The following is a 115,343-nucleotide window of genomic DNA, read 5'->3' on the forward strand; positions in this document are numbered from 1 at the left end:
CCATAGGCGGCAATCAGCACCGCGAAGACAATCCCCAGCTTGACCAGCAGCCACAGCCAGCTGCGCTTACGACGAGGCTTACCACCTTTGCCTTTGCCTTTTCTCGGCACCGGTTTCTCATCCTCATAATCATCGTCATCATACTCGTCGTCGTAGTCCTCTTCCCGGACCCGGCGACGGGTGACTTTCTGTTTTGTCGGACGTGAGGGTCTTCCCTTACGTCCGATAGGCTCGCGGTCATCTCCCGCCATGCTTTTTCTCCGCAACGTTCAGGCGCAAAGGCCTGATTCTCAATACTTCCCCTGTTCAGAGGAAGAAGAAATCTCTCAAATTAACGTCCTGGCTGCTTACCCTCGGGACGACAACCTGCTGGCGGGCAGAACGCGCCGCCCACCTTTCAAAGGGTTGGTTTGCTTCGTTTCACATGATACTAACAATAAAAATTCACCATAAAATCATTGTGTTAAACGCATCACTGGCAGAATGAGTCAGAACATAGCACGTAATGTTCAGGGCATACAGGATAGCACTAAAATGCGACATTCTTAACCAGCATTTTACCTCGTGCTCACGTAACAAGATGGGAAAGAGTATGTTTTTTAATAACATAAAAAATGACGCTCGCCCTGACGCCAAATGCGGCGGCATCATCTGCCGCAGAAAATATATTTTCCGGCCGCCAATGTTTATTATTGAAAGAAGTAAAGGGGATTAATCGAGTTTCTGCCAATAAAAATGAGAGCCTGTTAACATTTATGCAGAATCATATTTTATGATGACACCAGGGAAATATTTGTTAAACTAGCGGCCAGTGATTCATTATTTTGATTACTCTACTATGCGCATTCCGCTTATATTTCCGCTTTGCGTGGTGGCCGTGCTCTCTGGCTGCCAACAGAAACCCGCCTCAACGCTCAGTCCGGCCATCAGTAGCCAGGCGCAGCTCGAGCAGCTCTCGTCCGTGGCGGCAGGAACGCGCTATCTCAAGAATAAATGTAATCGTAGCGATCTGCCCGCCGATGAAGCTATTTATCGCGCGGTGGTGAATGTCGGCAAAGCGCGCGGCTGGGGAAATATTGACCCGGCAACGTTAAGCCAAAATAGCGACCGGCTTTACCAACAGCTTTTACAGGACAGCACCCCGGAAGCCGCGCAGTGCAGTCAATTTAATCGCCAGCTTGCTCCCTTTATTGCCAGCCTGCGCGGCGACTAAGCAAAATATCTTCAACGCGCATTTTATTGCGCGTGCCCCTTATTCGCCTTTCGGCTCCTCGTCAATTTTCCCGCCGGGCCAGTCCTCCAGCGCCGCGAGGGTAAAGGTCGTGCCGTTGAAGCTAAAGATCGTCACATCCTGCTGGATCTGCTCCACCACCAGATTGGGCAGCGGGGAGTCGCCCTCCGTCCACGCTTTGCCATTTAACACAATGCTGCGCTTTTCCGCTAACGAGGCGTAGACATGCGCGCTATAGCGCAGAGGCGGCAGCGTATCGCTGTCCACCACCGGCGCGGCGGGCGCACTGGGTTTTGTCGCCGGCGGCGGCGTCTTTGGTGCGGCCTCTCCGGCAGCGGTTAACGGCAGAAGCGCCGCATGCGCCACCGGCAAGGGCAGCGTTTGCGGCGGTGCCGGATGACGCCACTGCTCACCGCCAAACCAGCCGAGCGCGAATAATAATCCGGCGTACAGCGGGATAATCCAGCCTGGGATCTGCACCATCCGGCCGAGGATCACCGGCGCGTCCGCCTGCGCGGAAGGCGGCTGATGCGCCACCAGCGGGGGGATCCCTCTTTCACTGTCATCACGAACAATCACCACGATCTCCTGTTCCCTCACGATAACGAGAAGGCGCCCTTACGGGCGCCCCAAACGGCTGACAAAGCGCAATCTTCAGGGATTGCCCTGCGGCGCTGCGCTTGCGCGGGCCTACAGCTAACTGCATAACGGTTTGATATTGCAGTCCTTCACAGGCCGGGTAAGGCGAAAGCCGCCACCCGGCAGAAAGGCGGCACAATATCAAACCAGGTTTGTCATCAGCCAGAGGCGCCCTTACGGGCGCCCCACGTCACGTTATTTACTGCTCACCGGCAGGCCGGCGCCCTGCGATTCGCCCTGCGGCAATTCGAGAACGGCAACCGACCAGGCCGGCAGCGTGACCGAGCCGTCAGCGGCAATCTGCACGCCGCTGGCCAGCGAACGGTCGCCCGCCGCCTGCTGGATGGCGCTCAGCTGGAGCGATGCGCCGGCGAAATCCTGCAGCGTCCGGCTTTCCGGAGCGGCGTTAATCGCCACCACGATGCCGTCGACGCGGCTGTCCAGACTGGCGCCAGCCTGCATCCCGTCATCGATGGTCATCACCAGCAGACCGGTCTGCTGATCGGCGCCGGTATTGCGGAAGTCCACACGCTGCATCACCGTCGCGCCGTCGCCGAGGGTAAACAGCGGAGATGACTTACGCAGCGCGGTCAGCTCCTGATAAAACGCGGTCATCTGCTTGAGCTCGGCTTCACCCGGGGTGGCCACCCAGTCCTTCACGCGGGCGATGATGTCATAGTTGCTGCCATCATCGCTGCTGCGCGGCATACCGACGTTGTAGTTGTTGTCCTGCAGGGAGTAATCCACGCGGTTAAACCAGTCGCCGGAATCATACGAGTCGCGGGTAAAGGATTTGGAGCGCAGCAGCTCCGAACCCTGCTGGTCAAAGGCGATCCCCTGGCCGAGCATGACCGTGGCCAGCGACACCGCCTGCATCCGGACGCGGGTGTCGAGATCCGCCTCCTGAGCGGCTTTGTAGCTGATCATGTCCCACAGCGTCTGGTTGTCGTGTTTTGACACATAGTTCACGACTTCCGTCGGATCAGCCGCGTAGCCGCCAGGCGCGCCGTTATAATCAATCTCGCTGCCTCTCTTCACCGCGCCGTCTTTGTCGATCAGCACGAAGTCCGCAAGGTTACCGGCCATGCCGAGACGGGTCAGATCGGCGAGGTGGCGCGCCTGATCGTCGGTCAGGGTGGTCAGCTCATTCGGCAGAACGCCGGCCCCGCTGCCCACGCCCTGGTTCTGGCGCAATGCATCGCCGGAGTCGAACGGCCCGCCGCCGCGCACGGCGTCGCGCAGACGATCGGAGAAGGTGCCGATCCCGGTGCCTTTGAGATTGATTTGCGAGGCAATTTCAAAGCGATCGCTCTGGTTGGAATCCCAGCCTTCGCCAAAGAAGTAGATATCCGGGTTCAGCGCTTTAATGCGCTCCCAGGCCGAGAGGATCTGCGCTTTCGGGTGGTAGCCCATCAGGTCGAAGCGGAAGCCATCGATCTTATAATCGGTGGTCCATACCGCCAGTGAATCGGCGATAAGCTTGGCGAACATCCGGTGCTCTGGCGCCGAGTCGGAGCAACAGGTGGCCGATTCCACGCTGCCGGTGGTTTCGTTCAGACGCTGATAGTACCAGGGGACGATCTTATCCAATACCGAGGTGCGGTCGGTCGGACCGGCGGCGTTGGTGTGGTTGTACACCACGTCCATAATGACGTTCATTCCCAGATCCTGCTTGATCGCCTGAATCATGGTGCGGAACTCTTTAATGCGCGCCGTGCCTTCCGGGTCGGTGGCGTAGGATCCTTCCGGTACTGTGTAGTGGAACGGATCGTAGCCCCAGTTATAGGAATCGGTCTGCGCCACCAGCGTATTCAACGCCTGCACCTGCGGGTTATCCTTACTGTCGTTCTGCTTCAGCTGAGTCAGCACCTCTTCAACCGTCGAACCGCTGTCGCAATAGCCCGCGAACTCGCTGCTCTTCACCGCGCTGTTGACCTCGCACAGGCGACTGAACGGCTGCTGAATATCGGCGACTTTGTCGCTGAACTCATTGACCGTCGCCAGATCGAAGACCGGCAGCAGCTCAATATGGGTCACGCCCGAGGCCGACAGCTGCTTCAGATGCTGAACCATATTGCTCTCCTGGGCGGTGAGCGCCAGATACTTACCGCGCAGCTCCGCAGGAACGGTTTGATCCCAGGCGGAGAGATCGCGAATATGCGATTCGTGGATCGTCATCTTCGCCAGGTCAGCTTTGGTTTTCTGCGCGTGCGGCATCGTCAGCCCGTCCCAGCCTTCCGGCTTCAGCGCGCTGTCGTTCAGATCGACCACCTGGCTGTACTCCGAGTTGGTCGACAAACTGTGGGCGTAGGGATCGGTCACTTCGTACTGCTCGACTTTGCGCGACTGCGGGTGGTAGACCGTCATCGCGTAGCGGTAGAACGCGCCCTTCAGGTCGCTCCCTCCCTGCCAGGACCAGGCGCCGGAGGCGCTGTCGCGAGTCATCGGGTGGCTGGCAACCACTTTCTTGTCCGCACTGTAGAGCACCAGCTCGACCTGCTGCGCCGTGGGCGCCCAGACGCGGAAGGTCACGCCGCTATCGGTTAGCTGGGCGCCATAGCTCAGCGCCTCGGCGGCGGCGGCATAGGTATCATCCAGCACGCCGGCGGTCTGCACCTGGGTGGCGGAGCTCAGTATCCCGTCGCTTTCGGCGGATATCGCCACCGTCTCGCCCTGCAGCAATTCCTCGACGTTGACGTCATCCGGCAGCTTAAAGGCAGGATAGCTGGCGAGATGCGGGAAGCGCATGCTCACCTGCTGGCTGACGGTGGTCGGGGTCAGCTTGACATACTTATCGGTAAATTCGCCGTTACTGTCGGCGGCCACCTTACTGCTGTGGCTGTAATAGAGACGCACAATGGGTTTATTTTCCCCGCCCGGCCACAGCAGAGTGGTCTTATCGACCCAGTGCGCATCGGCCAGCGCCACGCCAAAGGCGGCGCGGAAGGCGTCGGCGCGGGAGTCATAGACCGCGCTGTTGCCGGCGATGACCGATACCGTCCGATCGGTGAAATCACTGAAAGAGACGCGCAGGTCGCTGTCGATAAGCTTATTGGTGCCATCGCGGACGATCACGTTGATACACCCGCTCTCTTTAGTCAGCGGGATCACCCAGTAAGGGCCATATTTGTCGCTGCCGGTCGGCGTGGTGCTGACATCATTCCAGTCCGCCACCGGCGCGCTCAGCGCATCACAGGTTTCGTTATTCCACAGATAGAGGTTTTTGCTGGCATAGTCGGCCGGCGCGCTGCTGGTGATGCCGGCGATATCGACGAGGTGAATGACAGCCTGGTTGGCAGAGGCCTGTACCGCTTCGCCAGGGACGGCAACGTCCGGTAAACGGACGACGACATCCTGCGGGTCGGGCGTGCCAGGATTACCGGGTTCGCCAGGTGAGCCAGAGGAAGAGGAGGAAGAGCTGTTATCACAGCCACTCAATAATACTAACGATCCAAGAAATAGGGCATGACAGGTATATCTGAGCATTCGATAGTCCCTAATATGCTTATTAAATTATAAAAGGTAAGAAAGGATGAATATCTTTACAGCGCGCTAATTAGATATTTTTGCTTTCTCAGGCGCAATCATCCCCCACAAATGAGAGGGGGGCGTAGAAAGCCGGGGGAGTAAATGAATAAAGGGAATGACGACCGCAAACCGCAAACTGATTATGATTCGCCACGCTTATCGCCACTCTCCGGCAATAATTCATTCAAAAGCCAATAATCACCTACCTGTTTCGGTAGGGTATTACGCCAGCGTGCAGAAAAATAAATTAGCAAAGGGATTAAAATGCCAGTTTCTGTGATGGGGTTAACAAATACAAATAAAGGGATAATTAAATTATTACCCCAAATTGTGACGCTCATCATATTAATAACCGCCATTCCGCAGCTGGCGAAATTAACCTGGCGAGTGGTATTCCCTGTCAGTTCTGAGGATATTTCCGCCCTGCCGTTAACCGCGCCTCCGGCAGCGGAACCGGAATTAAAAAACGTGCGGCCCGCGTTTACCCTGTTTGGCCTGGCGACGAAAAATCCCCCCGCGCCAGCGGAGGCCACCAGCCTCGATCAGGTGCCGGTTTCCAGCCTGAAGCTACGCCTGGCCGGGCTGCTCGCCAGCAGCAACCCGGCGCGTTCCATTGCGATTATTGAAAAAGGAAATCAGCAGGTTAGCCTTAGCGTCGGCGATTCCACCCCGGGATACGATGCACAGATCGCTGCCATCCTGCCAGACCGGATCATCGTCAACTATCAGGGGCGCCAGGAGGCCATTTTATTATTTAACGATACCCGCGCGTCGTCGTCATCGCCCGCCGCCGCGCCCCGTCCGCCCCTTATGAAGCGACTCCGTGAGCAGCCGCAAAATATCCTCACTTATTTAACGATTTCGCCGGTACTCAGCGGCGACAAACTGCAGGGCTACCGACTTAACCCTGGCAAAGACGCCTCGCTGTTTCGCCAGGCCGGCCTGCAGGCAAATGATTTGGCGATCGCCTTAAATGGCATCGATTTACGCGATCAGGAACAAGCGCAACAGGCGCTGCAGAATCTGGCCGATATGACCGAAATAACGCTAACCGTTGAGCGGGAAGGCCAACGACACGATATTGCTTTCTCCCTGGGGGATGAATAATTGCCAACCATGAAACGCCTGCGAAAAATGCTTCCTGCGCTGCTGATATTAACCCCGCTGCTATTTTCTCCGGCCGCCGCGGAGGAATTTTCCGCCAGTTTTAAAGGCACCGATATCCAGGAATTTATCAATACCGTCAGCAAAAACCTGAATAAAACGGTGATTATCGATCCCAGCGTACGCGGCACTATCACCGTGCGCAGTTACGATATGCTCAATGAAGAGCAATATTATCAATTCTTCCTCAGCGTGCTGGATGTATATGGCTTCGCCGTGATTAATATGAATAACGGCGTGCTGAAGGTGGTCCGCGCCAAAGATGCCAAGACCTCGGCCGTTCCGGTCGCCAGCGAGGCCGCGCCGGGCGAAGGCGATGAGGTCGTCACCCGGGTGGTGCCCCTGACCAACGTCGCCGCTCGCGATCTCGCGCCGCTGCTCCGCCAGCTGAACGATAACGCTGGCGCCGGCAGCGTGGTCCATTATGAACCTTCCAACGTCCTGCTGATGACCGGCCGCGCGGCGGTGATCAAACGCCTGCTGACCATTGTCGAACGCGTCGACAACGCCGGGGATCGCAGCGTGGTGACCGTGCCTCTCTCCTGGGCCTCCGCCGCGGAGGTGGTCAAACTGGTTACCGAACTCAACAAAGACACCAGCAAGTCGGCGCTGCCGGGATCGATGGTGGCGAACGTGGTGGCCGATGAGCGCACCAACTCGGTGCTGGTGAGCGGCGAGCCAAACTCGCGCCAGCGCATTATCGCCATGATCAAACAGCTCGACCGCCAGCAGGCGGTGCAGGGCAACACCAAAGTGATCTACCTGAAGTACGCCAAAGCCGCCGATCTGGTGGAGGTCCTGACCGGGATCAGCAGCTCGCTGCAGAACGATAAGCAAAGCGCCAAGCCGGTGGCCGCGATCGATAAAAATATTATTATCAAAGCCCACGGCCAGACCAACGCCCTGATCGTCACCGCGGCGCCGGACGTGATGAACGATCTGGAGCGGGTGATCGCCCAGCTGGATATCCGCCGCCCGCAGGTGCTGGTGGAGGCGATTATCGCCGAAGTGCAGGATGCCGACGGACTCAACCTCGGTATCCAGTGGGCCAATAAAAACGCCGGCATGACCCAGTTTACCAACAGCGGATTGCCGATCTCCACCGCGATCGCCGGCGCCAACCAGTACAACAAAGACGGCACCATCAGCAGCTCGCTGGCCAGCGCCCTCGGCTCGTTTAACGGTATCGCCGCCGGCTTCTACCAGGGGAACTGGGCGATGCTGCTCACCGCCCTCTCCAGCAGTACCAAGAACGATATTCTGGCCACCCCCAGCATCGTCACCCTCGACAATATGCAAGCCACCTTCAACGTCGGCCAGGAAGTCCCGGTGTTAACCGGCTCGCAAACCACCTCCGGCGACAACATCTTCAATACCGTCGAGCGCAAAACCGTGGGCATTAAGCTGAAGGTGAAACCGCAGATTAACGAAGGCGATGCCGTGCTGCTGGAGATTGAGCAGGAAGTATCGAGCGTCGCCGATTCGGCCTCCAGCACCAGCAGCGATCTCGGGGCGACCTTTAATACCCGGACGGTGAATAACGCCGTGCTGGTGGGCAGCGGCGAAACGGTGGTGGTTGGCGGGCTGCTGGATAAAAGCGTCACCGATAGCGCCGACAAAGTGCCGCTGCTCGGCGACATCCCGGTGATCGGCGCGCTGTTCCGCTCCGACAGCAAGAAAGTGTCGAAACGCAACCTGATGCTGTTTATCCGCCCGACCATTATTCGCGACCGCGATGAGTACCGCCGGGCCTCCTCCGGCCAGTACACCGCCTTCAACGATGCGCAAACCAAACAGCGGGGCAAAGAGAGCAGCGAAGCATCGCTCAGCAACGATCTGCTGCACATCTATCCGCAGCAGGAGACCCAGGCCTTCCGCCAGGTTAGCGCCGCCATTGACGCCTTTAACCTCGGAGGCCGCCCATGACGCCAGCCGCCGAACGCCGTCCGCTGTTGCCCTTCGCGTGGGCCCGCGCGCACCATCTGGTGCTGCTCAGCGACGGCGAACGCTGCGAAGCGCTGTGCCGCGCTGATACCGCCGCCCGGGCGCTGCTGGAAGCGCGCCGCCTGGCGGACGGACCGATGAGCGTCAGCCGTCTGGCGCCGGAAGCGTTCGAGAAAGTGCTGGTGCTCAGCTATCAGCGCGACTCGGCGGAAGCGCACCGGATGATGGCCGACATCGGCAATGAGCTTGACCTCTATACCCTCGCCGAAGAGCTGCCGGATACCGACGATCTGCTCGACAGCGAAGACGATGCGCCGATTATCCGTCTGATCAACGCCATGCTCACCGAGGCCATCAAAGAGAAAGCCTCCGATATCCATATCGAAACCTATGAGCGCCATTTGCAAATTCGCTTTCGCGTCGACGGCGTGCTGCGGGAAATTCTGCGCCCGCAGCGGCGGCTGGCCGCGCTGCTCATTTCGCGCATCAAGGTGATGGCGAGCCTGGACATTGCCGAAAAACGGGTGCCCCAGGATGGCCGCATGGCGCTGCGTATCGGCGGGCGGGCGATAGACGTGCGCGTCTCCACCCTGCCCTCCAGCCACGGCGAACGCGTGGTGCTGCGCCTGCTGGACAAAAACAGCGTCAACCTGGATCTGCAGACGCTGGGCATGCCCCCCGCCCTGCTTGACCAGGTCGACGCGCTGATCGCCCGGCCACACGGCATCATTCTGGTCACCGGGCCGACCGGATCCGGGAAAAGCACAACGCTCTACGCCGCCCTCAGCCGCCTCGACGCCCGGGAGCGCAACATCATGACCATTGAAGATCCGGTGGAGTATGAGCTGGAAGGTATCGGCCAGACCCAGGTCAACGCCAAAGTCGAGATGACCTTCGCCCGCGGCCTGCGCGCCATACTGCGCCAGGATCCGGACGTGGTGCTGGTGGGCGAAATCCGCGATGGCGAAACCGCCCAGATCGCCGTCCAGGCCTCGCTGACCGGCCACCTGGTGCTGTCGACGCTGCACACTAACAGCGCGCTGGGGGCCGTTTCCCGCCTGCAGGATATGGGGGTGGAGCCCTTTTTACTCTCCACTTCGCTGCTGGCGGTGATGTCGCAGCGGCTGGTGCGTCGGCTGTGCCCGCACTGTCGTCAGCCCTGGCAGGCGGATGCTGACGCCGCCCGGCAGATGGCGGTCCCGGCCGGTACGCCGTTGTGGCAGCCAAAAGGCTGCGCCCGGTGTAATTTCACCGGCTATCGCGGACGCACCGGCATTCACGAGCTGCTGCTCATTGACGACCGCGTCCGCGCCGCCATCCACCGCGGCGAAAATGAGATCACCCTGATCCAGCAGCTGGGGCCAGCCTGGCAGACCCTGCGCCATGCCGGGCGCGATAAAGCGCTGGCGGGGATCACCAGCTGGGAGGAGGTGATGCGGGTCACCGAACAGCAAACGGCGGACAGCGTCTGAGATGGCCCTCTTTCGCTATCAGGCGCTGGACGCGCAGGGCAAAACCCGCCGCGGCGTTCAACAAGCCGACTCCGCCCGCCACGCCCGCCAGCTGCTGCGGGACAAGGGCTGGCTGGCGCTGGAAGTGGCCGCCGCCGACCCGGCGAGCCGGCTGTGGCGCGGCGGGCTGATCGCCCGGCGCACCAGCGCCGGTGATTTAGCCCTGCTCACTCGCCAGCTGGCCACCCTGGTCGCCGCCGGCATTCCGCTGGAAAAAGCGCTCGATGCCGTCGCCCAGCAGTGCGAAAAGGCGTCGCTGAGAACGTTAATGGCCGGGGTGCGCAGCAAAGTGCTTGAAGGCCATTCGCTGGCGGAGGCGATGCGCGCCTATCCCGCCTGCTTCGATGGCCTGTTCTGCGCCATGGTGGCGGCCGGCGAAACCTCCGGCCATCTCGACGGCGTGCTGAACCGGCTGGCGGACTATACCGAGCAGCGCCAGCAGCTTCGCGCCCGCCTGCTACAGGCGATGATCTACCCCATCGTGCTGACGCTGGTCGCCATCAGCGTGATCGCCATTCTGCTCTCCACCGTGGTGCCGAAAGTCGTCGAGCAGTTTGTCCATCTAAAACAGGCCCTGCCCTTCTCTACCCGGCTGCTGATGAGCCTGAGCGACATTGTGCGCAGCGCGGGCCCCTGGCTGGTGCTGCTGTCATTCCTGGCGCTGCTGGGGCTGCGCTATCTGCTGCGCCAGCCCGCCCGGCGGCTCGCCTGGGACCGGGCGCTGCTGCGTCTGCCGGTCATCGGCCGCGTGACGCGCAGCGTCAACAGCGCGCGCTACGCCCGCACCTTAAGCATTCTCAACGCCAGCGCGGTGCCGCTGCTGCTGTCGATGCGCATCAGCGCCGGCGTCCTCAGCAATGCCTGGGCGCGCAGCCAGCTGGAGACCGCCAGCGAATCGGTGCGCGAGGGCGTCAGCCTGCATCGCGCGCTGGAGGCGACAGCGCTGTTTCCGCCGATGATGCGCTACATGATCGCCAGCGGCGAGCAAAGCGGTGAGCTGACCGCCATGCTGGAGCGCGCGGCGGAGAACCAGGACCGGGAGCTGAGCGCGCAGATCCAGATGTCCCTCAGCCTGTTTGAACCCCTGCTGGTGGTCACCATGGCCGGCATGGTGCTGTTTATCGTGCTGGCCATCCTGCAGCCGATCCTGCAACTGAATACCCTTATGAGTATGTGACTGTATTAATGGAGAAAACTATGCAACGGCAACGCGGCTTCACGTTACTGGAAATTATGGTGGTGATCGTCATTCTCGGCATCCTCGCCAGCCTGGTGGTACCTAACCTGATGGGCAACAAGGAGAAAGCGGACCGCCAGAAGGTGGTCAGCGATCTGGTGGCGCTCGAGGGGGCGCTGGACATGTATAAGCTGGACAACAGCCGCTACCCGAATACCGAACAGGGACTGCAGGCGCTGGTAACCGCCCCGGCCGCCGAGCCGCATGCCCGCAACTACCCGGAAGGGGGCTATATCCGCCGCCTGCCGCAGGACCCGTGGGGAAATGAGTATCAGCTGTTAAGCCCCGGTCAGCATGGCGCCATCGACGTCTTCAGCGTCGGCCCGGACGGGATGCCCGACACCAATGACGACATCGGCAACTGGACCCTCGGGAAGAAATAGTGTCTCAGCGCGGTTTCACCCTCCTGGAAATGATGCTGGTCCTGCTGCTGATCGGCATCAGCGCCAGCATGGTGCTGCTGGCGTTTCCCTCCGCCCGCACCCAGGAGGCCACGCAGATCCTGGCGCGCTTTCAGGCACAGCTGGACTTTGTCCGCGAGCGCGGGCAGCAAACCGGCCAGCTCTTCGGGATCGTCATCCACCCTGACCGCTGGCAGTTTATGCGTTTGCAGCCTGCAGACGAAGGCGCCCCGGCGGCGGCTGACGACCGCTGGGGCAACGCGCAGTGGCTGCCGCTGCAGGCCGGGCGCGCCACCACGGCGGAAACCCTCCCGCAGGCCAGGCTGACGCTGCGCTTTCCCGACGGCCAGGCGTGGACGCCAGGCGAGCAGCCCGACGTGATCATCTTCCCCGGCGGCGAAGTCACGCCGTTTCAGCTGCGGATTGACGCCGCGACGGGCATCAACATCGACGCCCAGGGCGACAGTCAGCAGCTGGCGGCGCGGGAGCAGCCATGAAACGCGAGAGCGGAATGACGCTTATCGAAGTGATGGTCGCGCTGGTGATTTTCGCCCTCGCCGGCCTGGCGGTGATGCAGTCCACCCTGCAGCAGACGCGCCAGCTTGGGCGTATGGAAGAGAAAATCCTCGCCAGCTGGCTGGCGGATAATCAGCTGGTGCAGCTGCGGCTGGAGAAACGCTGGCCCGCCCTCAGCTGGTCCGAAACCACCGTGGAGGCCGCCGGGACGCGCTGGTTCGTCCGCTGGCAGGGGGTGGAAACCGCGCTGCCGCAGCTGCGGGCGCTGGACGTGGAGGTCCGGCGGCAAAAAAGCGATCCCGCACCGCTGGCGACGCTTCGCACCTGGGTGACGTCGCCATGATAACGAAAATGCGCGGTTTCACCCTGATTGAAACGCTGCTGGCGCTGGCTATCCTCGCCGTCCTCAGCGCCGCCGCCGTGATGGTGCTGCAGAACGTCATCCGCGCCGATGGCCTGACCCGCGAGAAGAGCCAGCAGATCGCCGCCCTCCAGCGCGCCTTTCGCCAGATCGCCGATGATGTCACGCACATCATTCCCCGTCGCGCCAGAAACAGCGACACGCTTTTCTTCGCCGGACGTTTCCAGTTGCAGAGCGACGACTGGGGGCTGGCCTTCAGCCGCAGCGGCTGGCCGAATCCGCTGGGGATCCTCCCGCGCTCGGAGATCCAGAACGTCAGCTACCGCCTGCGCCAGCAGCAGCTTGAACGACTCAGCTTCGATCAGCAGGATCCGCTGACCGGCAGCCAGCCGACGGTCCGGGTGCTGCTGCGCGAGGTGACGGCGTTTCGCCTGCGGTTTTATGCCGACGGGCGCTGGCAGGAGACCTGGGACCGCTCGCAGTCGCTGCCGCAGGGGCTGGAGATCACCCTGACGCTGGCGAACAGCGGGGAGATAACCCGCCTGTTTTTACTCACCCCGGGAGGCGGCCAGTGAAAAATCGGCAACGCGGCGTCGCGCTCCTGATGGTGCTGTTCATCCTCGCCCTGATGATGATCCTCGCCAGCGCCATGACCGAACGCACCTCGGTCATGTATCAACACACCGCCGTGACCCTCGATAATCTGCAGGCCAGATGGTACGCCCTGGCGGCGGAAAACATGGCCGCCGCGCTACTGCAACGCGACGCGCTGGACTCGCCCAGTCAAACAAACCTGGCGCAAACCTGGGCGCAGGAGGGACGCCGCTTTACCCTCGACGATGGCGAAATCCTCGCCACGATCCGCGACGGGCACGCCTGCTTTAATCTCAATGCCATCAACCATCGCGCGGATGAGACCAGCGGCGGTACGCCCTACCCGACCGACGTCTTCGCCCGGCTGCTGGCGCTGCTCGGCGAGTCGCCGCTGCGCGCCAGCCAGATCGCCGCCGCCCTCGGCGACTGGACGGACAGCGACGGCCAGCCGCGGCTGAACGGCGCGGAAGACGAGGTCTATATGGCGCAAACCCCGGGCTATCTCGCCGCCAACCAGCCGATGCAGGATGTCAGCGAGCTGCGCCTGCTGGCCGGAATGGACGCCGCGCTCTATCAGCGCCTGCTCCCCTTCGTCTGCGTCCAGCCGAATGACGCGCTGCAGGTCAATGTCAACACCCTGCGCCCCTCCCAGGCCGCCCTGCTGGCGGCCCTCTTTCCCGGCGATCTGACGCTGCAGGAGGCGCAACAGCTGCTGCACAACCGCCCGCGAACCGGGTGGAGCAGCGTCGCCGCCTTTCTCGCGCAGCCGACGCTGCAGAAAACCGATACCACGCTCGCCCGTCCCTGGCTGACGGTGCACAGCACACGCTTTATCGCCGCCTTCACCGTGGTGACCGGCAACCTTCGCTTTCAGCTGCACAGCGTCCTGCAACAGGAGGGGCGCGCCTTTACCGTCGTCCAGCGGCGATACGGACTTTCTATGGTGGTTGATGAATAAGTTTAACGCTTCCCCCCAGGCCATGCTGATCGTGCGCTTCGCCCCCGGGCAGGCGCCGCTGCACTGGCAACTCTTCGCCCCCGGCGAGCCGCACCACGAAGCCAGCGGCCGGTGGCCGGCTGACGACGCCAGCCCTTTCCCGACACTGGCGGCGCATTACCCGGCCTGGGTGCTGATCCCGGCCAGCGACTGCGCGTTTCACACCCTCACCCTGCCGGCGGGCCTGCGTAAACCGCCGCTGCAGGTGGCCCCCTTCCTGCTGGAAGAGCAGCTGGCCGACGAGGTGGAAGCCACCCATTTTGCCCTGCTCCACCGCCAGCAGGCCCAGTGCGAGATCGTCGCCGTGCAGCGGCAAAAAATGCGCGACTGGCTGGCGCGCTGCGAGTCGCTCTCGCTACGGCCCCTGGCGTTGACGCCCGATGTGCTGGCCCTGCCCTGGCAACCGCCGGCGTGGAGCGCGGTGCAGGCGGACGACCAGTGGCTGATCCGCCACCAGCCATGGGCCGGCATGGCGGCGGAACCCCCCTGGCTGGCGGAGCTGCTGCAGGGCGAGGCGGAAGAGCACGTCATCGACAGCTATTCGCCGCCGCCCGCGGCGCCGGGAGAGTGGCGCGCGCAGCCTGCGCAGACGCTGCTCTCCCTTGCCGCAAGTCATCCGGCGGCGCAGAAGCTCAGTCTGCTGCAGGGGGAGTTCGCCGTCCGCCGTCGGCGGCCTGATCAGACGAGCTGGCGTCCGGCGCGGTATGCCGCGCTGGCCCTGGCGCTGCTGCTGGCGGTTAACAGCGTGCTGGATCATCGCGATCTGGCGCGTCAGGCCGAGGCCGCCCGGCAGGCCAGCCGGGCCTACTATCATCGCTGGTTTCCAACGGAGAAAAAGGTGATTAACCCGCGACTGCAGATGCAGCAGCATCTGCAAACCCTTGCCCGTCAGGCGCAGCATGCCCCCCTCGTCGACCGCCTCAGCGCGTTGCAAAACATCATCAGCGAAACGCCGGGGATCCGCCTGCGGGCGCTGAGCTGGGATGCCGCAGGCAACCGTCTGCAGCTGGATATCGCCGCGGCCTCTTCCCGGGCGCTGGAGCAGTTTACCCAGCGAGCGCAGCCGCGGTTTCGCGTCCGGCCAGGCGACATGACCACCAGGCCGGATGGCATTGAGGGACAGCTGACGCTGGAGGAAAACGATGGCTAATCTGCTCATCTGGTGGCGGCAGCGCACGCTGTCCGAGCAGCGCCTGCTGCTCGGCCTGGCGGGATTGCTGACAGCCTGCGCCCTCTGGTACGGGCTGTGGCAGCCCTGGCGGGCCCGCGAGGCGCAGTGGCGGCAAACCCTGGTGAAAGAGCAGGCCAGCCTGCGCTGGATGACGCAGCAGGATCCGCGCCTGCAGCAGCTCAGCCAGCAGCCCGCGCCGGCGGCAAAAGAGGCGCTCACCGCGCTGGTGATGCGCGAGGCGGCGAGCCACGGGCTGGAAGTCGTTCGTCTGCAGCCGCAGGGGAAACGTCTGCAGGTCACCCTTCAGCCCTGCGCCTTCCAGGCGCTAATGGACTGGCTGGACGCCCCGGCGATGCGCGGCGTCAACGCGGTCTCGCTGTCCGTAACCGGGCAGCCGTCGCGGCCGGGCTGGGTCACAGTCAACCATCTGCTGCTGGAGCGCGACGATGAAAGCTAACGGGCTCGCAGGTGGGCTACTGCTGGCGCTCTATCTGCTGTGGTTGACCGCCACCGCCCCGGCGCGTCTGTTAGTCCCGATGCTGCCGCCCGAGGTACAGGTGGCCAACCTTAGCGGCAGCATCTGGCGCGGCGCGGCGCAGTCGGTCTCCTGGCGCGGCGTGCGGCTTGAGCGGCTGACGTGGTCGCTCACCCTGGCTGGCTGGCAGATCGCGCTCAGCGATCCCCGCGGCGTGGAGGGTCAGGCCCGGCTGTGGGGCATCCGCGATCTGCGTCTGCAGGAGGGGCGGCTCACCGCCCCCGCCAGCCTGCTTGGACGCTGGCTAACGCCGACTATGCCCGTCAGCGCCGAGGGAGAGGTCACTTTCAGCCTGGCCGAAGCGCACTTCAGCGAGGGGCGCTGCCGGCAAATCACCGCCGGACGCGCGCAGTGGCGTCAGGCCCGGCTGCACTCTCCGGTCGGTAGCCTGGAGCTGGCCCAGGTCAGTGGCGCCTTAAGCTGTACGGTGAACGGCGCCGTGGCGCTGGCCATCCGCCAGGATTCTCATCAGTTGAGCCTCAGCGGCCAGGGAACCCTGTCGCCCGATGGCCGCTATCTGTTTCGCGGTACGCTACAGCCCCGTCAGGGGATGCCGCCCCTGCTGGCGCTGCTGGTCGCCCGCCCGATGGCGAAAAACGCCCCGGGCCCGACGCCGTGGCAGCTGCAGGGAAAATGGTGATTAAAGGAGCAAAAATGACGACATTAGCCGCATTATCGCTGCATTTTCCCCTTGTCTGGTATGGTTTCCTGCTGCTGTTCGGCCTGGCGCTGGGCAGCTTTTACAACGTGGTGATCTACCGTCTGCCGCGCATGCTGACCCAAACCGCGGACGACGAGCCGATAACCCTCAGCACGCCGGGCTCATCCTGCCCGCAGTGTCGCCAGCCGATAGCCTGGCGGGACAATATCCCGCTGCTCAGCTTCCTCTGGCTAGGCCGTCGCGCCCGCTGCTGTCAGGCGCGCATCTCGTGGAGCTATCCGCTGACCGAGCTGGCCACCGGCCTGCTGTTTATCCTCGCCGGGGCGCTGCTCGCGCCGGGCCTGGCGCTGGCGGGCGGCCTGGTGCTGCTCTCCTTCCTGCTGATACTGGCGCGGATTGACGCCCTGACCCAGCTGCTGCCCGATCGCCTGACCCTGCCCCTGCTGTGGGCCGGACTGCTGTTTAATCTTAACGAGGTGTACATTGCACTGCCGGACGCGGTCGCCGGGGCGATGGCCGGTTATCTGGCGCTGTGGTCGGTCTACTGGCTGTTCCGCCTGCTGACCGGCAAAGAGGCCCTGGGCTATGGCGATTTTAAGCTGCTGGCGGCGCTGGGCGCCTGGTGCGGCTGGCAGGCTCTGCCGCAGGTGCTGTTGCTCGCCTCGGCCAGCGGGCTGGCGTGGACCCTGCTGCAACGCCTGTGGACCCGGCAGTCGCTGCAGCAGCCGCTGGCCTTCGGCCCCTGGCTGGCGCTGGCGGGAGGGGGCGTTTTTCTCTGGCAGCAGATGGTCTAGCGTGAGTGGTTCGCCTGGCCGGGCAGAATGCCGCCCGGCGCCTGGGGCTACGAATATTTTTTGCTGCGCCGGGTCGGGGCGGCGTTGGCCGGATCGTCCGGCCAGACGTGTTTCGGATAACGTCCCTTCATCTCTTTTTGCACCTCGCGGTAGCTTCCCTGCCAGAAGGCGCTGAGATCGCGAGTGATCTGCAGCGGACGCTGGGCGGGCGACAGCAGCTCCAGCACCAGCGGCACCCGCCCCTCGGCGATAACCGGCGTCGTGGCCTCGCCGAACATCTCCTGCATACGCACCGCCAGCGCCGGCGGGTTCTCCGCATGGTATCGGATCGCCAGACGGCTGCCGGTCGGCACGGTATAGTGCGTCGGCAGCTCGCGATCCAGCTTCTGGCGCAGCGGCCACGGCAGCCAGTCCTGTAGCGCCTGACGCAGATCCAACGCCTTCAGCGCCCGCAGCGAGTGAACGCCGTTCATCTGCGGCAGCAGCCATGCCTCCAGCGAGGCCAGTAGCGAAGCGTCATCCACCGCGGGCCATGCCTCTTCCGGCAGCCACTGCGCCGCACACTGCAGCCGCAGTCGCAGCTGCTCGGCCTCTGGCGTCCAGTTGAGCACCGCAAGGCCTTTCTCACGAATACCGTTGAGCATCGCCTGATGCAGCTCCGCCTCAGATGGCTTCGCCAGCGGCTGGGTCTTGATCACCAATTGGCCCGTCACGGTCCGCCGCCAGGCTTTCAGCGTCCCCTGCGCTTCATCCCACTCCACCGTGTCGGAACGCTGCGCCAGCTCGGGACGGGCGGCGATCAGCTCGCCGATATCCACCGGCAGAGCCAGCAGCATGCGGGCATCCGGCGAGGTGCTGCCCTGCAGCAGCAGCGGAGCGATCAGCCACTCATGGCGGCCCAGCGCGTCGTCGGCGTCAAGCATCGCGCCCATGCCGTTCGCCAGCTGATAGCGCCCCTCCTGACCGCGGCGACGGGCGATGCGGTCGGCGAAGGCCGACGCCAGTAGCGCGGCCATTCGTCCGGCGTCGGGCTGTCCGCTGCGGCAGGCCAGACGCTTCATCAGCTGCTGCGCCCGCTGCTGCCAGTTGGCCTGCTGACGGGAAAAGACGGCGGCCAAATCCACCAGCCCGCCGCGCGGCGGCTCCTCGAGGATCGCCGCCAGCCTGGCCGCCGTCGCCACCTCGTCATCGGTCTGGGCAGCGGCCAGCATCGCCGCCAGCCGGGGCTCGTTGCCGAGGGTCGCCATTTTGCGGCCAAACGCCGACAGCCGCTCGCCGTCCAGCGCCGAGAGCGCCTCCAGCAGGCGGCGCGCGGCGGCCAGGTTCACCGCCGGCGGCCGATCCAGCCAGGCCAGCGCGGCCGGATCGTGGCACCCCCACTGCAGCAGCTCCAGCAACAGCGCCGACAGATCGCTGTGCAGGATCTCTGGTTCGCTCTGCGCCGCCGCTCGTTCGGCCTGTTCTTTGCCAAGCAAATGCAGGCAGATCCCCGGGGAGAGACGACCGGCGCGTCCGGCGCGCTGCGTCATCGATGCCTGGCTGATGCGCTGCGTCACCAGCCGGGTCAGGCCGGTGCGCGGGTCAAAGCGGGCAACCCGCTCCTGGGCGCTGTCGACCACCAGGCGGATGCCCTCGATGGTCAAACTGGTCTCGGCAATGTTGGTGGCCAGCACCACTTTGCGCTTCCCGGCCGGCGCCGGGAGGATCGCTTTGCGCTGCTCGCTCAGGGGCAGCGCGCCATACAGCGGACAGAGGATGACATCCTCCGCCACGCGCTCCGTCAGCTGGTCGAGAACGCGCTGGATCTCGCCGACGCCGGGCAGAAACAGCAGCATCGACCCCTGTTCATGCCGCAGGAGCTCCGCCGCCGCTACCGCCACCGCCTCATCAAAACGCTGGTGCGCGGAGAGCGGGCTGAAGCGACGCTCCACCGGATAAGCGCGCCCCTCCGAGACCACCACCGGCGCCTCCGGCAGCAGACGCTGCAGGCGCTCGTTATCGAGGGTCGCCGACATAATCAGCAGTTTGAGATCGTCACGTAACCCCTGCTGGACATCAAGCAGCAGGGCCAGCGCCAGATCCGCCTGCAGGCTGCGCTCGTGAAACTCATCGAGGATCACCAGCCCCACGCCCGTCAGCTCGGGATCGCGCTGGATCATGCGCGTCAGGATCCCCTCCGTGACCACCTCCAGGCGGGTCTGCGGTCCGACGCAGGTTTCGGCGCGCATGCGGTAACCCACGGTCTCCCCCGGCTTTTCGCCGAGCAGTTCAGCCAGCCGCTGCGCGACATTGCGCGCCGCCAGACGCCTCGGCTCCAGCAGGATAATGCGTCCCGTGATGTTGCCCTCGGCAAGGATCTGCAGCGGCAGCCAGGTCGACTTCCCGGCGCCGGTCGGCGCATTGAGCAAAACCTGCGGCGCATGCTGCAGGGCGGATAACAATTCTGGGAGGACGGCGGCAACCGGCAATGAGGACACAAAAGGCTCCGGGGGTTAACATTCAGGGGCTCGCATTGTAGCATCCCCCTAATTCATTACCGAGTCTCTATCATGTCTGAGCCGAAAAGGCTGTTTTTTGCGATTGAACTGCCGCCTGCCATCCGCAAACAGATTGTCCAGTGGCGGGCAACGCACTTCCCGGAGGATGCCGGCAGGCCCGTCGTGGCGGATAACCTTCACCTCACGCTGGCGTTTCTCGGCGAGGTGAGCGCGGAAAAACAGCGGGCGCTGACCGCCCTCGCCGGCCGCCTCCAGCCGCCGGGCTTTACCCTGACGCTGGACGATGCCGGACAGTGGCTGCGCTCGCGGGTGGTCTGGCTCGGGACCCGTCAGCCGCCGCGCGGCCTGCTGCAGCTCGCCAGCATGCTGCGCGCTCAGGCGGCGCGCAGCGGCTGCTATCAGAGTCCGCAGCCGTTTCATCCGCATATTACCCTGTGGCGCGACGCCCGCCAGGCGGTGCCGATCCCGCCGCCCGGCTTTCGCTGGACGTTTCCGGTGAACGAGTTCGTGCTCTATGAATCCAGCTTTAGCCGGGGGCGCACGCGCTACACGGCGCTGGAACATTATCCGTTTGATAAGGAAAGTTGATGCAGTTTGATCCGCCGTTGCAGCCCGCCATTTTGCTTAAACGTTACAAACGATTTCTTGCCGACGTGGTGACCCCCGATGGCCGCGAGCTGACGCTCCACTGCCCGAATACCGGGGCGATGACCGGCTGCGCCGCCCCGGGCGACACCGTCTGGTATTCCACCTCTGACAATGTGAAGCGCAAATATGCCCACACCTGGGAATTAACTGAAACGCAGCAGGGCGCCGTTATTTGCGTCAATACGCTGCGCGCGAATACGCTGGCGAAAGAGGCGATTTCCGCCGGAATAATCCCTGAACTTTCAGGCTATAACCAGCTGAAAAGTGAAGTGAAATACGGTGCAGAGAATAGCCGTATCGATATTATGTTACAGGCAGATGATCGCCAAAACTGCTATATTGAAGTGAAATCGGTTACGTTGGCGGAGAAAGAATACGGTTATTTTCCCGATGCGGTGACCACACGCGGTCAGAAGCACCTGCGGGAGCTGATGGCCGTCGCGGCAAATGGCGACCGCGCGGTGATTTTATTTGCCGTCCTGCATTCGGCAATTGACCGTTTCTCTCCCGCGCATCATATTGATGCCAGATACGCACAGCTGTTAACAGAAGCCCGCGACAAGGGGGTGGAAATTCTCGCCTGGAAAGCGGAACTTTCTACGACGAGGATGACTCTGAATAAGCCGATCGCCGTGGTGTTAAACCCCGGTAAATAAGTGGCTAAATAGTGTTCGGGTCGCAAGCGCGAATACGCTTTTCTTCACAGGGTTGTCAAGTGTAACGTTTAGATAATTGCTATCCGGAAAAGCATCTGCTATTTATAGCGGCCTGATTTTCCCCCACATGGGGATCGATAGTGCGTGTTAAGGAGAAGCAACATGCAAGAAGGGCAAAACCGTAAAACATCGTCCCTGAGTATTCTCGCCATCGCTGGGGTGGAGCCGTACCAAGAGAAACCGGGCGAAGAGTATATGAACGAAGCCCAGCTGGCGCACTTCAAGCGTATTCTTGAAGCATGGCGTAATCAACTCAGGGATGAAGTGGATCGCACCGTATCGCACATGCAGGATGAAGCTGCTAACTTCCCGGACCCGGTAGACCGTGCCGCCCAGGAAGAAGAGTTCAGCCTGGAGCTGCGTAACCGCGACCGCGAACGTAAATTGATCAAAAAGATCGAGAAAACGCTGAAAAAAGTTGAAGATGAAGACTTCGGCTACTGCGAATCCTGCGGCGTGGAGATCGGCATTCGCCGTCTGGAAGCGCGTCCGACAGCGGATCTGTGCATTGACTGCAAAACCCTGGCGGAAATTCGCGAAAAACAGATGGCGGGCTAATCCCCTGCTGCCTCACTCTCTGGCGGGAGTCTCTCCCGCCTGGTTCTGTTGTCCGTATCATGACTGACTCACGCTATATAGGGCGCTTTGCTCCCTCCCCCTCCGGCGAACTCCACTTCGGCTCTCTGATCGCCGCGCTCGGCAGCTACCTGCAAGCCCGCGCGAACCAGGGTATCTGGCGCGTTCGTATTGAAGATATCGACCCGCCGCGCGAAGTCCCCGGGGCCGCCGACACCATCCTGCGCCAGCTCGACCACTACGGTCTGCACTGGGACGGCGAGGTGCTCTGGCAGTCGCAACGGCACGAAGCCTACCGCGAGGCGCTGGCCTGGCTGGGTGAGCAAGGGCTGAGCTATTACTGCACCTGCACCCGCGCGCGGATCCACGCCGTAGGCGGGATCTACGATGGTCACTGCCGCGACCTTGGCCTGGGGGCGGAAAACGCCGCGCTGCGTCTGCGCCAGACCCGTCCGGTTCTGCAGTTCACCGACCGCCTGCGCGGCACGCTGGTCGCCAACGAGCCGCTGGCGCGTGAAGATTTTATTATCCACCGTCGCGACGGGCTGTTTGCCTACAACCTGGCGGTGGTGGTGGATGATCACTTTCAGGGGATCACCGAGATCGTCCGCGGCGCCGATCTGATTGAGCCGACGGTGCGGCAGATTTCGCTGTATCAGCATTTTGGCTGGCAGGCGCCGGACTACCTCCATCTGCCGCTGGCCCTCAATGCCGACGGCAATAAGCTCTCTAAACAAAACCACGCGCCGGCGCTGCCGGAAGGCGATCCGCGCCCCGAAATCGTCCGCGCGCTCCGCTTTCTGAATCAGGAGATCGCCGGGGAGTGGCAGGCCCTGAGCGTCGATGATTTACTCGCCCAGGCCGTCGCCAACTGGCAGCCCGCGAAAATCGAGCATTCTCAAATGGCTCCCGCTGAGCTATGATTAGCCGCTATTTTTACACTGTACAGTTGATCTGAAGTCCGTCTGACACTACGAGGTGCACCATTTTTACCCGAGTCGCTAATTTTTGCCGTAAGGTGCTAAGCCGTGAGGAGCGCGAGGCAGAAGCCGCCGTCGAACCAACGCCTATGACGGTGATCCCGCGTGAGCAGCATGCTATTTCCCGCAAAGATATCAGTGAAAACGCCCTCAAGGTCATGTACCGCCTCAACAAGGCGGGCTACGAGTCCTGGCTGGTCGGCGGCGGCGTCCGCGACCTGCTGCTTGGCAAAAAGCCAAAAGATTTTGACGTCACGACCAACGCCACGCCGGATCAGGTGCGTAAGCTGTTCCGCAACTGCCGTCTGGTCGGGCGCCGTTTCCGCCTCGCGCACGTGATGTTCGGGCCGGAAATCATTGAGGTCGCTACCTTCCGTGGCCATCACGAAGGACACACTACCGATCGCGTCACCTCCCAGCGGGGCCAGAACGGCATGCTGCTGCGCGATAACATCTTCGGCTCGATCGAAGAGGACGCCCAGCGTCGCGACTTCACCATAAACAGCCTCTATTACAGCGTGGCGGACTTTACCGTGCGCGACTACGTCGGCGGCATGAAGGATCTGCAGGACGGCGTGATCCGCCTGATCGGCAATCCGGAAACCCGCTATCGCGAGGATCCGGTACGCATGCTGCGCGCGGTGCGCTTCGCCGCCAAGCTGGATATGACCATCAGCCCGGAAACGGCCGAACCGCTGCCGCGGCTGGCCGCCCTGCTCCACGACGTGCCGCCGGCGCGCCTGTTCGAAGAAGTGCTCAAGCTGCTGCAGGCCGGGCATGGCTATCAGACCTACCTGCTGCTGCGGGAATACAACCTGTTCCAGCCGCTGTTCCCGACCATCACCCGCTACTTTACCGAGCGCGGCGATAGCCCGATGGAGCGGATCATCAACCAGGTGCTGAAGAACACCGACACCCGCATTCATAACGACATGCGCGTCAATCCGGCCTTCCTCTTCTCGGTGATGTTCTGGTATCCGCTGCTGGAAACGGCGCAAAAAATCGCTCAGGAGAGCGGCCTGGCGTACTATGACGCCTTCGCGCTGGCGATGAACGACGTACTGGACGAAGCCTGCCGTACGCTGGCGATCCCTAAGCGCATCACCACACTGATCCGCGATATCTGGCAGCTGCAGCTGCGCATGTCCCGTCGCCAGGGCAAACGCGCCTGGAAGCTGATGGAGCATCCGAAATTCCGCGCCGCCTACGATCTGCTGGAGCTACGCGCCGGCGCTGAAAACAACGGCGAACTGCAGCGTCTGACCAAATGGTGGGGCGAATTCCAGGTCGCCGCGCCGCCGGCGCAAAAAGATATGCTCAACGACCTCGGGGACGATCCGGCGCCGCGCCGTCGCCACCGCCGTCCGCGCAAGCGCGCGCCGCGCCAGGGTAACGCATGACCCTGGTCTATATCGCCCTCGGCAGTAACCTCGCTTCGCCACTGGCGCAGGTGCAGGCGGCTATCCGCGCCCTGGGCGAAATACCTTACAGCCGCGTGGTGAACGTCTCTTCGTTCTACCGTACGCCGCCGCTGGGCCCGCAGGATCAGCCGGACTATCTCAACGCCGCCGTCGCGCTGGAAACCACGCTGGCCCCCGAGGCGCTGCTCGATCACACCCAGCGCATTGAGCTGCAGCAGGGTCGGGTGCGCAAAGCCGAACGCTGGGGGCCGCGCACCCTCGATCTCGATATCATGCTGTTTGGCGATGCGGTCATTAACAGCGAGCGTCTGACCGTTCCGCACTACGATATGAAAAACCGTGGCTTTATGCTCTGGCCGCTGTTCGAGATCGCCCCGGACCTCCGCTTTCCTGACGGCCCTGCGCTGCGTACCGTACTGGATGATCTCGGCGCGACAAAACCCGCTATCTGGTAATTCCCTCTCCTTTTTTAGCATTTACGGCGATCGTCGTAATCGGTTGCCCAAAATCATTGCCCCTCTAAATGCTGCTGTTAGAATGCCGGTTAATATGACTTTCATCATCAGGAAATGTTATGAAACCGACCACCATTGCCCTGCTGCAGAAATGCAAACAGGAAAAGAAGCGCTTTGCCACCATTACCGCCTACGACCATAGCTTCGCGAAGCTGTTCGCCGATGAAGGCATTAATGTGCTGCTGGTGGGCGACTCGCTGGGAATGACGGTGCAGGGTCACGACTCCACCCTGCCGGTCACCGTGGAAGATATCGCCTATCACACCCGCGCCGTCCGCCGCGGCGCGCCGAACAGCCTGCTGCTCGCCGACCTGCCGTTTATGGCCTACGCCACGCCGGAGCAGACCTTCGAAAATGCCGCCATCGTGATGCGCGCCGGCGCCAATATGGTCAAACTCGAAGGCGGCGCCTGGCTGGCCGAGACCGTGAGGATGCTGGCGGAACGCGCGGTGCCGGTTTGCGGCCACCTCGGCCTGACGCCGCAGTCGGTGAACGTATTCGGTGGCTATAAAGTGCAGGGCCGCGGCGATGCGGCGCAAACCCTGTTTGAAGACGCGTTAGCGCTGGAAGCGGCAGGCGCGCAGCTGCTGGTGCTGGAGTGCGTCCCGGTCGCCCTGGCGAAACGCATCACCGAAGCCCTGACCATTCCGGTGATCGGCATCGGCGCGGGCAACGTCACCGATGGGCAGATCCTGGTGATGCATGACGCTTTCGGCATTACCGGCGGCCACATTCCGAAATTTGCCAAGAATTTCCTTGCCGAGGCGGGCGACATCCGCGCCGCGGTGCGGCAGTATATTGCCGAAGTCGAATCCGGGGTCTATCCGGGCGAAGAACACAGTTTCCATTAAGGAGTCTTGTTGTGCTGATTATAGAATCCGTGCTGCTGCTGCGTCAGCATATCCGCCGTCTGCGTCAGGAAGGCAAGCGTATCGCGCTGGTCCCGACGATGGGCAACCTGCATGATGGTCATATGAAGCTGGTTGATGAAGCCAAAGCCAGCGCGGACGTGGTGGTGGTCAGTATTTTCGTCAATCCGATGCAGTTTGACCGCGCCGATGACCTGGCGCGCTACCCGCGCACCCTGCAGGATGATTGCGAAAAGCTGAACAAGCGTCATGTCGACTTTGTCTTCGCGCCGACGCCGGCGGAAGTCTACCCGCAGGGCACCGAAGGCCAGACCTACGTCGACGTCCCCGGCCTGTCCACTATGCTGGAAGGCGCCAGCCGTCCGGGCCATTTTCGCGGCGTGTCGACCATCGTCAGTAAGCTGTTCAACCTGGTTCAGCCAGACGTCGCCTGCTTTGGCGAGAAAGACTTCCAGCAGCTGGCGCTGATCCGCAAGATGGTTGCCGACATGGGCTACGATATCGATATTATCGGCGTGCCGATCGTCCGCGCGAAGGATGGCCTGGCGCTGAGCTCGCGTAACGGCTATCTGACCGCCGACCAGCGCAAAATCGCCCCCGGTCTGTATAAAGTGCTGAGCGCGGTGGCGGAAAAACTGGCCGCCGGCGACCGTCAGCTCGACGAGATCATCGCTATCGCCGAGCAGGAACTGAACGAGAAAGGTTTCCGTGCCGACGACATTCAGATCCGCGATGCCGACACCCTGCTTGAGCTGACCGAAGCCAGCCAGCGCGCGGTGATCCTGATGGCCGCCTGGCTCGGTCAGGCCCGCCTGATCGACAACCAGATCGTCACGCTCGGTCAGTAGACAGCGGGTAAAAATCGGGCAATACTTGCCCGGGCTTTTCTCAGGGCGGACGTCGTGTCCGCTCTGCTACATTAAGGTTGAAGGGTAGAAGTTATGATGCGTAATATGCTGCAGGGCAAGCTCCACCGCGTAAAAGTGACGCAGGCTGACCTGCACTATGAAGGTTCCTGCGCCATTGACCAGGATTTCCTGGATGCGGCCGGTATTCTGGAGAATGAAACCATTCACCTCTGGAACGTCACCAACGGTAACCGTTTCTCCACCTACGCCATTGCCGCCGAGCGGGGTTCCAGAATCATCTCCGTTAACGGCGCCGCCGCGCACTGCGCCAGCGTCGGCGATATCCTGATCATCGCCAGCTTCGTCACCATGTCTGACGAAGAGGCGCGCCGCTGGCAGCCCAACATCGCCTACTTCGAAGGCGACAACGAAATGAAGCGCCAGGCGAAAGCGATTCCGGTGCAGGTCGCCTGATGACCACGACGCTGCGCTCAGGCGCAGCGCCGAAGTTTACCCCTGCGGCTGGTTACTGATCAGCCGCGACATCGTCTCCAGCGAATCCGTGCGTAAGATATATAACCGCTTTAGCAGAAACGGATTGTCCCCCGGCTTCACCTTCCCACGCACCGTCGTCACCGCCATATGAAACCCGGCGTCATTCGCCGCCTGCACCGCCGTGGCGTTATAGCCGCCGAAGGGATAGGAAAGGTAGAGCACATGTGGATTAAACTGGCTCAGCGCCCGGCGCGAACGGGCAAAATCAAACAGAATATTATGGTAATTGCGGCTGAATAAGATCGGCCGCCGGCCGGCGTCCACCCGGTGCAGGAAGTGGGTATGCGACTGAATGTCAAAGACGTCCTGGATCTGCCGGAGCTCAGAAATGCTCATGAACTGCAGCGATTTCGGATCCCATTGCTGCGGATGACGCTTGATGCGCGAAGAGATAATAAAGGCGGTGGCGTGGAAGCCATACTGTTTCAACACCGGATAGGCGTAGCGGTTTACCGATTTCAAACCGTCATCAAAGGTAATGGCGACTGCCCGCGCCGGAAGGTTAATTTTATTGCGCACGTAGCCTTCCAGCTGATACAGGGTCAGCGTGGTATACCCCTGATCCCGCAGCCAGGTCATCTGGTTATTGAAGGCGCGTACCGAGGTGGTGGTCGAGGTATGGCGGAAACGGGTGTTCTCTTCGTCACGCAGAATATGGTGATAGGTCAGCACGGGGATCCCGTTATCCTCCTGCGCATCCAGACTGCTGACCCACGCCAGCCGATCGCCAATGCGGATCTGAAACCAGGTCTGATTGAGGCGGTCTTTCAGCTTGCTGAGGATCGGATAGCGCAGATTATTGGCCAGCGTGCCGAACGGCGCGCTGCTCACTGAGGGAGCGTCATAGAGCGGTGTATCTTTCCAGGTGAGTAAATTCTGGTTACTCAGCGGCTTATTGAGATCCCCCAGACGGTCCTCCACCCGCTGCTTACCCTGCACTGGCTCCAGATGGCCCTTGTCAATAAACCCGGTGCCGAAGCCGAAGCGAAACTCATAGTAATCAGCCGCCGTCGGGACAACCGCGAGGATCTGCCCGGCACGCACATTGCCCACGCTGACCACATGGTTCCCCACCTGCGCCCAGATCACCGCGTCTTCGGTGGTTTGCATATAGCGCACAGGTTTGCCCTGCTGGCTAAGCAGACTGGCGGAGGCGCTGAGTGAGGTCAGTAAAAGAAGCAGAGTAAAAAATCGGACAAGCATGCGCATCGAACCGGTAAACCATCAACGGCGGTTATTGTAACAAAAGCGGCATCTGTCCCGCTGCTTAATTTCCAAAGGTATCATGACGCAACCGGAACGGGGGGTTCTTCTGCTGCTGATGCCACAGGCTGCTCACCATCGGCCCGCCCGCGCTGACGATAGCCTGGCGAAACGCCTCGCTGCTTAACGTGTCCCGCAGCAGATACATTCGCTCAAGTAATGAATAGCTGACGCCGGAGATCACTTCGCAGTGGGTATGTTTGTGGCTCATCAACGCCGCGGCCCGATAAGGCGCCGCGCCGGTTCTGTCGGTTAGGAAAATGACCCCGTCTCCGGAGTCGGTGGCATGCAGCGCATCGCACATCATCCGGCTCAACATATTGCTGCTGAGATTGCGCCAGTAATTGACCGCCCGGCACTGGGCCAGCGGACCAAATTTTTGTTCAAGACGATCCAGCATCTCCTGCGCCAGCTCATCGTGGCAGGTAATGACCCAACCAAGCATGCTTCCCTCCTTAGCCAGCCAACAATGTAGCAAGGGGAAGATGGCGTATCGGTGATGGGGGTCAAAGATAAGCGGTTAGCGCTTCGCGTATTGGCGTCCGGAAGCGCTAACCGTGATGAGTATCAGCTACGCAGGCCGCGACCGCGCTGGATTAACGACCAGCAGAGGAGATAGAAGGCGACGATGAAGACCACCAGCACCGCAAAGGTGGTCACCAGCGGCACATCGTTGATACCGAGGAAGCCGAAGCGGAAGCCGCTGATCATGTAGACGATGGGGTTCAGATGCGACAGCCCCTGCCAGAACGGCGGCAGCAGGGTCAGCGAGTAGAACACCCCGCCGAGATAGGTCAGCGGCGTCAACACAAAGGTCGGGATCAGGCTGATGTCATCGAAGGTCTTGGCAAACACCGCGTTCAGCAGTCCGGCCAGCGAGAACAGCACCGCGGTGAGGAGCAGCGTCAGGGCGACAAACAGCCAGGAGTGAACCTGGAACGGCACAAAGAACAGCGACACCGCGGTCACCAGGATACCCACGCACAGCCCGCGCGCCACCCCGCCGCCCACGTAGCCGGCGATAATCACGTGCGTCGGCACCGGCGCCACCAGCAGCTCCTCAATGTTGCGCTGAAACTTGGCGCTGAAGAACGACGAGGCGACGTTGGCGTAAGCGTTGGTGATCACCGCCATCATGATCAGGCCCGGCACGATAAACTGCATGTAGGTAAAGCCATGCATCTCGCCGATGCGCGACCCGATCAGGTTGCCGAAAATCACGAAGTACAGGGTCATGGTGATCACCGGCGGCACCAGCGTCTGCACCCAGATGCGCATAAAACGGTGGATCTCTTTGGTCCAGATGCTTTTCAGCGCGACCCAATAAAGCTGCATCATGCTGACTCTCCTTTTCGCTCATGCACCAGGGTGACAAACAGCTCTTCCAGACGGTTGGCTTTGTTACGCATACTCAGTACCTGCACCCCCTGGGCGCTCAGCTGCGCGAAAACGCTGTTAATCCCCTGCTCGCGCAGGACCTCCACTTCCAGCGTCGAGGTATCGACCAGCTGATACTGGTAGCCCTCGAGCTTCGGCACCGGGCTCTTTGGCGCGAGGTCGAGAATAAAGGTCTCTGATTTCAGCTTCGACAGCAGCGCTTTCATCGAGGTGTTTTCCACCAGCGTACCGTGCTGGATGATGCCGATGTTGCGGCACAGCATTTCAGCCTCTTCCAGATAGTGGGTGGTCAGAATAATGGTGGTTCCACGATCGTTGAGATCCTTGAGGAAACCCCACATCGAGCGGCGTAGTTCGATATCGACGCCGGCGGTCGGCTCGTCGAGGATCAGCAGCTTCGGCTCATGCATCAACGCGCGAGCGATCATCAGGCGGCGCTTCATCCCGCCGGAGAGCATCCGCGCGCGTTCGCTGCGTTTTTCCCACAGATCGAGCTGTTTTAAGTACTTTTCGCTGCGGGCGATGGCTTCTTTACGCTCAACGCCGTAGTAGCCCGCCTGGTTAACGACGATCTGCTGCACGGTCTCGAACGGGTTAAAGTTAAACTCCTGCGGCACCAGGCCAAGCTGGCGCTTGGCGTTGACGACGTCTTTCTCCAGATCGTAGCCAAAGACATTGACCTGACCGGAGGTTTTGTTCACCAGCGAGCTGATGATGCCGATCGTCGTGGATTTTCCCGCCCCGTTCGGGCCCAGCAGGGCATAGAAATCCCCCGCTTCAACCTGCAGGTCAATTCCCCGCAGCGCCTGAACCCCGCCGGGGTAGGTTTTTTTGAGCTGTTTTAATTCCAGAGCAATGGTCATTAAATATCTCTTCTCGTGTCATGACACGTCATTAACCCGCCTGACTGACGTTTGCGCTGTAGTGGCGCGGCCAGCGCATCTGCAGCCGGAAGTATCACGGGTTAAGATGGTTTTAAAAAAGGTGAGCTTACCCTATATTAGCGCAACGCACTTACTTGGTTACAGGCCGATAACGTCCATGAATGATATAGATACACTCATCAGCAACAATGCACTATGGTCAAAAATGCTGGTGGAAGAGGACCCCGGCTTTTTTGAGAAACTGTCGCAAACGCAGAAACCGCGCTTCCTGTGGATTGGCTGTTCTGACAGCCGCGTACCCGCTGAGCGACTCACCGGCCTGGAGCCAGGCGAACTGTTTGTGCATCGTAACGTGGCGAATCTGGTGATCCACACCGACCTCAACTGCCTGTCGGTGGTGCAGTATGCCGTCGATGTTCTCGAAGTCGAGCACATTATTATCTGCGGCCACTACGGCTGCGGCGGCGTACAGGCGGCGGTGGAGAACCCGGAGCTGGGGCTCATCGACAACTGGCTGCTGCATATCCGCGATATCTGGTTTAAACACAGCTCGCTGCTGGGGGAAATGCCGGAGGAGCGCCGGCTGGATACCCTTTGTGAACTGAACGTAATGGAGCAGGTGTACAACCTGGGACATTCGACGATTATGCAATCGGCGTGGAAGCGCGGACAGAAGGTGACCATCCACGGCTGGGCATATGGCATTCACGACGGACTGCTGCGCGATCTGGATGTGACCGCCGTGAGCCGGGAAACCCTTGAACAGCGCTATCGCCACGGGATCTCCAACCTCAAGATCAAGCACATCAACCACAAATAGCCTTCAGACTTAGCCACTCTGGCGCGCGCGCCAGAGTGGGATATCCCCTTACTCGTCCAGCAGGGTGACTTTGCCGATATACGGCAGATGGCGGTAGCGCTGAGCGTAGTCGATACCGTAGCCCACCACGAACTCGTCCGGAATGGCGAAACCGACGAACTCAACCGGGACATTCACTTCACGGCGGCTTGGTTTATCCAGCAGCGTACAAATGGCCAGCGACTTAGGCTCGCGCAAGCTGAGGATCTCACGCACTTTAGACAGGGTATTGCCGGAGTCGATGATATCTTCCACGATCAGAACGTCTTTACCACGGATGTCTTCGTCCAGATCTTTGAGGATTTTCACATCACGGGTAGTGGACATGCCGCTGCCGTAGCTCGAGGCGGTCATAAAATCGACTTCATGCGGCACCTGCACTTCACGGCACAGGTCGGCCATGAACATAAACGAGCCGCGCAGCAGCCCCACCAGCACCATTTCGCTGCCGCTGTCCTGATAATGTTCGTTGATTTGACGACCCAGTTCCGCGATGCGCGCTTTGATCTCGGATTCCGGGATCATCACTTCTACAGTATGTTTCATAAGACTAACCATTTGATTCTAAATATAAATCATCAAAGCCGCTGCTTTCGCCCCGACGATGACCGGCAAGCCATCCAGTATACCAGCAAAAAGAAATCTGCGGTGCAGGGATTAATAAAGCCATATTTGTGATTCCGATCACACTTGTTAAATCCTATAATTAATTGCAGTTAAAAAATTAACAAACACATGAGTAACTTTCTATGGCTGAAACAAAGTCTCAACAATCAAGGCTCCTGGTGACGCTGACTGCGCTATTTGCAGCGTTCTGCGGCCTCTATCTTTTAATCGGCGGAGCATGGCTGGTCGTGCTTGGCGGCTCCTGGTACTACCCCGTCGCCGGTCTGGTGATGCTGGGCGTGACCGTGATGCTGTTCCGCGGCAAGCGCGCTGCGCTGTGGCTGTACGCCGCGCTGCTGCTGGCGACCATGATCTGGGGCGTCTGGGAAGTCGGCTTCGACTTCTGGGCGCTGACGCCGCGTAGCGATATCCTCGTCTTCTTTGGTATCTGGCTGATCCTGCCCTTTGTCTGGCGTCGTCTGCCGGTGCCTTCCGCTGGCGCCGTAGGCGCGCTGGTCGTCGCCTTGCTGATCAGCGGCGGCATGCTGACCTGGGCCGGTTTTAACGACCCGCAGGAGATCAACGGCACTCTGAGCGCCGACGCCACCCCGGCGGCGCCGATCTCCAACGTTGCCGACGGCGACTGGCCGGCCTATGGCCGCAACCAGGAAGGCCAGCGCTTCTCCCCGCTGAAGCAGATTAACGCCGACAACGTGAAGAACCTGAAGGAAGCCTGGGTGTTCCGCACCGGCGACCTGAAACAGCCGAACGATCCGGGTGAAATCACTAACGAAGTGACGCCGATTAAAGTCGGCGACACGCTCTTCCTGTGTACCGCCCACCAGCGTCTGTTCGCGCTTGACGCCGCCTCCGGTAAAGAGAAGTGGCATTTTGACCCGCAGCTGAACGCCGACCCGTCGTTCCAGCACGTCACCTGCCGCGGTGTCTCGTATCACGAAGCGAAAGCGGATAACGCCCCTGCCGACGTCGTCGCCGACTGTCCGCGCCGCATTATCCTGCCGGTGAACGATGGTCGCCTGTTCGCAGTGAACGCCGACAACGGTAAGCTGTGCGAAACCTTTGCCAACAAAGGTATTCTCAACCTGCAGACCAACATGCCGGTGACCACGCCGGGCATGTATGAACCCACTTCCCCGCCGATTATCACCGATAAGACCATCGTGATTGCCGGCGCAGTTACCGATAACTTCTCTACCCGCGAGCCGTCAGGCGTAATCCGCGGCTTTGATGTGAATACCGGGAAACTGCTGTGGGCCTTCGATCCAGGCGCGAAAGATCCGAACGCCATCCCAAGCGATGAGCATCACTTCACGCTCAACTCACCCAACTCCTGGGCGCCTGCCGCCTACGACGCCAAACTGGATCTGGTCTATCTGCCGATGGGCGTGACCACTCCGGATATCTGGGGCGGTAACCGCACGCCGGAGCAAGAGCGCTATGCCAGCTCGATTGTCGCGCTGAACGCCACCACCGGTAAGCTGGCCTGGAGCTACCAGACCGTCCACCACGATCTGTGGGATATGGACATGCCTTCCCAGCCGACGCTGGCTGACATTGAAGTCAACGGCAAAACCGTGCCGGTCGTCTATGCTCCGGCGAAAACCGGCAACATCTTCGTGCTGGATCGCCGTAATGGCGAGCTGGTGGTCCCGGCCCCGGAAAAACCGGTTCCGCAGGGCGCCGCCAAAGGCGATTACGTCGCCAAAACCCAGCCGTTCTCCGATCTGAGCTTCCGTCCGAAGAAAGATCTGACCGGGGCGGACATGTGGGGCGCCACCATGTTCGACCAGCTGGTGTGCCGCGTGATTTTCCATCAGATGCGCTATGAGGGTATCTTCACCCCGCCATCTGAGCAGGGCACCCTCGTCTTCCCGGGTAACCTGGGGATGTTTGAATGGGGCGGTATCTCCGTCGATCCGAACCGTCAGGTGGCTATCGCCAACCCGATGGCGCTGCCGTTCGTCTCTAAACTGATCCCACGCGGCCCGGGCAACCCAATGGAGCCGCCGAAAGATGCGAAAGGCTCAGGCACCGAGTCCGGCGTGCAGCCGCAGTACGGCGTCCCGTACGGCGTCACCCTGAACCCGTTCCTGTCGCCGTTCGGTCTGCCGTGCAAACAGCCGGCCTGGGGCTATATCTCCGCGCTGGATCTGAAAACTAACGAAGTGGTATGGAAAAAACGTATCGGTACCCCGCAGGACAGCCTGCCGTTTCCGATGCCAGTTAAACTCCCATTCACCATGGGTATGCCGATGCTGGGCGGTCCGATCTCCACGGCGGGCAACGTCCTGTTCATCGGCGCGACCGCGGATAACTACCTGCGCGCGTACAATATGAGCAACGGCGAGAAGCTGTGGGAAGCCCGTCTGCCAGCCGGCGGTCAGGCCACCCCGATGACCTACGAAGTGAATGGCAAACAGTATGTTGTCATCTCTGCCGGCGGTCACGGCTCGTTCGGGACCAAAATGGGCGATTATATCGTCGCCTATGCGCTCCCGGATGAGGCGAAATAAAACGCAAAACGGCAACGAAAGTTGCCGTTTTTTTTGTCTTTATCCCCTCTCCCACGCGCCAGGGTTATACCGCCCTAAACCGTGAACCCCAACATCATCCCGGTGTCTTCATGTTCCAGCAGGTGGCAGTGGGCCATATAGGCAAACTCCTTCGGCGCCGGATGATCAAACTTCACTAGTACTTCACTCACGTCCCCTTCCACACGCACGGTGTCTTTCCAGCCGCGACGATGTGCCGCTGGCGGCTTGCCGTTTTCGCTCAGGATGCGGAACTGGGTGCCGTGGATATGGAACGGATGCAGCATCATGTCGCCCTTACCCGAAATCACCCAGCGCTCATACTGGCCTCTGGCGGCGGCGAACATCGGCACATTCATGTCGAAGGCTTTGCCGTTGATGCGGTTGGCGTTATGGAAATCAAATCCCTTGCCCGACGACATGCCATGATCCATGCCGGACCCGTGGTTCATGTTGCTCATGTCGCCGTGGTGCATATTCCCCATGTCGCCCATCCCGCCGTGCCCCATCATGCCGTGATCCATTCCGGCCATCGCCTGATCGCCATATTTCTCCATCAGCGCCTGCATGCCCATCCTGTCGAGCATCGGATCCATCGACAGCTGGAGCTGACGCTGCGTCAGCCCCGTCAGAGAAGGTAGCGCCGGCATAGCGGCCAGGGTATCCAGCAGCTTGCCGGAGGCAGGAATGACCAGCGGCTGGACGCGCAGTACCGGCTGTGGTTTATCAAAAGGCGCAATGGCCATGCCCATCTGACCCACCGGCAGGGTCACCAGATCAAAAGGTTTGCCGTCGCTGGTGTCCACCAGCACCTCAAAACGCTCCCCCATCAAGACCGGCAACTCATTGACCTTCACCGGCTCTGCCAGCAGACCGCCGTCGCTGGCCACCACGTACAGCGGGCGCTTATCGCTGGTCGCAAAATTGAGGGAACGGGCATTACAGCCGTTCAGCAAGCGCAGACGTAGCCAGCCGCGCGGGGCGGCATGTTCAGGATAGAGAGCGCCATTGGTCAGCAGCGTATCGCCAAACCAGCCGACGGCAGCGCTCATCACATCCAGCTGATAATCAATTTCGCCAGCGGCGGTAAACTTCTTGTCCTGCACAATCACCGGTACATCATCGATTCCCCACTGCTTCGGCAACAGCAGGCGTCCGCTCTCTTCATCCTCGATCAGCACCAGCCCCGCCAGCCCCATCGCCACCTGCCGACCGGTGGTCCCGTGCTGATGCGGGTGAAACCAGCAGGTGGCCGCCCGCTGCGTTGGGGTGAAGCTCACCGTCCGAGTGGCGCCCGGGGCGATGACCCCCTGTGGTCCTCCGTCGACCTCGCCCGGTACCTCCAGACCATGCCAGTGCAGCGTCGTCTCCTCTGCCAGCTGGTTGGTAATGTCCACCGTGATAGCCTTCCCCTGCGTCAGCTGCAGCGCGGGACCCAGTAGCGAGCCGTTATACCCCCAGGTGGTGGCGTTCAAAGCGCCAAACTGCGTTTTGCCCGCCTGGATGGTCAGCGCGATACGGTTGCGCGCATCAGCCGTCAACAGCGGCGGTACCGGCAGGGCCGGGCGACTGGCCGCAAAGACCGCACGGCTCCAAAGCGGTAACGCGCTGGCCATGCTGACCGCGGCGGTCAGTTTGAGGAAGTCTCGACGTTGCATATTCACATCCTTTTATTCTGCGGGCGAATATTTGAGCTTAAACCCTACCGTAACGGGAAGGTCAAGCAGAAGAGTAAGAATAAAGATCGGCGCTGTGTAAAGAAGTATGCTAATTTGAAGCGTCGGTGATCTAACGGTAGAAAAAATGAAGACGCTTTTCAGAACAATGGTACTCGGCAGCCTGCTTACTCTCTCCGCCAACAGCTACGCGCTCAGCGAATCAGAAGCGGAAGACATGGCTGATTTAACCGCGGTTTTTGTGTTTCTGAAAAACGACTGTGGCTACCAGAACCTTCCCAACACGCAGATCCGTCGCGCCCTGGTGTTCTTTGCCCAGCAGAACCAATGGGACCTGAGCAACTACGACAGCTACAACATGAAAGCGCTTGGCGAAGACAGCTATCGCGATCTCAGCGGCATTAACCTTCCGACGGCGAAAAAATGTAAAGCGCTGGCCCGCGATTCACTTAGCCTGCTGGCTTACGTCAAATAATTTCCCGCGCGGGCGGCAACGCGCCGCGCTTTTCCCCGACTCACCCGCCTTTAATATTTACCATTATTATTTTATACAAAATAAATTTTATCTACCTCGCAATACATCAAGCCAATAAATAAATTAAACCCGTACTAACAGCCCTGGCAGATAAAAACAATAAAATATCCCTAACGATATATTGCAAAATAAAAAGCAGCCTTTTAGAATCCGTTGAAAATATATCTACTTCATGGACTGAAATTGTGAATATCTCGCTGACTCTTCGTATTATTCCACTTGCCGCTATGTTATTAGCCGGCTGTAGCAATACCGCCCCTCGCCAGCAGGTAAAACCGCTCACCACCCCGCTAACGTCGCAGCAGCAGGCAGAGCAGGAGCGAGCGGCCAGCGAACAAGCGCGCATTGAATCCTGCCGACAGGCGCTGGACTCGCTAAAAGAGGTTAACCCACAGCAGGCAACCAAACTCAGCAATGACTTCAATGCCTTAGTGCGTGCGGCGTCACAATACAACAGCGTGCGCGAGAAAGTGGCGGATCCCACCCGGCTTGGCATTGACTCCATGTATCAGTTTAAATCCATCAAATTGTGCGCCGATATTCAGAAAACGCTAATCGATAGCCTGGTACAGCGGGGTGAAAGCAAGCAGCCATGAACAGAGCCGCCACGCTGACCCTCAACGCGCCCCTGCTGATGCTCGTCGCGGCGCTGGCGCTTTCAACACCTTTCTTCGCCGGCGCCGCGCCGGCGTTTCTTGACTACGCCCAGCAGCAAACCCAGGCGCATGAAAAAAGCGATGCTGCAACCGCAAAGCAAACGTCAGGCGATCGTCAACCTGCGGATAATAAAAAAAAGACGCCCAATACCGCACAATTGCAAAAAAGAATCGTCAGCCAGCAGGCGACGATTGAGCAAAAAAATAAAACTATTCAGCAATTAAAAAAACAGCTTGCTAACACTCCGGCCACAGAAACCTCCATCGCGAATGAGCATGCGGCCTTAAATAACAAAATAAAAGAATTACAGATCGCCTTAACCGCCGCCACCGCGAAAAATGAGGCGTTAATTAAAAAAGAAGGCGCAGTCCAGAATACGACTCTGCAGCAAAGTCAGGCCGCCGCGCTGAAGCAGATCCAACAATTAACGTCACAGCTTCAGCAAGCCGCAGCTGAAAATAAACGGCTCAGCGCCAGCCTCACCGCTCTGAATACAGATAAGCAGACGCTGGCTAACCGGCTCGCCGCGGCAGAGAAGGCGCAGCAGACCACCCTCGACCAGGTCAAAACCCTTAACGCCGACAAACAGCCGTTGGTCAACCGGCTGGCGGCGGCGGAAAAAGAGAAGCAGACCGCCCTCGACCAGGTCAAAAACCTTAACGCCGATAAGCAGTCTCTGGCTAACCGGCTGGCGGCGGCGGAAAAAGAGAAGCAGACCGCCCTCGACCAGGTCAAAGCCCTTAACGCCGACAAACAGCCGTTGGTCAACCGGCTGGCGGCGGCGGAAAAAGAGAAGCAGACCGCCCTCGACCAGATCAAAGCCCTTAACGCCGATAAGCAGTCTCTGGCTAACCGGCTCTCCGCGGCGGAGAAAGCGCCATCGAGCCGCGCCGATGCCGCCGTGGCGGCAAAAGATGAGCCCCCCGAGATGGCGGCCATAGTGGCGGCCTATCGCCTGCAGGCGGACAAAGATAACGCCCAGCTGCGGATGAAAGAGGATGAAATCCAGCTGCTGCGGACGCAGCTGACGGTCCCGCCGAGAAATACCACCGGCAAAACCGCCGCCAAACTCAGCGCGCCAGGTGAACAGCAGGCTTACGCCATCGGCGCCTCGATGGGTACAGAGGCGCTTAACGTCCTCACGACTCGTCGCACTCAGGGAGTTAACGTCGACGCTGGCCTGGTGCTGCAGGGCATCGAAGATGCTTTCAGCGGCCAGCTTCGCCTCGGCGAACAGGAGCGTAACAAAGCGCTGTTTGACATTTCACAGCAGGTTTTCCAGAACCTGAATAAAATCGAGCAGAAAAACATCAGCGCCGGTCAGAAATACCAGCAGGCGTTTGCGCGCAAAAAAGGTGTGGTCTTCAAAGAGGGCGTCTACAGCCGTATCGATTACCCGGGTAAAGGAAAGATTAGCGGCAACGATCTGGTGACCGTGGTGATCAAAGAGATGCTGACGGACGGAACGGTGATCAATGATATGGAGACGAAAGATCAGGCGCTTACCCAGAAACTGGATGCCTATCCCCCGGTATTTCGCGGGCCGCTGAAGCGCCTGCAGAACCACGGCTCCGTGACGCTGGTCGTCCCGCCCGACAAAGCCTATGGCAGTAAAGGGTTGCCACCGAAGATCCCCCCAGGCGCCACCATGGTCTATTCCGTGCGGATAGTGGATAGCCAACCCGCGCCGGTAAAATAGCCCTGTATCCCCACCGCCCTCTCCGGGCGGTGCTGTTATTCCTGCCGCATTGCTGCAATAACCGCCGTGCATCCTCATCTATAGTTGTCTATGATGTTGCACTCGTTTTACGGGTGTAACAGATGTTAACGAAGGAGGAGCCTCGCCGTGGCCGATAATCCACTGTGGCATGAAACGCTGCATGACCATTTTGGTCAGTACTTTAGCGTTGATAACGTGCTGTACCACGAAAAAACCGATCATCAGGATCTGATCATCTTTGACAACCGCGCCTTTGGCCGGGTGATGGCGCTGGATGGCGTCGTGCAAACCACCGAACGCGATGAGTTTATCTATCACGAAATGATGACCCACGTGCCGCTGCTGGCTCACGGCAACGCCAAGCATGTCCTGATCATCGGCGGCGGCGATGGCGCGATGCTGCGCGAAGTCTCTCGTCATCGCAGCATCGAAAGCATCACCATGGTGGAAATCGACGCCGGGGTGGTCTCATTCTGCCGCCAGTACCTGCCCAACCATAGCGCCGGCGCCTATGACGATCCGCGCTTTACGCTGGTAATTGATGATGGCGTCAATTTTGTTAACCAGACGACGCAAACGTTTGATGTGATCATTTCGGACTGTACCGACCCTATTGGCCCGGGGGAAAGCCTCTTCACCTCGGCTTTTTATGAAGGCTGCAAACGCTGCCTGAATCCGGGAGGGATTTTCGTTGCGCAGAACGGCGTCTGCTTCCTGCAGCAGGATGAAGCGGTCGGTAGCCATCGCAAACTGAGCCACTATTTTCGCGACGTCAGCTTCTACCAGGCGGCGATTCCGACCTATTACGGCGGGATAATGACCTTTGCCTGGGCGAGCGACAACGAGGCGCTGCGCCATCTTTCCAGCGAAATCATTCAGGCGCGCTTTCACAAAGCCAACCTGACCTGCCGCTACTACAATCCGGCAATCCATACGGCGGCCTTCGCCTTACCACAATATCTGCATGATGCTCTGTCCGCACCGTGAAGCGAAATAAGGGGGTGAACTAAATTGAAAAAATTGAAGCTGCACGGCTTTAACAACCTGACCAAAAGCCTGAGTTTTTGTATCTACGATATCTGTTACGCCAAAACGGCAGAAGAGCGCGACGGCTACATCGCCTATATCGACGAACTTTATAATGCCAATCGCCTGACAGAGATCCTGAGCGAAACCTGCTCTATTATTGGCGCTAATATCCTGAATATCGCCCGCCAGGATTATGAACCCCAGGGCGCCAGCGTGACCATTCTGGTAAGCGAAGAGCCCGTCGACCCGCGGCTTATCGACCAGACCGAACACCCCGGCCCGCTGCCTGAAACCGTGGTCGCCCATCTCGATAAAAGCCATATCTGCGTGCATACCTATCCGGAGAGCCACCCGGAAGGCGGCCTGTGCACCTTCCGCGCCGATATCGAAGTCTCTACCTGCGGGGTTATTTCACCGCTCAAAGCGCTGAACTATCTGATTCACCAGCTGGAATCGGACATTGTGACCATTGACTACCGCGTGCGCGGCTTTACCCGCGACATCAATGGGATGAAGCATTTTATCGATCATGAAATCAACTCAATTCAGAACTTTATGTCTGACGATATGAAGTCGCTGTATGACATGGTCGACGTCAACGTTTATCAGGAAAATATCTTCCATACCAAAATGTTGCTTAAGGAGTTCGACCTTAAGCATTACATGTTCCATACCCGACCGGAAGAGTTGACCGCTGAAGAGCGCAAGGTCATTACCGACCTGCTGTGGAAAGAGATGCGCGAGATTTACTACGGCCGCAATATTCCTGCCGTGTAATGCCTAAAATGCCCGGCGCCGCTTTTGCTTGCCGGGCCTGGGTTCTGCGCCGGCGGGAAGCGGGGAAAGGTACTCGTCGCGACCGGAGATGTGCCCTGCGCACGCGACGCTTAGCCGGGCTACGGTTTTCCGCAGCCCGGCGCAAAACGAGTCATCAACGCTGCTGCATAAACTCACGATAGGCGGCAACCACCTGCAGGAAATCCTCAACACCACACAGAGAGAGGCTTTCTTCGTCGTAGTAGCTCATCCCCTCCTCGATTTCGTCGCCGGAAAATTCCAGCTGATTGGCGCGTATCATCACCTCTTCGCCATCCAGCCACAGCGTATATTCATGTCCGGCACGCTGCCAGGAACGTTCACTGCCTTTCACGGTGCGCGCAGCCTGCTCCACTTCGTCAAGCAGAGCAAGATTGTCTTTCACCTCCTCGTTGAACCAGTGGCCAATCGCCTCGTGATCCATCGACATTCGCACCTTTACCACTCCGGTAATATCGCGCAGAAATTCGTAGTCCATCGTCTTTTCCTCTGCAAGGGCAATGCGTCACCGCTGCACTGTACCCATGGAGTAATTATCGCAGCAGACCGAAAGAAAAAAAGCGTAACAGGCAGGAGGTTTGGAAATAAAAATGCCCGGTGATGCAATGTTCACCGGGCATTGGGGAGTTTGTAGCCAAACGGTCAGCCAGGCTGACCGACTGGTTTTACACCGCGGTCTGGAAGATCACGCCGTCAGCTTTTTCAGTGTACTGATCCAGCTGGTTGAAGTTCAGATAGCGATAGGTATCTTCCGCTGTCTTATCCACCTGCGCCACGAAGGTCTGGTACTCTTCCGGCGTCGGCAGTTTACCGAGCAGAGAAGCCACCGCTGCCAGCTCGGCAGAGGCCAGATAGACGTTAGCGCCGGTACCTAAACGGTTCGGGAAGTTACGGGTAGAGGTGGAAACCACCGTCGCACCGTCGGCGACGCGCGCCTGGTTACCCATACACAGGGAACAGCCAGGGATTTCGATACGCGCCCCGCTCTTACCAAATACGCTGTAGTAACCTTCTTCGGTCAGCTGCGCGGCGTCCATACGGGTTGGCGGCGCCACCCACAGGCGAGTCGGCAACTGGCCTTTGTGGCTGTCCAGCAGCTTACCGGCGGCACGGAAATGGCCGATGTTGGTCATGCAGGAGCCGATGAACACTTCGTCGATTTTCTCGCCCTGTACGTCAGACAGCAGGCGGGCATCGTCCGGATCGTTCGGCGCGCACAGAATCGGCTCTTTGATATCCGCCAGATCGATGTCGATCACTGCCGCGTATTCCGCGTCAGCATCGGCTTCCAGCAGCTGCGGATCCGCCAGCCATTTCTCCATGCCCTGGATACGACGCTCCAGGGTACGGCGGTCGCCGTAGCCTTCGGCGATCATCCACTTCAGCAGGACGATGTTGGAGTTCAGATACTCAACGATCGGCTCTTTGTTCAGCTTGATGGTGCAACCTGCAGCAGAACGTTCAGCGGAGGCATCGGTCAGCTCGAACGCCTGCTCCACTTTCAGATCCGGCAGACCTTCAATCTCAAGGATGCGGCCAGAGAAGATGTTTTTCTTACCTTTCTTCTCAACGGTCAGCAGGCCCTGCTTGATGGCGTACAGCGGGATCGCGTGGACCAGGTCGCGCAGCGTAATGCCCGGCTGCATTTTACCTTTGAAACGCACCAGCACCGATTCCGGCATATCCAGCGGCATCACGCCGGTCGCGGCGGCGAAAGCCACCAGACCAGAGCCCGCCGGGAAGGAGATACCAATGGGGAAACGGGTGTGGGAGTCACCGCCGGTGCCCACGGTATCCGGCAGCAGCATGCGGTTCAGCCAGGAGTGGATCACGCCATCGCCCGGACGCAGCGAGACGCCGCCGCGGTTCATAATGAAGTCCGGCAGAGTATGATGCGTGGTGACGTCAACCGGCTTCGGATAGGCCGCAGTGTGGCAGAAGGACTGCATCACCAGGTCAGCGGAGAAGCCCAGGCACGCCAGGTCTTTCAGTTCATCACGGGTCATTGGACCGGTGGTGTCCTGAGAACCGACGGAGGTCATTTTCGGCTCGCAGTAGGCGCCCGGGCGGATACCGGCAACGCCGCAGGCGCGGCCAACCATTTTCTGCGCCAGAGAGAAGCCGCGGGTGCTTTCCGCCACGTCTTTCGCCTGACGGAAGACATCGCTGTGCGGCAGACCCAGCGCTTCACGGGCTTTGGTGGTCAGGCCGCGACCGATGATCAGCGGGATACGGCCGCCGGCACGGACTTCGTCGATCAGCACATCGGTTTTCAGCTCGAAGCTGGCCAGCAGTTCGTTGGTCTCGTGATTACGCACTTCGCCTTTGAACGGGTAAACGTCGATGACGTCGCCCATGTTCAGGTTTGACACATCCACTTCGATAGGCAGCGCGCCCGCATCTTCCATGGTGTTGAAGAAGATTGGCGCGATTTTGCCGCCCAGGCACAGGCCGCCGCCGCGCTTGTTCGGCACGTTCGGGATATCGTCGCCCATAAACCACAGCACCGAGTTGGTGGCCGATTTACGTGAAGAGCCGGTCCCGACCACATCGCCGACGTAGGCCAGCGGGTAGCCTTTCTGCTGCAGGGCTTCGATCTGTTTGATCGGGCCAACCACGCCCGGCTGATCCGGTTCAATGCCTTCGCGGGCGTTTTTCAGCATCGCCAGGGCGTGCAGCGGGATATCCGGACGCGACCAGGCATCCGGCGCCGGAGACAGGTCATCGGTGTTCGTTTCGCCAGTGACCTTGAAAACGGTAACGGTGATTTTCTCTGCCAGCTGCGGGCGGTTCAGGAACCACTCAGCGTCGGCCCAGGATTGCATAACCTGTTTAGCGTGCTCGTTACCCGCTTTCGCTTTCTCTTCCACGTCGTAGAAGTTATCGAACATCAGCAGAGTATGGGACAGCGCTTTCGCGGCAATCGGCGCCAGTTTCGCGTCGTCCAGGGCATCGATCAGCGGGTGGATATTATAACCGCCCTGCATGGTGCCCAGCAGTTCAACGGCTTTTTCAGGGGTAACCAGGGGGGAGGTCGTTTCGCCTTTGGCGATCGCGGCAAGGAATCCAGCTTTAACATAGGCGGCTTCGTCGACGCCCGGCGGTACACGGTTAATCAGCAGGTCTAACAGGAATTCTTCTTCGCCCGCAGGCGGGTTTTTCAGCAGTTCTACCAGCGCGGCCATTTGGGTTGCATCTAAGGGTTTGGCAACAATCCCCATGGCGGCACGCTCAGCTACGTGCTTACGGTATTCTTCTAGCACGACGGTTCTCCTCGCTTCTCATTGTCATAATGCGGCCTACACCTCTTCAATCAATCTGCTTCGGTATTGGCAGTTTGCCGCCTTGACGCATCTTGAAGGATTTAGTGGCTGGGCGATTTTCTTCACGCTCCTGTGAGACAGCAGTTTGTAGGGTAAATGCCCGATACCGCGTCGGCAGCATAGCAGGATTTTTGAAAGGTGTTAATCTGTTTACAAAAAAGCAACATTAAAATTTAGCTGAATCGTTAAGGGCAGGATATTGCAGGCTTTCTGTTCAAATCCCGCGACAAAAATTCCTTTCCACGTACAACGCCATGGGCCGATCCCAACAATCATCAATAAAAAGCCATACCGCTTACTTATACTCAGCAAACGCGCCGTTTTCGCCGATACTTTAGCGAGATGGGTTACTTTTTGGGTCAGGAGCTTCTATGTCACTGCCGTTCAAACCCCATATTATCACCCTGCTCTGTAGCGCTGGCTTACTCGCGGCGGCGGGAACACTCTATGTGCAAAGCCGTACTCCAGAGACGGTCACTCAGCCGACGGCGCAGCCTGCGCCAGCCGCACCCGCCGCCGCGCAGCCGGTGGCCGCCACCTACACCCAGGCGCAGATTGACCAGTGGGTTGCCCCCATCGCGCTCTACCCGGACAGTCTGCTGTCGCAGGTGCTGATGGCTTCCACCTACCCGGACAACGTCATGCAGGCGGTGCAGTGGTCCCAGGATAACCCCACCATGAAAGGGGATCCCGCCGTTCAGGCTGTTGCCAGCCAGCCGTGGGATCCCAGCGTCAAATCGCTTGTCGCTTTCCCTGCCCTGCTGGCGATGATGGGCGAGAATCCGCCCTGGGTGGAAAATCTGGGTAATGCGTTTTTGGCCCAGCCGCATGATGTGATGGACTCGGTGCAGCGCCTGCGTGCCATCGCCCAGGAGACAGGGACGCTGAAATCCACGCCGCAGCAAAAAGTGATTGTCGCCGCAGCGGCGCCTGTGCCGGCCACCACTTCGAAAAGTAGCACCGTATCAACGTCAAGCACTACCGCGGCGGCGCCTGCGCCGACGCAGGTCATAAAAATAGAACCGACCGACCCGCAGGTGGTCTATGTTCCCAACTACAACCCCTCCACCGTCTATGGTACCTGGCCGAATAGCGCCTATCCTCCGGTCTATCTGCCGCCCCCTCCCGGGGAGCAGTTTACCGATAGCTTCGTGAAAGGATTCGGTTACAGCCTGGGCGTGGCGACCACCTGGGCGCTGTTCAGCAGCATCGACTGGGATGATGATGATGACTACCACCATCACGATGACGACTACCACCGCGGGGATTACTCGCATAATGGCGATAACATCAATATCAATGTGAATAATTTTAACCGCATTACCGGACAAAACCTGCCGGGCGACCACGTAAACTGGCAGCATAATCCCGCCTATCGCGGTCACGTGCCATACCCCGATAATACCGTCGCCCAGCGCTTTCATCAGACCAACGTATCCGGCGGACTGAGCGCGACCCAGCATGCGCCGGTCGATCGTGAGGCGCAGCGCCAGGCGGCAATGACCCAGCTTCAGCAGCGCAGCGCGCCGACCGCCACGGCAGGCAACCTGGCGGCAACCCCCCCCTCGCGCGATGCCCAGCGTCAGGCGGCCTCGGCGCAGTTGAAACAAGCCACCCAGCGCAGCAACTACCGCGGTTACGACAGCGCGCCGACATCAACCCAGCAGCGTCGAGATGCGGCGAAAGCGCAGTTGAAAAACCCGACGCCGCAGCAACAGCAGCGTAGGGAAACCATTAAGAACCACGAGCAGAATGCTACACCGCAGCAGCAACAGCGCCGGCAGCAGCTCCATTCCGCCACGCCCGCCCAGCGCCAGCAGACGGTCAATCATCTGCGCGCCAGCGCCCTTAGCGGCAACGAAAGCCGCGCCCCCTCCTGGCAAGCGCAGCAGGAACGGGGACGACAGAGTCGTCAGTTTTCCAGCGTAAACCGCGAGCAGCGCGACGGCGCCAGAGAGCGTCTTTCTGAACACCATGAACTACGCCGCCGCTGAGGATGAGCAGAATGAGAAACCCATTACCTATTGCCCTGTTCACGTTAATGCTGTCACCGCTTGCCGCCTTCGCCCAGCAGCAATATGCCACCCCCGAGCAGGCCGCGAGCGCGCTGGCCGAGGCGATCGGCCAGCAAAATGACGCGGCGCTGAGCGAGGTGCTTGGCGATAACTGGCAGCATTTTTTACCCCCCGACGGGATCGACCCCACTGCCGTCGACCGCTTCCAGCGCGACTGGCAGGTGAAACATGTGATTGTGCAGCAGGGTGATAACGCCTGGCTCGACGTTGGTAGCGAAGCATGGCGTCTGCCCGTCCCCATCGTCAAATCATCCCAGGGCTGGCGCTTTGATATGGCCGCTGGCGAAGAGGAGATCCTTACCCGCGCTATTGGCCGTAATGAACTGTCGGCGATAGCCGCCATGCACGCCTACGTTGACGCCCAGCAGGATTACTATCAACTGAACCACCGCTGGGCGCAGAAAATCATCAGTAGCGAAGGCAAAAAAGATGGTCTGTACTGGCCCACCTCGCCGGGCGAAGCGCCAAGCCCGCTAGGGCCCGCCTTTAGCCCGACGGTACCCGGCAGCGGCTACCATGGCTACCGCTTCCGCATTATCACCGGTAGAGATGAGCAGAGCGTCGCCTTGCTGGCATGGCCGGTGGCGTGGGGGGAAACCGGCGTGATGAGCTTTATGATCGATCAGCACGATACGGTTTATCAGGCCAATCTCGGTGAAGAGAGCGCGGCAAAGGCCCAGGCGATAACGCGCTTTGCCCCCGACGCTGACGCCGGCTGGCAGGTGGTCAAGCCATAAAAAAACGCCCGGTTACGTATACGCAACCGGGCGTTTTCATTCACTTAGCCCTGGTGGGGCATCAGAGACGGATCGCCGGCAAAGGCTGGTTTCGTACTGGACAATGCCGCTTCGTCAGCGCTGATGCTGCCGGAATTCGCCGCCCATACCCCTTCACTGGTCTTCGTCACCTGCTGATGCTGGGCATTCAGATCCTGGCCCATCGCCGCGATATGGGTCGTTTCCGTGCCGCCGCTGTTATCCGCCCACGGAATCGTGGCGTCAGCCGCGCAGGCTACACCGGATAAGCTCGTTGCTGCGACCAGCGCACTGGTTAAAAAGCGTTTCATCACACACCTCATCGATATCGTTAACTGTCTATAAGTTTACCGAGTGACTATTTACAAAGTATGTATGAGGTGTAGCGGTTTATGAATAGCGACATAGTTCTAAACATCAGGCATAAAAAAAGCGGCTCCGGGAGCCGCTTATGCTTTTTGCCTGAAAGAAAAAGTTACTTTTTCTTCGCTTTGGCGTTCGGCAGGTCGGTGATGCTGCCTTCGAAGACTTCTGCCGCCAGGCCAACAGACTCGTGCAGAGTCGGGTGAGCGTGGATAGTCAGCGCGATGTCTTCAGCGTCACAGCCCATTTCGATAGCCAGGCCGATCTCACCCAGCAGCTCGCCGCCGTTGGTGCCGACAATCGCGCCGCCGATAACACGGTGGGTCTCTTTGTCGAAGATCAGTTTGGTCATACCGTCTGCGCAGTCGGAAGCGATAGCGCGGCCGGAAGCCGCCCACGGGAAGGTGGCGGTTTCGTAGCTGATGCCTTTCTCTTTCGCTTCTTTCTCCGTCAGGCCGACCCATGCCACTTCTGGCTCGGTGTAGGCGATGGACGGGATCACTTTCGGATCGAAGTAGTGTTTCAGGCCGGAGATAACTTCTGCGGCAACGTGACCTTCATGTACGCCTTTGTGCGCCAGCATCGGCTGACCGACGATATCGCCGATAGCAAAGATGTGCGGCACGTTGGTGCGCATTTGTTTGTCAACGCGGATGAAGCCACGATCGTCCACTTCCACGCCCGCTTTGCCTGCGTCGAGGTTTTTGCCGTTCGGTACGCGACCGATAGCCACCAGTACGGCGTCGTAACGCTGTGCTTCCGCCGGCGCTTTTTTGCCTTCCATGGAAACGTAAATACCGTCTTCTTTCGCTTCAACGGCAGTCACTTTGGTTTCCAGCATCAGGTTGAATTTCTTGCTGATGCGTTTAGTGAAGACTTTCACCACGTCTTTATCGGCCGCCGGGATAACCTGGTCGAACATTTCAACCACGTCAATCTCTGAACCCAACGCATGGTATACGGTACCCATTTCCAGACCGATGATACCGCCGCCCATGACCAGCATGCGTTTCGGTACGGATTTCAGCTCCAGGGCGTCGGTGGAGTCCCATACGCGCGGATCTTCATGCGGGATAAATGGCAGTTGAATCGGACGGGAACCCGCCGCGATGATGGCGTTGTCGAAGTTGATCACGGTTTTGCCGTTTTCACCTTCCACTTCCAGGGTGTTAGCGCCGGTGAATTTACCCAGACCGTTAACCACCTTCACTTTACGCCCTTTGGCCATGCCAGCCAGACCACCGGTCAGCTGAGTGATGACTTTTTCTTTCCAGGTGCGGATCTTGTCAATATCAGTTTTCGGTTCGCCGAAAACGATGCCGTGTTCGGCCAGCGCTTTCGCTTCTTCGATAACTTTTGCCACGTGCAGCAGCGCTTTAGAAGGGATACAACCCACGTTCAGGCACACCCCACCGAGGGTGCTGTAACGTTCTACGATGACGGTTTCCAGACCTAAATCAGCGCAACGGAAAGCTGCAGAGTAGCCTGCAGGACCTGCCCCAAGTACCACGACCTGAGTTTTGATTTCAGTACTCATCATGACCTCTGTAATTTATATCCGGCGGGTCTGACGCTATTATTCTTACGCCCAAGTCCACCGGGACGTTCTATCCGCGTGTATTTTACAAAATTGTTAACAATTTTTAAACAACAAACGGCAAACGATTTTGTCCTTTGTTGCTGATAATCCCAAACAGCCTGAGGTTATCAGAAAAAAGCCGGCCGTCAGGCCGGCTTTTTCGATTACATCACCAGGCGGCGAATGTCGCTCAGGGTGTTGTTGATGATGGTAATGAAGCGGGCACCATCAGCACCGTCGATCACGCGGTGGTCGAAGGACAGAGAGATCGGCAGCATCAGACGCGGCACGAACTCTTTACCATTCCATACCGGCTCCATCGCGGACTTAGACACGCCGAGGATGGCTACTTCCGGCGCGTTAACAATCGGCGCGAAGTGGGTCGTACCCAGGCCGCCGATGCTGGAGATGGTGAAGCAACCGCCCTGCATTTCGCCCGCCGTCAGTTTGCCATCGCGCGCTTTCTTCGAGATGGTGGTCAGTTCGCGAGACAGCTCGGTGATGCTCTTCTTGTTCACGTCTTTAAAGACCGGAACCACCAGACCGTTCGGGGTATCAACCGCCACACCGATGTTGATGTATTTCTTCAGCGTCAGGCGCTGACCATCTTCGGAGAGCGAGCTGTTGAAGCGCGGCATCTGCTCAAGCGCAGCGGCCACGGCTTTCATGATGAAGACAACCGGGGTGAATTTCACGTCCAGTTTACGCTTCTCAGCTTCGGCGTTCTGCTGCTTACGGAACGCTTCCAGATCGGTGATATCGGTTTTATCGAAGTGGGTAACGTGCGGGATCATGACCCAGTTACGGCTCAGGTTAGCACCAGAGATTTTCTGGATACGGCCCAGCTCCACTTCTTCGATTTCGCCGAACTTGCTGAAGTCAACCTTCGGCCATGGCAGCATGCCCGGGATACCGCCGCCAGCGGCAGCCGCCGGTGCGGATTCAGCGCGTTTAACGGCTTCTTTCACGTAGGCCTGAACGTCTTCGCGCAGGATACGACCTTTACGGCCGGTGCCTTTCACTTTCGCCAGGTTAACGCCGAACTCGCGCGCCAGGCGGCGAATCAGCGGAGTCGCGTGAACGTAAGCATCGTTTTCAGCGAATTCGGTTTTGCCTTCTGCTTTCGCAGCCGGCGCCGCGGCAGGCTTAGCAGCCTGAGCCGGCGCAGCAGCCGGTGCCGGTGCAGCAGCCTGAGCCGGAGCGGCGGCAGGCGCAGCGCCTTCCACTTCGAAGACCATGATCAGGGAGCCGGTTTTGACTTTATCGCCGGTGCTGATTTTGATCTCTTTGACGGTGCCCGCGAACGGCGCCGGCACTTCCATAGACGCTTTGTCGCCTTCGACGGTGATCAGGGACTGCTCAGCAGCCACTTTATCGCCGACTTTCACCATCACTTCGGTGACTTCAACTTCGTCGCCGCCGATGTCCGGGACGTTAACGTCTTTCGCGCCGGCAGCAGCAGCCGGTGCCGCGGCAGCCGGAGCGGCAGCCTGTGCCGGAGCGGCCGCAGGCGCAGCGCCCGCGACTTCGAAGATCATGATCAGGGAGCCGGTGGATACTTTATCGCCGGTGTTGATTTTGATCTCTTTCACGGTACCCGCGAACGGCGCCGGTACTTCCATAGAGGCCTTATCGCCTTCTACGGTGATCAGGGATTGCTCAGCGGCGATGGTGTCGCCCACTTTAACCATGATCTCGGTAACTTCAACTTCATCGCCGCCGATATCCGGGACGTGCACTTCTTTCGCTGCCGCGGCGGCGGCTGGCGCAGCAGCGGCCGGAGCGGCTTCTTTCTTCTCTTCCTGCGCAGGTGCAGCGGCTGCTGCACCCTCGGCGGAATCGAAAATCATAATCAGTTTGCCAGTCTCGGTTTTGTCGCCGACGGAGACTTTAATCTCTTTCACGACGCCAGCCTGCGGAGACGGGACTTCCATAGAGGCTTTATCGCCTTCTACGGTGATCAGCGACTGTTCAGCTTCTACTTTGTCGCCAACTTTGACCAGGATCTCGGTGATTTCAACTTCATCAGCCCCGATGTCCGGTACTTTGATTTCGATAGCCATTATTCTTTTACCTCTTACGCCAGACGCGGGTTAACTTTTTCTGCATCGATGTCGAATTTCGCGATAGCATCAGCGACCACTTTCTTATCGATTTCACCACGTTTAGCCAGTTCGCCCAGCGCTGCAACGACCACATAGGAAGCATCAACTTCGAAGTGGTGACGCAGGTTTTCACGGCTGTCGGAACGACCGAAGCCATCGGTACCCAGTACGCGGTAATCGTCAGCCGGTACGTAAGTACGAACCTGCTCGGCGAACAGTTTCATATAGTCAGTGGATGCCACAGCCGGAGCGTCGTTCATCACCTGAGCGATGTACGGCACGCGCGGGGTTTCCAGCGGGTGCAGCATGTTCCAGCGTTCGCAATCCTGGCCATCACGCGCCAGTTCGGTGAAGGAGGTGACGCTGTACACGTCAGAGCCCACGCCGTAGTCTTTCGCCAGGATCTGCGCTGCTTCACGGACGTGACGCAGGATAGAACCGGAGCCCAGCAGCTGAACTTTACCTTTGCTACCTTCGATGGTTTCGAGTTTGTAGATACCTTTACGGATACCTTCCTCGGCGCCTTCCGGCATCGCCGGCATGTGGTAGTTTTCGTTCAGGGTCGTGATGTAGTAGTAAACGTTCTCTTGTTTCTCACCGTACATACGCTCCAGGCCGTCATGCATGATGACCGCCACTTCGTAGGCGTAGGACGGATCGTAAGAGATACAGTTCGGGATAGTCAGAGACTGAATATGGCTGTGGCCATCTTCATGCTGCAGACCTTCGCCGTTCAGCGTCGTACGACCGGAAGTACCACCGATCAGGAAGCCGCGAGCCTGCTGGTCGCCTGCCTGCCAGCACAGGTCGCCGATACGCTGGAACCCGAACATCGAGTAGTAGATGTAGAACGGGATCATCGGCAGGTTGTTGGTGCTGTAAGAGGTCGCCGCAGCCAGCCAGGATGCGCCTGCGCCCAGCTCGTTGATCCCTTCCTGCAGGATCTGGCCTTTTTCGTCTTCTTTGTAGTAAGCAACCTGCTCACGGTCCTGCGGGGTGTACTGCTGACCGTTCGGGCTGTAGATACCGATCTGACGGAACAGACCTTCCATACCGAAAGTACGCGCTTCGTCGGCGATGATCGGCACGAGGCGGTCTTTGATGGATTTGTTCTTCAGCATCACGTTCAGGGCACGAACGAACGCGATAGTGGTAGAGATCTCTTTATTCTGCTCTTCCAGCAGCGGGCGGAAATCTTCCAGCGTCGGCAGCTCCAGCTTCTCAGTGAAGTTCGGCTGACGGCTCGGCAGATAGCCGTGCAGTTTCTGACGCTGAGCGTGCAGATAGGTGTGCTCTTCGGAACCTTCCGGGAAGGTTACGTACGGCAGTTTTTCCAGATCGGCATCGGCAACCGGCACGTTGAAACGATCGCGGACGTAGCGAACGCCGTCCATGTTCATTTTCTTAACCTGGTGAGCGATGTTCTTACCTTCAGCAGTATCACCCATGCCGTAACCTTTGATGGTATGGGCGAGGATGACGGTCGCTTTGCCTTTGGTTTCCTGCGCTTTCTTCAGTGCAGCGTAAACTTTCTTCGGATCGTGGCCGCCGCGGTTCAGAGCCCAAATCTGCTCGTCAGTCCAGTCGGCAACCAGCGCGGCGGTCTCCGGATATTTACCGAAGAAGTGCTCGCGCACATAAGCGCCGTCTTTGGATTTGAAGGTCTGGTAGTCACCGTCAACGGTTTCTTCCATCAGCTGAATCAGCTTACCGCTGGTGTCTTTACGCAGCAGCTCATCCCAACGACCGCCCCAGATAACCTTGATAACGTTCCAGCCAGCGCCCGCGAAGATGCCTTCCAGTTCGTTAATGATTTTGCCGTTACCGGTGACCGGACCATCAAGACGCTGCAGGTTACAGTTGATAACGAAGACCAGGTTGTCCAGCTTCTCACGGGTCGCGATGGTGATCGCGCCTTTAGATTCCGGCTCGTCCATCTCACCGTCGCCCAGGAACGCGTAAACGGTTTGTTTGGAGGTGTCTTTCAGACCACGGTGTTCCAGATATTTCAGGAATTTAGCCTGATAAATCGCCCCGATTGGGCCCAGGCCCATAGAAACGGTCGGGAACTGCCAGAATTCCGGCATCAGTTTCGGGTGCGGATAAGAGGACAGACCTTTACCGTGAACTTCCTGACGGAAGTTGTTCATCTGCTCTTCAGTCAGACGACCTTCCAGGAAAGCACGCGCATAAACGCCCGGAGAGATGTGACCCTGGAAGTACACCAGGTCGCCGCCATCCTGCTCATTGCGTGCGCGGAAGAAGTGGTTGAAGCACACTTCGTAGAAGGTTGCGGAAGACTGGAAAGAAGCCATGTGGCCGCCCAGTTCGAGATCTTTTTTCGATGCGCGCAGAACGGTCATGATGGCGTTCCAGCGGATCGCAGAACGGATACGACGTTCCAGATCCAGATTACCCGGGTACTCCGGCTCATCTTCAACGGCAATAGTGTTCACGTAACCGCCGGTCGATGCGCCAGCAGCCACTTTCACCCCGCCTTTGCGGGCTTCAGAAAGGAGTTGGTCAATAAGATACTGAGCGCGCTCAACACCTTCTTCACGGATGACCGATTCGATCGCCTGTAGCCAGTCGCGAGTTTCGATCGGATCCACGTCATTTGGTAAACGTTCTGACATGGGGGGTATTCCTTATCTATCTAATCGTTGATTAATCTGGAACCTGTCCCATTGAACTCTTCGTTCTTCACCTTTGAACAACCAAAAATTCAATAAGACAGGTTCTGCGTTTAGTTGCCGCGCTCTAAAAATGGCGCTTAAGAACCGGAGTTCTCGTCCTTTCGTTGCTGTAAACGACGCAGCGAGCGTTCTCTACGACTCTGCTCACGGCTACGGTCCAGCAAAATTTCCTCAATGAACGCCAGGTGACGGTGCGACGCCTCACGCGCCTGCTCCGGCTCCCCGGCCATTATCGCCTCGAAAATGCGAGTGCGATGGTTGCTGACCAACGGGAGCATTTCCCGGCGGGCATACAGCAATTCAAAGTTCTGACGCACGTTTTGCGCCAGCATCGGCTCCATACACCTTAGCAGATGGAGCAAAACCACATTGTGTGCCGCCTCGGTGACGGCGATTTGGTACTGGACGACGGCGCCGGACTCGGCGTCCAGATCGCCCGACTGCTGAGCCCGCTCAATAGCCTGATGCAGCTCGCGGATACGGTCGCGATCTTCATCATTGCTGCGCAGCGCCGCGTAATAGGCCGCAATGCCTTCCAGCGCGTGACGGGTCTCAAGCAGATCGAATTGGGATTCAGGGTGATCGGACAGCAGCTCGACCAGCGGATCGCTGAAGCTCTGCCACAGGCGGCTCTGTACAAACGTTCCACCTCCCTGACGACGAAGCAACAGGCCCTTGGCTTCGAGGCGTTGAATCGCCTCACGCAGCGAGGGGCGGGAAACGTCGAACTGTTTAGCCAGTTCGCGTTCAGGCGGGAGTTTTTCACCGGGGCGCAAGGTCCCCTCAAGGATCAGAAACTCCAGCTGCTGCTCTATCACATCGGATAATTTTGGTTGGCGGATTTTGCTGTAGGCCATATTCCCTGTCTCTGCCATTAGCCCGGAGTCAATTGGTCTTACCAATTTAAAGTTCGTAGCGCTAAAGTAACAAAGTATTCACCTTCTGTCCATACAGGTTTTGATTGAAATCAGTAAACCACGGACATTTTAACAACCTTACAGAAATAACATTTCAGAAATGTAACCTTGCACAAATGTTACGTTTACTCATAAAGAGGTAGCATTAACTTAATGGAAACGAAAAATTACGCTATCTGAACCGATTCAACGACCAGATAAGTGAATATAAAGGCAGTAAATACGAATAAATAACCAAATGAGAACAATGCGTCGGAATAATACTGAATGTGTCTATTGATGTCTTTTTAAACACATGGTCATCATCCCTTCATAAAGCAGGTGCATTCAAGCGCGCTTACCACTATTCTCCCTGAGACGAAAGGCCTTTTTCTGAATTACTGCACCGCCTTCCGTAAACAAAACAATACAGAAACGGAAGTCCAAAAATACACAAACACAACAATATGTGCGCGCCATCACTCAGGTAAAAAGCGGGCCACTTCGCCCAAATTTTCGCTGGCTATGCTTTCTGGCAGGGACAGCAGTGAAGCAGCAACCTGACGGATGACGTACACAAAAAATAACCACACACGAGGTTTCATATGGAAGGTCAACAGCACGGCGATCGGCTGAAGCGCGGCCTCAAAAACCGCCATATCCAGCTCATCGCGCTGGGCGGGGCTATCGGCACCGGCCTGTTTCTGGGGAGCGCGTCCGTCATTCAGTCCGCCGGCCCGGGTATCATTCTTGGTTATGCGATTGCCGGTTTTATCGCCTTTCTGATCATGCGTCAGCTGGGCGAAATGGTGGTGGAAGAGCCGGTAGCCGGTTCGTTTAGCCACTTTGCTTATAAATACTGGGGCGGCTTTGCCGGCTTCGCCTCCGGCTGGAACTACTGGGTGCTGTATGTCCTGGTGGCCATGGCGGAACTGACCGCCGTCGGCAAATATATCCAGTTCTGGTGGCCGGAAATCCCGACCTGGGCCTCAGCGGCGGTTTTCTTCATCGCCATCAACGCCATTAACCTGACCAACGTGAAAGTGTTCGGTGAAATGGAGTTCTGGTTTGCCATTATCAAAGTGGTCGCCGTCGTGGCGATGATTTTGTTCGGCGGCTGGCTGCTGTTCAGCGGCAACGGCGGCCCGCAGGCGACGGTACGTAACCTGTGGGATCAAGGCGGGTTCCTGCCGCACGGCTTTACCGGGCTGGTGATGATGATGGCGATCATTATGTTCTCCTTCGGCGGTCTCGAGCTGGTGGGTATCACCGCGGCGGAAGCGGATAACCCGGAGCAAAGCATTCCGAAAGCCACCAACCAGGTTATCTACCGTATCCTGATCTTCTATGTTGGCTCGCTGGCGGTCCTGCTCTCGCTGCTGCCGTGGACGCGCGTGACCGCGGACACCAGTCCGTTCGTCCTGATTTTCCATGAGCTTGGCGATACGCTGGTGGCAAACGCCCTCAACGTGGTGGTGCTGACGGCGGCCCTGTCGGTGTATAACAGCTGCGTCTACTGCAACAGCCGTATGCTGTTCGGCCTTGCCCAGCAGGGGAACGCGCCGAAAGCGCTGCTCAGCGTCGACAAACGCGGCGTGCCGGTCAATACCATTCTCGTCTCCGCCGTGGTCACCGCCCTGTGTGTGCTGATCAACTACCTGGCGCCGGAATCCGCATTTGGCCTGCTGATGGCACTGGTGGTATCCGCCCTGGTGATCAACTGGGCGATGATCAGCCTCGCGCATATCAAATTCCGTCGCGCCAAACAGCAGCAGGGCGTCACCACCCGCTTCCCCGCCCTCTTCTACCCGCTGGGTAACTGGGTGTGCCTGCTGTTTATGGCCGCGGTGCTGATCATTATGCTGATGACCCCGGGGATGGCGATTTCCGTTTGGCTGATCCCGGTATGGATCGCAGTGCTGGGCGTGGGTTATCTGTTTAAACAGAAAGCCGCCGCCACCGTAAAAGCACAATAATACATCTCATCAATAATTCTCTTTGCTCTGCGCCCTCCCTTAATAACGGGCGCAGAGCATTGTTATCTGCTTCACACTTTCCCTTCCATAGCTTATTTATCCATATCGTCAACGCGTTCCTGCAACGTAATTCTCTCGATAGCAGCCAATAATTCTCTCCATACTGCAACGGAGAGACCGCACATGGCAGACAATAGACTTTCAATAAAAGAAAAGATTGGTTATGGGATGGGGGATGCCGGATGCAATATCATCTTTGGCGCCATCATGCTGTTTGTTAACTATTTTTATACCGATATCTTCGGCCTGGCGCCGGCGCTGGTGGGCGTACTGCTGCTGTCGGTGCGCGTCATCGATGCGGTGACCGACCCGATCATGGGCGCCCTCGCCGACCGCACCCGCAGTAAATATGGCCGCTTTCGTCCATGGCTGCTGTGGATTGCCTTCCCCTACGCCCTGTTCAGCGTGCTGATGTTCACCACTCCTGAGTGGACCTATAACAGCAAAGTCATCTATGCGTTTGTCACCTACTTTCTGCTGTCGATTACCTATACCGCGATTAATATACCCTACTGCTCGCTGGGAACGGTGATGACCGCCGACCCGAAAGAACGTGTTGCCTGCCAGTCCTATCGTTTCGTGATGGTGGGTATCGCCACGCTGCTGCTGTCATTGACGCTGTTGCCCATGGCCGACTGGTTCGGCGGCGCCGATAAAGCGAAAGGCTATCAAATGGCGATGACCGTGCTGGCCTTTATCGGCATGTGTATGTTCCTGTTCTGCTTCGCCACCGTGCGCGAACGCATCCACCCGGCGGTGCAGACCAATGATGAACTGAAAAAAGATCTCAAAGACGTATGGAAAAATGACCAGTGGGTACGCATCCTGCTGCTCACGCTATGCAACGTCTGTCCGGGCTTTATCCGCATGGCCGCCACCATGTACTACGTCACCTGGGTGATGGGGCAAAGCACCCATTTTGCCACGCTGTTTATCAGCCTCGGCGTGGTCGGGATGATGATTGGCAGCATGCTGGCAAAAGTCCTCACCGACCGCTGGTGCAAACTGCAGGTCTTCTTCTGGACCAACATCGTGCTGGCGATCTTCTCCTGCGCCTTCTATTTCTTTAATCCGCACGCCACCACGCTGATTATGGTGCTCTACTTCCTGCTCAATATCCTGCATCAGATCCCCTCCCCGCTGCACTGGTCGCTGATGTCCGATGTTGACGACTACGGCGAGTGGAAAACCGGCAAGCGCATCACCGGTATTAGCTTCTCCGGCAACCTGTTTTTCCTTAAAGTCGGCCTGGCGGTCGCCGGGGCGATGGTCGGATTCCTGCTGTCATGGTACGGCTACGACGCCGGCGCCAAAGCGCAAAGCGCCTCGGCCCTCAACGGCATCGTGCTGCTGTTCTCGGTCATCCCCGGCGTCGGCTACCTGATCACCGCCGGCGTGGTGCGCCTGCTTAAAGTTGACCGCACCCTGATGCGCCAGATTCAGAGCGATTTAGAGAAGCGCCGCAGCAACTACAGCGAGCTGAATGAATACCAGGAACTGAAAACCAGTGAACACGTAAGGAAAGCCTGATGAACAACTGGCCAAACCCCTTTATTGAGCAACGCGCAGATCCCTTTATTCTGCGCCACCTGAATCATTACTACTTTATTGCCTCAGTGCCGGAATACGACCGGCTGGAGATCCGGCGCGCGGCAACCCTTGAGGGGTTGCGCGATGCTGAGCCGGTAGTGGTGTGGCGCGCACCGCAAAGCGGGCCGATGAGCCAGCTGATTTGGGCGCCGGAGCTACATGAGATAGACGGTAAGTGGTATATCTATTTTGCCGCCACCCATACCCACGATCTGGATGCGCTGGGCATGTTCCAGCATCGCATGTTCGTTATCGAGTGCGCCGACAGCGATCCGCTGACCGGCCGCTGGCAGGAAAAAGGCCAGGTGGTGACGCCTTTCGATACCTTCGCCCTCGATGCCACCACCTTTATCCATCAGGGCAAACGCTGGTACCTGTGGGCGCAAAAATCTCCGCATATCGAGGGCAACTCAAACCTGTATCTCGCTGAAATGGCCAACCCGTGGACGCTAAAAGGCGAGCCGGTCATGCTGAGCAAGCCGGAGTTCGACTGGGAGTGCCGGGGATTTAAGGTCAATGAAGGACCCGCGGTGCTGGTGCATGGCGATAAGCTTTTCATCAGCTATTCCGCCAGCGCCACCGATGAAAACTACTGCATGGGATTGCTCTGGATCGACCGGGAGGCCGATCCGCTGCAGCCGGAAAACTGGCATAAAGCCCCGCAGCCAGTGTTCCGGACCAGCTATGAAAACCGCCAGTATGGCCCGGGCCATAACAGTTTTACCCAAACGCCGGCGGGGGAAGATGTGCTGGTATATCACGCGCGGAATTACACCGAGATTGAAGGCGACCCGCTGTATGATCCCAATCGTCATACGCGGCTAAAACTCGTCGCCTGGAGAGAGGACGGCATGCCCGACTTCGGCATCCCGCCGGCGGATACGCTGTAGCGGTTCGGTATGCTGCCCGCAGGCGCGGGTTCTCCAGGCCGGGTCAGGCGAAGCCGCCCCCCGGCAACATGACAAGCGCGGCGTCAGATATAGCGCCCGGCGGCGCTATTGCTTGCCGGCCTGCGTGGTGTGAGCCCCAGGCCGGATAAGCGCAGCGCCATCCGGCAATCAAAGCCCCGCAGGTGGGGTATCCTGACAGATAGAGTACGGGCGCAGGCCGTTACACCAGGGTGCCGTAAATCGTCAGCAGCGCCATGATCACCACCACCACCAGCGAGGTTTTCTTGGCCATCGACACCGCGGCCTTTGGGGTCGCCACTTTATCCACGTGCGGTTCACGGGCCAGGGAATACTGCGCCAGGCGGGTCAATACCTGATACTGCGACGAATGGCGGTCGCCTAACGATGCAAACCACGCCGGAAGCGCTTTCTCTCCATGCCCCACCAGGGCATAGACAACCCCCACCAGACGCACCGGCAGCCAGTCGACAATATGCAGGATACCATCGATTCCAGACTGCAAACGATGATGCGGCGTCTGGTAGCGCGCCAGCCACGTCTGCCAGGCGCGCAGAACGCAATAAGCGATAAGCGTCAGCGGCCCCCACGCCCCCCCCACCACAAACCAAAAGAATGGCGCCAGGTAGTAACGATAGTTAATCCATAACAGCGCATTTTGCAGTTCGCTAAGGTACTCGCGCTCATCACAGCCCGGCGGGACGCCATGGATCAACGTCAGCTCGCTGGCCATCGCATCGCAGGCGCGGCTGTCATTGCGCGACGCCGCTTTCAGATAGGCATGATAGTGCAGCCGAACCTTGCCGGCGCCGATGCACAGCAGACCCAGCAAGATCCAGAACACCAGCAGCGGTACGTTGAACAGCTGCCCCTGCAGCAAGCGCTGAATGAGGTAGACCACCGCGACGGCGACCAGGGTCATCAGCAGCGTTCCCGGCAACGAGAAATGTTTTATCCGGCGGAACACCACCTCCAGCCGATGATCAAGCTGCCAGTGTTCGCCCAGTTTAAACAGGCGTTCAGCGATAAGCACCAGCAGCGTAGTAAACAGCGTCATGAGGTCTCCTTTTCTGACGGCGCGCTGAGCAGCGCACGAAATTTTTTCCAGTCAAAGGCCGGTCCCGGGTCTGTCTTGCGCACGGGCGCGATATCGCTATGGCCCGTGATGTTTGTGGCGATGGCAGGATAAATCGTGATAAGCAGATCCGTCACCGCCGCCAGCTGCTGGTACTGCGCATCGGTATACGCCAGGGTATCCGTGCCTTCCAGCTCTATGCCGATGGAAAAGTCATTGCAGCGTTCGCGCCCCTGATAGCAGGAGACCCCCGCATGCCACGCACGCTTATCGAAAGGCACATACTGCACGATTTCACCATCACGCCGAATCAGACAATGCGCCGAAACGCGCAGATGAGCGATCTCGGCAAAGAAAGGATGCGCGTGCGGATCCAGGGTGCCGGTGAACAGCGCGTCAATCCATGGACCACCAAATTCACCTGGTGGCAGGCTAATGTTATGCACCACCAGTAAGGAAGGGGCTTCTTCATCCGGACGGCAGTCATGGTGCGGCGAGGGAACCCGACGCGCGCCGACCAGCCATCCCTCGTTCAACTGCATGCGGGATCTCCTTTCGCGAACTCATGCTTCCGGGCCACACGCCGGCCCAAAGGATGAAGTGTGTATGGTACTGAAACGTCGTTCAGGTTAGCATGTTTCCCACTTCTGAATCTTATCTATCTGGAGCTTTATCATGTCGCCTCGTCGTTACAACCCCGACCGCCGCCGTGACGTGCTGCTGGAACGAATTAATCTCGATATTACCGATGCTGTCGCACACTCCCTGCGGGAAGATTTGGGCGGCGAAGTCGACGCCAGCAACGATATTAGCGCACAATTATTGCCGCAGGATGCACGCTCCCATGCGGTGGTCATTACCCGCGAAGATGGCGTCTTCTGTGGTAAACGCTGGGTGGAAGAGGTCTTCATTCAGCTCGCCGGTGACGACGTGACGATCACCTGGCACGTCGCCGATGGCGACGCGGTCAAAGCCGATCAACCCCTGTTCGAGCTGGAAGGCCCATCGCGCATTCTGCTCACTGGCGAACGTACGGCGCTGAACTTTGTGCAAACCCTCTCCGGCGTCGCCAGCGTCGTCCGCCGCTATGTCGACCTGCTGGCCGGCACCAAAACCCAACTTCTGGATACGCGTAAAACGCTGCCAGGGCTGCGTACCGCGCTGAAATACGCGGTTCTCTGCGGCGGCGGCGCCAACCACCGTCTGGGGCTGTTCGACGCTTTCCTGATTAAAGAAAACCACATCATCGCCTCCGGCTCGATCCGTCAGGCGGTGGAGAAGGCGTTCTGGCTGCATCCTGATGTGCCGGTGGAAGTGGAAGTGGAAACGCTGGATGAGCTGGAGCAGGCGTTAAAAGCCGGGGCCGATATCATTATGCTCGATAACTTCACCACCGACCTGATGCGCGAGGCGGTGAAAATCACCGCTGGCCAGGCGGCGCTGGAGGTCTCCGGCAACGTCACCTTTGACACTATCCGCGAATTTGCCGAGACCGGGGTCGACTATATCTCCGTCGGGGCCCTGACCAAACATGTGCAGGCGCTCGACCTGTCGATGCGTTTCCGCTGAGGATTTGGCCTTCACGCTTCCGGGCGTGAAGGCCTGAATTTGCGACCCGACTCGCAGTCGCTCTTGCTCGCCATGCAATACCGGTAAAAACCCTGGAACCCGGTTTCCCGGATCGTTTTCGTCTCCTCGCCTGCCCCCCAGAATCCCGTCACAGTGCTCCTGTCACAACAAGGAGCGACTTATGGATAAACAACAAGGTTTTACCCTGATTGAACTGATGGTGGTCATCGGCATCATCGCCATTCTCAGCGCCATCGGCATCCCGGCCTACCAGAACTACCTGCGTAAAGCCGCCCTCACCGACCTGCTGCAGACCTTTGTCCCCTACCGGACGGCAATCGAACTTTGCGCGCTCGATCATGGCGGCCTGACGACATGCGACGGCGGCAGCAATGGCATCCCCTCGCCAACAACCACGCGCTACCTCTCCGCCATGAGCGTGGCCAAAGGCGTCGTTACCCTCACCGGTCAGGAAAGTCTCAACGGACTGGGCGTCACCCTGACCCCGACCTGGGATAACGCCGAAGGCGTCACCGGTTGGCAGCGGGTCTGCACTATCACCGACAACAGCGCACTTCAGCAGGCCTGCGAAGACGTCTTCCGGGTGAAGTGAGGGCGACAACATGAAAACAGAACAGCTGATCCCTCTCTGTCGTCGCCATCACGCCCTGCTGCTACACAGCGATGAGCAGACGATATCCATTGCGGTGGTCGATACCCCACCGACGGAGCTAATGGAGGCGCTGCGTTTCGCGACGCAAAAACGGATCGATATTGAATGCTGGAGCCAGGAGCAGATGGATAAGCGCCTGCAAGTCCAGGAAAAGCAGGCGCTGCTGGCGCAAAATGCAGGGCCGGAAAACATCGCCGAGCGGGTCAACCAGATCCTCGAGCAGGCCCTGCGTCAGCGGGCGTCCGATATTCATATCGAGCCCACGGAAGCGCACTTAAGGATCCGCCTGCGTGTCGATGGCGTGCTACACGCGCTGCCGCTGCTGGCGCCCGAGCTGGCCGCGCCGGTTATCGCACGACTCAAGGTGATGGCCAATCTCGATATCGCCGAGCATCGTTTGCCGCAGGATGGTCAGTTCGCGCTGAACCTCGCCGGACGGCCGCTCTCCTTTCGCATCGCCACCCTGCCCTGCCGCTATGGCGAGAAAATTGTCCTGCGCCTTCTGCATCAGGTTGACCAGGCGCTGGATCTGGAGGCTCTCGGCCTCTCATCCTCTCAGCTGGCGGCCTTTCGCCAGGCGCTGAATCAGCCGCAGGGGCTGCTGCTGGTCACTGGCCCAACCGGAAGCGGGAAAACGGTGACCCTCTACAGCGCCCTGCAGGCCCGAAACCGGGAGCAAGTGAACATCTGTAGCGTCGAGGATCCTCTGGAGATCCCTATCGCCGGGATGAACCAGACGCAAATCAATCCGCGCGCCGGGCTGACCTTTCACAGCGTGCTGCGCGCCCTGTTGCGCCAGGACCCGGATATTGTGATGGTGGGTGAAATCCGCGATGCCGAAACCGCTGAAATCGCGCTGAAAGCCGCTCAAACGGGCCATCTGGTGCTCTCTACCCTGCACACCAATTCCACCAGCGAAACCCTCACTCGCCTGCAGCAAATGGGCATCGCCCGCTGGATGATCTCTTCTGCGCTCTCGCTGGTTATCGCCCAGCGTCTGGTCCGCAAGCTGTGCCCCCACTGCCGGCGCAATGCCGGCAGCGCCGCCGACCTGCCGCACAGTCTGTGGCCCCGCCCGCTGCCGCGCTGGCAGGCAGCAGGCTGCGAACACTGTTATCACGGGTATCATGGCCGTCTGGCGCTGTTTGAGGTCTTGCCTGTCACCCCGGGGCTACGTCAGGGGATAGTCCAGGGACTCAACGCCCTTGAGATCGAATCTCTGGCGCGAGCCGCGGGCATGATGACGCTTTTTGAAAGCGGATGTCAGGCTATCGAACAGGGGTTGACGAGCCTCGAAGAGGTGGTGCGGGTGCTGGGGATCCCCCATGGCGACTAAGCGTCTCTGGCGCTGGCGAGGCGTCGATGCACAAGGCGCTCCTTGTCAGGGGATGCTATGGCAAGCCAGTCGTCCGGAGGTGCTGCATCACCTCCAGCAGCAGCGCATCATGCCGCTGGCTATACACCGCTGTTCGGTGAAGCAAAGCCTGTGGCACCCGCGCTACAGCAGCGAAACCATCCGCCAGTTGGCAACCCTGCTGCAGGCCGGGCTACCGCTGGCGGAAGGGTTATCGCTGTTGGCGCAGCAGCAACCGCATGCGCAGTGGCAGGCACTGCTTGAGGCGCTGGGCCGCGAACTGGCCCAGGGCGTAGCCTTCTCTGCCGCACTGGCGCAGTGGCCGCAGGCTTTTCCGCCACTGTATCTGGCGATGATTAGCACCGGCGAACTGACGGGCAAGCTCGATATTTGCTGCCAGCAGCTGGCCAACCAGCAGCAGGAGCAGCAGCGGCTTGCCGGCAAGGTCAAAAAGGCGCTGCGCTACCCGCTAATCGTGCTCACTCTGGCGTTGCTGGTGGTGCTTGGAATGCTCTATTTTGTCCTTCCCGAATTCACCGCCATCTACCAGACGTTCAATACGCCGCTGCCGTTGTTGACGCGAATGGTTATTGCGGCAGGCGACATGCTGAGCCGCGGCTGGCCGTTGCTGTTGGCCTTTCTGCTGAGCCCGCTGCTGCTCAACCAGCTGGTCCGGCAGCGCGCCGACTGGCTGCTGCGTCGCCAGCAGTTGCTTAACGCGCTCCCTCTCGTCGGCCCCCTGATCGGCGGCCAACAGCTGAGCCTGATATTCACCGTTCTGGCGTTAACCCAAAGCGCCGGTATCAGCTTTCTGCAGGGGCTGCAAAGCGTTGAAGAGACCCTGTCGTGCCCGCTGTGGCGCCAGCGCCTGGCGCAGGCCCGCTCGCTGATCGTTCAGGGGGATCCGATCTGGCAGGCGTTAAGCCGCTGCGGCGGTTTTACACCGCTGTGTCTGCAGCTCATCCGTACGGGGGAAAGCGCGGGGGCGCTGGATCAGATGCTGGAAAACCTGGCGCATCATCATCGTGAGCAGACCCATCAGCGAGCCGACAGTCTGGCTGCGCATCTGGAACCCCTGATGCTGGTAATAACCGGCTCGCTGGTTGGGATCCTGGTGGTGGCGATGTATTTGCCCGTTTTTCACCTGGGCGATGCCATTGGCGGGGCGGGAGGATGAGAAACGCTGGCACCGCGCAGGCGCCAGCGCAGCCGGTTACAGGCTGTTGAATACCCGGTTCTCTTGTTCCTGAACGCGGATAAAGGTGGTGCGTTTGGTCAGCTCTTTCAGTCGCGAGGCGCCAACGTAGGTGCAGGCTGAACGCAGGCCGCCGAGAATGTCGCGCGCGGTATTGTCCACCGGGCCACGCAGCGGCAGCTTCACGGTTTTCCCTTCCGCCGCGCGGTATTTCGCGACACCGCCCACATGGCGGGTCATCGCCGACTCGGAGCTCATACCGTAAAACAGCATGAATTTTTCACCGTTCTCTTCAACCACAGTACCGCCGCTCTCTTCGTGGCCCGCCAGCATACCGCCGAGCATCACGAAATCAGCGCCGCCGCCGAAGGCTTTCGCCACATCGCCCGGCATGGTGCAACCGCCATCGCTGATGATCTGGCCGCCAAGGCCGTGTGCAGCATCAGCACACTCGATCACGGCGGAGAGCTGCGGGTAGCCGACCCCGGTTTTGACACGGGTGGTGCAAACGGACCCCGGGCCAATACCAACTTTGACGATATCGGCGCCGGAGAGGATCAGCTCTTCGCACATTTCACCGGTGACCACGTTCCCGGCGATAATGGTTTTTTGCGGCCAGGCTTCGCGCGCCTTCGCCACAAACTGAACGAAGTGTTCAGAGTAGCCATTGGCGACGTCAATGCACACAAAATTCAACTGTGGGTTCTCAGAGAGGATCTGTTGCGTTTTATCGAAATCCGCGTCGGAAGTACCGGTGGAAACCATCACATGCTTGAGAACGTCTGCGGATACGCTCTGGACAAACGCCTGCCATTCTTCTGCGGTGTAGTGCTTGTGTACTGCGGTCAGAATGCCAAAAGTGGCCAGCGCTTTCGCCATGCTGAAGGTGCCGACGGTATCCATGTTTGCCGCAATAATCGGCACGCCGGACCAGGTCAGGCCTGAATGTTTAAAGGTGAATTCACGTTCCAGCTCAACATCAGAACGGCTTTTGAGGGTAGAGCGTTTCGGGCGGATAAGAACGTCTTTGAAACCAAGCTTCAGATCTTCTTCAATACGCATGTGCGAATTCCTGGGGTTAATGGCATTAATGTGAGAGCACAACTCCAGTGACGTTATCATACGCACGAATCAGGCCCGCGCAAGACTGCGATTTTCACTTTTTTTACGCTACAATCGTATAAATTTACCTGGTGAATGGAGAAAAAAGCGCTTATGTCTCCACCCGCCAGCGTATTATTTTTAACCATTTGATTTGCTTGATTAAAATAAACAGAATAGCGGACGGCGCTCCCGGTTGGCACGGGGCCATCACGACAAGATCGCTGTCGCCTCCCCGGCATACTGCCCGTCCTCGCTGTCTGAATACCAAAAAATACGAGCAATCCGTTTCAGGGTCAGAAGATATGGGGTACACAGTCGCGTTAACAGGCGGGATTGGCAGCGGTAAAAGTACGGTTGCCGACGCCTTCGCGCAGCTTGGGATTAACGTTATCGATGCCGATGTTATCGCCCGCCAGGTAGTCGAACCCGGCACCCCGGCGCTCCAGGCCATTGCCGGCCACTTCGGGCCACAGATGATCGCGCCCGACGGCACGCTAAACCGCCGTCTGCTGCGGGAAAAAATTTTTGCTCAGGTGGAGGAAAAAGCCTGGCTCAACGCGCTGTTGCATCCGCTAATTCAGCAGGAAACGCGCCGCCAGATGCAGGCCGTCACCTCCCCTTATCTCCTCTGGGTCGTACCTTTGCTGGTCGAAAACCGCCTGTCCAGCCAGGCCGATCGCGTCCTGGTCGTCGATGTGCCAAAAGAGACGCAAATCGAACGCACCATGCTGCGCGATAAGGTCAGCCGCGAACATGCTGAACATATTCTTGCCGCCCAGGCCACGCGCGAGCAGCGCCTGGCCGTCGCGGACGATGTTATTGAAAACACTGGCACGCCGGATGCAGTGGCATCGGATGTTGCCCGCCTGCACGAAAAGTACTTAACGCTGGCATCGCAGGCCGCCTCACAGGAAAACTCGTAATGCATACCCCCGTTCTGTTTGAACATCCTCTTAATGAGAAAATGCGCACCTGGCTGCGCATCGAATTTCTGATCCAGCAGATGGCTTTCCATCCGATGATTGCCAGCCATGCCGATGCGCTCCATTTTTTCCGTAACGCCGGCGATCTGCTGGATGTCCTGGAGCGCGGCGAGGTGCGTACCGATCTGGTCAAAGAGCTGGAGCGCCAGCAGCGTAAGCTCCAGTCCTGGGCAGAAGTGCCGGGAGTCGATCAGGAGCGTATTAACGCGCTGCGCCAGCAGCTCAAGCAGTCTTCCAGCACCCTGATGGCCGCGCCGCGCATTGGTCAGTTTCTGCGTGAAGATCGCCTGATTGCGCTAGTGCGCCAGCGTCTGAGTATCCCTGGAGGCTGCTGCAGCTTCGATTTACCGACCCTGCATATCTGGCTCCATATGCCGCAGGCGCATCGTGACGAGCAGGTGGCCAGCTGGCTTGCCAGCCTCGATCCTTTGGTTCAGTCCCTGAGCCTGATCCTCGATCTGATCCGTAACTCCGGGCAGTTTCGCAAACAGACCAGCCTCAATGGCTTTTATCAGGATAATGGCGAAGATGCCGATCTGCTGCGCCTGCGTCTCGATCTGGCCCACCAGCTTTATCCGCAGATCTCCGGCCATAAGAGCCGTTTCGCCATCCGCTTCCTGCCGCTGGACAGTGAGTATGGGATCGTGCCGGAGCGCTTTGATTTTGAACTGGCCTGCTGTTAAGGAGATAACATGTCAGAAGAGACTATCGTCAATTGTCCGACCTGCGGCAAAAATGTGGTATGGGGCGAACAAAGCCCCTATCGTCCGTTCTGCAGCAAGCGCTGCCAGCTGATCGATTTGGGAGAATGGGCAGCAGAGGAGAAGCGCATCCCCAGCGCGGGCGATCTCTCCGATAGCGATGACTGGAGCGAACAGCAGCCCTGATTTGACGGCACGCTAACCCAACGCCTGTTGGGTTAGTCTCCCGACCCGGGGCTCAGCCCTGGGCGATAAGTTTGCGGATAACCGGTTCATTCGCCGGGGGAAACGCCGCCGGATCCAGCGCCTGCCGCGCCATCCACTGTCCCGGCTGCCCCTCTTTGCCCCAGGGCTCGCCTTCCCAGCTTTCCACGAGGAAAAACCACAGCGTAATGTGGCGATCGGGGAACTGATACTCCAGCTTATCAAATAGTGAAAACGTGGTGACCGTAATCCCCACCTCTTCCTGTAGCTCGCGGATCAACGCCTGCTCTGGCGTTTCAGCAGATTCAATCTTCCCGCCCGGGAACTCCAGTTTATTCGCCATATGGGCATCGGCGGCGCGCTGGGTAATAAAGATGTCGCCTTCTTGATTGCGAATTATCCCTACGGCGATTTGCAGTTTTTTCATTGAATCAGCTCCATAAAAAAGGCGCAGAACTCTGCGCCTTTGTTTTTTTATCAGCCCTTAGCTCAGACGGCCATGGCACTGTTTGTATTTTTTACCGGAACCGCACGGGCAGGGATCGTTACGCCCCACTTTACGTTCGCCGGTTTGCGCCGCCAGATCCTGTGCAGCGGCTTCATCATCGCTCTGATGGCTGAGCTGCTGCATCTGCGCCAGGCGCTCGGCCTCTTCACGACGCTGCTGCTCCATCGCCTCGACTTCTTCCGGCATCCGCACCTGCACTTTGCTCAGGGTGCTGATCACTTCATACTTCAGTGACTCCAGCATCGCGGCAAACATAGAGAACGATTCGCGCTTGTACTCTTGCTTCGGATCTTTCTGCGCATAGCCGCGCAGGTGGATACCCTGGCGCAGGTAGTCCATCGCCGCCAGGTGTTCTTTCCACAGCGAATCCAGGGTCTGCAGCATCACGCCTTTCTCGAAGTGGCGCATCATTTCGGCGCCGACCACTTCTTCTTTACGCTGGTAGGTTTCTACCGCGCTCTGCAGAATACGTTCGCGCAGGGTCTCTTCATGCAGCTCCGGCTCTTTATCCAGCCACTCTTTGATTGGCAGGTCGAGGTCGAAGTCGTTTTTCAGACGCTCCTGCAGGCCTTCGATATCCCACATTTCCTCCAGCGACTGCGGTGGAATATGGGCATCGATAGTCGCCTTAAACACGTCTTCGCGGATGCTGTTGATGGTTTCGCTGACGTCAGACACGTCCAGCAGTTCGTTACGCTGGGTGTAAATTGCCCGGCGCTGGTCGTTGGCCACATCATCATATTCCAGCAGCTGCTTACGAATATCGAAGTTACGGCTCTCGACTTTACGCTGTGCGTTGGCGATAGCCTTGGTGACCCACGGGTGCTCAATGGCTTCGCCGGGTTTCATCCCCAGTTTACGCATCATGCCGGATACGCGATCGGAGGCGAAGATACGCATCAGGGCATCTTCCATCGACAGGTAGAAGCGGGAAGAACCGGCATCCCCCTGACGACCGGCACGGCCGCGCAGCTGGTTATCGATACGGCGTGATTCATGACGCTCGGTACCGATGATGTGCAGGCCGCCTGCGGCCAGTACCGCATCGTGGCGCACCTGCCAGTCGGCTTTGATTTGTTCAATCTGCTCAGGCGTTGGGTTTTCCAGCGCCGCGACTTCCGCCTGCCAGCTACCGCCGAGCATAATATCGGTACCACGGCCCGCCATGTTGGTAGCGATGGTCACCGCGGAAGGATAGCCTGCCTGGGCGACGATGTCCGCTTCGCTGGCGTGGAACTTGGCGTTCAGAACGTTGTGCTTAATGCCGGCTTTGGTCAGCTCACGGGAAACCACTTCCGATTTCTCGATCGAGATTGTCCCCACCAACACCGGCTGACCGGCTGCGGTACGGGTTTTAATATCTTCGATAATCGCCTGAATTTTTTCCGCTTCGGTCATATAGACCAGATCCGCCATGTCTTTACGGATCATCGGACGGTTGGTCGGGACGACCACGGTATCCAGCTTATAGATGGAGCTGAATTCAAAGGCTTCAGTATCGGCGGTACCGGTCATCCCCGCCAGTTTCTCATACAGACGGAAATAGTTCTGGAATGTGATAGAGGCCAGGGTCTGGTTCTCGTTCTGGATCTCCACGCCCTCTTTGGCCTCAACGGCCTGGTGCAGGCCATCGGACCAGCGGCGGCCCTGCATCGTACGGCCAGTGTGCTCATCAACGATGATAACTTCGCCATCTTTAACGATGTAGTCAACGTCGCGGGTGAACAGCGCATGGGCGCGCAGCGCGGCGGTGACGTGGTGCATCAGCATAATGTTGGTCGGGGAGTACAGGGACTCACCTTCATCCATAATGCCTTCCTGTACCAGCAGCTCTTCAATCAGCACCAGACCGCGTTCGGTCAGGTTAACCTGACGCGCTTTTTCATCCACCGAGAAGTGGCCTTCGCCGGTGAAGGTGTCCGAATCCTCTTTTTCCTGACGGATCAGGTGTGGAATGATCTTGTTGACCTTGCGGTACATTTCAGAGCTGTCTTCTGCCGGGCCGGAAATGATCAGCGGGGTACGCGCCTCATCGATCAGGATGGAGTCCACCTCATCCACCAGCGCATAGTGCAGTTTACGCTGAACGCGCTCTTCCGGGCTGAAGGCCATGTTGTCGCGCAGGTAATCGAAGCCGTATTCGTTGTTGGTGCCATAGGTGATATCGGCAGCGTAGGCTTCACGCTTCGCCGGCGCCGGCAGGCCGGACATGTTGATGCCAACGGTCATGCCGAGGAATTCGAACAGCGGGCGGTTATTTTCGGCGTCACGCTGGGCCAGATAATCGTTGACGGTCACCACGTGAACGCCTTTGCCGGTCAGCGCGTTGAGGTAGGCCGGCAGGGTCGCGGTCAGGGTTTTACCTTCACCGGTACGCATCTCGGCGATGCAGCGATCGTTAAGCACCATACCGCCCAGCAACTGGACGTCGAAGTGACGCATGCCGAACACGCGCTTACTGGCTTCGCGAACGACGGCGAAAGCTTCAGGGATCAGGTTTTCCAGCACTTCGCCTTTTTCCAGGCGCGCGCGGAATTCAGCGGTTTTCGCTTTCAGCTCGTCATCAGAGAGTTTTTCCATCGCCGGTTCCATACCGTTGATGATATTGACGACTTTGCGCATACGACGCAGCGTACGGTCGTTACGGCTGCCGAAAACCTTGGTTAACATTTTAATAAGCATAATAAAATCTCAAACGCCCCGCGGTGCGGAGTCACAAAAAATAGGATAGTCCGTGGTTATTTTCAGCTGAGACGTTGAGGCCCTGCGCGGATCCCCGCTACCTGGCTTATCCAGGCGCCGACGCGGAAGGCAGAATATGAGGAAGGGATATATGCCGCCTGGCGGAACACCACCGGCGGCGTGCTGTCCTGCGTCAGCAGCGCGCTGAGCGTGTCGAGCAGCGCCAGATGCTGCGCCTGCAGCGGGGACGCTTCTTCCGCCACCGGCAAGGCCTGCGGCGCCATGGCGAAAGAGAGATGACGAATAACGGTGCGAATGGCGTGCTGATGCCAGTAGTCGACGGTAAAGTTTGGCCGGCGATTCGTCTCCAGCAGCGCCAGCTGGGAGAAATTAACTTTGCTCGGATTATGGTTGCTGGCGGTCGCCTTCGCTGGCGTCGCGGTCTCATGGCCGTTGCTTAGCGCAGGCAGGCCGAGGCTGGCCGCGACCATCCCCAACAGGAGATGCGGCCAAAAATACCGTCTGCCAAACTGTCGCCAGCGCGTCAGCAATCCACTCACGTTCATTACCTTTCTTTGGTATACCCGTTGTCGTTCAGGCTGTCTCTTTATTAACGTTTTTCGCAGGACAACCTGATGTCCACGGGGTAAAGCAACCCGGAGAAATAATTTTGCGCTCAAATACTAACATTAATAGCGCGCTGAGGCAGCATGAATGAAGGCTGTTGCCCGGGGAAAACGCTTAATAAAGCAGCGAACGCGCGCTAATTATTACCCAGAAATCGCAGCGAAAAATAACGGGAAGAGGCTATAAAAGAAAAACGACTGGTTCCCTGGTCGGAGAGAGTACCAGGTTACCAGTCGAATTTACTGAATGGTCAGGCTTACGCCAAAACCATCGACGGTGCGCGGAACGCCATTGGCAGTTTTGCGTCGTCTTCGAAGGTCACATACTCCCAGGCTTCCTGTTTTGCCAGAACAGCCTGCAGCAGTTTGTTATTCAACGCGTGACCCGATTTGTACGCCGTGAATGCGCCGATAATGTTGTGACCACACATAAACAGGTCACCGATCGCATCCAGCATTTTGTGGCGAACAAATTCGTCTTCAAAGCGCAGACCGTCTTCGTTCAGTACGCGATAATCGTCAACAACGATGGCACAATCGAAGCTGCCGCCCAGGCACAGGCCGCGGGACTGCAGATATTCGATATCGCGCATGAAACCGAAGGTACGCGCACGACTAATCTGACGCATGAACGCATCGGCCGAGAAGTTCAGCGTATAGCGCTGGGTGCTGGCATCAATCGCCGGATGGTTAAAATCGATGGTGAAGTCCAGCGAAAAACCATTGTACGGTTTGAATTCAGCCCATTTGTCGCCATCTTCGACGCGAACCGTCTCTTTGATACGTACAAATTTCTTGGCGCAGTTCAGTTCATCGATGCCGGCGTCCAGCAACAAATAAACGAACGGAGCCGCACTGCCGTCCATAATCGGGATTTCCGGTGCATCGACTTCAACAATAATGTTGTCGATACCCAGGCCAGCCAATGCGGCGTTCAGGTGTTCAACCGTAGAAATCCGCACGTCATGCTCATTAACCAGGCAAGTACAGAGCATGGTATCACGCACAGATTTGGCATCAGCCGGAAAATCTACCGGTGGATTCAAGTCGGTGCGACGATAGATGACCCCGGTATTTGCCGGCGCAGGGCGTAACGTCAGTGTGACTTTCTTGCCGGTATGCAAACCGACACCAGTCGCCTGAACGATACGTTTAAGAGTCCTTTGTTTGATCATCGTATAATCTCGCCAATTTACCTATCCAACCGAAGTGTACACCACTATCGGGAGGCCAGTTTAGCACAAAGAGCGCAGATGCCCAACTTCCAGTCGATTCTTAATCGGCTTGCTTACGCAGGAAGGCTGGGATATCCAGATAATCCGGCTCTTTCGCGGTTTGCGGCGTATTGTCGTTCACCACTTTTGCCGCTGGCTTCTGCTCTTGCGTCAGCGGGGACATACCGTGCTGCTGGTAGCGATCCATCACCGGCTGCTGAACCTGTTTGTTGGTCACCAGGGTAATTTCCGGACGCTTATCCATGCCGATACCGGTCGCCACTACGGTGACGCGCAGTTCGTCGTTCATATCCGGGTCCAGAGAGGTACCGATAACCACGGTGGCGTTGTCCGAAGCAAATGCGCGGATGGTGTTACCCACGGTTTCGAACTCATCCAGACGCAGGTCGAAGCCCGCGGTGATGTTAACCAGCACGCCGCGCGCGCCGGACAGGTCGATATCTTCCAGCAGCGGAGAAGAGATAGCCATTTCAGCCGCTTCTTCCGCACGGTCTTCACCGCTCGCCACGCCGGAGCCCATCATCGCGTAGCCCATTTCTGACATCACGGTACGGACGTCCGCGAAGTCGACGTTCATCAGGCCCGGACGGGTAATCAGTTCGGCGATACCCTGCACCGCGCCTTTGAGGACGTCGTTTGCCGCGCCGAACGCGTCAAGCAGAGAAATGCCGCGGCCAAGTACTTTCAGCAGCTTGTCGTTCGGGATGGTGATCAGTGAGTCAACGTGCTTGGACAGCTCGGTGATCCCCTGCTCAGCAAACGCCATGCGCTTCTTGCCTTCAAAATTAAACGGCTTAGTGACCACCGCCACGGTGAGGATCCCCAGATCCTTAGCCACTTCGGCAACAACAGGCGCCGCGCCGGTACCGGTACCGCCGCCCATGCCTGCCGCGATGAACACCATGTCTGCGCCATCAAGGGCCGCGCGCAGCGCTTCACGGTCTTCGTCCGCCGCATTACGGCCGACTTCCGGGTTCGCGCCAGCGCCCAGACCTTTGGTAATACCGCTACCGATCTGAATAGTCTGGCCAACAGCCGTTTTACGCAGCGCCTGCGCATCGGTGTTCACCGCGAAGAATTCAACACCCTCAATGCGCTCGCGCACCATGTGTTCAACGGCATTACCGCCGCCGCCACCGACGCCGATGACTTTAATCACCGCGTCGTTGGTCAGTTCCATAGGTTCAAACATAGTTTCTCTCCGTTTTGTGCCTGTCGCCTGAGAACGCTAATTGTCTGCGTTCTCTTAAAAAATTAAAACTCTTTTCGCAGCCAGCTGTTGAGTCGCTTAATCCACGAGCCCACCGACGCCGTCACGCGTTTTTCGACTTCCGCTTCACCACTCAGATGTGACTCTTTTCCGTAGTGCAGCAGCCCCACCGCCGTCGAATAATACGGCTCCTGGGCATAGTCCGTTAAACCGGTGATGTTCAGCGGCGCGCCAATGCGCACCTGAGTATGGAATACGCGCTGCGCACAGGCCGCCAGACCTTCAATTTGCGCCGCGCCGCCGGTTAACACAATCCCCGCCGCCAGATGGTGTTTAACCCCCTGCTGGCGGAGCTGTTCCTGCAACTGCAGGATCTCTTCATTGACCAGATTAAGCAGTTCGGTATAGCGCGGTTCAATCACCTCAGCCAGCGTCTGACGCTGCAGGCTACGCGGCGGCCGTCCGCCTACGCTCGGTACTTCGACGTTTTCGTCTTTACCGACGATGGAACCCAACGCGCAACCGTGACGAACCTTAATGGCTTCGGCGTCGCTCGGCGGCGTACCGAAGGCATAGGCGATATCGCTGGTCACCACGTTGCCCGCGTACGGGATCACTTTGGTGTGACGCAGCGCGCCGCCGGTATAGACGGCGATATCCATTGTACCACCGCCAATATCCACCACGCAGACGCCCAGCTCACGTTCGTCTTCTGTTAATACGGAATAACTGGCCGCTAAACCGGCGAAAATAAGTTGGTCAACTTTCAGACCACAACGTTCCACCGCTTTAACAATGTTTTTCGCCATATCGTTATGGCAGGTAATCAGATGTACCTTCGCCTGCATACGCACGCCGGACAGCCCTACCGGGTTTTTTATCCCTTCCTGGTAGTCAATGGCGTATTCCTGCGGAATCACGTGCAGGACGCGGTGCTCATCGCGTACGCGAACCGACTTCGCGGTATGGACCACGTTCTCGACGTCGTCCAGCGTCACTTCTTCTTCCGAAATCGGTACCATCCCGATTTCATTCTGACAGCTTATATGTTTACCCGAAAGAGCCAAATAAACTGATGAAATCTGGCAATCCGCCATCAGTTCGGCCTGGTCGATGGCGCGCTGTACGCATTTCACCACCGACTCGAGGTCGTTCACACCGCCTTTATCCATACCACGCGATGGGCAACTGCCCACGCCGATGATATTAATCATGCCGTCGGGCAGAACTTCCCCTACTAAAGCGGCCACCTTGGCGGTGCCAATCTCCAGTCCAACTACCAGTTTTCTGTCCGTCGCCTTGATCATTGTTGTTCTGCCTGTGCCTGATTCTGTTGTTGATTAGTTTCCTCTGCGGGAGCAGGTACCCAGCCCACTGCCGCACCCGAGTCATAACGCAAATCAACGTAGCTAATCCGTTTGCCGTCGGTCTGCGCCTGCTGCTGAAGAACCGGGTAGAGTTCCATAAAGCGCTGAAGCCGTTTCATGGTGTCGCCACGGCCAAGGTTGAGCTTAATGTCATTATTAAGCGTCAACTGCCAGGAACGACGGGCGGTCATTGCCGCCACTTTCAACGTGAATTTATCCTTTGCCAGCACCTGCCCCATGTCACGGTACCCTTGCAGCACTTCGTTCTCGCTGCCTTCCGGGCCATATAACATCGGTAAATTCTGTTTGCTGGTGCGATCCGCCGGCACGCTGAAGGCATTTCCTTCTGCATCCACCATATGTTGATCATTCCAGCGTGCAATCGGCACATATTCAACCAGATGAATCTTCAATTCATCGGGCCACTGCTTTCGGACGCTCGCCTGCTTAATCCATGGCAGACGTTCAATCTGACTCTGAATGATGTTCACATCCTGAGTCATAAAGGTGCCCGGCGAACCCAGCGCCAGGATCGCCTGGCGGATGTCATCATTGCGCGTATAGTGACGCTCGCCGGTCACCACCATCTTCGACAGCGGTAAACGCTGCGCGTCTTCCATCCAGCCAAGAACCATCCACCCGCTGACCAGCACGGTAAACAGCACCGCCAGCAGGAAAACGATCCCTGCCAGCCGCGTTCCATTACTCCGACGCGAAGAAGAAACGTCCTCTTCATGGTTCCGCGTATTCAGCGCAGCCTGCGACATATCACCCCGCCAGGTCCAGAATTCGTACAACAAGCTGGGAGAAGCTCATTCCTGCCTGACGCGCCGCCATCGGTACAAGGCTATGGCTGGTCATGCCCGGGGAAGTATTCGCTTCCAGCAGATAAAACTGGCCATCGCTGTCCAGCATGACGTCAATACGGCCCCAGCCTTTGCAACCCAGAACATTCCAGGCTTTAAGCACCAGGCTCTGAATGACTGACTCACGCGCTGGATCTTCCAATCCTGGGCAGAAATATTGCGTCTCATCAGAGAGATACTTCGCCTCATAATCATAGAAGGTTCCAGCCGCCTGGATACGTATTGACGGTAAAATTTCTTCACCGACGATGGCGACGGTAAATTCCGGCCCACTGAGCCATTTTTCGACCAAAACTTCATCATCATGCTGAAAAGCCAGCGCGAGTGCACTCGCTAAATCACAGCTTTCGCTGACTTTCGACATCCCAACGCTGGAGCCTTCGCGGCTGGGCTTGATGATGAGCGGCAGACCCAGCGCCGCAATCTGCTGTTCGACATCAGCAGATAATCCGGCGCTAAACTGGGCGCGGGTCAGCGCCACCCACGGCGCGACCGGTAATCCGGCCCCCTGCCACAGCCATTTGCTGCGCAGTTTATCCATTGAAATCGCCGAAGCCATCACGCCGCTGCCGGTATAAGGCAGCTGGATCAGATCCAACAGCCCCTGCAGCGTGCCATCTTCCCCGCCGCGGCCGTGGAGTGCAATAAACGCTTTCTTAAAGCCCAGCTTTTTCAACTGGGTAATATCGACATCGCGCGGGTCAACCGGATGGGCATCCACCCCGGCTTCACGCAGCCCGGCCAGCACCGCGGCGCCTGAATTCAGCGACACTTCACGTTCAGCGGAGGTTCCACCGAAAAGCACCGCGATTTTATCAGCCATGGCGCTCCTCCTCCGTTTTTTGCGGGATCAGTTTGATTTCAGCCAGGTGACGGGCGATTTTTCCAATGTTTCCGGCACCTTGCACCAGCACTAAATCGTTGCCGGTCAGCACCGACGCCAGCATCGCCGCGGCCTGCGCCGGGTCGGATACCAGAATCGGGTCGACTTTACCGCGACCGCGGATCGTACGGCACAGCGAGCGGCTGTCGGCGCCCGGGATCGGCGCTTCGCCTGCCGGGTAGACATCGAGCATCAGCAGCGCATCGACCTGAGTCAGCACGTTGGCGAAATCATCGTACAGATCGCGAGTACGGGTATAACGGTGCGGCTGGAATACCATCACCAGATTTTTATCCGGCCAGCCGGCACGCGCCGCTTTGATAGTGGCGTCGACTTCCGTCGGGTGGTGACCGTAGTCATCGATCAGCATCGCACTGCCCGCTTTGCCGTTGACTTCCGTCAGCGGATATTCGCCAAGAAAGTCGAAGCGACGACCGGTACCCTGGAAGCTTTCCAGCGCGCGCAGGATCGCCTGATCGTCAATCCCCTCTTCCGTCGCCACGGCGACAGCCGCCGCCGCGTTCAGCGCGTTATGGCGTCCCGGGGCATTGAGTGTCACCTGCAGCAGTTCTTTATCCTGACGCACCAGGCGGAAATGCCCCTGCGCCCCAACCTGACGGTAGTCTTCTACGCGAACGTCGGCGTCGTCGCTGAAACCGTAGGTGGTGATCTGCCGGCCAACGCGCGGCAGCAGTTCACGAATAACCGGATCGTCCACGCACATTACCGCGCGTCCGTAGAACGGCAGGTTGTGCAGGAAATTAATAAAGGTCTGCTTCAGATTTTCGAAGTCGCCATGGTAGGTATCCATATGGTCGGCTTCGATGTTGGTCACAATCGCGACCATCGGCTGCAGATGCAGGAACGACGCATCGCTCTCATCCGCTTCCGCAATCAGGTAACGGCTATGGCCGAGACGCGCATGAACGCCCGCCGCTTTCACCAGCCCGCCGTTGACGAAGGTCGGGTCCAGCCCGGCTTCGGCGTAAATACTGGACACCATCGCGGTGGTGGTGGTTTTGCCGTGAGTTCCGGCAATCGCGATCCCGTGACGGAAGCGCATCAGCTCCGCCAGCATTTCCGCACGGCGGATCACCGGGATACGCGCTTCGTGCGCGGCGACGATTTCCGGGTTATCGGCGGAAATCGCGCTGGAAACTACGACCACGCTGGCATCGCGCACGTTTTCCGGGCGATGGTTGAAATAAATGGTGGCGCCAAGCTGCGACAGCTGCTGGGTCACCGGATTCGGCGCGAGATCGGAGCCGCTGATCTGGTAACCTTCATTAGCCAACACTTCGGCAATACCGCCCATACCGGCACCGCCGATGCCGACAAAGTGAATGTGCCGGACGCGACGCATCTCGGGCACTATGGAACGCAGTTTTGCCAAATCTTGTGTATTCATTCTTTACGCCATCAACATCTGTATTCGGGCGGTGAAAATCACCGCAATTAGCGCGCCAAAGCTACGGCGCTGACCTCTTCTGCTACCCGCTCGGTAGCGTCCGGAATCGAAGCGCCACGCGCTCGTTCCGCCATGTCCAGCAAGGTTTCCCGATCCCAGCTCGCCAGAGTAGAGGCTACCGCCTCTACCGTGAACGCCGGCTGTTCGAGAATTTTCGCCGCGCCGGCTTTCTCCAGCGGCAGCGCATTCCAGTACTGCTGACGATCTTTGTGCTGGAACGGTACAAACAGCGCCGGTAAGCCCGCGGCCGCGATTTCGCTAACCGTCAGCGCGCCGGAACGGCAAACCACAACATCTGCCCAGGCATACGCCGCGGCCATATCATCAATAAATTCCGTCACTTTATGCTGCGGCTGCCCCGCGGCGGCATAGGCCTGCTGCACGGTTTGCTGGCCGCCTTTACCGCTCTGATGCCAGATGGTCACCGTATCGCCGAGCTTCGCCGCCACCTGCGGCATGGTCTGGTTCAGGACGCGCGCGCCCTGAGAGCCACCGACCACCAGCACGCGAATCGGCCCCTGACGGCCCACCAGACGCTGCCCCGGCAGCGGCAGCGCCAGCACATCGGTGCGCACCGGATTGCCGACCACGTCCGCATGCGGAAAGGCGCCGGGAAACGCCTGCATCACTTTCTTCGCAATCTTCGCCAGCCACTTGTTGGTCAGGCCGGCAATGCCGTTTTGCTCGTGGAGGACCACCGGGATCCCCAGCGACCACGCCGCCAGACCGCCAGGCCCGGACACATAGCCGCCCATGCCCAGCACCACGTCCGGCTGGAAACGCTTCATGATCGCCCGCGCCTGACGCCAGGCGTTGAAGATCCGCACCGGCGCCAGCAGCTGTGCTTTAATCCCTTTGCCACGCAGGCCGGAGATACGGATAAAATCAATCTCGATGCCGTTTTTCGGCACTAAATCCGCTTCCATACGATCGGCGGTACCCAGCCAGCGAACCTGCCAGCCCTGGTCCATTAGATGGTGCGCGACCGCCAGTCCCGGGAACACATGCCCGCCGGTACCGCCCGCCATCACCATCAACCGCTTTTCCTGACCGCTCATCGAACACCCCGTGTAAACGCCTGGGCTTTTTCCAGACGCGTTTCATAATCAATTCGCAACAACAACATGATGGCCGTCGACATAATCAGCAGACTGGAACCACCATAACTGATCAGCGGCAGCGTCAGACCTTTCGTCGGCAGCATCCCCGCCGCCGCCCCGACGTTAACTAACGCCTGGAAGCTAAACCAGATACCAATCGCACAGGCGAGGAAGCCGGAGAAGCGATGATCGATCTCCAGCGCTTTTCGGCCAATCGACATGGCGCGGAAAGCGACGAAGAATACCATTAAAAGCGCCAGTACCACACCGATATAACCGAGTTCTTCGCCGATGATGGCGAAGATAAAGTCAGTGTGCGCTTCCGGCAAATACTCCAGTTTTTGCACCGAGTTACCGAGTCCCTGCCCCCACATCTCGCCGCGGCCAAAGGCCATCAGCGACTGGGTCAGCTGGTAGCCGCTGCCGAACGGGTCTTCCCACGGGTTCCAGAAGGAGGTCACGCGGCGAATACGGTACGGTTCGGCGAGGATCAACAGGACCACCGCCGAGATGCCCATGCCGATAATGGCGATGAACTGCCACAGCTTGGCGCCGGCGAGGAACAGCATCGCCAGCGTGGTGACGAACAGCACCACCACCGTACCGAGGTCAGGCTGCGCCAGCAGCAGGATCGCCAGCACGAAAATCACGCCCATCGGTTTTAAGAAGCCGCGCAGGTTGTTGCGCACTTCATCAGCTTTACGCACCAGATAGTTGGCGATGTAGCAGAACAGCGACAGCTTGGTGAACTCCGCCGGCTGAATGCGCAGCGGACCGAGGGCGATCCAGCGCGATGCACCGTTTACCGAGCTACCCACCACCAGCACGATCAGCAGCATGACGATCGAGGCGATCAGCATCGCGGTACTGTGGCGCTGCCAGAAATCCATCGGCAGTCGCAGCGTCACCAGCGCGAGGACAAAGGCCAGCACAATGTACAGGCCGTCACGCTTGGCGAAGAGGAAAGGATCGTTCGCCAGACGCTGCCCCACCGGCATTGACGCCGAGGTCACCATAATAAAGCCGATCGCCGCCAGGCCGAAGGTCAGCCACAGCAGCATCCGGTCATACATCACCAGACTGTCGTTATCTTTTGGGCGCGAGCCCATCACCCAGCCTTTCAGCGCGGCGAACAGCCAGGCGAAGATAAACATCCCCGGCAGTCGCGGCAGTCTCAACCGAGGCAAGCTCAGTTGCGGCATTCTCAGGCGTGGGAGAGAGAAACGCATCAACCTAACTCCTTCGCCAGGCGGGCAAACATCTCGCCCCGTTGTTCAAAGTTCTTAAACTGATCCAGGCTGGCGCAGGCCGGCGACAGGAGAACCATGTCGCCCGCTTTCACCAGGGGCGCAATCTGACGCATCGCCTGTTCCATGGTTTCAGTTTGTACCGCCACCTCAGGACGCAGCTCGGCGAGCTCGGCGCCGTCGCGACCAAAGCAGTACAGGCGGATACGATCGCCGCCAAGGTAGCGCTTCAGCGGGGTGAAATCAGCGGACTTGCCGTCGCCGCCCAGCAGCAGATACAGCGTGCCATCAAGCTGCAGGCCGTTCAGCGCCGCCTCGGTACTGCCAACGTTGGTTGCCTTCGAGTCGTTAATCCAGCGCACGCCGTTGTGATCCAGCACCAGCTGGAAGCGATGCGCCAGGCCGGTAAAGGTGGTCAGCGCCTTCAGGCTGCTGGCACGCGGCAGGCCCGCGGCATCGGCCAGCGCCAGCGCCGCCAGGGCGTTGCTGTAGTTATGCTGACCCGTGATAGACATCTCTTTTACATTGAGGACTTTCTCACCTTTAACGCGCAGCCAGGTCTCGCCCTGCTGACGGTTAAGGTGGTAGTCACCGACATCGACGCCAAAGCTGATGCAGCGATCGTCCGCGCCGCGTACCGGCATGGTGAGCGCATCGTCCGCGTTGACCACGCAGGTCTTCGCATTCTCGTAAATCCGCAGCTTCGCCGCGCGATACTGCTGCAGCCCCAGCGGGTAGCGGTCCATATGGTCCTCAGTCACGTTGAGGATGGTTGCCGCCACCGCCTGCAGGCTGGAGGTGGTTTCCAGCTGGAAGCTGGAGAGCTCCAGGACATACAGCTCACGATCGGTATCCAGCAGCATCAGCGCCGGCAGGCCGATATTGCCGCCCACGCCGACGTTAACCCCGGCCGCTTTCGCCATCTCGCCCACCAGGGTGGTGACGGTGCTTTTGCCGTTCGAGCCGGTAATGGCGATGATCGGCGCCTGCGCTTCGCGGCAGAACAGTTCGATATCGCCAACGATCTCTACGCCAGCGTCCGCCGCCGCGCTCAACGAAGGATGAGCCAGCGCGATGCCGGGACTGGCGACAATCAGATCCGCCGCCAGCAGCCAGGTATCATTGAGGCCGCCGACATGGCATTCGACCGATTCAGGCAATTTATCCAGCCCGGGAGGCGCGACGCGGGTGTCCATAACGCGCGGGGTTACGCCGCGCGCCATGAAAAAGTCCACGCATGACAGGCCGGTCATGCCCAGCCCAATAATGACGACTTTTTTACCCTGATAATCTGCCATGATTAACGTACCTTCAGCGTCGCCAGGCCAATCAGCACCAGCATCAGCGAAATAATCCAGAAGCGCACGATAACGCGCGGCTCCGGCCAGCCTTTCAGTTCATAGTGGTGGTGGATCGGCGCCATGCGGAAGATACGCTGACCGCGCAGCTTAAAGGAGCCGACCTGCAGGATCACCGACAGGGTCTCCACCACGAAAACGCCGCCCATAATCACCAGCAGGAATTCCTGACGCAGCAGCACGGCGATAATGCCCAGCGCGCCGCCGAGCGCCAGCGAACCGACGTCGCCCATAAAGACCTGCGCCGGATAGGTGTTAAACCACAGAAAGCCCAGCCCCGCGCCGACGATCGCCGTACAGACGATCACCAGTTCGCCGGCGTGGCGCAGATAGGGGATGTGCAGGTAGTTGGCGAAATTCATGTTACCGGTCGCCCACGCCACCAGCGCAAAACCCGCTGCGACGAAGACGGTGGGCATGATCGCCAGGCCGTCGAGACCGTCGGTCAGGTTAACCGCATTGCCGGTGCCGACGATCACGAAGTAGGCCAGCAGGATATAGAACAGCCCCAGCTGCGGCATAACGTCTTTAAAGAACGGCACCACCAGCTCGGTCGCCGGGGTGTCTTTCCCGGCCAGATAGAGCGCGAACGCCACGCCCAGCGCGATCACCGACATCCAGAAATATTTCCAGCGGGCGATCAGGCCTTTGGTGTCTTTGCGCACCACTTTACGGTAGTCATCAACGAAGCCGATGATCCCGTAGCCGATTAATACCGTCAGCACGCACCAGACGTACGGGTTGGAGGGGTAAGCCCACAGCAGAACGGAGACGGTGATCGCAGTGAGGATCATGATCCCCCCCATGGTCGGCGTGCCGCGTTTGCTGAAGTGGGACTCCGGACCGTCGTTACGAACCACCTGGCCGAAGGAGAGTTTTTGCAGACGGGCGATCATGCGCGGGCCCATCCACAGAGAGATGAACAGCGCGGTCAGCAGGCTGACGATGGCGCGAAACGTCAAATACGAAAAGACGTTAAAGCCGGAATAATATTTGACCAAATGTTCGGCCAGCCATACTAACATGTCCCAGTCTCCTGTAATGCGCGTACTACCTCTTCCATGGCGGCACTACGTGAACCCTTCACTAAAATGGTCATTATCTTATGCTCCGCCAGCAGCTCGCGCAGGCGAGCCACCACGGCGGCTTTATCGTTAAAATGTTCGCCCACGCCGCTGGCGCGGCTGATATCCGCGCTCAAGGCGCCGACGCTGAGAACACAATCCAGCCCTGCCGCTTTCGCCGCTTCGCCGACTTCACGATGGCAAGCCGCGCTTTCCGCGCCAAGCTCCGCCATATCGCCGACCACCATCGCCCGAAAGCCGGGCATCTCTGACAGCACCTGCACCGCCGCGGTCATCGAACCGACGTTAGCGTTATAGGAGTCATCCAGCAGCAGCTGACTCTCGGTCAGGCGGATCGGGAACAGACGTCCCGGAACGGCCTGCAGCTGCGCCAGACCGGCTTTCACCGCCGCCAGATCGGCGCCTACCGCCATCGCCAGCGAGGTCGCCGCCAGCGCGTTAGCGATGTTGTGGCGTCCCGGCAGCGGCAGCAGTACGTCAACGTTGCCGGTTGGGGTCTGCAGCGTAAATTCGGTGCCGTGGCTGGTGATCTGCACGTTAGTCGCGGTGAAATCGCTGTTGGCCGCGTTCGGCGAGAAGCGCCACACTTTGCGATCGCCAATCACCGCCTGCCAGTTCAGCCAGTCGTTGTTGTCGGCATTGAGAATGGCGATGCCGTTTTCCGGCAGACCGGTATAGATTTCGCCCTTCGCCTTCGCCACGCCCGCCAGCGAGCCGAAACCTTCAAGGTGCGCGGCGGCAAGGTTGTTGACCAGCGCCGCTTCCGGACGCGTCAGGCTGACGGTCCACGCGATTTCGCCCTGGTGGTTGGCGCCAAGCTCAATCACCGCGTACTGATGTTCTTTGGTCAGACGCAGCAGGGTCATCGGCACGCCGATATCGTTGTTCAGGTTGCCGGCGGTATACAGCGTGTTGCCGCACTGGCTGAGGATCGCCGCGGTCATCTCTTTGACCGAGGTTTTACCAGACGAGCCGGTCAGGGCGACGACGCGGGTCGGCACCTGCTGACGTACCCAGGCGGCCAACTCGCCGAAAGCCTGCCGGGTATCTTTCACGATCACCTGCGGGAGATCGCAGGGTAGCGGACGGCTCACCAGCAGCGCGCCGGCGCCTGCCGCTTTCGCCTGTTCGGCAAAATCATGGGCGTCGAAACGCTCGCCTTTCAGCGCCACAAACAGGCAGCCCGCCGTGATTTTACGGGTGTCGGTGGTCACCTCGTCGATAGCGATATCGCTACCCTGCCGTTCGCCATGAGCGATCGCGGCGAGCTGGCTTAACGTAAAGCGAATCATGCTACCGCTCCCAGCAGACGCGCGACGGTGACGCGGTCGGAATAATCCAGACGACGGTTGCCGACGATCTGGTAATCTTCATGGCCTTTACCCGCCACCAGCACCACGTCGTTCTCCTGCGCCTGCATCACGGCGTTGGTCACCGCTTCCGCACGGCCTTCCATCACTTTTGCATGACCTGCATCGAGCATGCCGGCCAGAATATCGTTGATAATCGCCCGCGGCTCTTCGGTACGCGGGTTGTCGTCAGTGACGACCACGATATCGGCGAACTCTTCAGCAATCGCCCCCATCAGCGGACGCTTGCCTTTGTCGCGGTCTCCGCCGCAGCCGAAGACGCACCACAGCTTGCCGCTGCAGTGCAGGCGCGCGGCCTGCAGCGCTTTTTCCAGCGCGTCAGGCGTATGGGCATAATCCACCACCACGGCCGGTTTACCGGGCGCGCTGAACACTTCCATACGGCCGCATACCGGCTGTAAACGAGCCGCCGTTTTCAGCAGATCGGCCAGCGGATAGCCCAGCGCCAGCAGCGTGGCCAGCGCCAGCAGCAGGTTGCTGACGTTAAAGGCGCCCATCAGGCGACTTTCGATTTCACCGTTGCCCCAGCTGGAGTCAAACTGGATGGTGGCGCCGCTGTCGTGATAGTTGACCGCGGTGGCCTTCAGCCAGCGGCCGTGGCAGTTCGGATTGATATGATCTTCCATCGACACCGCCACCGCGTCCGGTAGCTTCGCCAGCCAGCGACGACCGACTTCATCGTCAGCGTTGACGATGGCCTGGCCGCAATGGTGGGTGGAGTACAGCAGCCATTTCGCCGCTTCGTAGTGCGCCATATCGCCATGGTAGTCGAGGTGGTCGCGGCTCAGGTTGGTAAATACCGAGGCGGCAAACTGCACGGCCGCCACGCGGTGCTGCACCAGCCCGTGGGAAGAGACTTCCATCGCGCCGAAGGTTGCCCCCTGCTCGACCAGGCCGGAAAGCACGTGCTGAACATCGACCGCAGAGCCGGTGGTGTTTTCGCTCGGCACCACTTTATCCAGCAGCCCGTTGCCGACGGTCCCCATCACCGCGCTGGTTTCGCCGAGCAGTTTCGCCCATTGCGCCAGAAGCTGGGTGGTGGTGGTTTTGCCGTTGGTACCGGTCACGCCCACCAGACGCAGCTGCTGCGACGGCTGATGATAAAAACGCCCGGCCAGCGCCGATAAACGTTCGTTAAGCTGGCTCAGGTAGATAACCGGCACGCCGTGCATTTCACGGATCTCACCGTCTTTCGCTTCGCCCTGCGCTTCAGCAATAATGGCAGCCACACCTTGCGCTATCGCCTGCGGGATATAACGACGCCCGTCCGCCTGATGACCCTGTACCGCGATAAAGAGATCGCCGGAAGCCGCCACCCGGCTGTCCAGCGTCATCTCTCGCAGAATGCGCTCCGGTGCGTTTGGCACCCATGGAGCGAGAAGGTCGCGCAAATTACGATCTGCCACCTGTTCCCTCGCCTTGATTAATTACAAATTCACTTTTTTCGCCCGTTGCCAGCGCATCCGGTTCGATGTTCATGGTGCGCAATACGCCGCCCATGATGGCACCGAACACCGGCGCGGAAACGGCGCCACCGTAGTATTTACCTGCCTGCGGGTCGTTGATCACCACCACCAGCGCAAAGCGCGGATGGCTGGCGGGCGCAACGCCTGCGGTGTAAGCAATATATTTGTTGATATAGCGGCCATCCGGCCCCACTTTTTTCGCCGTACCGGTTTTAATCGCGATGCGATAGCCTTTGATCGCCGCTTTCACGCCGCCGCCGCCGGGCAGCGCCACGCTTTCCATCATATGAACGACGGTACGAACGAGTGATTCCGGGAAGACACGCTCGCCCGGAACCGGTGGATCAACTTTGGTAATCGACAGCGGGCGATAGATGCCGTAGCTGCCAATCGTTGCGTAGACTCGCGCTAACTGTAACGGGGTTACCATTAGCCCGTAGCCGAAAGAAAAGGTGGCCCTCTCTATGTCAGACCACCGTTGTTTTTGAGGATATAAGCCACTGCGTTCTCCGACCAACCCCAAATTGGTCGCCTTTCCAAGCCCAAAACGTGAGTAAGTATCTACTAACGCTGAGGACGGCATCGCTAACGCCAGCTTAGAAACACCGACGTTACTCGACTTCTGTAGCACCCCGGTCAGGGTCAATTCGCTGTAGCGCGCCACGTCTTTAATTTCGTGGCCGTTAATTCGATAAGGCACGGTATTGAGCACGGTATTTTCGTTGACGATACCGCGCTGCAGCGCCGTCATCACCACCATCGGCTTCACCGTCGAACCGGGTTCGAAGACGTCGGTGATGGCGCGGTTACGCATGGTGTCTTTCGCCGTGCCGGCGAAGTTGTTTGGGTTGTAGGACGGGCTGTTGGCCATCGCCAGCACTTCGCCGGTGTTCACGTCCACTAACACCGCGCTGCCGGACTCGGCTTTGTTAAAGGCCACGGCGTTGTTCAGCTCACGATAGACCAGCGCCTGCAGACGCTCGTCAATACTCAGCGCCAGGTTGTGCGCCGCCTGGCTGTCGGTGGAAGAGATGTCTTCAATTACCCGGCCATAGCGGTCTTTACGCACGATACGCTCGCCCGGCTGGCCGGTGAGCCATTTATCAAAGCTTTTTTCGACCCCTTCAATCCCCTGGCTGTCGACGTTGGTAAAACCGATGAGGTGAGCGGTCACTTCCCCGGAAGGGTAGTAACGACGGGATTCTTCACGCAGATGAATGCCCGGCAGCTTCAGTTTTTTGATGTAGTCGGCCATGTCAGGGTTTACCTGACGCGCCAGATAGATGAAACGCATCCGCGGATTGGTATTGATACGCGTCGCCAGCTGATCCAGCGGCATATTGAGGGCATCCGCCAGCGCCTTCCAGCGCGTATCCAGGGTTACCCCGCCGGCATCATGGAGTTCTTTCGGATCGGCCCAGATAGCTTTCACCGGCACGCTGACCGCCAGTGGACGTCCGGAGCGGTCGGTAATCATCCCGCGCGCGGTGGACACTTCCTGTACGCGCAGGGAACGCATATCGCCCTGACGCACCAGCATATCCGGGCTGACCACCTGTAGCCAGGCAACGCGCCCCAGCAGGAAAGTCAGCGCCAGCAGAATGCAGCCGCACAGCAACGCAAAACGCCAACTGATAAAGTTGGCCTGTTCTTCCTGACGTTTTGCTTTTGGCGTTTTTGGCGCTGCTTTCATCCGTCGCAATAATCCTTATTTCTGTACAACGATATTTTCTTGTGATGGATCGACGTGTTGCATCTGCAACTTCTCGGTCGCGATCCGTTCAACCCGACTGTGATCGCCGAGCGCGTTCTCTTCGAGGATCAGGTTGCGCCACTCAATGTCCAGGGCGTCGCGTTCCAGAACCAGTTGTTCACGCTGCGCGGTCAACAGGCGCGTGTGGTGCGCGGTGGTGACCACGGTAATCGCCGTAATAATGATGCAAATGAACAGGCAGAGTGGCAGTTTCCCAAACCGCAGAAGGTCGTCCCCGATCACGCCAGGCAAAGCATGGCGCTCGTTGCTTCCAATCGACCCTTTAACTTTGCTTAAGGCCTCTGTCACTCTGCCGATCATGCGTTCGTCCTCTCTGCGATACGCAGCACTGAACTACGGGCACGTGGATTCTCTGCCACCTCTTCTTCGCCCGGCATCAACTTGCCTAGTGCTCGTAACTCACGGCCGCCCAGTTTTTTGAGCTGCGATTCGGTCATCGGTATTCCCGCCGGAACCTGCGGACCGCGGCTTTGCTCACGCATAAAGCGCTTTACAATGCGATCTTCCAGCGAATGAAAACTAATGATCGACAGCCGCCCGCCCGGGGCCAGCACGCTGAGCGAGCTTTTTAGCGCCTGCTCTATCTCCTCCAGTTCACTGTTTACCCAAATGCGCACCGCCTGGAAGGTACGGGTCGCGGGATGTTTGTGCTTATCTTTTACCGGCATCGCCGCGGCGATGACCTCCGCCAGCTCTTTAGTGCGGGTCATCGGTGCAATGCGATTACGTTCGACGATCGCGCGGGCGATCCGTTTACCGAAACGCTCTTCGCCGAAGGTTTTAATCACCCAGGCGATATCCGCTTCTTCAGCGGTCTGCAGCCATTCGGCCGCGGACTGACCGCGGGTCGGATCCATGCGCATATCCAGCGGCCCGTCGCGCATAAAGGAAAAGCCGCGTTCCGCATCGTCAAGCTGCGGGGAAGAGACGCCAAGATCGAGCAGAATGCCGTCGATCTTACCGGTAAGATTGCGCTCGCCGACGTACTCAGCAAGCTGTGAAAATGGACCATGTACGATGGAAAAGCGGGGATCATCGATGGTTTGCGCGACGGCAATCGCCTGAGGATCGCGATCGATTGCCAGCAAGCGTCCTTCCGCTCCCAGTTGGGAGAGGATCAGGCGCGAGTGACCGCCGCGACCAAAGGTACCATCAATATAGATACCGTCTGGACGAATATTGAGGCCGTTGACGGCTTCATCCAGAAGTACCGTAGTGTGTTTAAAATTTTCCATCATTTTTATAAAGACAAATCCTGCAGGCGCTCCGACAGTTCACCGGTCGCGGACTGCTCAGCGTCGATATCTTCCTTGACCCGTTGATACCAGGTCGTTTCGTCCCACAGTTCAAATTTATTAAACTGCCCGACCAGCATCACTTCTTTTGTCAGCCCGGCATGCTGCCGTAACACCGGCGCTATCAGCAAGCGACCGGCATTATCCATCTGACATTCGCTGGCATGACCCAGAAGCAAACGCTGTACGCGCCGCTCAACGGGATTCATGCTCGATAAACGCGACAATTTCTGCTCGATGACTTCCCATTCAGGCAATGGATAAAGCAGCAGGCACGGGTGATGAATGTCAATGGTGCATACCAATTGACCGGCAGCGTCCTCGATCAGCCCATCGCGATAGCGCGTTGGCACGGCCAGGCGGCCTTTGCTGTCGAGATTGACTAACGTTGCTCCACGGAACATGCCAGCCTCACCCCTTTTCGCCACTTTATCCCACAAATTCCCACCACAAGGAGTTTACGGAGCGGAGGAAAAGCTTGTCAAGCCAGCACGAATGCCAACGGAGCTCAAAAACCCATTATTTACAGCCGACATTAGCCCTGATGAAAAAATCATCAACAGGCGAGGCAAATTAACGTTATGAATACGTGTAAGAAAATAACCAACAAACTCGTAACAGTTATAAACATCAAAATATCTTCGGCGGGAAAATATAAAGTGTCAGTTTGCGACGCGAGCGGCATTTTAGGCCATTATGCCGGCCGTTAACAGTACCTGTTGCTGGCTGAAGGGCTGACCAGGCGCGGGATAAGGCAGGAGAGAAAGGTTGGGGCTAACAAAATGGGTGTTAATTCAGCAATTAACCTGGTGAATGTAACAAAATAATACAATTAAAGCCGGCACAATCATTTTTTGTGTCCCGTTTTGAGTCGCAAAACGATTGCCAGCGAATAAAACAAAATAACGCGTAAAGAAGTTTAGGGATTTGTCTGAAATATATTCAGTTTTGCATTCTGGACGTCAGTTGCCTGATTTATCGCCAGCGGCCTGCTCTCTGGCAGGCCTGCCAGGATTAATCCTGGGTGCTGACGATATTGCGCGCTTAACGGCGATTCAGGCTGCCGCGGCGATAAAGATTACGACGAATACGGCTGAGGCCCGGCTTCGGCTTGCGCGGTTCATCGAGGCTGGCGAGGACGATCTCGAGCACCCGCTCAGCGACATCGCGATGGCGCTGGGCCACGGCCAGTACCGGACACTGCAGGAAATCGAGCAGCTCATTATCGCCGAAGGTGGCGATCGCCAGCTCGGAGGGCAGTTTACCCTCACGGCGCAGCGTCACATCCATGACGCCCTGCAGCAACGGGAAAGAGGTGGTGAACAGCGCCTGCGGCATCGGATGGGTTTCAAGCCATTTCTCAAACAGCTGGGCCGCCGCTTCTCGCTCGTAGCTGTTGGCATAGAGATAATGCACCTCACGCGGATCGTCCTGCCAGGCTTTACGGAAGCCTTGCTCGCGCAGGAAGCTCACCGACAGTTCCGGCAGCGCGCCCAGATAAAGCACCGTTTCGCCGGGAAAAGTCCGCAACTCGGCGGCGAGCATCTCGGCATCATCCTGGTCAGCGCCGACGACGCTGGTGAAGTGCTCGCGGTCAAGGGCGCGGTCGAGGGCGACAATCGGAAACGGATCGTTAGCCCAGCGCTGATAAAAAGGGTGCTCCGGCGGCAGCGAGGTGGAAACAATGATGGCGTCCACCTGGCGCTGTAGCAGATGCTCGATACAGCGCATTTCGTTATCGGGCTGATCCTCCGAGCAGGCAATCAGCAACTGATAGCCGCGCTGGCGCGCCTGCCGCTCCAGATAATTTGCAATACGGGTATAGCTGGTGTTCTCCAGATCCGGGATCACCAGACCGATAGAGCGTGTGCGTCCTGCACGCAGGCCAGCAGCGACCGCATTCGGGTGATAGTTGTGCTCTCGCACGACAGCCATCACTTTTTCGACCGTTTTGTCGCTTACGCGGTACTGCTTCGCTTTGCCATTAATCACATAGCTCGCGGTGGTTCTTGAAACACCGGCCAGCCGGGCGATTTCATCCAGTTTCACAATTGCCCCTTGGGTAAGAAGTGCCAAACATAACCATTATTCAGGTATGGAACCCTTTTTATAACATCTAAGCGCAGAATAGTTAGCGCAGCAACCGCTTTCGCTTACAGTTCCTACTGATTTCGCAAAAAAAAAGCCCGACAGTCGCTGACGGGCTATTTTTGCATCAGTTCCCGATCCTCAGCGCATGATTTTATCACCGCGAGACAGGCCGACCACGCCGGAGCGAGCCACTTCCACGATCCGAGCGACATCGCGCAGGGAGGCCAGGAAAGCGTCGAGCTTATCGCTGGTGCCGGCGAGTTGAACGGTATAGATAGAAGGCGTCACGTCGATAATCTGTCCACGAAAGATTTCGGTGTTGCGCTTCACTTCTTCACGGCCGTAACCGCTGGCCTGGACCTTCACCAGCATGATTTCGCGTTCGACATGAGCCCCCTGCCCCAGCTCGCTGACCCGCAGGACATCCACCAGCTTGTGCAGCTGCTTTTCAATCTGCTCGATCGCTTTTTCATCGCCCACGGTCTGGATGGTCATCCTGGAGAGGGTCGGATCGTCCGTCGGGGCGACAGTCAGGCTTTCTATATTATAGCCGCGCTGGGAAAAGAGGCCGATAACGCGGGACAATGCGCCCGATTCGTTTTCCAGTAATACCGATAATATCCGGCGCATAATCAGGTCCTCTCCGTTTTGCTCAACCACATTTCATCCATGCCGCCGCCGCGGATCTGCATGGGGTACACATGCTCACTGCCGTCGACGGTGACATCGACAAACACCAGCCGGCGCTGTCGCACCTGCTCCAGGGCTTCTGCAAGCTTCGTCTCCAGCTCCTGCGGCTCGCTGATGCGGATCCCAACGTGGCCGTAGGCTTCCGCCAGACGAACGAAGTCCGGCAGCGACTCCATATAGGACTGCGAGTGGCGCCCGGAATAAAGCATATCCTGCCACTGCTTCACCATCCCCAGATAGCGGTTGTTAAGGTTAAGCACCAGGACCGGCAGCTCATACTGCAGCGCAGTAGAGAGTTCCTGAATGTTCATCTGGATACTGCCGTCACCGGTTACGCAGACGACCATTTCGTCCGGCAGAGCCATTTTGACCCCCAGCGCAGCCGGTAGGCCAAAGCCCATGGTGCCGAGGCCACCGGAGTTAATCCAGCGCCGCGGCTTGTCGAAGGGGTAATAGAGGGCGGCGAACATCTGGTGCTGACCCACATCGGAAGTGACATAGGCATCGCCCTGAGTCAGGCGCCAGATCGTTTCTATCACCGCCTGCGGTTTGATCTTGTCGCTCTGGTCGTCGTAGCGCAGGCAATGGCGGGCGCGCCACTGCTCAATCTGCTGCCACCAGTCGCGAATGTCGTCCAGCGGCTGCTGCGCCTCTTCCTGCTCCAGCAGCTCCAGCATCTGCTCCAGCACCAGCCGGGCATCGCCGACGATCGGCACATCTGCTGGCACGGTTTTCGAGATTGAGGTCGGATCGATATCGATATGCAGCACAGTCGCGTTCGGACAGTATTTGGCCAGGTTATTGGTGGTCCGATCGTCAAAGCGAACGCCGACGGCAAAAATCACGTCTGAATGGTGCATGGTCATGTTGGCTTCATAAGTGCCGTGCATGCCCAGCATCCCCAGCGCCTGCGAGTGCGTCGCCGGGAAAGCGCCCAGCCCCATCAGGGAGGAGGCCACCGGCAGCTTCAGCTTTTCCACCAGCTCGCGCAGCTGAGGTTCGCAATGCGCATTGATCGCCCCGCCGCCGACGTAGACGACCGGCTTGCTCGCCGCCACCAGGGTCTGCAGGGCGCGTTTGATCTGGCCTTTATGACCGCTGGTCGTCGGGTTATACGAGCGCATGCTGACCGCGTCTGGCCAGACGTACGGCAGTTTCTTCGCCGGATTGAGTATATCCTTCGGCAGATCGACCACCACCGGCCCGGGGCGACCGCTGGCCGCCAGCCAGAAGGCTTTCTTCAGCACGCCGGGAATATCTTCGGTCTGCTTCACCAGGAAACTGTGCTTCACCACCGGGCGGGAAATCCCCACCATGTCGCACTCCTGGAAGGCATCGTAGCCGATAAGCGATGTCGCCACTTGCCCGGAGAGGATCACCAGCGGGATAGAGTCCATATAGGCCGTCGCGATACCGGTGATGGCGTTCGTCGCCCCAGGCCCTGAGGTCACCAGCACCACACCGACCTCCCCGGTCGCTCGCGCCAGGCCATCCGCCATATGCACCGCCGCCTGCTCGTGGCGAACCAGCACATGATCGATACCGCCAAGGGTATGTAACGCATCATAGATATCGAGGACTGCGCCTCCGGGATAGCCGAATACTTGCTTGACGCCCTGATCGACAAGCGATTGGACGACCATCTCGGCTCCTGACAACATCTCCATGGTTTGCCTCCAGGCTTATTGTTTTACGACAGCGGAACTCAATTTCCGCGCGCTCGCACGATGCGAAGGAGTACCCCTCCGCACTGAGGTGAATGGACTGCATGCCACTACCATAACTGCTCGCCAGCAGGCAGGCAATTCGCCACCGGAGATGCTTTCTAAGTAGAATAAGAAGAAAAACAAGCGGAGAGAGGGAAATATGGTGGAATGCTTCAGATATAAGAAAAGAGAATAGTAAATACTCGGAGAAAAGGCGCGATAGCAGGAATTGATCCATTTTTTGCTAACGGGCGGAGAGCAACCGAAAGGGTAAACAGCATAAAATTCTGCATTATTGTAATTAAATCATATAAAAAAAGGAGCCGAAGCCCCTTTCATGCTTATTGCCATCGGCTCAGCGCTGACAAATATCCACCAGCAGCTCTTCCATCCACTGATGACCTTTATCGCGACCCGCCGCTTCGTGCCAGGAGAGATAGCAGGTCCGGCTATTCACCTTCAGCGGCAGAGGTAATATTTGCAGCGCTAACTTATCGGCAAACTCATTTGCCAGCCAGCGCGGCGCAATGGCCACCATCTGCGTTTGCGACACCACGTTTAATACGCTGACCATCGCATTACCTTGATATGCGATGCGCGCTTGTTTATCGGCCGTGTCATACCACGGCAGACTGAATGAGGCATACCGATCGAGAGCCACCGCGGCATGCTCCTCGCGATAAATATCAGCCTCCATCACCGGTCCGGAGATACGCGGATGGTTGCGGCTAGCCACCAGAACCATTTCATCTTTGAATAGCGGTACACAGGCAAACTCAGGACGACGAAATTCTTCATAACCGATCACAAATTCCGTTTCCTGATAACGTAACTGATGTTCCGTATTTTGATTAAGCGCTGATTTAAAGACTAAATGAATATTGGGCGCGATTTCGGCGACTTTATTAAAAATCACCGACGTCAGGATGTTATCCAGCGGGCTACAGACGCACAGATTGAAAACACGCTCACTGCTCAAGGGTTCAAAACCGGAGCCTGGCAATTCGTTTTGTACCAGCTGCAGCGCCTGACGCACTGAGCCAAACAGCTGATAGGCCCGCGCCGTCGGCTGAATACCGCGGCCATAGCGCACAAACAGCTCATCATTAAACATCACTTTCAGACGTGAAACCGCGTTGCTCACCGCCGGTTGAGACATGCCGAGCGTATGGGCGGCACGGGTAATATTCTGTTCCTGCATAACCGCATCAAAAACGGTAAGCAGATTGAGATCAACCATCCGTAGTTGAGGTTTTACGACTTCCTGTCCGGGGGCTGATTTATATTCTGGACTTTCAATTAACATATCTAGTTCCGCCGTCACGATGAATTCCCTTTACTAAACCGCTATAATTAGCGCCGAAAATATCATTTATCATGCCAATGACATTTGCAAAATAGCAAAGGTGTATTTTAGGAATATATCAAGGCTATGAGTGGCAGTGTCAAACCGGTACCACCGGAATAAATAAACTGCTCAAACAATATGAGTTACTTAATGAAGATGAGTCTAACCATAATCCAGGAAAATAAAAACAACACCAATGGTTAACTGTAACTTAAGCAATAATAAAGTATTTTATTTTCCACCCCATAAAATTAACAACTATTTATCATTGAAAAAAGATCCGCTAAGGGGTAGACATATTCACACGAAAAATAAATATAATTATTTCATTCAGATAGCGATTTTTGACCGCTTCGCTCGCGGCGCATCGTGAGCGAGGCCTTTAATGCAAAGTACATTTTCAAATGAAACATATCCCTGTGCGCCCCCGCAGGTCCAAAATAGGATCTTCGGCAAAAAAGGGCTAACATCAGCACAATTAGCTAATTCACGCCGCGGACCAAAAACGCTTTTTCCATGCCAGGGGTTGACTTTGAAACGGCTATCCAGTAACTCTAAAAGCATAACGATTTCATCTGGAGTTTGACGCAATGATTCGCACCACTCGCATCACCAGCCTACTACTACTAAACGCATGCCATTTGCGCGGTAGGCTGTTGGGCGACGTTCAGCGTTAAGTCATCTTCCAGCAAGACTATAAAACCCGCGCCTTGGCGCGGGTTTTTTTATGCTCGTCAACAAGGCGCCAGGACACAGACTAAGGATCCAAACCATGAGCCAGCAAGTCATTATTTTCGATACGACCTTACGTGATGGCGAACAAGCGTTACAGGCAAGCCTGAGTGTCAAAGAGAAGCTGCAGATTGCTCTGGCCCTCGAGCGCATGGGTGTTGACGTGATGGAAGTCGGTTTCCCGGTTTCTTCTCCGGGCGATTTTGAATCCGTGCAGACCATCGCGCGCATCATCAAAAACAGCCGCGTATGCGCCCTGGCGCGCTGCGTCGAGAAAGATATCGACGTAGCGGCGGAATCCTTAAAGGTGGCCGAAGCGTTCCGTATCCACACCTTCATCGCCACCTCGCCGATGCATATCGCCACCAAACTGCGCAGCACCCTGGATGAGGTCATTGAACGCGCGGTTTATATGGTGAAGCGGGCGCGCAACTACACTAACGATGTCGAGTTCTCCTGTGAAGACGCCGGCCGTACGCCGATTGCTGACCTGGCTCGCGTCGTGGAAGCCGCGATTAACGCTGGCGCCACCACCATTAATATTCCGGATACCGTCGGCTACACCATGCCGTTCGAGTACGCCAACATTATCAGCGGCCTGTATGAGCGCGTACCGAATATCGACAAAGCCATTATCTCCGTCCATACCCATGATGACCTGGGTATTGCCGTCGGCAACGCCCTCGCCGCGGTCCACGCCGGAGCCCGCCAGGTAGAAGGCGCGATGAACGGTATCGGCGAGCGCGCCGGCAACTGCGCGCTGGAAGAGGTCATCATGGCGATTAAAGTGCGCAAAGACATCATGAACGTGCACACCAATATCAACCACCATGAAATCTGGCGCACCAGCCAGACCGTCAGCCAGATCTGCAACATGCCGATCCCGGCGAACAAAGCCATCGTCGGCACCGGCGCCTTCGCCCACTCCTCCGGTATCCACCAGGACGGCGTACTGAAGAACCGCGAAAACTACGAAATCATGACCCCGGAATCCATCGGCCTGAACCAGGTACAGCTGAACCTGACTTCCCGCTCCGGTCGCGCGGCGGTGAAACACCGGATGGAAGAGATGGGTTACCAGGAGAGCGATTACAACCTGGATCACCTGTACGACGCGTTCCTGAAGCTGGCGGACAAAAAAGGCCAGGTCTTCGATTACGATCTGGAAGCGCTGGCCTTTATCAACAAGCAGCAGGAAGAGCCGGAGCATTTCCGCCTGGATTACTTCAACGTTCAGTCCGGCTCCAGCGATATCGCGACCGCCTCGATCAAACTGGTCTGCGGGGATGAGATCAAAACGGAAGCCGCCAACGGCAACGGTCCGGTTGATGCTATCTACCAGGCGATTAACCGCGTCACCGATTACAACATTGAATTAGTGAAATATGGCTTAAGCGCGAAAGGCCACGGCAAAGACGCCCTGGGCCAGGTGGATATCGTCGTTGACTACAACGGTCGCCGTTTCCACGGCGTTGGTCTGGCAACAGATATCGTAGAGTCGTCAGCCAAAGCGATGGTTCACGTGCTGAACAACATCTGGCGCGCCGCCGAAGTCGAAAAAGAATTGCAACGCAAAGCTCAGAATAAAGAGAACAATAAGGAAACCGTGTAATGTCGAAGAATTACCATATTGCCGTTTTGCCGGGTGATGGCATTGGCCCGGAAGTGATGAACCAGGCGATGAAAGTACTGGAAGCCGTGCGCCAACGTTTTGCCATGCACATTACCACCAGCCAGTACGACGTCGGCGGCGCGGCCATCGACCGTCAGGGAACTCCCCTGCCGCAGGCGACCGTCGCCGGATGCGAGCAGGCGGACGCGATCCTGTTCGGCTCCGTCGGCGGCCCGAAGTGGGAACACCTGCCGCCCGCAGAACAGCCAGAGCGCGGCGCCCTGCTGCCGCTGCGTAAACACTTTAAACTGTTCAGCAACCTGCGCCCGGCCAAACTGTATCAGGGTCTGGAAGAGTTCTGCCCGCTGCGCGCCGACATCGCCGCCAACGGCTTCGACATTCTCTGCGTTCGCGAACTGACCGGCGGCATCTACTTCGGTCAGCCGAAAGGTCGCGAAGGCAGCGGTCAGCATGAGAAAGCTTTTGATACCGAGGTGTATCACCGCTTTGAAATCGAACGTATCGCGCGCATCGCGTTTGAATCCGCCCGTAAACGTCGTCACAAAGTGACCTCCATCGATAAAGCCAACGTCCTGCAGTCGTCCATTCTGTGGCGCGAAATCGTCACCGAGATCGGCAAGGAGTATCCGGACGTTGAGCTGGCGCATATGTATATCGATAACGCCACCATGCAGCTGATTAAAGATCCGTCCCAGTTCGACGTGCTGCTGTGCTCCAACCTGTTCGGCGACATCCTCTCCGACGAGTGCGCAATGATCACCGGCTCGATGGGTATGCTGCCGTCCGCCAGCCTCAACGAACAAGGTTTCGGCCTGTACGAGCCAGCAGGCGGCTCGGCGCCGGATATCGCCGGCAAAAATATCGCTAACCCGATCGCGCAGATCCTCTCCCTGGCGCTGCTGCTGCGCTATAGCCTCGACGCTGACGAGGCGGCGAGCGCGATTGAAAGCGCGATTAACCGCGCTCTGGAGGAAGGCGTTCGTACCGGCGATTTAGCGCGCGGCACGGCAGCGGTCAGCACTGATGAAATGGGCGATATCATTGCCCGCTATGTCGCAGAAGGGGTGTAATCATGGCGAAGACGTTATACGAAAAATTGTTTGATGCGCACGTGGTGTATGAGGCGCAAAACGAAACTCCGCTGTTGTATATCGACCGCCATCTGGTGCATGAAGTCACCTCCCCGCAGGCCTTTGACGGCCTGCGCGCCCACGGCCGCCAGGTGCGCCAGCCGGGTAAAACCTTCGCCACCATGGATCATAACGTCTCGACGCAGACCAAAGATATTAACGCGTCCGGCGAGATGGCCCGCATTCAGATGCAGGAGCTGATTAAGAACTGTAAAGAGTTCGGCGTTGAGCTGTACGATCTGAACCACCCGTACCAGGGCATCGTTCACGTGATGGGCCCGGAACAAGGGGTTACCCTGCCGGGGATGACCATTGTGTGCGGCGACTCCCATACCGCCACCCACGGCGCCTTTGGCGCGCTGGCCTTCGGCATCGGCACCTCCGAAGTGGAGCATGTGCTGGCGACCCAGACCCTGAAACAGGGTCGTGCGAAAACCATGAAAATCGAAGTGCAAGGCAAAGCGGCGCCGGGCATCACCGCCAAAGATATCGTGTTGGCGATCATTGGTAAAACCGGCAGCGCCGGCGGCACCGGCCACGTGGTGGAGTTCTGCGGCGAAGCGATCCGCGATCTGAGCATGGAAGGCCGCATGACCCTGTGCAACATGGCGATCGAGATGGGCGCGAAAGCGGGCCTGGTCGCGCCGGATGAAACCACCTTCAATTACGTACGCGGCCGTCTGCACGCGCCGAAAGGCAAAGATTTTGACGATGCGGTGGCGTACTGGAAAACCCTGAAAACCGACGACGGCGCCACATTTGACACCGTAGTGACGCTGCAGGCGGCTGAGATTGCCCCGCAGGTGACCTGGGGCACCAACCCGGGCCAGGTGATTTCGGTCAGCGATAATATCCCCGATCCTGCGTCGTTCAGCGACCCGGTGGAACGCGCCAGCGCCGAGAAAGCGCTGGCCTATATGGGGCTGAAATCCGGCATTCCGCTGACGGAAGTGGCTATCGATAAAGTATTCATCGGCTCCTGTACCAACTCGCGTATCGAAGATTTGCGCGCGGCGGCGGAAATCGCCAAAGGGCGTAAAGTGGCGCCGGGCGTCCAGGCGCTGGTGGTGCCGGGTTCCGGTCCGGTGAAAGCGCAAGCGGAAGCGGAAGGCCTGGATAAGATCTTTATCGAAGCCGGCTTTGAGTGGCGCTTACCGGGCTGCTCTATGTGTCTGGCGATGAACAACGACCGCCTGAACCCGGGCGAGCGCTGCGCCTCCACCAGCAACCGTAATTTTGAAGGCCGCCAGGGCCGCGGCGGACGCACGCACCTGGTGAGCCCGGCAATGGCCGCGGCGGCAGCTGTGACCGGCCATTTCGCCGATATCCGTAATCTGAAGTAAGGAGACCATCATGGCAGAGAAATTTACCCAACATACCGGCCTGGTGGTTCCGCTGGATGCTGCAAACGTCGATACCGACGCGATCATTCCCAAGCAGTTTCTGCAGAAAGTGACCCGCACCGGCTTTGGCGCGCACCTGTTCAACGACTGGCGCTTCCTCGACGATAAAGGTCAACAGCCGAACCCGGAGTTCGTGCTGAACTTTCCTGAGTACAAAGGCGCATCTATCCTGCTGGCGCGGGAAAACTTCGGCTGTGGCTCCTCGCGCGAGCATGCGCCGTGGGCGCTGACCGATTACGGTTTTAAAGTTGTTATCGCCCCAAGCTTTGCCGATATTTTCTATGGCAACAGCTTCAACAACCAGCTGCTGCCGGTGACGTTGAGCGATGAGCAGGTCGACGAGCTGTTCAAACTGGTGCAGGCCAACCCGGGCATTACGTTTGAAGTGGACCTGGAAGCGCAGGTGGTTAAAGCGGGGGATAAAACCTACAGCTTTAAGATCGACGATTTCCGTCGCCACTGCATGCTCAATGGCCTGGATAGCATCGGCCTGACGCTGCAACATGAAGCGGCTATTTCCGACTATGAGCACAAGCTGCCGGCGTTTATGAATTAATCTTCGCGCCCGGTCATTTGACCGGGCTTTTTAGTTTATTGCGGCAGAAAATTGAGATCTCAAGCACAAAAAACAATATTGCTTCGCCGATTGTCAGCCCATGACGTTGGCCTGCCCCACGCGATAAAGACGAATGATTCCGCTTTCCTCCCCCTGACCTGCGTGGTTTATGTATTATCCCTTCACTGCAAGTAAAAATAAGGTACGAGTGTTTAATATAAAAATATAACAATGTGAAAAAAGCGTTAATCTCATAGAGAACCCCTATAGCTCACAGCAAAAAAAAGCATTATTTTTCGATTTTTCGCCTCGCTATCTTTTCCCACAGAGAAATATTAACTAAGGACACGCCCGGGCCCCCGCATAGCGGCTTCCCGGCCTCCTGTGGAGAGAAGAGATGAGCCACTATCCGCACCTTTTCAGTCCGTTGACCATCAACGGCATGACGCTAAAAAACCGCATTATTATGCCCCCGATGGGCACCAATATGGCCACGCTCAATGGCGAGGTCTCGCAGGAACAGCTGGAATACTACGAACTGCGGGCCAAAGGCGGCACCGGGCTTATCACCATCGAAAACATCTGTATTGATTTCCCTTTCGCCTCCAACGGCACTACCCAGCTGCGGATCGATAACGATCAATATATCCCACGGCTGTTTAAATTAACCGAGACCCTGCATAAACATGGCGCTTGCGTATCCATTCAGTTAAATCACGCAGGCGCTTCGGCTTATGCCTACCGCCTCGAAGGTCAGACACCGCTCTCCTCCTCGACGACGCCCTCGAAAAAGCACGGTAATATTCCGCGGCCAATGACCCATGAGGAAATTTATCACGCGGTGGAAAAATTCGGTGACGCCGCAGAGCGCGTTCGTCGCGCGGGTTTTGACTGCGTCGAAATTCATGCCGGCCACTCCTATTTAATTAGCCAGTTTTTATCGCCGTTATTTAACAAGCGCACCGATGAATTTGGCGGCAGCGTCGAAAACCGCACCCGGATATTAAGTCTGATTGTCGATAAAGTTCGCGCCTGCGTCGGGCCGCGTTTTCCGGTCAGCCTGCGCATTAGCGCCGACGACTTCCTCAAGGGCGGCAATACCCTCGAAGATTCTCTGCGCATCCTTGAGCTCTGCCAGGAGAAGGTCGATATCATCAACGTCTCGGCGGCGCAGAACGACAACCTGAATCTGCAAATCGACCAGATGTCGCTGGAGGATGGCTGGAAGCGTTATCTCTCCCGCGCGGTGCGCGATAAATTCCATAAGCCCACGGTCATCGCCGGCAATATCCGTACCCCGCAGGTGGCCGAGGATATCCTCGCCAGCGGCGATGCCGATCTCATTGCCATTGGTCGCGGTCTAATTGCCGAGCCGGAGTGGGTGCAGAAGGTGCAAAGCGGTAAAGAACGCCTGATGCGCAAATGCATCTCCTGCAACATCGGCTGCGCCGACCATCGCATCGCCCGCTCGCGCCCGCTGCGCTGTTCAATTAACCCGGACATCATTCACGGCGATACCTACAAAACGCGGCGCGTTAATCGCGAAACGAACGTGGTCGTCATCGGCGCCGGCACTGCCGGGATGGAGGCCGCCTGCACCGCGGCGGAAGTCGGCTGCCACACCTGGCTGCTGGAGGCGAAAAATCACGTCGGCGGTCTCGCCAGCGATATCGCCCGTCTGCCGGAGAAAAAACGCATCGCGGATTTCCCGCAGTTTATGAAAAACCGCATCGCCGCGCTGGATAACCTGATGCTGCAGGTCGGCAAACGGGCAGACGTGGCCTCGGTTTCCGCCCTGCGTCCGCATCTGATCGTCAATGCCACCGGCTCAAGCCCCCTGCTGCCGCCTATTGCAGGACTGCGGGAGAATATTGACGCCGCGGAAGGCAAGGTCTTTTCCATTACCGGCATGATCGACAATCTGGCGAAATTTACCCATGTCGAGGGCAAACGCATCGCCGTTGTCGGCGCGGGCGCCGTTGGCCTTGACGTCATCGAATACTTTACCGCTCGCGGCGCGCAAGCGGTATTAATCGAAATGCAGGACGCCGCCGGTCGCGATCTCGACATCATTACCAAAAATGCCATGTTGACCATGCTCGACGAGCACCAGGTCGAACAGCACATGAATACGCAACTGATGGCGGTGGCTGCCGACCATTTCCAGGTGAAAAATACACAGCATACCTTCGATATCCCCTTCGACTACGGCTTTGTCTGCCTGGGGATGCGCGCCAACCGGACGGGTCTCGACGAGATCGAGCGCTGGGCCAATGCCAATAACGTCAAAATCATGAATATCGGCGACAGCGTGATGGCGCGACGCATTATCGACGGCATCCGCGAAGGCCGCAACGTGCTGAACACCCTCGAAGACATGGGTGCGCTGGGCAGCCGCGAAGCACAACGAATTCCCTTTCTAACTTATTGAGGATTTTTGTCATGGCAGAACGTATTACTGGACACACTGAGCTGATTGGTCTGATCGCCACCCCGATTCGCCACAGCATGTCGCCCACCATGCACAACGAGGCTTTCGCCCATCTCGGGCTGGACTACGTCTACCTGGCTTTTGAAGTCGGTAATCAGGAGCTGAAAGACGTTGTGCAGGGCTTCCGGGCTTTGAAGCTGCGCGGCTTTAACGTCTCTATGCCGAACAAAACCGAGATTTGCCAGTATCTTGATAAGCTCTCGCCGGCGGCGCAGCTGGTCGGGGCGGTGAATACCGTGGTCAATGACGACGGCGTACTGACCGGGCATATTACCGACGGCACCGGCTATATGCGCGCCCTTAGCGAAGCGGGTATCGATATTATTGGCAAGAAGATGACCGTGCTCGGCGCCGGCGGCGCGGCGACCGCGCTCTGCGTCCAGGCCGCACTGGATGGCGTGAAGGCGATCTCGATCTTCAACCGTCGCGATAAATTCTTCGCCAACGCTGAAGAAACGGTAGCCAAGATCCGCAACAACACGCGCTGCGAGATCCATCTGTTCGATCTCGACGATCATGACAAACTGCGTGCCGAAATCGACAGCAGCGTGATCCTGACCAATGCCACCGGGGTCGGCATGAAGCCGTTCGAAGGCCAGATGCTGCTCCCGGACGACAGCTTCCTGCGTCCGGACCTGATCGTCTCCGACGTCGTGTACAACCCGCGCAAAACCCACCTGCTGGAAGTGGCTGAGAAAAAAGGCTGCCGTACGCTAAACGGCCTCGGGATGATGCTGTGGCAAGGCGCGCGCGCGTTCGAAATCTGGACGGGTAAACAGATGCCGGTTGATTACATCAAAAGCATCCTGTTCTAAGGGGCAAGCGATGAAAAATAAATACGTCCCTACCGCGGCAGGGCTGTACCTCAACTACCTGATTCATGGCATGGGGGTGCTGCTGATCACCCTCAACATGGCCCATCTCCAGGAGCAGTGGGGAACAGACGCTGCCGGCGTATCAGTGGTGATCTCCTCGTTAGGGATCGGCAAACTGGCGACCATCGTGACCGGCTTTCTGTCGGATCGCTTTGGCCGTAAGCCCTTTATCTATCTGGGGATCCTCAGCTATCTGATCTTTTTTATCGGCATTCTGCTGACCAAAAATATCTATCTGGCCTATGTCTTCGGCATTATGGCGGGCCTGGCGAACAGCTTCCTCGACTCCGGCACCTATCCCGCGCTGATGGAATCTTTCCCGCACTCCGCCAGCCGGGCCAACGTGCTGATCAAAGCCTTCGTCTCCGCCGGACAGTTCCTGCTGCCGTTCATTATCAGTTTCCTGATCTGGGCGAATCTGTGGTTCGGCTGGTCGTTCGTGATTGCGGCGGCGCTGTTTGTTGTGAGCGGCCTCTATTTGCTCAAAATGCCGTTCCCGGATAGCCAGGCTGCGAAAAAAGAGACCACCCCAGGGCCACAGGCGGAAACCTCAGCCCGTCCGCAGGCCAACAAACTGGATATGGTGATCTTCACCCTGTACGGCTATATCGGCATGGCGACCTTCTATCTGGTCAGCCAGTGGCTGGCGCAGTACGGTCAGTTCGTGGTCGGTCTGCCCTATGCCTCGGCGATTAAGCTGCTCAGCATCTATACCGTCGGGTCGCTGGTCTGCGTTTTCGTGACCGCCGCCTTCGTCAAAGAGGTGTTCAGCTCCGCCGTCGCCATGATCATCTATACTGGCCTGTCGATGGTCTCGCTGCTGCTGGTATGCCTGTTCCCGACGCCGATGATGGTTACCGGCTTCGCCTTTGTCATCGGCTTTGCCGCCGCGGGCGGAGTGCTACAGCTGGGAGCGACGATCATGGCGATGAGCTTCCCGAACGGGAAAGGCAAGGCAACCGGCATCTTCTACACCGCCGGCAGTATCGCCAGCTTCACGATCCCGCTGATCACCGCCAAACTTTCGCAGATCAGTATTGCCAGCATTATGTGGTTTGATTTTGCGATCGCCGTGATCGGCTTTGTGATCGCCCTGTACATCGGCTATCGTCAACTGCAGGCTCGGGCGGCGCAAAAAGTATCACCCACCGCAGTCACCGCCTGAGGTTCAACGCGAATAATAATGGATGCCTACATGACAAATGCAGTTACCGTAAAGAACATCACCTTCCAGGAAGGGGAAACCTTAATTTGTGTACCGCTGATCGGCAAAACGCTGGATGAAATACTGGGTAACGCCCACGGCCTGGTCGACGCCGGCGCCGATATCATCGAATGGCGCGTTGACCACTTTACTCAGGTGAGAGAGATGGCTCAGGTGATGGCCGCGCTGGCGGAAATCCGTGGCGCGCTGAAAGCGCTGCCGCTGCTGTTCACCTTCCGCAGCAAGAAAGAAGGCGGCGAGACCGAGCTCAGCGACGAGGCCTACTTCGCGCTCAACCGCGAAGCGGCGCGCAGTGGCCTGGTTGATGTCATCGATATCGAGCTGTTCAATGATGAAGCGCAGATCCGCGCGCTGGTTGACGATGCGCATGCCGCGGGCGTCAAAGTGATCATGAGTAACCATGATTTTCATAAGACCCCCGCCCAGGAAGATATCATCTATCGCCTGCGCCGCATGCAGGATCTGGGCGCCGATCTGCCGAAGATCGCGGTGATGCCGCAATCGCCGCAGGACGTTCTGACTCTGCTCGCCGCCACGCTGACCATGAAAGAGAAGTATGCCACCCGCCCGCTGATCACCATGTCGATGGGAAAATCGGGCGGCGTCAGCCGGGTGACCGGGCGTCTTTTTGGCTCAGCCATGACCTTCGGTACCGTGGGTCAGGCTTCCGCGCCGGGACAGATCGCCATCGACAAGCTGCGTGAAGTGATGGATATTCTCTCCTGATAACCCCTCAGCCCGGAGGACCTCTCCGGGCTATTCGCTAACAGATCTTTTGGCTGTCGTGGATGACCACATTTTTAAACGACTGCAGCGCAGGGGAAAGTCCGCGGTCTTTCATGGTCGCCAGATAGATATAGCGCGGAGGGAGGGTGTTTTTAATCTTCAGGATATGGACGTTGTAATGGGAGAGCGCCGAGATCCGCGGCATGATAGCGATCCCGTAGTCAATGCTGACCAGCCCGGCCATCGCGGTATCCTCTTCCACGTAGCAGGCAATCTCCGGCACCAGCTTTTGCTGCATAAATACATTATCGATAAACGGACGTAAGCCGCTATTTTCTGAAAAATAGATATAGGGATAATGAATCGTCTCCACGAGGTCGACTTCATGTTCATACAGCCGGGCCAGCGGATGATCCCTGGCGGTCACCACCACCAGCTCCTGCTGAATAACCGGAATAAAATCGATATCGGGTTCATCGGCAATATAAGAGCAGATCGCCAGATCGACTTTTCCCGCTTTCAGCTCCTGCAACAGCGTCAGCGAGGTCCCTTGAGTAAAAGAAAAAGTCACGTTGTGAAACTCAGGTGAAAGAGAATATTTATTAATTAACTGCGGAACAACATATTCGCCCATCGTGTAAATAAAGGCGATACGAATGTTTTCTTTATTTTCAGCGCCGTTTTTTTGCAAAACTGTGCGGCCATTTTCCAGTGAGGCCAGCGCATCTTCGACATACGGCAGAAAACGCTTGCCGTTTTGCGTAATTTTAACGTTCCGTCCCTGTCTGGCGAACAGCGCGACCCCTAACTCCTTCTCCAGCTCTGATATCGCATGGCTTAGCGAAGGCTGGGTGATGCACAGACTGGAGGCCGCTTCGGTATAATGTTCAGTTTCAGACAGACGTTTAAAATAATAAAGTTGCTTTAGGTTCATTATTTTTGCCCGTATAATATAAGAATAAATCCACTGATGCTAATATACCATGCAAGCCACCAATAATGCGCACGCGCGGGAAAATATTGGCGGTGCATCAAATATTATTTTCTGAAGCGGATGAATGTGCCACAAAGCGTTGCCATTCATAGATACTACCTATAGTTCCCGGAGATATTTTTGCATATAAAAATATATGCAAAAATATTTTAAACTTTAAAGGAACTCGCTATGAGTATGTCAAACTCTCAGGAAGTCCTCACATCCTCATCGGGGACGAAAAAAAGAAGCCGCGTTCGGATAGTTATTTTACTGCTGTTGTCCGTCGGAACGATGATCAATTATCTCGACCGCACCATCCTCGGTATCGTTGCCCCACAGTTAACCCAGGAAATTCATATCGATCCGGCGATGATGGGCATCATTTTCTCCGCCTTTGCCTGGACCTATGCCCTGGCGCAGATCCCCGGCGGCATGTTTTTAGACCGCTTCGGCAACAAACTGACCTATGCCCTGTCAATTTTCTTCTGGTCGCTGTTTACCCTGCTGCAAAGTTTCACCCTCGGGCTTAAATCTCTGCTGCTTCTGCGCCTGGGACTCGGCGTCAGCGAAGCGCCCTGCTTCCCGGCCAACAGCCGCATCGTCAGCACCTGGTTCCCGCAGCATGAGCGCGCGCGGGCGACGGCAACATATACGGTTGGTGAATATATAGGACTGGCGGCCTTCTCGCCGCTGTTATTTTTAATCCTCGAACATCATGGCTGGAGAACGCTTTTTTTCCTCACCGGCGGATTAGGTATTTTATTTACTTTGGTGTGGTGGCGTTTTTATCACGAACCCCATGAATCGCGCACGGCTAATCAAGCGGAGCTGGATTATATCGGCGCAAACGGCATTGACAATAAAATCCAGAACGTTCCATTTAACTGGCGTGACGCCAGGCGCCTGCTGGGCTGTCGCCAGATCCTCGGCGCCAGTCTGGGTCAGTTTGCCGGTAACACCACGCTGGTGTTTTTCCTGACGTGGTTTCCCAGCTATCTGGCCAACGAGCGCCATCTTCCCTGGCTGCACGTTGGCTTCTTCGCCACCTGGCCGTTCCTCGCCGCCGCCATCGGCATCCTCTTCGGCGGCTGGATCTCGGACCGACTGCTGAAGCGAACCGGCTCCGTCAACATCAGTCGGAAGTTACCAATAATTTCCGGATTATTACTCTCCAGCTGTATTATTGCGGCGAACTGGGTGAGCGCCAACAGCACCGTTATTATTATCATGTCGGTGGCGTTTTTTGGCCAGGGAATGGTTGGCCTGGGCTGGACGTTAATTTCTGATATTGCCCCGGAAAATATGGCAGGCCTGACCGGCGGTATATTTAATTTCTGCGCTAATATGGCATCGATTATAGCCCCACTGATAATTGGCGTGATTATCTCCGCAACGGGTAACTTCTTTTACGCACTGATCTACGTCGGCCTGACGGCGCTGATCGGCGTGATTGCCTACATCTTTATCATCGGCGACATCAAGCGAATCGAACTGAAGTAAACCCGGCGGCCCCGGCGAATTGCGCGCCGGGGCGAAGAGGACGGTCAGATATCCTTTACCTTGCTGGTTAAAAACAGCGTCACCAGCGAAATCGCGGCGATCGTCCAGTAGACGCTGGCGTGGCCATAGCTCTGCGACAGCGCCCCCTGCATCACGCCGGCCAGGATCACGCCAGTGGAAATACTGTTGGTAAACAGGGTGGTCGCCGCCCCCGCGCGCCCCGGCATTAAATCCTGGAACCACAGCATGCCGATCCCGGCGATAATGCCGATAAAGATGGCGTTGAACAGCTGCAGGGCCAGCAGCGCCGTACGGCCATGAAACAGGATCAGCCCCAGATAAAACAGCACACCGGCCGCCACCGCCGCCACCATCATTTTACGTTTACCAAAGCGCTTCACGTAGTAGCCGGCGAGGATCATCGCCGGAATCTCCAGCCCGGCGGCGGTGCCCATCAGGATCCCGGCCAGGCTGTCGGGAAGCCCGAGATCGTTGCTGATCCACAGCGGCATATCAATGATATACATGGTGTTGCAGGTCCACATCAGGGTGGAGGCGATAAACAACATGCGTACGTTCTTGTCCTGCCAGCCGCCGGCCTGCGCCAGCGCCTCCGCCTCTTCCGAGGGCTGCTCCACGCGCGGAACCGAGGGTAGTTTGACGGCAATCAGCGCCAGGCTGATCACAAAGATGCCCGCCGCAATGGAGAACATGGTGGTAAAGCCATAGTTGAGCGCCAGCATAAAGGCCAGCGGCGGGCCAATCACCCACGCCAGGGACAGCTGGGCACGCATGACCGAGCTGAACATCACCACTTCCCGCGCCGAGCTGTCGGCATACTCCCGCGCCAGGGCAAAGAGCTGCGGCATGGCGGCGTTAGCGATGGATGCCAGCATCACCCCGCAGGTGATCAGCGTCAGATAGTGGCGGTTGAAGGCAAACAGCAGCGCATTGCCTACCGCCATCAGGCAGCAGAACATAATTAACCGCCGCCGGTCGCCGCGGCTATCGGAGCGCTTGGCCAGCGCCAGACTCACCAGGATCCCGGCTATCGCATTCACGGTGTAGAACAGGCCCACCCAGAACGGCTGCGCCCCCACTTCGCGGCTGAGAAACAAACTCAACGTCGGCGCCTGCAATGCGCCCGCCACGCCCATCATAAAAGCAACCAGCATAAAGGCGGCATAGACGCCGTTTAGCCGTCGTCCCATCGTCATCAACCACAGCATGAAATGTCCTTAACACACGCGAAGTAAACGAAAAAAGCCAGCAGAGGCTTTCTGCTGGCGGGTGATTCTATACTCTGTGGAATTCACGTTGCAGGACAAACGGTTAACCGTTTTTGCGCTGGCTCCGAAAGGGTGAGTCCCGTAGGGGCGATTCACGCGGCCAGAACATAGGGCTCTGGGAGTATCGACAGCGATAGACCCGGGCGAGCGCGCGCACCTGCAGCTTGAAAAACGACGAGTATAACACCAATACTCAGTCACACATGATGTCTGCAAGTCAATGATCAGAGGTCTTTGACGTCACTCCCCACTGCATCAGTTCTCCCAGAATTTCCTGCTGTCGTCCTGCCATCAGGCGGGCCAGCCAGGACGCTTCCTGCGTCGCAGAAAAGTAGCGCTGGTAGAACGATTTTGCGGTAGACCTCATCATATTCACCTCCTCGCTTCATCGGGATTCATTATTGGCTTAATATGGGGAGTAATAAATTGCTGAGTTTTGCGCAGGAGTTCCCCTTTTATGTCTTCCGGCCGTCTGCAACAACAGTTCATCCGTCTATGGCAGTGCTGCGACGGCAAGTCGCAGGAGACCACCCTCAACGAGCTGGCGGAAATGCTGAGCTGCTCGCGCCGCCACATGCGCACCTTGCTCAATATGATGGAGTCCCGCGGCTGGCTGACCTGGGAGGCGGAGGCTGGCCGCGGAAAACGCTCGCGGCTGACCTTTCTCTATACCGGCCTCGCCCTGCAGCAGCAGCGTGCCGAAGATCTGCTTGAGCAGGATCGCATCGATCAGCTGGTGCAGCTGGTCGGCGATAAAGCCGCCGTCCGTCAGATGCTGGTCTCGCATCTCGGGCGCAGCTTCCGCCAGGGGCGGCACATCCTGCGCGTGCTCTACTACCGGCCGATGAAGAATTTACTGCCCGGCAGCGCGCTGCGGCGTTCGGAAACCCATATCGCCCGGCAAATATTCAGCGCTCTGACGCGGGTAAATGAGGAAAATGGGGAACTGGAAGCCGATATTGCCCACCACTGGCAGCAGTTGACGCCCACCCACTGGCGCTTTTTCCTCCGGCCAGGCATCCATTTTCACCATGGCCGTGAGCTGGAGATGACCGATGTGATCGCTTCTCTGCAGCGCAGCAATGCCCTACCGCTCTATTCGCATATCGAACGCATTGAGTCGCCCACCGCCTGGACCCTGGATATTCATCTGCGCCAGCCCGACCGCTGGCTACCCTGGCTGCTGGGCCAGGTACCGGCGATGGTGCTGCCGCAGGAGTGGCGGACCATGAACCACTTTTCTTCGATGCCGGTCGGCACCGGCCCGTATGCCGTGGTGCGCAACAATCAGAACCAGCTCAAGATCCACGCCTTTGAGGACTATTTTGGCTACCGGGCGCTGATCGATGAGGTGAACGTCTGGGTGCTACCGGAAATTAGCGAAGAGCCCAACGGCGGCCTGACGCTGCAGGGCAATACCGAAAGCGAAAAGGCGGTGGAGAGTCGTCTGGAAGAGGGGTGCTACTACCTGCTGTTCGACTCGCGAAGCCCGCTGGGCGCCAACGAGGCGGTGCGCCGCTGGTTAAGCTATCTGTTCCAGCCCGCGAACCTGCTCTACCACGCGGGCGAGCTTTACCAGGGCAACTGGTTTCCCGCTTACGGCCTGCTGCCGCGCTGGCATCACGCCAGCAACCACGCCTGCGACAAGCCGGCGGGCCTGGAGACGGTTACCCTCACCTACTACCGCGATCACGTCGAACATCGGGTGATCGGCGGGATCATGCGCGACCTGCTGGCGGCGCATCAGGTAAAGCTGGAGATCCAGGAGCTGGAGTACGATGCCTGGCATCGCGGCGAGGTGGTCAGCGATATCTGGCTCAACAGCGTTAACTTCACCTTGCCGATCGAATTCTCGCTATTCGCCTATCTGTACGAAGTCCCGCTGATTCAGCGCTGCATCCCCATCGACTGGCAGGAAGACGCCAGCCGCTGGCGCGCGGGAGAGTTTAATCCGGCTACCTGGAGTCAGCGCCTGCTGGCCAGCCAGCATATCGTGCCGCTGATCCATCACTGGCTGATGATTCAGGGCCAGCGCAGCATGCGCGGCGTGCGGATGAACACCCTCGGCTGGTTCGATTTTAAATCCGCATGGTTTGCGCCGCCGGAGCCGTAAGCGCTTTCCGTCATCTGACAAAATCATTACACTAAGGCCGTTCTCAACGGGGTGCTAATAAACATACGCAATATCATTCAAGTTGCATCAAGGCAGCAAGCGGGTGAATCCCCTGGAGCATAGATAGCTATGTGACTGGGGTGAACGCGCGAAGCTAACGCAGATGCGGCTTGAAGGATGAAGCGTATGGGCTGAGAAAATACCCGTCGAACCTGATCCGGATAACGCCGGCGAAGGGATTTGAGGCTCACTCAAAATCCTTTGCCACCCCTTTTTTCTGAGGTGCAAAGTGTTGAAAAAATTACTCCCACTGCTGGCGCTGGTCGCCATGCCCGCTCTGGCTAAGCCTGTCCTCACCGTCTATACCTATGACTCCTTCTCTGCCGACTGGGGCCCCGGCCCGGCGGTCAAAAAAGCGTTTGAAGCGGACTGCGGCTGCGAGCTGAAGTTCGTCGCGCTGGAAGATGGCGTTTCGCTGCTGAATCGTCTACGCATGGAAGGCAAGAACAGCAAGGCTGACGTCGTGCTGGGCCTGGATAACAACCTGCTGGAAGCCGCGGCGCAGAGTCAGCTGTTCGCTAAAAGCCACGTTCCCGCCAGCGCGGTTAGCGTGCCGGGCGGCTGGGATAACGACACCTTTGTCCCCTACGATTACGGCTATTTCGCCTTCGTCTATGATAAAAACAAACTGGCCAATCCGCCGAAAAGCCTGAAAGAGTTGGTCGAGAGCCCGCAGAAGTGGCGCGTCATCTATGAAGATCCGCGCACCAGCACCCCGGGGCTGGGGCTGCTGCTATGGATGCAAAAAGTCTATGGCGATAAAGCGTCCGAGGCCTGGCAGAAGCTGGCGGCGAAGACCGTTACCGTCACCAAGGGCTGGAGCGAAGCCTACGGTCTGTTCCTGAAAGGCGAAAGCGACCTGGTGTTGAGCTACACCACCTCGCCGGCCTACCACATTATTGAAGAGAAAAAAGACCACTATGCGGCGGCGAACTTCGCCGAAGGCCACTATCTGCAGGTCGAAGTTGCCGCCCGCACCGCCGCCAGCAAGCAGCCGGAACTGGCGGAGAAATTCCTCAAATTCATGGTCTCGCCTGGCTTCCAGAACGCCATCCCCACCGGCAACTGGATGTATCCGGTGACCCAGGTCGCGCTGCCGGCCGGTTTTGCAACCCTGGTGAAGCCGCAGACCACGCTGACGTTTACCCCGCAGCAGGTCGCCAGCGAGCGTCAGACCTGGATTAGCGCATGGCAACGCGCCGTCAGCCGCTAAACCTTAGCGGGCTGCTGCCGGGCCTGTTCGCCGCCACGCTGCTCTGCGCCGTCGCGCTGGCGGCGTTTCTGGCGCTGTGGTTCAGCGCGCCCGGCGCGGGCTGGCAGACGGTTTTCAGCGATAGCTACCTCTGGCACGTGGTGCGCTTCTCCTTCTGGCAGGCGTCGCTCTCAGCGCTGCTTTCGGTGGGCCCGGCCGTCTTTCTCGCCCGCGCGCTTTATCGGCGTCGCTTTCCCGGCCGCACCCTGCTGCTGCGCCTGTGCGCGATGACCCTGATCCTGCCGGTGCTGGTGGCGGTGTTCGGCATCCTCAGCGTCTATGGCCGCCAGGGCTGGCTGGCCTCGCTGTTTCACGCTTTCGGCTGGCAGTGGGATTTCTCGCCTTACGGCCTGCAGGGCATCCTGCTGGCGCACGTCTTTTTCAATATGCCGATGGCCACCCGCCTGCTGCTGCAGGCGCTGGAGAACATTCCCGGCGAGCAGCGGCAAATTGCCGCCCAGCTTGGCATGCGCGGCTATGCCTTCTTCCGCCTCGTCGAATGGCCATGGATGCGCCGGCACATTCCCGCCGTCGCCGCGCTGATTTTTATGCTCTGCTTTGCCAGCTTCGCCACCGTGCTGTCGCTGGGCGGCGGCCCGAAGGCCACCACCATTGAGCTGGCTATCTACCAGGCGCTGAGCTTTGACTACGATCCGGCGCGAGCGGCGATGCTGGCGTTGATCCAGATGCTCTGCTGCCTCGGGCTGGTGCTGCTCAGCCAGCGTCTCAGTAAAGCGGTGGCTATCGGCGTCAGCCATGTCCGCGGCTGGCGCGACCCTGACGATCGCCTGCATAGCCGGCTGAGCGATGGGTTGCTGATCGGCGCCGCCCTGCTGCTTCTGCTGCCGCCATTGCTGGCGGTCATCGTCGACGGGATCAACCGCAACATGCTGGACGTGCTAGCGCAGCCCGCCCTCTGGCAGGCATTGACGACTTCCCTGCGCATCGCCATTGCCGCCGGGCTGTTGAGCGTCACCCTGACGATGATGCTGCTATGGAGCAGTCGCGAGCTGCGCGCCCGTCAGCGGCCGCTGGCCGGGCAGGCGATGGAGCTGAGCGGCATGCTGATTCTTGCCATGCCGGGCATCGTGCTGGCTACCGGCTTCTTCCTGCTGCTCAATAACAGCATCGGCCTTCCGGAGTCCGCCGACGGCATCGTCATCTTTACCAATGCTCTGATGGCGATCCCCTACGCGCTTAAAGTGCTGGAAAACCCGATGCGCGACATTGCCGTCCGCTACAGCATGCTCTGCCAGTCGCTGGGGATCGAAGGCCTGGCGCGGCTGCGGGTCATCGAACTTCGCGCGCTCCGGCGCCCGCTGGCCCAGGCGTTAGCCTTCGCCTGCGTGCTGTCGATTGGCGACTTCGGCGTGGTGGCGCTGTTCGGCAACGAGGCGTTCCGCACCCTGCCTTTCTATCTGTACCAGCAGATAGGCGCCTACCGCAGCCAGGACGGCGCCGTCACCGCCCTGCTTCTGCTGCTGCTCTGTTTCTTATTATTTACGCTGATTGAAAAACTTCCGGGGCGTGATGCTAAAACTCAATGATGTGACCTGGCTGTACCAGCATCTGCCGATGCGCTTTACTCTCGATGTCGCGCGCGGCGAGCGCATCGCGGTGCTCGGCCCCAGCGGCGCCGGAAAGAGCACCCTGCTGAATCTGATCGCCGGTTTTCTGCCGCCCGCCAGCGGCAGCCTACAGATTAACGGCGAGACGCATCACGCGACGCCGCCGGCGCAGCGTCCGGTTTCGATGCTGTTCCAGGAGAATAACCTGTTTAACCATCTGACCATTCGGCAGAATATCAGCCTCGGGATCCACCCTGGCCTGAAACTGAGCCGCGAACAGCAGCAGAAAGTCACGGCGATTGCCGCCCAGATGGGAATTGATGACCTGCTTGAACGCCTGCCGGGAGAGC

At 58.4% G+C, this 115,343-nt stretch carries 105 protein-coding genes and 1 riboswitch (2 of these 106 cut by a window edge); of the genes, 58 read left to right on the top strand and 47 right to left on the bottom strand.

Going from position 1 to position 115,343, the window contains the following annotated elements:
* On the bottom strand, window positions 1–251 hold the 5' portion of the coding sequence (gene mrcB / locus MKR05_RS22180; protein WP_048296725.1) for a bifunctional glycosyl transferase/transpeptidase. 2,299 nt of this gene lie to the left of the window's left edge; 251 of the gene's 2,550 nt are visible here — the first part of the coding sequence; it begins with the start codon at window positions 249–251; its stop codon lies off the left edge, out of view.
* A gap of 363 nt (window positions 252–614) precedes the next feature.
* Here mrcB and MKR05_RS22185 point away from each other — a divergent pair, with 363 nt between their 5' ends.
* Window positions 615–776, top strand: coding sequence for a hypothetical protein (locus MKR05_RS22185; protein ID WP_032429101.1), 162 nt, complete (start codon window positions 615–617; stop codon window positions 774–776).
* A gap of 62 nt (window positions 777–838) precedes the next feature.
* A complete protein-coding gene (gene gspS, locus MKR05_RS22190) occupies window positions 839–1,213 on the top strand; it encodes a type II secretion system pilot lipoprotein GspS (protein ID WP_048298627.1) in 375 nt (124 codons plus the stop codon).
* A 39-nt stretch (window positions 1,214–1,252) separates the two neighbouring features.
* Here the strand turns inward: gspS and gspB are convergent, their stop codons facing one another.
* Both gspB and pulA read right to left on the bottom strand, forming a co-directional pair.
* On the bottom strand, window positions 1,253–1,810 hold the full coding sequence (gene gspB, locus MKR05_RS22195) for a type II secretion system assembly factor GspB (protein ID WP_048296723.1): 558 nt from the start codon (window positions 1,808–1,810) through the stop codon (window positions 1,253–1,255).
* 255 nt (window positions 1,811–2,065) lie between these two features.
* Complete coding sequence (gene pulA, locus MKR05_RS22200) at window positions 2,066–5,356, bottom strand: pullulanase-type alpha-1,6-glucosidase (RefSeq protein ID WP_080820700.1); 3,291 nt, start codon at window positions 5,354–5,356, stop codon at window positions 2,066–2,068.
* Between the two features lie 184 nt (window positions 5,357–5,540).
* Between pulA and MKR05_RS22205 the strand changes: the two genes are divergently transcribed.
* Genes MKR05_RS22205 through MKR05_RS22270 form a run of 14 tightly spaced genes read left to right on the top strand, consistent with a single transcriptional unit; the run spans window position 5,541 to window position 17,284 of the window.
* Window positions 5,541–5,678, top strand: a complete 138-nt coding sequence (locus tag MKR05_RS22205) for a hypothetical protein (RefSeq protein ID WP_032429281.1) — start codon at window positions 5,541–5,543, stop codon at window positions 5,676–5,678.
* Entirely contained in the window at window positions 5,663–6,505 is an 843-nt protein-coding gene (gene gspC, locus MKR05_RS22210; RefSeq protein ID WP_101989309.1) for a type II secretion system protein GspC, read from the top strand. Before MKR05_RS22205 ends, gspC begins: the two co-directional genes overlap by 16 nt.
* Before the next feature lie 9 nt (window positions 6,506–6,514).
* The gene (gene pulD, locus MKR05_RS22215) at window positions 6,515–8,488 is read left to right on the top strand and encodes a GspD family T2SS secretin variant PulD (protein ID WP_023292027.1); all 1,974 of its coding nucleotides are present in this window, start codon (window positions 6,515–6,517) and stop codon (window positions 8,486–8,488) included.
* Window positions 8,485–9,978 (top strand): type II secretion system ATPase GspE, encoded by a 1,494-nt coding sequence (gene gspE / locus MKR05_RS22220; protein WP_044521064.1) that lies wholly within the window; start codon window positions 8,485–8,487, stop codon window positions 9,976–9,978. The genes pulD and gspE (MKR05_RS22220) overlap by 4 nt, the downstream gene beginning before the upstream one ends.
* Window position 9,979: 1 nt before the next feature.
* Window positions 9,980–11,194 (top strand): type II secretion system inner membrane protein GspF, encoded by a 1,215-nt coding sequence (gene gspF / locus MKR05_RS22225; RefSeq protein WP_023292025.1) that lies wholly within the window; start codon window positions 9,980–9,982, stop codon window positions 11,192–11,194.
* A gap of 20 nt (window positions 11,195–11,214) precedes the next feature.
* Complete coding sequence (gspG, locus tag MKR05_RS22230; protein WP_002889054.1) at window positions 11,215–11,637, top strand: type II secretion system major pseudopilin GspG; 423 nt, start codon at window positions 11,215–11,217, stop codon at window positions 11,635–11,637.
* On the top strand, window positions 11,637–12,152 hold the full coding sequence (gene gspH / locus MKR05_RS22235) for a type II secretion system minor pseudopilin GspH (protein ID WP_060591174.1): 516 nt from the start codon (window positions 11,637–11,639) through the stop codon (window positions 12,150–12,152). Before gspG ends, gspH begins: the two co-directional genes overlap by 1 nt.
* Window positions 12,149–12,514 carry a type II secretion system minor pseudopilin GspI gene (gspI, locus tag MKR05_RS22240; protein WP_032452553.1) on the top strand — a complete coding sequence of 122 codons (366 nt, stop codon included), beginning with the start codon at window positions 12,149–12,151 and terminating at the stop codon, window positions 12,512–12,514. The genes gspH and gspI overlap by 4 nt, the downstream gene beginning before the upstream one ends.
* Window positions 12,511–13,107 (top strand): type II secretion system minor pseudopilin GspJ, encoded by a 597-nt coding sequence (gspJ, locus tag MKR05_RS22245; RefSeq protein WP_023292022.1) that lies wholly within the window; start codon window positions 12,511–12,513, stop codon window positions 13,105–13,107. Before gspI ends, gspJ begins: the two co-directional genes overlap by 4 nt.
* Entirely contained in the window at window positions 13,104–14,084 is a 981-nt protein-coding gene (gene gspK, locus MKR05_RS22250) for a type II secretion system minor pseudopilin GspK (protein WP_101989311.1), read from the top strand. The genes gspJ and gspK overlap by 4 nt, the downstream gene beginning before the upstream one ends.
* Window positions 14,077–15,273, top strand: a complete 1,197-nt coding sequence (gene gspL / locus MKR05_RS22255; RefSeq protein WP_101989312.1) for a type II secretion system protein GspL — start codon at window positions 14,077–14,079, stop codon at window positions 15,271–15,273. The genes gspK and gspL overlap by 8 nt, the downstream gene beginning before the upstream one ends.
* Entirely contained in the window at window positions 15,266–15,751 is a 486-nt protein-coding gene (locus MKR05_RS22260) for a type II secretion system protein M (RefSeq protein ID WP_049014314.1), read from the top strand. Before gspL ends, MKR05_RS22260 begins: the two co-directional genes overlap by 8 nt.
* Window positions 15,741–16,469: a type II secretion system protein N gene (locus MKR05_RS22265; RefSeq protein ID WP_101989313.1), complete on the top strand. Its 729-nt coding sequence runs from the start codon at window positions 15,741–15,743 to the stop codon at window positions 16,467–16,469. The genes MKR05_RS22260 and MKR05_RS22265 overlap by 11 nt, the downstream gene beginning before the upstream one ends.
* Before the next feature lie 14 nt (window positions 16,470–16,483).
* Window positions 16,484–17,284, top strand: coding sequence for an A24 family peptidase (locus MKR05_RS22270; RefSeq protein WP_101989314.1), 801 nt, complete (start codon window positions 16,484–16,486; stop codon window positions 17,282–17,284).
* Between the two features lie 47 nt (window positions 17,285–17,331).
* On the opposite strand, the gene hrpB is transcribed toward MKR05_RS22270, so the two are convergent.
* Window positions 17,332–19,761, bottom strand: a complete 2,430-nt coding sequence (hrpB, locus tag MKR05_RS22275) for an ATP-dependent helicase HrpB (RefSeq protein WP_101989315.1) — start codon at window positions 19,759–19,761, stop codon at window positions 17,332–17,334.
* Window positions 19,762–19,833: 72 nt separating this feature from the next.
* Between hrpB and thpR the strand changes: the two genes are divergently transcribed.
* The 9 genes from thpR (at window position 19,834) to panD (ending at window position 26,829) form a co-directional block, all read left to right on the top strand.
* Window positions 19,834–20,370, top strand: coding sequence for an RNA 2',3'-cyclic phosphodiesterase (thpR, locus tag MKR05_RS22280; RefSeq protein ID WP_101989316.1), 537 nt, complete (start codon window positions 19,834–19,836; stop codon window positions 20,368–20,370).
* Entirely contained in the window at window positions 20,370–21,086 is a 717-nt protein-coding gene (sfsA, locus tag MKR05_RS22285) for a DNA/RNA nuclease SfsA (RefSeq protein WP_023292014.1), read from the top strand. The genes thpR and sfsA overlap by 1 nt, the downstream gene beginning before the upstream one ends.
* Window positions 21,087–21,248: 162 nt before the next feature.
* On the top strand, window positions 21,249–21,704 hold the full coding sequence (gene dksA / locus MKR05_RS22290) for an RNA polymerase-binding protein DksA (RefSeq protein WP_002888845.1): 456 nt from the start codon (window positions 21,249–21,251) through the stop codon (window positions 21,702–21,704).
* A 59-nt stretch (window positions 21,705–21,763) separates the two neighbouring features.
* On the top strand, window positions 21,764–22,645 hold the full coding sequence (gene gluQRS / locus MKR05_RS22295) for a tRNA glutamyl-Q(34) synthetase GluQRS (RefSeq protein ID WP_023292013.1): 882 nt from the start codon (window positions 21,764–21,766) through the stop codon (window positions 22,643–22,645).
* Between the two features lie 62 nt (window positions 22,646–22,707).
* The gene (gene pcnB / locus MKR05_RS22300) at window positions 22,708–24,102 is read left to right on the top strand and encodes a polynucleotide adenylyltransferase PcnB (protein WP_071787251.1); all 1,395 of its coding nucleotides are present in this window, start codon (window positions 22,708–22,710) and stop codon (window positions 24,100–24,102) included.
* Complete coding sequence (gene folK, locus MKR05_RS22305) at window positions 24,099–24,578, top strand: 2-amino-4-hydroxy-6-hydroxymethyldihydropteridine diphosphokinase (protein ID WP_048296707.1); 480 nt, start codon at window positions 24,099–24,101, stop codon at window positions 24,576–24,578. The genes pcnB and folK overlap by 4 nt, the downstream gene beginning before the upstream one ends.
* A gap of 119 nt (window positions 24,579–24,697) precedes the next feature.
* Entirely contained in the window at window positions 24,698–25,489 is a 792-nt protein-coding gene (gene panB, locus MKR05_RS22310) for a 3-methyl-2-oxobutanoate hydroxymethyltransferase (protein WP_023292010.1), read from the top strand.
* Between the two features lie 11 nt (window positions 25,490–25,500).
* Window positions 25,501–26,355: a pantoate--beta-alanine ligase gene (gene panC / locus MKR05_RS22315; protein ID WP_023292009.1), complete on the top strand. Its 855-nt coding sequence runs from the start codon at window positions 25,501–25,503 to the stop codon at window positions 26,353–26,355.
* Between the two features lie 93 nt (window positions 26,356–26,448).
* On the top strand, window positions 26,449–26,829 hold the full coding sequence (gene panD, locus MKR05_RS22320; RefSeq protein WP_004204397.1) for an aspartate 1-decarboxylase: 381 nt from the start codon (window positions 26,449–26,451) through the stop codon (window positions 26,827–26,829).
* A 36-nt stretch (window positions 26,830–26,865) separates the two neighbouring features.
* On the opposite strand, the gene MKR05_RS22325 is transcribed toward panD, so the two are convergent.
* The 4 genes from MKR05_RS22325 to MKR05_RS22340 form a co-directional block, all read right to left on the bottom strand.
* Window positions 26,866–28,119 (bottom strand): polysaccharide deacetylase family protein, encoded by a 1,254-nt coding sequence (locus tag MKR05_RS22325; protein ID WP_023292008.1) that lies wholly within the window; start codon window positions 28,117–28,119, stop codon window positions 26,866–26,868.
* A 58-nt stretch (window positions 28,120–28,177) separates the two neighbouring features.
* Window positions 28,178–28,618, bottom strand: coding sequence for a PTS sugar transporter subunit IIA (locus tag MKR05_RS22330; RefSeq protein WP_023292007.1), 441 nt, complete (start codon window positions 28,616–28,618; stop codon window positions 28,178–28,180).
* A gap of 122 nt (window positions 28,619–28,740) precedes the next feature.
* Window positions 28,741–29,511, bottom strand: coding sequence for an ABC transporter permease (locus MKR05_RS22335; RefSeq protein ID WP_004204389.1), 771 nt, complete (start codon window positions 29,509–29,511; stop codon window positions 28,741–28,743).
* Window positions 29,508–30,434 carry an ABC transporter ATP-binding protein gene (locus tag MKR05_RS22340; RefSeq protein ID WP_004204387.1) on the bottom strand — a complete coding sequence of 309 codons (927 nt, stop codon included), beginning with the start codon at window positions 30,432–30,434 and terminating at the stop codon, window positions 29,508–29,510. The genes MKR05_RS22335 and MKR05_RS22340 overlap by 4 nt, the downstream gene beginning before the upstream one ends.
* 178 nt (window positions 30,435–30,612) lie before the next feature.
* Here MKR05_RS22340 and can point away from each other — a divergent pair, with 178 nt between their 5' ends.
* Window positions 30,613–31,275 (top strand): carbonate dehydratase, encoded by a 663-nt coding sequence (gene can, locus MKR05_RS22345; protein WP_004204385.1) that lies wholly within the window; start codon window positions 30,613–30,615, stop codon window positions 31,273–31,275.
* A gap of 48 nt (window positions 31,276–31,323) precedes the next feature.
* Here can and hpt read toward each other — a convergent pair whose 3' ends face one another.
* Window positions 31,324–31,860: a hypoxanthine phosphoribosyltransferase gene (gene hpt, locus MKR05_RS22350; RefSeq protein WP_004204384.1), complete on the bottom strand. Its 537-nt coding sequence runs from the start codon at window positions 31,858–31,860 to the stop codon at window positions 31,324–31,326.
* Window positions 31,861–31,864: 4 nt separating this feature from the next.
* A complete protein-coding gene (locus MKR05_RS22355) occupies window positions 31,865–31,984 on the bottom strand; it encodes a hypothetical protein (RefSeq protein ID WP_032426021.1) in 120 nt (39 codons plus the stop codon).
* A gap of 79 nt (window positions 31,985–32,063) precedes the next feature.
* On the opposite strand from MKR05_RS22355, the gene MKR05_RS22360 reads away from it, so the two are divergent.
* On the top strand, window positions 32,064–34,454 hold the full coding sequence (locus MKR05_RS22360; protein ID WP_032455031.1) for a glucose/quinate/shikimate family membrane-bound PQQ-dependent dehydrogenase: 2,391 nt from the start codon (window positions 32,064–32,066) through the stop codon (window positions 34,452–34,454).
* 74 nt (window positions 34,455–34,528) lie between these two features.
* On the opposite strand, the gene cueO is transcribed toward MKR05_RS22360, so the two are convergent.
* A complete protein-coding gene (gene cueO / locus MKR05_RS22365) occupies window positions 34,529–36,130 on the bottom strand; it encodes a multicopper oxidase CueO (RefSeq protein WP_023292004.1) in 1,602 nt (533 codons plus the stop codon).
* 145 nt (window positions 36,131–36,275) lie between these two features.
* Here cueO and MKR05_RS22370 point away from each other — a divergent pair, with 145 nt between their 5' ends.
* From MKR05_RS22370 to speD, 5 genes are all read left to right on the top strand, one after another.
* Window positions 36,276–36,623 (top strand): YacC family pilotin-like protein, encoded by a 348-nt coding sequence (locus MKR05_RS22370; RefSeq protein WP_004204381.1) that lies wholly within the window; start codon window positions 36,276–36,278, stop codon window positions 36,621–36,623.
* Between the two features lie 245 nt (window positions 36,624–36,868).
* The gene (locus tag MKR05_RS22375; protein ID WP_023292003.1) at window positions 36,869–37,279 is read left to right on the top strand and encodes a hypothetical protein; all 411 of its coding nucleotides are present in this window, start codon (window positions 36,869–36,871) and stop codon (window positions 37,277–37,279) included.
* A gap of 548 nt (window positions 37,280–37,827) precedes the next feature.
* The gene (locus tag MKR05_RS22380) at window positions 37,828–39,039 is read left to right on the top strand and encodes an FKBP-type peptidyl-prolyl cis-trans isomerase N-terminal domain-containing protein (RefSeq protein WP_165453669.1); all 1,212 of its coding nucleotides are present in this window, start codon (window positions 37,828–37,830) and stop codon (window positions 39,037–39,039) included.
* A 147-nt stretch (window positions 39,040–39,186) separates the two neighbouring features.
* Window positions 39,187–40,047, top strand: a complete 861-nt coding sequence (gene speE, locus MKR05_RS22385; protein ID WP_004204376.1) for a polyamine aminopropyltransferase — start codon at window positions 39,187–39,189, stop codon at window positions 40,045–40,047.
* Between the two features lie 24 nt (window positions 40,048–40,071).
* The gene (gene speD / locus MKR05_RS22390; RefSeq protein ID WP_004204375.1) at window positions 40,072–40,866 is read left to right on the top strand and encodes an adenosylmethionine decarboxylase; all 795 of its coding nucleotides are present in this window, start codon (window positions 40,072–40,074) and stop codon (window positions 40,864–40,866) included.
* A gap of 154 nt (window positions 40,867–41,020) precedes the next feature.
* On the opposite strand, the gene yacL is transcribed toward speD, so the two are convergent.
* Both yacL and acnB read right to left on the bottom strand, forming a co-directional pair.
* Window positions 41,021–41,383 carry a protein YacL gene (yacL, locus tag MKR05_RS22395; protein ID WP_004204373.1) on the bottom strand — a complete coding sequence of 121 codons (363 nt, stop codon included), beginning with the start codon at window positions 41,381–41,383 and terminating at the stop codon, window positions 41,021–41,023.
* A 187-nt stretch (window positions 41,384–41,570) separates the two neighbouring features.
* Window positions 41,571–44,168 carry a bifunctional aconitate hydratase 2/2-methylisocitrate dehydratase gene (acnB, locus tag MKR05_RS22400; protein WP_004204372.1) on the bottom strand — a complete coding sequence of 866 codons (2,598 nt, stop codon included), beginning with the start codon at window positions 44,166–44,168 and terminating at the stop codon, window positions 41,571–41,573.
* A 431-nt stretch (window positions 44,169–44,599) separates the two neighbouring features.
* On the opposite strand from acnB, the gene MKR05_RS22405 reads away from it, so the two are divergent.
* Both MKR05_RS22405 and MKR05_RS22410 read left to right on the top strand, forming a co-directional pair.
* Complete coding sequence (locus MKR05_RS22405; RefSeq protein ID WP_048296700.1) at window positions 44,600–46,222, top strand: DUF3300 domain-containing protein; 1,623 nt, start codon at window positions 44,600–44,602, stop codon at window positions 46,220–46,222.
* Between the two features lie 11 nt (window positions 46,223–46,233).
* Window positions 46,234–47,040, top strand: coding sequence for a DUF2950 family protein (locus tag MKR05_RS22410; protein WP_044521033.1), 807 nt, complete (start codon window positions 46,234–46,236; stop codon window positions 47,038–47,040).
* A gap of 44 nt (window positions 47,041–47,084) precedes the next feature.
* Here the strand turns inward: MKR05_RS22410 and MKR05_RS22415 are convergent, their stop codons facing one another.
* The 5 genes from MKR05_RS22415 to pdhR form a co-directional block, all read right to left on the bottom strand.
* On the bottom strand, window positions 47,085–47,369 hold the full coding sequence (locus MKR05_RS22415; protein ID WP_048296698.1) for a hypothetical protein: 285 nt from the start codon (window positions 47,367–47,369) through the stop codon (window positions 47,085–47,087).
* 164 nt (window positions 47,370–47,533) lie between these two features.
* Window positions 47,534–48,958, bottom strand: a complete 1,425-nt coding sequence (gene lpdA / locus MKR05_RS22420; protein ID WP_002888731.1) for a dihydrolipoyl dehydrogenase — start codon at window positions 48,956–48,958, stop codon at window positions 47,534–47,536.
* Between the two features lie 206 nt (window positions 48,959–49,164).
* On the bottom strand, window positions 49,165–51,063 hold the full coding sequence (gene aceF, locus MKR05_RS22425; protein WP_023291997.1) for a pyruvate dehydrogenase complex dihydrolipoyllysine-residue acetyltransferase: 1,899 nt from the start codon (window positions 51,061–51,063) through the stop codon (window positions 49,165–49,167).
* A 14-nt stretch (window positions 51,064–51,077) separates the two neighbouring features.
* The gene (aceE, locus tag MKR05_RS22430) at window positions 51,078–53,741 is read right to left on the bottom strand and encodes a pyruvate dehydrogenase (acetyl-transferring), homodimeric type (protein WP_023291996.1); all 2,664 of its coding nucleotides are present in this window, start codon (window positions 53,739–53,741) and stop codon (window positions 51,078–51,080) included.
* Between the two features lie 137 nt (window positions 53,742–53,878).
* Window positions 53,879–54,658 (bottom strand): pyruvate dehydrogenase complex transcriptional repressor PdhR, encoded by a 780-nt coding sequence (gene pdhR / locus MKR05_RS22435; protein ID WP_002888699.1) that lies wholly within the window; start codon window positions 54,656–54,658, stop codon window positions 53,879–53,881.
* Window positions 54,659–55,302: 644 nt separating this feature from the next.
* Between pdhR and aroP the strand changes: the two genes are divergently transcribed.
* From aroP to MKR05_RS22450, 3 genes are all read left to right on the top strand, one after another.
* The gene (aroP, locus tag MKR05_RS22440; protein WP_023291995.1) at window positions 55,303–56,673 is read left to right on the top strand and encodes an aromatic amino acid transporter AroP; all 1,371 of its coding nucleotides are present in this window, start codon (window positions 55,303–55,305) and stop codon (window positions 56,671–56,673) included.
* A gap of 183 nt (window positions 56,674–56,856) precedes the next feature.
* Entirely contained in the window at window positions 56,857–58,263 is a 1,407-nt protein-coding gene (locus tag MKR05_RS22445; RefSeq protein WP_017901173.1) for a glycoside-pentoside-hexuronide (GPH):cation symporter, read from the top strand.
* A complete protein-coding gene (locus tag MKR05_RS22450) occupies window positions 58,263–59,213 on the top strand; it encodes a family 43 glycosylhydrolase (RefSeq protein WP_048296696.1) in 951 nt (316 codons plus the stop codon). Before MKR05_RS22445 ends, MKR05_RS22450 begins: the two co-directional genes overlap by 1 nt.
* A 220-nt stretch (window positions 59,214–59,433) precedes the next feature.
* On the opposite strand, the gene ampE is transcribed toward MKR05_RS22450, so the two are convergent.
* Window positions 59,434–60,288: a beta-lactamase regulator AmpE gene (gene ampE, locus MKR05_RS22455; protein ID WP_238875069.1), complete on the bottom strand. Its 855-nt coding sequence runs from the start codon at window positions 60,286–60,288 to the stop codon at window positions 59,434–59,436.
* The gene (gene ampD, locus MKR05_RS22460; RefSeq protein ID WP_023291992.1) at window positions 60,285–60,848 is read right to left on the bottom strand and encodes a 1,6-anhydro-N-acetylmuramyl-L-alanine amidase AmpD; all 564 of its coding nucleotides are present in this window, start codon (window positions 60,846–60,848) and stop codon (window positions 60,285–60,287) included. Before ampD ends, ampE begins: the two co-directional genes overlap by 4 nt.
* 133 nt (window positions 60,849–60,981) lie before the next feature.
* On the opposite strand from ampD, the gene nadC reads away from it, so the two are divergent.
* The 4 genes from nadC to hofC all read left to right on the top strand — a co-directional run bounded on the left by nadC (window position 60,982) and on the right by hofC (window position 65,079).
* Window positions 60,982–61,875, top strand: a complete 894-nt coding sequence (gene nadC, locus MKR05_RS22465) for a carboxylating nicotinate-nucleotide diphosphorylase (protein ID WP_023291991.1) — start codon at window positions 60,982–60,984, stop codon at window positions 61,873–61,875.
* Window positions 61,876–62,056: 181 nt separating this feature from the next.
* Entirely contained in the window at window positions 62,057–62,488 is a 432-nt protein-coding gene (gene ppdD / locus MKR05_RS22470; protein ID WP_044521029.1) for a prepilin peptidase-dependent pilin, read from the top strand.
* Between the two features lie 10 nt (window positions 62,489–62,498).
* The gene (gene gspE, locus MKR05_RS22475) at window positions 62,499–63,884 is read left to right on the top strand and encodes a type II secretion system protein GspE (protein ID WP_044521028.1); all 1,386 of its coding nucleotides are present in this window, start codon (window positions 62,499–62,501) and stop codon (window positions 63,882–63,884) included.
* A complete protein-coding gene (gene hofC, locus MKR05_RS22480) occupies window positions 63,874–65,079 on the top strand; it encodes a protein transport protein HofC (RefSeq protein ID WP_087825034.1) in 1,206 nt (401 codons plus the stop codon). Before gspE (MKR05_RS22475) ends, hofC begins: the two co-directional genes overlap by 11 nt.
* A gap of 36 nt (window positions 65,080–65,115) precedes the next feature.
* Here hofC and MKR05_RS22485 read toward each other — a convergent pair whose 3' ends face one another.
* Window positions 65,116–66,159, bottom strand: a complete 1,044-nt coding sequence (locus MKR05_RS22485) for a GMP reductase (protein WP_023291988.1) — start codon at window positions 66,157–66,159, stop codon at window positions 65,116–65,118.
* A gap of 344 nt (window positions 66,160–66,503) precedes the next feature.
* On the opposite strand from MKR05_RS22485, the gene coaE reads away from it, so the two are divergent.
* Genes coaE through yacG form a run of 3 tightly spaced genes read left to right on the top strand, consistent with a single transcriptional unit; the run spans window position 66,504 to window position 68,071 of the window.
* The gene (coaE, locus tag MKR05_RS22490; protein WP_023291987.1) at window positions 66,504–67,124 is read left to right on the top strand and encodes a dephospho-CoA kinase; all 621 of its coding nucleotides are present in this window, start codon (window positions 66,504–66,506) and stop codon (window positions 67,122–67,124) included.
* Window positions 67,124–67,867: a cell division protein ZapD gene (zapD, locus tag MKR05_RS22495; RefSeq protein WP_017901182.1), complete on the top strand. Its 744-nt coding sequence runs from the start codon at window positions 67,124–67,126 to the stop codon at window positions 67,865–67,867. The genes coaE and zapD overlap by 1 nt, the downstream gene beginning before the upstream one ends.
* Window positions 67,868–67,876: 9 nt before the next feature.
* Window positions 67,877–68,071: a DNA gyrase inhibitor YacG gene (gene yacG, locus MKR05_RS22500; protein ID WP_004204348.1), complete on the top strand. Its 195-nt coding sequence runs from the start codon at window positions 67,877–67,879 to the stop codon at window positions 68,069–68,071.
* 52 nt (window positions 68,072–68,123) lie between these two features.
* On the opposite strand, the gene mutT is transcribed toward yacG, so the two are convergent.
* The 23 genes from mutT to leuO form a co-directional block, all read right to left on the bottom strand.
* Complete coding sequence (mutT, locus tag MKR05_RS22505; RefSeq protein WP_087825032.1) at window positions 68,124–68,516, bottom strand: 8-oxo-dGTP diphosphatase MutT; 393 nt, start codon at window positions 68,514–68,516, stop codon at window positions 68,124–68,126.
* A gap of 57 nt (window positions 68,517–68,573) precedes the next feature.
* Complete coding sequence (gene secA, locus MKR05_RS22510) at window positions 68,574–71,279, bottom strand: preprotein translocase subunit SecA (protein WP_023291985.1); 2,706 nt, start codon at window positions 71,277–71,279, stop codon at window positions 68,574–68,576.
* Window positions 71,280–71,341: 62 nt separating this feature from the next.
* Entirely contained in the window at window positions 71,342–71,839 is a 498-nt protein-coding gene (gene secM / locus MKR05_RS22515; protein ID WP_197970852.1) for a secA translation cis-regulator SecM, read from the bottom strand.
* Window positions 71,840–72,162: 323 nt separating this feature from the next.
* Window positions 72,163–73,080: a UDP-3-O-acyl-N-acetylglucosamine deacetylase gene (gene lpxC, locus MKR05_RS22520; RefSeq protein ID WP_002888632.1), complete on the bottom strand. Its 918-nt coding sequence runs from the start codon at window positions 73,078–73,080 to the stop codon at window positions 72,163–72,165.
* 100 nt (window positions 73,081–73,180) lie between these two features.
* Complete coding sequence (gene ftsZ, locus MKR05_RS22525; RefSeq protein ID WP_002888628.1) at window positions 73,181–74,332, bottom strand: cell division protein FtsZ; 1,152 nt, start codon at window positions 74,330–74,332, stop codon at window positions 73,181–73,183.
* A 62-nt stretch (window positions 74,333–74,394) separates the two neighbouring features.
* The gene (gene ftsA, locus MKR05_RS22530; RefSeq protein WP_004204343.1) at window positions 74,395–75,657 is read right to left on the bottom strand and encodes a cell division protein FtsA; all 1,263 of its coding nucleotides are present in this window, start codon (window positions 75,655–75,657) and stop codon (window positions 74,395–74,397) included.
* Window positions 75,654–76,484, bottom strand: a complete 831-nt coding sequence (gene ftsQ, locus MKR05_RS22535; protein WP_004204342.1) for a cell division protein FtsQ — start codon at window positions 76,482–76,484, stop codon at window positions 75,654–75,656. Before ftsQ ends, ftsA begins: the two co-directional genes overlap by 4 nt.
* 1 nt (window position 76,485) lies before the next feature.
* Window positions 76,486–77,406 (bottom strand): D-alanine--D-alanine ligase, encoded by a 921-nt coding sequence (locus MKR05_RS22540; protein ID WP_023291983.1) that lies wholly within the window; start codon window positions 77,404–77,406, stop codon window positions 76,486–76,488.
* Window positions 77,399–78,874 (bottom strand): UDP-N-acetylmuramate--L-alanine ligase, encoded by a 1,476-nt coding sequence (gene murC / locus MKR05_RS22545; protein WP_023291982.1) that lies wholly within the window; start codon window positions 78,872–78,874, stop codon window positions 77,399–77,401. Before murC ends, MKR05_RS22540 begins: the two co-directional genes overlap by 8 nt.
* A 47-nt stretch (window positions 78,875–78,921) precedes the next feature.
* Window positions 78,922–79,992, bottom strand: a complete 1,071-nt coding sequence (gene murG / locus MKR05_RS22550) for an undecaprenyldiphospho-muramoylpentapeptide beta-N-acetylglucosaminyltransferase (RefSeq protein WP_032429099.1) — start codon at window positions 79,990–79,992, stop codon at window positions 78,922–78,924.
* Complete coding sequence (ftsW, locus tag MKR05_RS22555) at window positions 79,989–81,263, bottom strand: cell division protein FtsW (RefSeq protein WP_004204337.1); 1,275 nt, start codon at window positions 81,261–81,263, stop codon at window positions 79,989–79,991. The genes murG and ftsW overlap by 4 nt, the downstream gene beginning before the upstream one ends.
* A complete protein-coding gene (murD, locus tag MKR05_RS22560) occupies window positions 81,263–82,579 on the bottom strand; it encodes a UDP-N-acetylmuramoyl-L-alanine--D-glutamate ligase (protein ID WP_023291980.1) in 1,317 nt (438 codons plus the stop codon). The genes ftsW and murD overlap by 1 nt, the downstream gene beginning before the upstream one ends.
* 2 nt (window positions 82,580–82,581) lie before the next feature.
* Window positions 82,582–83,664 carry a phospho-N-acetylmuramoyl-pentapeptide-transferase gene (mraY, locus tag MKR05_RS22565; protein ID WP_004204335.1) on the bottom strand — a complete coding sequence of 361 codons (1,083 nt, stop codon included), beginning with the start codon at window positions 83,662–83,664 and terminating at the stop codon, window positions 82,582–82,584.
* Complete coding sequence (gene murF / locus MKR05_RS22570) at window positions 83,658–85,016, bottom strand: UDP-N-acetylmuramoyl-tripeptide--D-alanyl-D-alanine ligase (protein WP_065813027.1); 1,359 nt, start codon at window positions 85,014–85,016, stop codon at window positions 83,658–83,660. Before murF ends, mraY begins: the two co-directional genes overlap by 7 nt.
* Window positions 85,013–86,500, bottom strand: a complete 1,488-nt coding sequence (murE, locus tag MKR05_RS22575) for a UDP-N-acetylmuramoyl-L-alanyl-D-glutamate--2,6-diaminopimelate ligase (protein ID WP_023291978.1) — start codon at window positions 86,498–86,500, stop codon at window positions 85,013–85,015. The genes murF and murE overlap by 4 nt, the downstream gene beginning before the upstream one ends.
* Window positions 86,487–88,253, bottom strand: coding sequence for a peptidoglycan glycosyltransferase FtsI (locus tag MKR05_RS22580; RefSeq protein WP_023291977.1), 1,767 nt, complete (start codon window positions 88,251–88,253; stop codon window positions 86,487–86,489). Before MKR05_RS22580 ends, murE begins: the two co-directional genes overlap by 14 nt.
* 15 nt (window positions 88,254–88,268) lie before the next feature.
* Window positions 88,269–88,634, bottom strand: a complete 366-nt coding sequence (ftsL, locus tag MKR05_RS22585) for a cell division protein FtsL (RefSeq protein ID WP_002888550.1) — start codon at window positions 88,632–88,634, stop codon at window positions 88,269–88,271.
* On the bottom strand, window positions 88,631–89,572 hold the full coding sequence (rsmH, locus tag MKR05_RS22590) for a 16S rRNA (cytosine(1402)-N(4))-methyltransferase RsmH (protein ID WP_004204328.1): 942 nt from the start codon (window positions 89,570–89,572) through the stop codon (window positions 88,631–88,633). Before rsmH ends, ftsL begins: the two co-directional genes overlap by 4 nt.
* Window positions 89,573–89,574: 2 nt before the next feature.
* Window positions 89,575–90,033 (bottom strand): division/cell wall cluster transcriptional repressor MraZ, encoded by a 459-nt coding sequence (mraZ, locus tag MKR05_RS22595; RefSeq protein ID WP_004204327.1) that lies wholly within the window; start codon window positions 90,031–90,033, stop codon window positions 89,575–89,577.
* Window positions 90,034–90,673: 640 nt separating this feature from the next.
* Window positions 90,674–91,678 (bottom strand): catabolite repressor/activator, encoded by a 1,005-nt coding sequence (gene cra / locus MKR05_RS22600; protein WP_004145952.1) that lies wholly within the window; start codon window positions 91,676–91,678, stop codon window positions 90,674–90,676.
* A gap of 180 nt (window positions 91,679–91,858) precedes the next feature.
* Complete coding sequence (ilvN, locus tag MKR05_RS22605) at window positions 91,859–92,350, bottom strand: acetolactate synthase small subunit (RefSeq protein ID WP_002888536.1); 492 nt, start codon at window positions 92,348–92,350, stop codon at window positions 91,859–91,861.
* A 2-nt stretch (window positions 92,351–92,352) separates the two neighbouring features.
* Window positions 92,353–94,077: an acetolactate synthase 3 large subunit gene (gene ilvI / locus MKR05_RS22610; RefSeq protein ID WP_002888534.1), complete on the bottom strand. Its 1,725-nt coding sequence runs from the start codon at window positions 94,075–94,077 to the stop codon at window positions 92,353–92,355.
* 394 nt (window positions 94,078–94,471) lie between these two features.
* Window positions 94,472–95,440: a transcriptional regulator LeuO gene (gene leuO / locus MKR05_RS22615; RefSeq protein WP_072140386.1), complete on the bottom strand. Its 969-nt coding sequence runs from the start codon at window positions 95,438–95,440 to the stop codon at window positions 94,472–94,474.
* A gap of 614 nt (window positions 95,441–96,054) precedes the next feature.
* On the opposite strand from leuO, the gene leuL reads away from it, so the two are divergent.
* From leuL to aroD, 9 genes are all read left to right on the top strand, one after another.
* Entirely contained in the window at window positions 96,055–96,141 is an 87-nt protein-coding gene (gene leuL, locus MKR05_RS22620; RefSeq protein ID WP_017901192.1) for a leu operon leader peptide, read from the top strand.
* A 95-nt stretch (window positions 96,142–96,236) separates the two neighbouring features.
* Window positions 96,237–97,808, top strand: coding sequence for a 2-isopropylmalate synthase (leuA, locus tag MKR05_RS22625; RefSeq protein WP_101989203.1), 1,572 nt, complete (start codon window positions 96,237–96,239; stop codon window positions 97,806–97,808).
* Window positions 97,808–98,899, top strand: a complete 1,092-nt coding sequence (gene leuB, locus MKR05_RS22630; protein ID WP_023291974.1) for a 3-isopropylmalate dehydrogenase — start codon at window positions 97,808–97,810, stop codon at window positions 98,897–98,899. The genes leuA and leuB overlap by 1 nt, the downstream gene beginning before the upstream one ends.
* Window positions 98,900–98,901: 2 nt before the next feature.
* On the top strand, window positions 98,902–100,302 hold the full coding sequence (leuC, locus tag MKR05_RS22635; protein WP_023291973.1) for a 3-isopropylmalate dehydratase large subunit: 1,401 nt from the start codon (window positions 98,902–98,904) through the stop codon (window positions 100,300–100,302).
* 10 nt (window positions 100,303–100,312) lie between these two features.
* Window positions 100,313–100,918 (top strand): 3-isopropylmalate dehydratase small subunit, encoded by a 606-nt coding sequence (gene leuD, locus MKR05_RS22640; protein WP_023291972.1) that lies wholly within the window; start codon window positions 100,313–100,315, stop codon window positions 100,916–100,918.
* A gap of 397 nt (window positions 100,919–101,315) precedes the next feature.
* A complete protein-coding gene (locus MKR05_RS22645; protein ID WP_101989204.1) occupies window positions 101,316–103,349 on the top strand; it encodes an FAD-dependent oxidoreductase in 2,034 nt (677 codons plus the stop codon).
* Window positions 103,350–103,360: 11 nt separating this feature from the next.
* Entirely contained in the window at window positions 103,361–104,224 is an 864-nt protein-coding gene (locus MKR05_RS22650) for a shikimate dehydrogenase (RefSeq protein ID WP_017901194.1), read from the top strand.
* Window positions 104,225–104,234: 10 nt separating this feature from the next.
* A complete protein-coding gene (locus MKR05_RS22655) occupies window positions 104,235–105,449 on the top strand; it encodes an MFS transporter (protein ID WP_044521015.1) in 1,215 nt (404 codons plus the stop codon).
* A 30-nt stretch (window positions 105,450–105,479) separates the two neighbouring features.
* Entirely contained in the window at window positions 105,480–106,235 is a 756-nt protein-coding gene (gene aroD / locus MKR05_RS22660; protein WP_023291968.1) for a type I 3-dehydroquinate dehydratase, read from the top strand.
* 37 nt (window positions 106,236–106,272) lie between these two features.
* On the opposite strand, the gene MKR05_RS22665 is transcribed toward aroD, so the two are convergent.
* Window positions 106,273–107,169 carry a LysR family transcriptional regulator gene (locus tag MKR05_RS22665; protein ID WP_004204315.1) on the bottom strand — a complete coding sequence of 299 codons (897 nt, stop codon included), beginning with the start codon at window positions 107,167–107,169 and terminating at the stop codon, window positions 106,273–106,275.
* 231 nt (window positions 107,170–107,400) lie between these two features.
* Here MKR05_RS22665 and MKR05_RS22670 point away from each other — a divergent pair, with 231 nt between their 5' ends.
* Window positions 107,401–108,711: an MFS transporter gene (locus tag MKR05_RS22670; RefSeq protein ID WP_023291967.1), complete on the top strand. Its 1,311-nt coding sequence runs from the start codon at window positions 107,401–107,403 to the stop codon at window positions 108,709–108,711.
* Window positions 108,712–108,755: 44 nt separating this feature from the next.
* Here the strand turns inward: MKR05_RS22670 and MKR05_RS22675 are convergent, their stop codons facing one another.
* Together MKR05_RS22675 and sgrT are read right to left on the bottom strand one after the other, a co-directional pair.
* On the bottom strand, window positions 108,756–109,940 hold the full coding sequence (locus tag MKR05_RS22675) for a sugar efflux transporter (protein ID WP_101989205.1): 1,185 nt from the start codon (window positions 109,938–109,940) through the stop codon (window positions 108,756–108,758).
* Window positions 109,941–110,217: 277 nt separating this feature from the next.
* On the bottom strand, window positions 110,218–110,370 hold the full coding sequence (gene sgrT, locus MKR05_RS22680) for a glucose uptake inhibitor SgrT (protein ID WP_004204309.1): 153 nt from the start codon (window positions 110,368–110,370) through the stop codon (window positions 110,218–110,220).
* Window positions 110,371–110,457: 87 nt separating this feature from the next.
* On the opposite strand from sgrT, the gene sgrR reads away from it, so the two are divergent.
* From sgrR to thiQ, 4 genes are all read left to right on the top strand, one after another.
* Complete coding sequence (gene sgrR / locus MKR05_RS22685; protein WP_044521013.1) at window positions 110,458–112,113, top strand: HTH-type transcriptional regulator SgrR; 1,656 nt, start codon at window positions 110,458–110,460, stop codon at window positions 112,111–112,113.
* Window positions 112,114–112,150: 37 nt separating this feature from the next.
* Window positions 112,151–112,370, top strand: a riboswitch (TPP riboswitch).
* Between the two features lie 32 nt (window positions 112,371–112,402).
* Window positions 112,403–113,386, top strand: a complete 984-nt coding sequence (gene thiB, locus MKR05_RS22690) for a thiamine ABC transporter substrate binding subunit (protein ID WP_060591132.1) — start codon at window positions 112,403–112,405, stop codon at window positions 113,384–113,386.
* Complete coding sequence (gene thiP, locus MKR05_RS22695) at window positions 113,362–114,972, top strand: thiamine/thiamine pyrophosphate ABC transporter permease ThiP (protein WP_072422266.1); 1,611 nt, start codon at window positions 113,362–113,364, stop codon at window positions 114,970–114,972. Before thiB ends, thiP begins: the two co-directional genes overlap by 25 nt.
* Window positions 114,956–115,343: the 5' portion of a thiamine ABC transporter ATP-binding protein ThiQ gene (gene thiQ / locus MKR05_RS22700; protein WP_032453831.1), read on the top strand. 314 nt of this gene lie beyond the right edge of the window; 388 of the gene's 702 nt are visible here — the first part of the coding sequence; the start codon lies at window positions 114,956–114,958; its stop codon lies beyond the right edge, outside the window. Before thiP ends, thiQ begins: the two co-directional genes overlap by 17 nt.

The sequence above is a fragment of the Klebsiella sp. K5-204 genome (assembly GCF_030128585.1).
Taxonomy (GTDB): domain Bacteria; phylum Pseudomonadota; class Gammaproteobacteria; order Enterobacterales; family Enterobacteriaceae; genus Klebsiella; species Klebsiella quasipneumoniae.

What these genes read in the sequence shown, in the direction of transcription:
- MKR05_RS22185 (WP_032429101.1), top strand. Translation starts at nt 615, where the DNA reads ATGACGCTCGCCCTGACGCCAAATGCGGCGGCATCATCTGCCGCAGAA.
- gspS (WP_048298627.1), top strand. Translation starts at nt 839, where the DNA reads ATGCGCATTCCGCTTATATTTCCGCTTTGCGTGGTGGCCGTGCTCTCT.
- pulA (WP_080820700.1), bottom strand. Translation starts at nt 5,356, where the DNA reads ATGCTCAGATATACCTGTCATGCCCTATTTCTTGGATCGTTAGTATTA.
- MKR05_RS22205 (WP_032429281.1), top strand. Translation starts at nt 5,541, where the DNA reads ATGATTCGCCACGCTTATCGCCACTCTCCGGCAATAATTCATTCAAAA.
- gspC (WP_101989309.1), top strand. Translation starts at nt 5,663, where the DNA reads ATGCCAGTTTCTGTGATGGGGTTAACAAATACAAATAAAGGGATAATT.
- pulD (WP_023292027.1), top strand. Translation starts at nt 6,515, where the DNA reads ATGAAACGCCTGCGAAAAATGCTTCCTGCGCTGCTGATATTAACCCCG.
- gspE (WP_044521064.1), top strand. Translation starts at nt 8,485, where the DNA reads ATGACGCCAGCCGCCGAACGCCGTCCGCTGTTGCCCTTCGCGTGGGCC.
- gspF (WP_023292025.1), top strand. Translation starts at nt 9,980, where the DNA reads ATGGCCCTCTTTCGCTATCAGGCGCTGGACGCGCAGGGCAAAACCCGC.
- gspG (WP_002889054.1), top strand. Translation starts at nt 11,215, where the DNA reads ATGCAACGGCAACGCGGCTTCACGTTACTGGAAATTATGGTGGTGATC.
- gspI (WP_032452553.1), top strand. Translation starts at nt 12,149, where the DNA reads ATGAAACGCGAGAGCGGAATGACGCTTATCGAAGTGATGGTCGCGCTG.
- gspJ (WP_023292022.1), top strand. Translation starts at nt 12,511, where the DNA reads ATGATAACGAAAATGCGCGGTTTCACCCTGATTGAAACGCTGCTGGCG.
- gspL (WP_101989312.1), top strand. Translation starts at nt 14,077, where the DNA reads ATGAATAAGTTTAACGCTTCCCCCCAGGCCATGCTGATCGTGCGCTTC.
- MKR05_RS22260 (WP_049014314.1), top strand. Translation starts at nt 15,266, where the DNA reads ATGGCTAATCTGCTCATCTGGTGGCGGCAGCGCACGCTGTCCGAGCAG.
- MKR05_RS22265 (WP_101989313.1), top strand. Translation starts at nt 15,741, where the DNA reads ATGAAAGCTAACGGGCTCGCAGGTGGGCTACTGCTGGCGCTCTATCTG.
- MKR05_RS22270 (WP_101989314.1), top strand. Translation starts at nt 16,484, where the DNA reads ATGACGACATTAGCCGCATTATCGCTGCATTTTCCCCTTGTCTGGTAT.
- thpR (WP_101989316.1), top strand. Translation starts at nt 19,834, where the DNA reads ATGTCTGAGCCGAAAAGGCTGTTTTTTGCGATTGAACTGCCGCCTGCC.
- sfsA (WP_023292014.1), top strand. Translation starts at nt 20,370, where the DNA reads ATGCAGTTTGATCCGCCGTTGCAGCCCGCCATTTTGCTTAAACGTTAC.
- dksA (WP_002888845.1), top strand. Translation starts at nt 21,249, where the DNA reads ATGCAAGAAGGGCAAAACCGTAAAACATCGTCCCTGAGTATTCTCGCC.
- gluQRS (WP_023292013.1), top strand. Translation starts at nt 21,764, where the DNA reads ATGACTGACTCACGCTATATAGGGCGCTTTGCTCCCTCCCCCTCCGGC.
- folK (WP_048296707.1), top strand. Translation starts at nt 24,099, where the DNA reads ATGACCCTGGTCTATATCGCCCTCGGCAGTAACCTCGCTTCGCCACTG.
- panB (WP_023292010.1), top strand. Translation starts at nt 24,698, where the DNA reads ATGAAACCGACCACCATTGCCCTGCTGCAGAAATGCAAACAGGAAAAG.
- panD (WP_004204397.1), top strand. Translation starts at nt 26,449, where the DNA reads ATGATGCGTAATATGCTGCAGGGCAAGCTCCACCGCGTAAAAGTGACG.
- MKR05_RS22325 (WP_023292008.1), bottom strand. Translation starts at nt 28,119, where the DNA reads ATGCGCATGCTTGTCCGATTTTTTACTCTGCTTCTTTTACTGACCTCA.
- MKR05_RS22330 (WP_023292007.1), bottom strand. Translation starts at nt 28,618, where the DNA reads ATGCTTGGTTGGGTCATTACCTGCCACGATGAGCTGGCGCAGGAGATG.
- MKR05_RS22335 (WP_004204389.1), bottom strand. Translation starts at nt 29,511, where the DNA reads ATGATGCAGCTTTATTGGGTCGCGCTGAAAAGCATCTGGACCAAAGAG.
- MKR05_RS22340 (WP_004204387.1), bottom strand. Translation starts at nt 30,434, where the DNA reads ATGACCATTGCTCTGGAATTAAAACAGCTCAAAAAAACCTACCCCGGC.
- can (WP_004204385.1), top strand. Translation starts at nt 30,613, where the DNA reads ATGAATGATATAGATACACTCATCAGCAACAATGCACTATGGTCAAAA.
- hpt (WP_004204384.1), bottom strand. Translation starts at nt 31,860, where the DNA reads ATGAAACATACTGTAGAAGTGATGATCCCGGAATCCGAGATCAAAGCG.
- MKR05_RS22355 (WP_032426021.1), bottom strand. Translation starts at nt 31,984, where the DNA reads ATGGCTTTATTAATCCCTGCACCGCAGATTTCTTTTTGCTGGTATACT.
- MKR05_RS22360 (WP_032455031.1), top strand. Translation starts at nt 32,064, where the DNA reads ATGGCTGAAACAAAGTCTCAACAATCAAGGCTCCTGGTGACGCTGACT.
- cueO (WP_023292004.1), bottom strand. Translation starts at nt 36,130, where the DNA reads ATGCAACGTCGAGACTTCCTCAAACTGACCGCCGCGGTCAGCATGGCC.
- MKR05_RS22370 (WP_004204381.1), top strand. Translation starts at nt 36,276, where the DNA reads ATGAAGACGCTTTTCAGAACAATGGTACTCGGCAGCCTGCTTACTCTC.
- yacL (WP_004204373.1), bottom strand. Translation starts at nt 41,383, where the DNA reads ATGGACTACGAATTTCTGCGCGATATTACCGGAGTGGTAAAGGTGCGA.
- MKR05_RS22405 (WP_048296700.1), top strand. Translation starts at nt 44,600, where the DNA reads ATGTCACTGCCGTTCAAACCCCATATTATCACCCTGCTCTGTAGCGCT.
- MKR05_RS22410 (WP_044521033.1), top strand. Translation starts at nt 46,234, where the DNA reads ATGAGAAACCCATTACCTATTGCCCTGTTCACGTTAATGCTGTCACCG.
- MKR05_RS22415 (WP_048296698.1), bottom strand. Translation starts at nt 47,369, where the DNA reads ATGAAACGCTTTTTAACCAGTGCGCTGGTCGCAGCAACGAGCTTATCC.
- lpdA (WP_002888731.1), bottom strand. Translation starts at nt 48,958, where the DNA reads ATGAGTACTGAAATCAAAACTCAGGTCGTGGTACTTGGGGCAGGTCCT.
- aceF (WP_023291997.1), bottom strand. Translation starts at nt 51,063, where the DNA reads ATGGCTATCGAAATCAAAGTACCGGACATCGGGGCTGATGAAGTTGAA.
- aceE (WP_023291996.1), bottom strand. Translation starts at nt 53,741, where the DNA reads ATGTCAGAACGTTTACCAAATGACGTGGATCCGATCGAAACTCGCGAC.
- pdhR (WP_002888699.1), bottom strand. Translation starts at nt 54,658, where the DNA reads ATGGCCTACAGCAAAATCCGCCAACCAAAATTATCCGATGTGATAGAG.
- aroP (WP_023291995.1), top strand. Translation starts at nt 55,303, where the DNA reads ATGGAAGGTCAACAGCACGGCGATCGGCTGAAGCGCGGCCTCAAAAAC.
- MKR05_RS22445 (WP_017901173.1), top strand. Translation starts at nt 56,857, where the DNA reads ATGGCAGACAATAGACTTTCAATAAAAGAAAAGATTGGTTATGGGATG.
- MKR05_RS22450 (WP_048296696.1), top strand. Translation starts at nt 58,263, where the DNA reads ATGAACAACTGGCCAAACCCCTTTATTGAGCAACGCGCAGATCCCTTT.
- ampE (WP_238875069.1), bottom strand. Translation starts at nt 60,288, where the DNA reads ATGACGCTGTTTACTACGCTGCTGGTGCTTATCGCTGAACGCCTGTTT.
- ampD (WP_023291992.1), bottom strand. Translation starts at nt 60,848, where the DNA reads ATGCAGTTGAACGAGGGATGGCTGGTCGGCGCGCGTCGGGTTCCCTCG.
- nadC (WP_023291991.1), top strand. Translation starts at nt 60,982, where the DNA reads ATGTCGCCTCGTCGTTACAACCCCGACCGCCGCCGTGACGTGCTGCTG.
- ppdD (WP_044521029.1), top strand. Translation starts at nt 62,057, where the DNA reads ATGGATAAACAACAAGGTTTTACCCTGATTGAACTGATGGTGGTCATC.
- gspE (WP_044521028.1), top strand. Translation starts at nt 62,499, where the DNA reads ATGAAAACAGAACAGCTGATCCCTCTCTGTCGTCGCCATCACGCCCTG.
- hofC (WP_087825034.1), top strand. Translation starts at nt 63,874, where the DNA reads ATGGCGACTAAGCGTCTCTGGCGCTGGCGAGGCGTCGATGCACAAGGC.
- MKR05_RS22485 (WP_023291988.1), bottom strand. Translation starts at nt 66,159, where the DNA reads ATGCGTATTGAAGAAGATCTGAAGCTTGGTTTCAAAGACGTTCTTATC.
- coaE (WP_023291987.1), top strand. Translation starts at nt 66,504, where the DNA reads ATGGGGTACACAGTCGCGTTAACAGGCGGGATTGGCAGCGGTAAAAGT.
- zapD (WP_017901182.1), top strand. Translation starts at nt 67,124, where the DNA reads ATGCATACCCCCGTTCTGTTTGAACATCCTCTTAATGAGAAAATGCGC.
- yacG (WP_004204348.1), top strand. Translation starts at nt 67,877, where the DNA reads ATGTCAGAAGAGACTATCGTCAATTGTCCGACCTGCGGCAAAAATGTG.
- mutT (WP_087825032.1), bottom strand. Translation starts at nt 68,516, where the DNA reads ATGAAAAAACTGCAAATCGCCGTAGGGATAATTCGCAATCAAGAAGGC.
- secA (WP_023291985.1), bottom strand. Translation starts at nt 71,279, where the DNA reads ATGCTTATTAAAATGTTAACCAAGGTTTTCGGCAGCCGTAACGACCGT.
- lpxC (WP_002888632.1), bottom strand. Translation starts at nt 73,080, where the DNA reads ATGATCAAACAAAGGACTCTTAAACGTATCGTTCAGGCGACTGGTGTC.
- ftsZ (WP_002888628.1), bottom strand. Translation starts at nt 74,332, where the DNA reads ATGTTTGAACCTATGGAACTGACCAACGACGCGGTGATTAAAGTCATC.
- ftsA (WP_004204343.1), bottom strand. Translation starts at nt 75,657, where the DNA reads ATGATCAAGGCGACGGACAGAAAACTGGTAGTTGGACTGGAGATTGGC.
- ftsQ (WP_004204342.1), bottom strand. Translation starts at nt 76,484, where the DNA reads ATGTCGCAGGCTGCGCTGAATACGCGGAACCATGAAGAGGACGTTTCT.
- MKR05_RS22540 (WP_023291983.1), bottom strand. Translation starts at nt 77,406, where the DNA reads ATGGCTGATAAAATCGCGGTGCTTTTCGGTGGAACCTCCGCTGAACGT.
- murC (WP_023291982.1), bottom strand. Translation starts at nt 78,874, where the DNA reads ATGAATACACAAGATTTGGCAAAACTGCGTTCCATAGTGCCCGAGATG.
- murG (WP_032429099.1), bottom strand. Translation starts at nt 79,992, where the DNA reads ATGAGCGGTCAGGAAAAGCGGTTGATGGTGATGGCGGGCGGTACCGGC.
- ftsW (WP_004204337.1), bottom strand. Translation starts at nt 81,263, where the DNA reads ATGCGTTTCTCTCTCCCACGCCTGAGAATGCCGCAACTGAGCTTGCCT.
- murD (WP_023291980.1), bottom strand. Translation starts at nt 82,579, where the DNA reads ATGGCAGATTATCAGGGTAAAAAAGTCGTCATTATTGGGCTGGGCATG.
- mraY (WP_004204335.1), bottom strand. Translation starts at nt 83,664, where the DNA reads ATGTTAGTATGGCTGGCCGAACATTTGGTCAAATATTATTCCGGCTTT.
- murF (WP_065813027.1), bottom strand. Translation starts at nt 85,016, where the DNA reads ATGATTCGCTTTACGTTAAGCCAGCTCGCCGCGATCGCTCATGGCGAA.
- MKR05_RS22580 (WP_023291977.1), bottom strand. Translation starts at nt 88,253, where the DNA reads ATGAAAGCAGCGCCAAAAACGCCAAAAGCAAAACGTCAGGAAGAACAG.
- ftsL (WP_002888550.1), bottom strand. Translation starts at nt 88,634, where the DNA reads ATGATCGGCAGAGTGACAGAGGCCTTAAGCAAAGTTAAAGGGTCGATT.
- rsmH (WP_004204328.1), bottom strand. Translation starts at nt 89,572, where the DNA reads ATGATGGAAAATTTTAAACACACTACGGTACTTCTGGATGAAGCCGTC.
- mraZ (WP_004204327.1), bottom strand. Translation starts at nt 90,033, where the DNA reads ATGTTCCGTGGAGCAACGTTAGTCAATCTCGACAGCAAAGGCCGCCTG.
- ilvN (WP_002888536.1), bottom strand. Translation starts at nt 92,350, where the DNA reads ATGCGCCGGATATTATCGGTATTACTGGAAAACGAATCGGGCGCATTG.
- ilvI (WP_002888534.1), bottom strand. Translation starts at nt 94,077, where the DNA reads ATGGAGATGTTGTCAGGAGCCGAGATGGTCGTCCAATCGCTTGTCGAT.
- leuL (WP_017901192.1), top strand. Translation starts at nt 96,055, where the DNA reads ATGATTCGCACCACTCGCATCACCAGCCTACTACTACTAAACGCATGC.
- leuA (WP_101989203.1), top strand. Translation starts at nt 96,237, where the DNA reads ATGAGCCAGCAAGTCATTATTTTCGATACGACCTTACGTGATGGCGAA.
- leuB (WP_023291974.1), top strand. Translation starts at nt 97,808, where the DNA reads ATGTCGAAGAATTACCATATTGCCGTTTTGCCGGGTGATGGCATTGGC.
- leuC (WP_023291973.1), top strand. Translation starts at nt 98,902, where the DNA reads ATGGCGAAGACGTTATACGAAAAATTGTTTGATGCGCACGTGGTGTAT.
- leuD (WP_023291972.1), top strand. Translation starts at nt 100,313, where the DNA reads ATGGCAGAGAAATTTACCCAACATACCGGCCTGGTGGTTCCGCTGGAT.
- MKR05_RS22645 (WP_101989204.1), top strand. Translation starts at nt 101,316, where the DNA reads ATGAGCCACTATCCGCACCTTTTCAGTCCGTTGACCATCAACGGCATG.
- MKR05_RS22650 (WP_017901194.1), top strand. Translation starts at nt 103,361, where the DNA reads ATGGCAGAACGTATTACTGGACACACTGAGCTGATTGGTCTGATCGCC.
- MKR05_RS22655 (WP_044521015.1), top strand. Translation starts at nt 104,235, where the DNA reads ATGAAAAATAAATACGTCCCTACCGCGGCAGGGCTGTACCTCAACTAC.
- aroD (WP_023291968.1), top strand. Translation starts at nt 105,480, where the DNA reads ATGACAAATGCAGTTACCGTAAAGAACATCACCTTCCAGGAAGGGGAA.
- MKR05_RS22665 (WP_004204315.1), bottom strand. Translation starts at nt 107,169, where the DNA reads ATGAACCTAAAGCAACTTTATTATTTTAAACGTCTGTCTGAAACTGAA.
- MKR05_RS22670 (WP_023291967.1), top strand. Translation starts at nt 107,401, where the DNA reads ATGAGTATGTCAAACTCTCAGGAAGTCCTCACATCCTCATCGGGGACG.
- MKR05_RS22675 (WP_101989205.1), bottom strand. Translation starts at nt 109,940, where the DNA reads ATGCTGTGGTTGATGACGATGGGACGACGGCTAAACGGCGTCTATGCC.
- sgrT (WP_004204309.1), bottom strand. Translation starts at nt 110,370, where the DNA reads ATGATGAGGTCTACCGCAAAATCGTTCTACCAGCGCTACTTTTCTGCG.
- sgrR (WP_044521013.1), top strand. Translation starts at nt 110,458, where the DNA reads ATGTCTTCCGGCCGTCTGCAACAACAGTTCATCCGTCTATGGCAGTGC.
- thiP (WP_072422266.1), top strand. Translation starts at nt 113,362, where the DNA reads ATGGCAACGCGCCGTCAGCCGCTAAACCTTAGCGGGCTGCTGCCGGGC.